The 115343-nt window shown below is 35.4% G+C and carries 122 protein-coding genes, 14 tRNA genes, 2 rRNA genes and 1 pseudogene (1 of these 139 running past the window's edge); 101 read left to right on the plus strand and 38 right to left on the minus strand.

Features of this window, described 5'->3' with window-relative positions; translation table 11 throughout:
- The 20 genes from MT489_RS00005 to MT489_RS00100 all read left to right on the plus strand — a co-directional run.
- Positions 1-118, plus strand: a 23S ribosomal RNA gene (locus MT489_RS00005); the annotation flags it as partial.
- A gap of 107 nt (positions 119-225) precedes the next feature.
- Positions 226-341 (plus strand): 5S ribosomal RNA (rrf, locus tag MT489_RS00010).
- Positions 342-352: 11 nt separating this feature from the next.
- Positions 353-427, plus strand: a tRNA-Asn gene (locus tag MT489_RS00015).
- Positions 428-431: 4 nt separating this feature from the next.
- Positions 432-523: transfer RNA gene (locus MT489_RS00020), tRNA-Ser, on the plus strand.
- Positions 524-539: 16 nt separating this feature from the next.
- Positions 540-614: transfer RNA gene (locus tag MT489_RS00025), tRNA-Glu, on the plus strand.
- A gap of 10 nt (positions 615-624) precedes the next feature.
- Positions 625-698: transfer RNA gene (locus MT489_RS00030), tRNA-Met, on the plus strand.
- 42 nt (positions 699-740) lie between these two features.
- A tRNA-Asp gene (locus MT489_RS00035) sits at positions 741-816 on the plus strand.
- Between the two features lie 67 nt (positions 817-883).
- Positions 884-959: transfer RNA gene (locus MT489_RS00040), tRNA-Phe, on the plus strand.
- A gap of 12 nt (positions 960-971) precedes the next feature.
- Positions 972-1056 (plus strand) — tRNA-Tyr (locus tag MT489_RS00045).
- A 9-nt stretch (positions 1057-1065) separates the two neighbouring features.
- A tRNA-Trp gene (locus MT489_RS00050) sits at positions 1066-1139 on the plus strand.
- A gap of 13 nt (positions 1140-1152) precedes the next feature.
- Positions 1153-1228 (plus strand) — tRNA-His (locus MT489_RS00055).
- 32 nt (positions 1229-1260) lie between these two features.
- Positions 1261-1332 (plus strand) — tRNA-Gln (locus MT489_RS00060).
- Positions 1333-1335: 3 nt separating this feature from the next.
- Positions 1336-1410, plus strand: a tRNA-Gly gene (locus MT489_RS00065).
- Between the two features lie 5 nt (positions 1411-1415).
- Positions 1416-1489, plus strand: a tRNA-Cys gene (locus MT489_RS00070).
- A gap of 8 nt (positions 1490-1497) precedes the next feature.
- Positions 1498-1580: transfer RNA gene (locus tag MT489_RS00075), tRNA-Leu, on the plus strand.
- Positions 1581-1933: 353 nt separating this feature from the next.
- A complete protein-coding gene (locus MT489_RS00080) occupies positions 1934-2656 on the plus strand; it encodes an SDR family NAD(P)-dependent oxidoreductase (protein ID WP_244679474.1) in 723 nt (240 codons plus the stop codon).
- A gap of 88 nt (positions 2657-2744) precedes the next feature.
- Positions 2745-3803 (plus strand): oxidoreductase, encoded by a 1059-nt coding sequence (locus MT489_RS00085; protein WP_244679475.1) that lies wholly within the window; start codon positions 2745-2747, stop codon positions 3801-3803.
- Between the two features lie 20 nt (positions 3804-3823).
- A complete protein-coding gene (locus MT489_RS00090) occupies positions 3824-4651 on the plus strand; it encodes a sugar phosphate isomerase/epimerase family protein (RefSeq protein WP_244679476.1) in 828 nt (275 codons plus the stop codon).
- 64 nt (positions 4652-4715) lie between these two features.
- Positions 4716-5255, plus strand: coding sequence for a hypothetical protein (locus MT489_RS00095; protein ID WP_244679477.1), 540 nt, complete (start codon positions 4716-4718; stop codon positions 5253-5255).
- Between the two features lie 220 nt (positions 5256-5475).
- A tRNA-Gly gene (locus MT489_RS00100) sits at positions 5476-5549 on the plus strand.
- Positions 5550-5642: 93 nt separating this feature from the next.
- On the opposite strand, the gene MT489_RS00105 is transcribed toward MT489_RS00100, so the two are convergent.
- Positions 5643-6317 (minus strand): B3/B4 domain-containing protein, encoded by a 675-nt coding sequence (locus MT489_RS00105; protein ID WP_244679478.1) that lies wholly within the window; start codon positions 6315-6317, stop codon positions 5643-5645.
- 109 nt (positions 6318-6426) lie between these two features.
- Between MT489_RS00105 and queG the strand changes: the two genes are divergently transcribed.
- From queG to trmL, 3 genes are all read left to right on the plus strand, one after another.
- On the plus strand, positions 6427-7572 hold the full coding sequence (queG, locus tag MT489_RS00110) for a tRNA epoxyqueuosine(34) reductase QueG (RefSeq protein WP_244679479.1): 1146 nt from the start codon (positions 6427-6429) through the stop codon (positions 7570-7572).
- Between the two features lie 68 nt (positions 7573-7640).
- Positions 7641-8507, plus strand: a complete 867-nt coding sequence (locus tag MT489_RS00115) for an amidase domain-containing protein (RefSeq protein WP_244679480.1) — start codon at positions 7641-7643, stop codon at positions 8505-8507.
- Positions 8508-8543: 36 nt separating this feature from the next.
- Positions 8544-9017: a tRNA (uridine(34)/cytosine(34)/5-carboxymethylaminomethyluridine(34)-2'-O)-methyltransferase TrmL gene (gene trmL / locus MT489_RS00120; RefSeq protein ID WP_244679481.1), complete on the plus strand. Its 474-nt coding sequence runs from the start codon at positions 8544-8546 to the stop codon at positions 9015-9017.
- Between the two features lie 45 nt (positions 9018-9062).
- Here trmL and MT489_RS00125 read toward each other — a convergent pair whose 3' ends face one another.
- Entirely contained in the window at positions 9063-9944 is an 882-nt protein-coding gene (locus MT489_RS00125) for a TetR/AcrR family transcriptional regulator (RefSeq protein WP_244679482.1), read from the minus strand.
- 178 nt (positions 9945-10122) lie between these two features.
- Between MT489_RS00125 and MT489_RS00130 the strand changes: the two genes are divergently transcribed.
- On the plus strand, positions 10123-11658 hold the full coding sequence (locus MT489_RS00130) for a DHA2 family efflux MFS transporter permease subunit (RefSeq protein ID WP_244679483.1): 1536 nt from the start codon (positions 10123-10125) through the stop codon (positions 11656-11658).
- A 114-nt stretch (positions 11659-11772) separates the two neighbouring features.
- Here MT489_RS00130 and MT489_RS00135 read toward each other — a convergent pair whose 3' ends face one another.
- Positions 11773-12291 carry a type 1 glutamine amidotransferase domain-containing protein gene (locus MT489_RS00135; protein WP_244679484.1) on the minus strand — a complete coding sequence of 173 codons (519 nt, stop codon included), beginning with the start codon at positions 12289-12291 and terminating at the stop codon, positions 11773-11775.
- 772 nt (positions 12292-13063) lie between these two features.
- On the opposite strand from MT489_RS00135, the gene MT489_RS00140 reads away from it, so the two are divergent.
- The 6 genes and pseudogenes from MT489_RS00140 (at position 13064) to MT489_RS22385 (ending at position 21290) form a co-directional block, all read left to right on the plus strand.
- A complete protein-coding gene (locus tag MT489_RS00140) occupies positions 13064-14959 on the plus strand; it encodes a PrkA family serine protein kinase (protein WP_244679485.1) in 1896 nt (631 codons plus the stop codon).
- Positions 14960-15208: 249 nt separating this feature from the next.
- Positions 15209-16375 (plus strand): sporulation protein YhbH, encoded by a 1167-nt coding sequence (yhbH, locus tag MT489_RS00145; RefSeq protein WP_244679486.1) that lies wholly within the window; start codon positions 15209-15211, stop codon positions 16373-16375.
- A gap of 387 nt (positions 16376-16762) precedes the next feature.
- Complete coding sequence (locus MT489_RS00150; RefSeq protein WP_244679487.1) at positions 16763-17785, plus strand: ABC transporter substrate-binding protein; 1023 nt, start codon at positions 16763-16765, stop codon at positions 17783-17785.
- Between the two features lie 18 nt (positions 17786-17803).
- Positions 17804-18853 carry an ABC transporter permease gene (locus MT489_RS00155; RefSeq protein ID WP_244679488.1) on the plus strand — a complete coding sequence of 350 codons (1050 nt, stop codon included), beginning with the start codon at positions 17804-17806 and terminating at the stop codon, positions 18851-18853.
- Positions 18831-19628, plus strand: coding sequence for an ABC transporter ATP-binding protein (locus MT489_RS00160; RefSeq protein WP_244679489.1), 798 nt, complete (start codon positions 18831-18833; stop codon positions 19626-19628). The genes MT489_RS00155 and MT489_RS00160 overlap by 23 nt, the downstream gene beginning before the upstream one ends.
- Positions 19629-19723: 95 nt before the next feature.
- A pseudogene (locus tag MT489_RS22385) lies at positions 19724-21290 on the plus strand (IS3 family transposase).
- 352 nt (positions 21291-21642) lie between these two features.
- Here MT489_RS22385 and MT489_RS00180 read toward each other — a convergent pair.
- The 5 genes from MT489_RS00180 to MT489_RS00200 form a co-directional block, all read right to left on the minus strand.
- Positions 21643-22941, minus strand: coding sequence for an NCS2 family permease (locus tag MT489_RS00180; RefSeq protein WP_244679492.1), 1299 nt, complete (start codon positions 22939-22941; stop codon positions 21643-21645).
- A gap of 313 nt (positions 22942-23254) precedes the next feature.
- The gene (locus MT489_RS00185) at positions 23255-23644 is read right to left on the minus strand and encodes a thiol-disulfide oxidoreductase DCC family protein (RefSeq protein ID WP_244679493.1); all 390 of its coding nucleotides are present in this window, start codon (positions 23642-23644) and stop codon (positions 23255-23257) included.
- A 94-nt stretch (positions 23645-23738) separates the two neighbouring features.
- Positions 23739-24737, minus strand: coding sequence for an inorganic phosphate transporter (locus MT489_RS00190; protein ID WP_244680590.1), 999 nt, complete (start codon positions 24735-24737; stop codon positions 23739-23741).
- A 20-nt stretch (positions 24738-24757) separates the two neighbouring features.
- A complete protein-coding gene (locus MT489_RS00195) occupies positions 24758-25378 on the minus strand; it encodes a DUF47 domain-containing protein (RefSeq protein ID WP_244679494.1) in 621 nt (206 codons plus the stop codon).
- Positions 25379-25475: 97 nt separating this feature from the next.
- Complete coding sequence (locus MT489_RS00200) at positions 25476-26348, minus strand: RluA family pseudouridine synthase (RefSeq protein ID WP_244679495.1); 873 nt, start codon at positions 26346-26348, stop codon at positions 25476-25478.
- Between the two features lie 110 nt (positions 26349-26458).
- On the opposite strand from MT489_RS00200, the gene MT489_RS00205 reads away from it, so the two are divergent.
- Positions 26459-26857: a DUF5365 family protein gene (locus tag MT489_RS00205; RefSeq protein WP_244679496.1), complete on the plus strand. Its 399-nt coding sequence runs from the start codon at positions 26459-26461 to the stop codon at positions 26855-26857.
- A 53-nt stretch (positions 26858-26910) separates the two neighbouring features.
- Here the strand turns inward: MT489_RS00205 and MT489_RS00210 are convergent, their stop codons facing one another.
- Together MT489_RS00210 and MT489_RS00215 are read right to left on the minus strand one after the other, a co-directional pair.
- Complete coding sequence (locus tag MT489_RS00210; RefSeq protein WP_244679497.1) at positions 26911-27372, minus strand: thioredoxin family protein; 462 nt, start codon at positions 27370-27372, stop codon at positions 26911-26913.
- A gap of 25 nt (positions 27373-27397) precedes the next feature.
- On the minus strand, positions 27398-27805 hold the full coding sequence (locus MT489_RS00215) for a disulfide oxidoreductase (protein WP_244679498.1): 408 nt from the start codon (positions 27803-27805) through the stop codon (positions 27398-27400).
- Positions 27806-28270: 465 nt separating this feature from the next.
- Here MT489_RS00215 and MT489_RS00220 point away from each other — a divergent pair, with 465 nt between their 5' ends.
- From MT489_RS00220 to MT489_RS00230, 3 genes are read left to right on the plus strand one after another with little or no spacing between them, the layout of a single operon-like run.
- Positions 28271-29395 (plus strand): GAF domain-containing sensor histidine kinase, encoded by a 1125-nt coding sequence (locus MT489_RS00220; protein WP_244679499.1) that lies wholly within the window; start codon positions 28271-28273, stop codon positions 29393-29395.
- A gap of 11 nt (positions 29396-29406) precedes the next feature.
- Complete coding sequence (locus MT489_RS00225; RefSeq protein ID WP_244679500.1) at positions 29407-30048, plus strand: response regulator; 642 nt, start codon at positions 29407-29409, stop codon at positions 30046-30048.
- A 28-nt stretch (positions 30049-30076) separates the two neighbouring features.
- Complete coding sequence (locus MT489_RS00230; protein ID WP_244679501.1) at positions 30077-30613, plus strand: NADPH-dependent FMN reductase; 537 nt, start codon at positions 30077-30079, stop codon at positions 30611-30613.
- Positions 30614-30686: 73 nt separating this feature from the next.
- On the opposite strand, the gene MT489_RS00235 is transcribed toward MT489_RS00230, so the two are convergent.
- Entirely contained in the window at positions 30687-30944 is a 258-nt protein-coding gene (locus tag MT489_RS00235) for a YhdB family protein (protein WP_244679502.1), read from the minus strand.
- A 123-nt stretch (positions 30945-31067) separates the two neighbouring features.
- Between MT489_RS00235 and MT489_RS00240 the strand changes: the two genes are divergently transcribed.
- Positions 31068-32483: a SpoVR family protein gene (locus tag MT489_RS00240; RefSeq protein WP_244679503.1), complete on the plus strand. Its 1416-nt coding sequence runs from the start codon at positions 31068-31070 to the stop codon at positions 32481-32483.
- A 38-nt stretch (positions 32484-32521) separates the two neighbouring features.
- Here MT489_RS00240 and MT489_RS00245 read toward each other — a convergent pair whose 3' ends face one another.
- A complete protein-coding gene (locus MT489_RS00245) occupies positions 32522-32806 on the minus strand; it encodes a hypothetical protein (RefSeq protein ID WP_244679504.1) in 285 nt (94 codons plus the stop codon).
- A gap of 105 nt (positions 32807-32911) precedes the next feature.
- Positions 32912-32983: a YjcZ family sporulation protein gene (locus tag MT489_RS00250; protein WP_244680591.1), complete on the minus strand. Its 72-nt coding sequence runs from the start codon at positions 32981-32983 to the stop codon at positions 32912-32914.
- 274 nt (positions 32984-33257) lie between these two features.
- On the opposite strand from MT489_RS00250, the gene MT489_RS00255 reads away from it, so the two are divergent.
- Entirely contained in the window at positions 33258-34553 is a 1296-nt protein-coding gene (locus MT489_RS00255; RefSeq protein WP_244679505.1) for a prolyl oligopeptidase family serine peptidase, read from the plus strand.
- Between the two features lie 34 nt (positions 34554-34587).
- Here the strand turns inward: MT489_RS00255 and MT489_RS00260 are convergent, their stop codons facing one another.
- Positions 34588-34866 (minus strand): hypothetical protein, encoded by a 279-nt coding sequence (locus tag MT489_RS00260; protein ID WP_244679506.1) that lies wholly within the window; start codon positions 34864-34866, stop codon positions 34588-34590.
- A 231-nt stretch (positions 34867-35097) separates the two neighbouring features.
- Here MT489_RS00260 and MT489_RS00265 point away from each other — a divergent pair, with 231 nt between their 5' ends.
- On the plus strand, positions 35098-36039 hold the full coding sequence (locus MT489_RS00265; protein ID WP_280518455.1) for a dipeptidase: 942 nt from the start codon (positions 35098-35100) through the stop codon (positions 36037-36039).
- 59 nt (positions 36040-36098) lie between these two features.
- On the opposite strand, the gene MT489_RS00270 is transcribed toward MT489_RS00265, so the two are convergent.
- Entirely contained in the window at positions 36099-38192 is a 2094-nt protein-coding gene (locus tag MT489_RS00270; protein ID WP_244679508.1) for a DNA topoisomerase III, read from the minus strand.
- Positions 38193-38369: 177 nt separating this feature from the next.
- Here MT489_RS00270 and MT489_RS00275 point away from each other — a divergent pair, with 177 nt between their 5' ends.
- Positions 38370-38510 (plus strand): YjcZ family sporulation protein, encoded by a 141-nt coding sequence (locus tag MT489_RS00275; protein WP_244679509.1) that lies wholly within the window; start codon positions 38370-38372, stop codon positions 38508-38510.
- Positions 38511-38606: 96 nt separating this feature from the next.
- Here MT489_RS00275 and MT489_RS00280 read toward each other — a convergent pair whose 3' ends face one another.
- Positions 38607-39752, minus strand: coding sequence for a sensor histidine kinase (locus MT489_RS00280; RefSeq protein ID WP_244679510.1), 1146 nt, complete (start codon positions 39750-39752; stop codon positions 38607-38609).
- Between the two features lie 442 nt (positions 39753-40194).
- Between MT489_RS00280 and MT489_RS00285 the strand changes: the two genes are divergently transcribed.
- The 3 genes from MT489_RS00285 to fumC all read left to right on the plus strand — a co-directional run bounded on the left by MT489_RS00285 (position 40195) and on the right by fumC (position 44304).
- The gene (locus MT489_RS00285; RefSeq protein ID WP_244679511.1) at positions 40195-40356 is read left to right on the plus strand and encodes a hypothetical protein; all 162 of its coding nucleotides are present in this window, start codon (positions 40195-40197) and stop codon (positions 40354-40356) included.
- Positions 40357-40740: 384 nt separating this feature from the next.
- The gene (locus MT489_RS00290) at positions 40741-42813 is read left to right on the plus strand and encodes a transglycosylase domain-containing protein (protein ID WP_244679512.1); all 2073 of its coding nucleotides are present in this window, start codon (positions 40741-40743) and stop codon (positions 42811-42813) included.
- 108 nt (positions 42814-42921) lie between these two features.
- The gene (gene fumC, locus MT489_RS00295) at positions 42922-44304 is read left to right on the plus strand and encodes a class II fumarate hydratase (RefSeq protein ID WP_244679513.1); all 1383 of its coding nucleotides are present in this window, start codon (positions 42922-42924) and stop codon (positions 44302-44304) included.
- A gap of 222 nt (positions 44305-44526) precedes the next feature.
- Here the strand turns inward: fumC and MT489_RS00300 are convergent, their stop codons facing one another.
- The 5 genes from MT489_RS00300 to MT489_RS00320 all read right to left on the minus strand — a co-directional run bounded on the left by MT489_RS00300 (position 44527) and on the right by MT489_RS00320 (position 48307).
- The gene (locus MT489_RS00300; RefSeq protein WP_244679514.1) at positions 44527-44730 is read right to left on the minus strand and encodes an alpha/beta-type small acid-soluble spore protein; all 204 of its coding nucleotides are present in this window, start codon (positions 44728-44730) and stop codon (positions 44527-44529) included.
- Between the two features lie 847 nt (positions 44731-45577).
- Entirely contained in the window at positions 45578-46678 is a 1101-nt protein-coding gene (locus MT489_RS00305; RefSeq protein WP_244679515.1) for an ABC transporter ATP-binding protein, read from the minus strand.
- Positions 46679-46794: 116 nt separating this feature from the next.
- The gene (locus MT489_RS00310; protein WP_244679516.1) at positions 46795-47691 is read right to left on the minus strand and encodes a PucR family transcriptional regulator; all 897 of its coding nucleotides are present in this window, start codon (positions 47689-47691) and stop codon (positions 46795-46797) included.
- Between the two features lie 115 nt (positions 47692-47806).
- Positions 47807-47998 carry a hypothetical protein gene (locus tag MT489_RS00315; RefSeq protein ID WP_244679517.1) on the minus strand — a complete coding sequence of 64 codons (192 nt, stop codon included), beginning with the start codon at positions 47996-47998 and terminating at the stop codon, positions 47807-47809.
- A 90-nt stretch (positions 47999-48088) separates the two neighbouring features.
- A complete protein-coding gene (locus tag MT489_RS00320; protein ID WP_244679518.1) occupies positions 48089-48307 on the minus strand; it encodes a YheE family protein in 219 nt (72 codons plus the stop codon).
- Positions 48308-48447: 140 nt separating this feature from the next.
- On the opposite strand from MT489_RS00320, the gene MT489_RS00325 reads away from it, so the two are divergent.
- From MT489_RS00325 to MT489_RS00355, 7 genes are all read left to right on the plus strand, one after another.
- Complete coding sequence (locus MT489_RS00325; RefSeq protein WP_244679519.1) at positions 48448-49587, plus strand: DUF445 domain-containing protein; 1140 nt, start codon at positions 48448-48450, stop codon at positions 49585-49587.
- A 34-nt stretch (positions 49588-49621) separates the two neighbouring features.
- Entirely contained in the window at positions 49622-49975 is a 354-nt protein-coding gene (locus MT489_RS00330) for a YlbF/YmcA family competence regulator (protein WP_244679520.1), read from the plus strand.
- Between the two features lie 157 nt (positions 49976-50132).
- Entirely contained in the window at positions 50133-50999 is an 867-nt protein-coding gene (locus MT489_RS00335) for a Cof-type HAD-IIB family hydrolase (protein WP_244679521.1), read from the plus strand.
- A 399-nt stretch (positions 51000-51398) separates the two neighbouring features.
- Positions 51399-52631, plus strand: coding sequence for a metallophosphoesterase family protein (locus MT489_RS00340; RefSeq protein WP_244679522.1), 1233 nt, complete (start codon positions 51399-51401; stop codon positions 52629-52631).
- 5 nt (positions 52632-52636) lie between these two features.
- Positions 52637-55588: an ATP-binding protein gene (locus MT489_RS00345; protein ID WP_244679523.1), complete on the plus strand. Its 2952-nt coding sequence runs from the start codon at positions 52637-52639 to the stop codon at positions 55586-55588.
- 72 nt (positions 55589-55660) lie between these two features.
- Positions 55661-56605 (plus strand): 3'-5' exoribonuclease YhaM, encoded by a 945-nt coding sequence (yhaM, locus tag MT489_RS00350; protein WP_244679524.1) that lies wholly within the window; start codon positions 55661-55663, stop codon positions 56603-56605.
- 80 nt (positions 56606-56685) lie between these two features.
- Positions 56686-56874 carry a sporulation YhaL family protein gene (locus MT489_RS00355; protein ID WP_280518456.1) on the plus strand — a complete coding sequence of 63 codons (189 nt, stop codon included), beginning with the start codon at positions 56686-56688 and terminating at the stop codon, positions 56872-56874.
- Positions 56875-57244: 370 nt separating this feature from the next.
- On the opposite strand, the gene MT489_RS00360 is transcribed toward MT489_RS00355, so the two are convergent.
- The gene (locus MT489_RS00360; RefSeq protein ID WP_244679525.1) at positions 57245-58162 is read right to left on the minus strand and encodes a peptidylprolyl isomerase; all 918 of its coding nucleotides are present in this window, start codon (positions 58160-58162) and stop codon (positions 57245-57247) included.
- 179 nt (positions 58163-58341) lie between these two features.
- Here MT489_RS00360 and MT489_RS00365 point away from each other — a divergent pair, with 179 nt between their 5' ends.
- Positions 58342-58425 carry a YjcZ family sporulation protein gene (locus MT489_RS00365; protein WP_244680593.1) on the plus strand — a complete coding sequence of 28 codons (84 nt, stop codon included), beginning with the start codon at positions 58342-58344 and terminating at the stop codon, positions 58423-58425.
- A 91-nt stretch (positions 58426-58516) separates the two neighbouring features.
- Positions 58517-58609: a YjcZ family sporulation protein gene (locus MT489_RS00370; RefSeq protein ID WP_307414758.1), complete on the plus strand. Its 93-nt coding sequence runs from the start codon at positions 58517-58519 to the stop codon at positions 58607-58609.
- Positions 58610-58676: 67 nt separating this feature from the next.
- Here MT489_RS00370 and MT489_RS00375 read toward each other — a convergent pair whose 3' ends face one another.
- Positions 58677-58856 (minus strand): hypothetical protein, encoded by a 180-nt coding sequence (locus MT489_RS00375; RefSeq protein ID WP_233713264.1) that lies wholly within the window; start codon positions 58854-58856, stop codon positions 58677-58679.
- A 102-nt stretch (positions 58857-58958) separates the two neighbouring features.
- A complete protein-coding gene (locus MT489_RS00380) occupies positions 58959-59495 on the minus strand; it encodes a DUF3267 domain-containing protein (RefSeq protein ID WP_244679526.1) in 537 nt (178 codons plus the stop codon).
- Positions 59496-59675: 180 nt separating this feature from the next.
- Here MT489_RS00380 and MT489_RS00385 point away from each other — a divergent pair, with 180 nt between their 5' ends.
- Positions 59676-60005 (plus strand): DUF1878 family protein, encoded by a 330-nt coding sequence (locus MT489_RS00385; protein ID WP_244679527.1) that lies wholly within the window; start codon positions 59676-59678, stop codon positions 60003-60005.
- 51 nt (positions 60006-60056) lie between these two features.
- On the opposite strand, the gene MT489_RS00390 is transcribed toward MT489_RS00385, so the two are convergent.
- Entirely contained in the window at positions 60057-60626 is a 570-nt protein-coding gene (locus tag MT489_RS00390) for an HTH-type transcriptional regulator Hpr (protein ID WP_244679528.1), read from the minus strand.
- A 183-nt stretch (positions 60627-60809) separates the two neighbouring features.
- Positions 60810-61178, minus strand: coding sequence for a YtxH domain-containing protein (locus tag MT489_RS00395; RefSeq protein ID WP_244679529.1), 369 nt, complete (start codon positions 61176-61178; stop codon positions 60810-60812).
- A 139-nt stretch (positions 61179-61317) separates the two neighbouring features.
- On the opposite strand from MT489_RS00395, the gene yhzF reads away from it, so the two are divergent.
- Positions 61318-61521, plus strand: coding sequence for a membrane protein YhzF (yhzF, locus tag MT489_RS00400; RefSeq protein ID WP_244679530.1), 204 nt, complete (start codon positions 61318-61320; stop codon positions 61519-61521).
- Between the two features lie 37 nt (positions 61522-61558).
- Here yhzF and MT489_RS00405 read toward each other — a convergent pair whose 3' ends face one another.
- A complete protein-coding gene (locus MT489_RS00405) occupies positions 61559-62074 on the minus strand; it encodes a tryptophan transporter (RefSeq protein ID WP_244679531.1) in 516 nt (171 codons plus the stop codon).
- 321 nt (positions 62075-62395) lie between these two features.
- On the minus strand, positions 62396-62821 hold the full coding sequence (locus MT489_RS00410; protein ID WP_244679532.1) for an HIT family protein: 426 nt from the start codon (positions 62819-62821) through the stop codon (positions 62396-62398).
- Between the two features lie 438 nt (positions 62822-63259).
- Here MT489_RS00410 and MT489_RS00415 point away from each other — a divergent pair, with 438 nt between their 5' ends.
- Positions 63260-63997 carry an ABC transporter ATP-binding protein gene (locus tag MT489_RS00415; RefSeq protein WP_244679533.1) on the plus strand — a complete coding sequence of 246 codons (738 nt, stop codon included), beginning with the start codon at positions 63260-63262 and terminating at the stop codon, positions 63995-63997.
- On the plus strand, positions 63994-65220 hold the full coding sequence (locus MT489_RS00420; protein ID WP_244679534.1) for an ABC transporter permease: 1227 nt from the start codon (positions 63994-63996) through the stop codon (positions 65218-65220). Before MT489_RS00415 ends, MT489_RS00420 begins: the two co-directional genes overlap by 4 nt.
- A gap of 82 nt (positions 65221-65302) precedes the next feature.
- Here the strand turns inward: MT489_RS00420 and MT489_RS00425 are convergent, their stop codons facing one another.
- Both MT489_RS00425 and MT489_RS00430 read right to left on the minus strand, forming a co-directional pair.
- Positions 65303-66478, minus strand: coding sequence for a M20 family metallopeptidase (locus tag MT489_RS00425; protein WP_244679535.1), 1176 nt, complete (start codon positions 66476-66478; stop codon positions 65303-65305).
- 304 nt (positions 66479-66782) lie between these two features.
- Positions 66783-67280, minus strand: a complete 498-nt coding sequence (locus tag MT489_RS00430) for an antibiotic biosynthesis monooxygenase family protein (protein WP_244679536.1) — start codon at positions 67278-67280, stop codon at positions 66783-66785.
- Between the two features lie 260 nt (positions 67281-67540).
- Between MT489_RS00430 and hemE the strand changes: the two genes are divergently transcribed.
- From hemE to MT489_RS00455, 5 genes are all read left to right on the plus strand, one after another.
- Positions 67541-68593, plus strand: a complete 1053-nt coding sequence (gene hemE, locus MT489_RS00435) for a uroporphyrinogen decarboxylase (RefSeq protein ID WP_244679537.1) — start codon at positions 67541-67543, stop codon at positions 68591-68593.
- Between the two features lie 18 nt (positions 68594-68611).
- Entirely contained in the window at positions 68612-69547 is a 936-nt protein-coding gene (gene hemH, locus MT489_RS00440; protein ID WP_244679538.1) for a ferrochelatase, read from the plus strand.
- Between the two features lie 27 nt (positions 69548-69574).
- Positions 69575-70987 carry a protoporphyrinogen oxidase gene (hemY, locus tag MT489_RS00445; protein WP_244679539.1) on the plus strand — a complete coding sequence of 471 codons (1413 nt, stop codon included), beginning with the start codon at positions 69575-69577 and terminating at the stop codon, positions 70985-70987.
- A 118-nt stretch (positions 70988-71105) separates the two neighbouring features.
- The gene (locus MT489_RS00450) at positions 71106-71678 is read left to right on the plus strand and encodes a TetR/AcrR family transcriptional regulator (protein ID WP_244679540.1); all 573 of its coding nucleotides are present in this window, start codon (positions 71106-71108) and stop codon (positions 71676-71678) included.
- 81 nt (positions 71679-71759) lie between these two features.
- Positions 71760-74000 (plus strand): YhgE/Pip domain-containing protein, encoded by a 2241-nt coding sequence (locus MT489_RS00455; protein WP_244679541.1) that lies wholly within the window; start codon positions 71760-71762, stop codon positions 73998-74000.
- A gap of 53 nt (positions 74001-74053) precedes the next feature.
- Here MT489_RS00455 and MT489_RS00460 read toward each other — a convergent pair whose 3' ends face one another.
- From MT489_RS00460 to MT489_RS00470, 3 genes are all read right to left on the minus strand, one after another.
- A complete protein-coding gene (locus tag MT489_RS00460) occupies positions 74054-74626 on the minus strand; it encodes an SCO family protein (protein ID WP_244679542.1) in 573 nt (190 codons plus the stop codon).
- A gap of 126 nt (positions 74627-74752) precedes the next feature.
- Entirely contained in the window at positions 74753-76258 is a 1506-nt protein-coding gene (locus MT489_RS00465; RefSeq protein WP_244679543.1) for an MDR family MFS transporter, read from the minus strand.
- Between the two features lie 101 nt (positions 76259-76359).
- A complete protein-coding gene (locus MT489_RS00470) occupies positions 76360-76497 on the minus strand; it encodes a hypothetical protein (protein WP_244679544.1) in 138 nt (45 codons plus the stop codon).
- A 153-nt stretch (positions 76498-76650) separates the two neighbouring features.
- On the opposite strand from MT489_RS00470, the gene MT489_RS00475 reads away from it, so the two are divergent.
- From MT489_RS00475 to MT489_RS00490, 4 genes are all read left to right on the plus strand, one after another.
- The gene (locus MT489_RS00475) at positions 76651-77103 is read left to right on the plus strand and encodes a GNAT family N-acetyltransferase (protein ID WP_244679545.1); all 453 of its coding nucleotides are present in this window, start codon (positions 76651-76653) and stop codon (positions 77101-77103) included.
- A 20-nt stretch (positions 77104-77123) separates the two neighbouring features.
- Complete coding sequence (locus tag MT489_RS00480) at positions 77124-77504, plus strand: MazG nucleotide pyrophosphohydrolase domain-containing protein (protein WP_244679546.1); 381 nt, start codon at positions 77124-77126, stop codon at positions 77502-77504.
- 999 nt (positions 77505-78503) lie between these two features.
- On the plus strand, positions 78504-78956 hold the full coding sequence (locus MT489_RS00485) for a GNAT family N-acetyltransferase (protein ID WP_244679547.1): 453 nt from the start codon (positions 78504-78506) through the stop codon (positions 78954-78956).
- A 22-nt stretch (positions 78957-78978) separates the two neighbouring features.
- A complete protein-coding gene (locus MT489_RS00490) occupies positions 78979-79581 on the plus strand; it encodes a YdcF family protein (RefSeq protein WP_244679548.1) in 603 nt (200 codons plus the stop codon).
- 22 nt (positions 79582-79603) lie between these two features.
- Here the strand turns inward: MT489_RS00490 and MT489_RS00495 are convergent, their stop codons facing one another.
- Complete coding sequence (locus tag MT489_RS00495; RefSeq protein ID WP_244679549.1) at positions 79604-79744, minus strand: hypothetical protein; 141 nt, start codon at positions 79742-79744, stop codon at positions 79604-79606.
- Between the two features lie 307 nt (positions 79745-80051).
- Here MT489_RS00495 and map point away from each other — a divergent pair, with 307 nt between their 5' ends.
- The 5 genes from map (at position 80052) to MT489_RS00520 (ending at position 83106) form a co-directional block, all read left to right on the plus strand.
- Complete coding sequence (gene map / locus MT489_RS00500; RefSeq protein WP_244679550.1) at positions 80052-80795, plus strand: type I methionyl aminopeptidase; 744 nt, start codon at positions 80052-80054, stop codon at positions 80793-80795.
- Positions 80796-80890: 95 nt separating this feature from the next.
- Entirely contained in the window at positions 80891-81745 is an 855-nt protein-coding gene (locus tag MT489_RS00505; RefSeq protein ID WP_244679551.1) for an AraC family transcriptional regulator, read from the plus strand.
- A gap of 110 nt (positions 81746-81855) precedes the next feature.
- A complete protein-coding gene (locus MT489_RS00510; RefSeq protein ID WP_244679552.1) occupies positions 81856-82086 on the plus strand; it encodes a hypothetical protein in 231 nt (76 codons plus the stop codon).
- Between the two features lie 46 nt (positions 82087-82132).
- Positions 82133-82564: an NUDIX hydrolase gene (locus tag MT489_RS00515; protein ID WP_244680595.1), complete on the plus strand. Its 432-nt coding sequence runs from the start codon at positions 82133-82135 to the stop codon at positions 82562-82564.
- Entirely contained in the window at positions 82564-83106 is a 543-nt protein-coding gene (locus tag MT489_RS00520; RefSeq protein WP_244679553.1) for a GNAT family N-acetyltransferase, read from the plus strand. Before MT489_RS00515 ends, MT489_RS00520 begins: the two co-directional genes overlap by 1 nt.
- A gap of 37 nt (positions 83107-83143) precedes the next feature.
- Here MT489_RS00520 and MT489_RS00525 read toward each other — a convergent pair whose 3' ends face one another.
- On the minus strand, positions 83144-84028 hold the full coding sequence (locus MT489_RS00525) for a DUF4349 domain-containing protein (protein ID WP_244679554.1): 885 nt from the start codon (positions 84026-84028) through the stop codon (positions 83144-83146).
- A gap of 138 nt (positions 84029-84166) precedes the next feature.
- Between MT489_RS00525 and MT489_RS00530 the strand changes: the two genes are divergently transcribed.
- From MT489_RS00530 to MT489_RS00595, 14 genes are all read left to right on the plus strand, one after another.
- On the plus strand, positions 84167-85006 hold the full coding sequence (locus MT489_RS00530) for an aminoglycoside 6-adenylyltransferase (RefSeq protein WP_244679555.1): 840 nt from the start codon (positions 84167-84169) through the stop codon (positions 85004-85006).
- A 107-nt stretch (positions 85007-85113) separates the two neighbouring features.
- Positions 85114-85557 (plus strand): hypothetical protein, encoded by a 444-nt coding sequence (locus MT489_RS00535; RefSeq protein WP_244679556.1) that lies wholly within the window; start codon positions 85114-85116, stop codon positions 85555-85557.
- The gene (locus MT489_RS00540) at positions 85554-85994 is read left to right on the plus strand and encodes an ASCH domain-containing protein (RefSeq protein ID WP_244679557.1); all 441 of its coding nucleotides are present in this window, start codon (positions 85554-85556) and stop codon (positions 85992-85994) included. The genes MT489_RS00535 and MT489_RS00540 overlap by 4 nt, the downstream gene beginning before the upstream one ends.
- A gap of 11 nt (positions 85995-86005) precedes the next feature.
- Complete coding sequence (locus MT489_RS00545; RefSeq protein ID WP_244679558.1) at positions 86006-86551, plus strand: class I SAM-dependent methyltransferase; 546 nt, start codon at positions 86006-86008, stop codon at positions 86549-86551.
- A gap of 434 nt (positions 86552-86985) precedes the next feature.
- Positions 86986-87366, plus strand: a complete 381-nt coding sequence (locus tag MT489_RS00550) for a GNAT family N-acetyltransferase (protein WP_280518499.1) — start codon at positions 86986-86988, stop codon at positions 87364-87366.
- 11 nt (positions 87367-87377) lie between these two features.
- On the plus strand, positions 87378-87551 hold the full coding sequence (locus MT489_RS00555) for a hypothetical protein (RefSeq protein WP_244679560.1): 174 nt from the start codon (positions 87378-87380) through the stop codon (positions 87549-87551).
- A 40-nt stretch (positions 87552-87591) separates the two neighbouring features.
- The gene (locus MT489_RS00560; RefSeq protein ID WP_244679561.1) at positions 87592-88395 is read left to right on the plus strand and encodes a class I SAM-dependent methyltransferase; all 804 of its coding nucleotides are present in this window, start codon (positions 87592-87594) and stop codon (positions 88393-88395) included.
- 174 nt (positions 88396-88569) lie between these two features.
- Entirely contained in the window at positions 88570-89529 is a 960-nt protein-coding gene (locus MT489_RS00565) for a DUF4003 family protein (RefSeq protein ID WP_244679562.1), read from the plus strand.
- Between the two features lie 22 nt (positions 89530-89551).
- Positions 89552-89974: a DUF1801 domain-containing protein gene (locus MT489_RS00570; RefSeq protein WP_244679563.1), complete on the plus strand. Its 423-nt coding sequence runs from the start codon at positions 89552-89554 to the stop codon at positions 89972-89974.
- A 16-nt stretch (positions 89975-89990) separates the two neighbouring features.
- Entirely contained in the window at positions 89991-90410 is a 420-nt protein-coding gene (gene fosM / locus MT489_RS00575) for a FosM family fosfomycin resistance protein (RefSeq protein ID WP_370876364.1), read from the plus strand.
- A gap of 14 nt (positions 90411-90424) precedes the next feature.
- A complete protein-coding gene (locus MT489_RS00580) occupies positions 90425-90754 on the plus strand; it encodes an HIT domain-containing protein (RefSeq protein ID WP_244679565.1) in 330 nt (109 codons plus the stop codon).
- A gap of 11 nt (positions 90755-90765) precedes the next feature.
- Positions 90766-91212, plus strand: coding sequence for a GNAT family N-acetyltransferase (locus MT489_RS00585; RefSeq protein WP_244679566.1), 447 nt, complete (start codon positions 90766-90768; stop codon positions 91210-91212).
- Between the two features lie 50 nt (positions 91213-91262).
- On the plus strand, positions 91263-92150 hold the full coding sequence (locus MT489_RS00590) for a protein kinase domain-containing protein (RefSeq protein WP_244679567.1): 888 nt from the start codon (positions 91263-91265) through the stop codon (positions 92148-92150).
- Positions 92150-92686: a GNAT family N-acetyltransferase gene (locus MT489_RS00595; protein ID WP_244679568.1), complete on the plus strand. Its 537-nt coding sequence runs from the start codon at positions 92150-92152 to the stop codon at positions 92684-92686. The genes MT489_RS00590 and MT489_RS00595 overlap by 1 nt, the downstream gene beginning before the upstream one ends.
- A gap of 611 nt (positions 92687-93297) precedes the next feature.
- Here the strand turns inward: MT489_RS00595 and yhfH are convergent.
- Positions 93298-93426: a protein YhfH gene (gene yhfH, locus MT489_RS00600; RefSeq protein WP_244679569.1), complete on the minus strand. Its 129-nt coding sequence runs from the start codon at positions 93424-93426 to the stop codon at positions 93298-93300.
- A gap of 148 nt (positions 93427-93574) precedes the next feature.
- Between yhfH and MT489_RS00605 the strand changes: the two genes are divergently transcribed.
- The 6 genes from MT489_RS00605 to MT489_RS00630 all read left to right on the plus strand — a co-directional run bounded on the left by MT489_RS00605 (position 93575) and on the right by MT489_RS00630 (position 99234).
- A complete protein-coding gene (locus tag MT489_RS00605) occupies positions 93575-94309 on the plus strand; it encodes an MBL fold metallo-hydrolase (RefSeq protein WP_244679570.1) in 735 nt (244 codons plus the stop codon).
- Between the two features lie 63 nt (positions 94310-94372).
- The gene (gene lplA / locus MT489_RS00610) at positions 94373-95362 is read left to right on the plus strand and encodes a lipoate--protein ligase (protein ID WP_244679571.1); all 990 of its coding nucleotides are present in this window, start codon (positions 94373-94375) and stop codon (positions 95360-95362) included.
- 360 nt (positions 95363-95722) lie between these two features.
- Positions 95723-96499: an enoyl-CoA hydratase-related protein gene (locus MT489_RS00615; protein WP_244679572.1), complete on the plus strand. Its 777-nt coding sequence runs from the start codon at positions 95723-95725 to the stop codon at positions 96497-96499.
- 127 nt (positions 96500-96626) lie between these two features.
- Complete coding sequence (locus tag MT489_RS00620) at positions 96627-97349, plus strand: AzlC family ABC transporter permease (RefSeq protein ID WP_244679573.1); 723 nt, start codon at positions 96627-96629, stop codon at positions 97347-97349.
- Positions 97346-97657, plus strand: a complete 312-nt coding sequence (locus tag MT489_RS00625) for an AzlD domain-containing protein (RefSeq protein WP_244679574.1) — start codon at positions 97346-97348, stop codon at positions 97655-97657. Before MT489_RS00620 ends, MT489_RS00625 begins: the two co-directional genes overlap by 4 nt.
- Positions 97658-97953: 296 nt before the next feature.
- On the plus strand, positions 97954-99234 hold the full coding sequence (locus MT489_RS00630) for a M48 family metallopeptidase (RefSeq protein ID WP_244679575.1): 1281 nt from the start codon (positions 97954-97956) through the stop codon (positions 99232-99234).
- Between the two features lie 165 nt (positions 99235-99399).
- Here the strand turns inward: MT489_RS00630 and MT489_RS00635 are convergent, their stop codons facing one another.
- Positions 99400-99627, minus strand: coding sequence for an IDEAL domain-containing protein (locus MT489_RS00635; protein ID WP_244679576.1), 228 nt, complete (start codon positions 99625-99627; stop codon positions 99400-99402).
- A 204-nt stretch (positions 99628-99831) separates the two neighbouring features.
- Between MT489_RS00635 and MT489_RS00640 the strand changes: the two genes are divergently transcribed.
- The 8 genes from MT489_RS00640 to rbsK all read left to right on the plus strand — a co-directional run bounded on the left by MT489_RS00640 (position 99832) and on the right by rbsK (position 106612).
- Entirely contained in the window at positions 99832-100398 is a 567-nt protein-coding gene (locus tag MT489_RS00640; protein WP_244679577.1) for a competence protein ComK, read from the plus strand.
- Between the two features lie 184 nt (positions 100399-100582).
- Positions 100583-101590: a LacI family DNA-binding transcriptional regulator gene (locus tag MT489_RS00645; RefSeq protein ID WP_244679578.1), complete on the plus strand. Its 1008-nt coding sequence runs from the start codon at positions 100583-100585 to the stop codon at positions 101588-101590.
- A 55-nt stretch (positions 101591-101645) separates the two neighbouring features.
- Positions 101646-102608, plus strand: a complete 963-nt coding sequence (locus MT489_RS00650) for a nucleoside hydrolase (protein WP_244679579.1) — start codon at positions 101646-101648, stop codon at positions 102606-102608.
- Positions 102609-102629: 21 nt separating this feature from the next.
- A complete protein-coding gene (locus MT489_RS00655) occupies positions 102630-103232 on the plus strand; it encodes an ECF transporter S component (protein WP_244679580.1) in 603 nt (200 codons plus the stop codon).
- Between the two features lie 66 nt (positions 103233-103298).
- The gene (locus tag MT489_RS00660; RefSeq protein ID WP_244679581.1) at positions 103299-104042 is read left to right on the plus strand and encodes an energy-coupling factor transporter transmembrane component T family protein; all 744 of its coding nucleotides are present in this window, start codon (positions 103299-103301) and stop codon (positions 104040-104042) included.
- Complete coding sequence (locus tag MT489_RS00665; protein ID WP_244679582.1) at positions 104039-104905, plus strand: energy-coupling factor ABC transporter ATP-binding protein; 867 nt, start codon at positions 104039-104041, stop codon at positions 104903-104905. The genes MT489_RS00660 and MT489_RS00665 overlap by 4 nt, the downstream gene beginning before the upstream one ends.
- The gene (locus tag MT489_RS00670) at positions 104898-105719 is read left to right on the plus strand and encodes an energy-coupling factor ABC transporter ATP-binding protein (RefSeq protein WP_244679583.1); all 822 of its coding nucleotides are present in this window, start codon (positions 104898-104900) and stop codon (positions 105717-105719) included. The genes MT489_RS00665 and MT489_RS00670 overlap by 8 nt, the downstream gene beginning before the upstream one ends.
- Positions 105720-105724: 5 nt before the next feature.
- Positions 105725-106612, plus strand: a complete 888-nt coding sequence (gene rbsK / locus MT489_RS00675; protein ID WP_244679584.1) for a ribokinase — start codon at positions 105725-105727, stop codon at positions 106610-106612.
- Between the two features lie 33 nt (positions 106613-106645).
- Here the strand turns inward: rbsK and MT489_RS00680 are convergent, their stop codons facing one another.
- Positions 106646-107029 (minus strand): YhjD family protein, encoded by a 384-nt coding sequence (locus MT489_RS00680; RefSeq protein WP_244679585.1) that lies wholly within the window; start codon positions 107027-107029, stop codon positions 106646-106648.
- Positions 107030-107227: 198 nt separating this feature from the next.
- On the opposite strand from MT489_RS00680, the gene MT489_RS00685 reads away from it, so the two are divergent.
- From MT489_RS00685 to MT489_RS00705, 5 genes are all read left to right on the plus strand, one after another.
- Positions 107228-109216 carry a S9 family peptidase gene (locus MT489_RS00685; RefSeq protein ID WP_244679586.1) on the plus strand — a complete coding sequence of 663 codons (1989 nt, stop codon included), beginning with the start codon at positions 107228-107230 and terminating at the stop codon, positions 109214-109216.
- 172 nt (positions 109217-109388) lie between these two features.
- The gene (locus MT489_RS00690; RefSeq protein ID WP_244679587.1) at positions 109389-112040 is read left to right on the plus strand and encodes an alpha-L-rhamnosidase; all 2652 of its coding nucleotides are present in this window, start codon (positions 109389-109391) and stop codon (positions 112038-112040) included.
- A gap of 191 nt (positions 112041-112231) precedes the next feature.
- Positions 112232-113359, plus strand: a complete 1128-nt coding sequence (locus tag MT489_RS00695) for a Gfo/Idh/MocA family protein (RefSeq protein ID WP_244679588.1) — start codon at positions 112232-112234, stop codon at positions 113357-113359.
- Between the two features lie 23 nt (positions 113360-113382).
- Complete coding sequence (locus MT489_RS00700; protein ID WP_244679589.1) at positions 113383-114204, plus strand: sugar phosphate isomerase/epimerase family protein; 822 nt, start codon at positions 113383-113385, stop codon at positions 114202-114204.
- A gap of 149 nt (positions 114205-114353) precedes the next feature.
- Positions 114354-115343: the 5' end (the start) of a glycoside hydrolase family 3 protein gene (locus MT489_RS00705; protein WP_244679590.1), read on the plus strand. It continues 1257 nt past the right edge of the window; only the first 990 of its 2247 coding nucleotides appear in the window; its start codon is at positions 114354-114356; its stop codon lies off the right edge, out of view.

The raw sequence follows: 115343 nt of genomic DNA on the forward strand, positions 1-115343 counted from the left end.
GATTTCCCATCGCGCAAGCGAGTAAGATCCCTGAAAGATGATCAGGTTGATAGGTCCGGTGTGGAAGTGTGGCGACACATGGAGCTGACGGATACTAATCGATCGAGGACTTAATCAATGTATGATACGGTTTGCCTTCTCTATTATTTGGTTTTGAGGGAATGAAAAATTTCTCTTGAAAAATCTAAAAAACATATTATAATAAAATATGTCGATTATGAATTGTCTGGTGGCGATGGCGAAGAGGTCACACCCGTTCCCATCCCGAACACGGAAGTTAAGCTCTTCAGCGCCGATGGTAGTAAGGGGCTTCCCCTTGCAAGAGCAGGACGTTGCCAGGCAGATATATCATTCCGCAGTAGCTCAGTGGTAGAGCTATCGGCTGTTAACCGATCGGTCGTAGGTTCGAATCCTACCTGCGGAGCCATATTGGAGAGCTGTCCGAGTGGCCGAAGGAGCACGATTGGAAATCGTGTAGGCGGCTAACGCTGTCTCAAGGGTTCAAATCCCTTGCTCTCCGCCATTCACACATTACATATGGCCCCTTGGTCAAGCGGTTAAGACACCGCCCTTTCACGGCGGTAACACGGGTTCGAATCCCGTAGGGGTCACCAATTTTATTATCGCGGGGTGGAGCAGTCTGGTAGCTCGTCGGGCTCATAACCCGAAGGTCGCAGGTTCAAATCCTGCCCCCGCAATATTAATAATTTAGATACTATTAGATCAGTACTAGATTATTTGGTCCCGTGGTGTAGCGGTTAACATGCCTGCCTGTCACGCAGGAGATCGCGGGTTCGATTCCCGTCGGGACCGCCATTTATATTATTTACATAATATATAATGATTTTAGTTGCATATGAATCAAATTTCTTAGTATTACATAGGCTCAGTAGCTCAGTCGGTAGAGCAAAGGACTGAAAATCCTTGTGTCGGCGGTTCGATTCCGTCCTGAGCCACCATTTATTCAATATGGTGGGGTAGCGAAGTGGCTAAACGCGGCGGACTGTAAATCCGCTCCCTCCGGGTTCGGCGGTTCGAATCCGTCCCCCACCACCATTTTAATACAGGGGTATAGTTTAATGGTAAAACGAAGGTCTCCAAAACCTTTGATGTGGGTTCGATTCCTACTACCCCTGCCAATTTAAATTTATGGCGGTTGTGGCGAAGGGGTTAACGCATCGGATTGTGGCTCCGACACTCGTGGGTTCGATTCCCATCAATCGCCCCATTTTATTTTTTATTAAAAGTTTATGTTTTGATTGGGCTATAGCCAAGCGGTAAGGCAACGGACTTTGACTCCGTCATTCGTTGGTTCGAATCCAGCTAGCCCAGTTTGCGGAAGTAGTTCAGTGGTAGAACACCACCTTGCCAAGGTGGGGGTCGCGGGTTCGAATCCCGTCTTCCGCTCCAAAAATGGCGGCATAGCCAAGTGGTAAGGCACGGGTCTGCAACACCCTTATCACCGGTTCAAATCCGGTTGCCGCCTCCATAAGCTTTGCCCGAGTGGTGGAATGGCAGACACGGTGGACTCAAAATCCACTGCCTTCGCGGGCGTGCCGGTTCAAGTCCGGCCTCGGGTATTTTGAAAATCGTTTATTGTATAATATAAAGGTGTAGAAAATAATTATATTTTCTACACCTTTTTTGTTTAACTTTCTCTATTCCTAACTTTAATATATTAATAGTGTATTTGAATGCATAGAGGATTAATTTGACAAGTTGAACTTCACATTTTTTGTCTAGAAATAATGTCTATATTTAATTTGGATTATTAGTTTAAGAAAGTGGCGAAAAAATATAAAATACATGCACTTTTCACTACAATAGTTAGTTATATTTATGATTAATGATAAATTATTAAAGGATTTTTTCTAATTAAATAGAAAGTGTTATGAAGAGCAAATATATAAAAGCTGTTTATGGAGGAAACCTTATGGAAAAAAATGCATTAGTTACAGGTGCTGATCGAGGATTAGGATTTTCATTGACGCATTGGCTGTTAGAGAATGGGTATAAAGTATTTGCTGGCCGATATAATGAGGACTGGACACTTTTGGATGATTTAAAAGTAAAATACCCTGATATGCTTGAATTGGTTACTTTGGACGTAGGTAATGACAAAAGTGTTGAAGATGCGGCACGTTTCATTCAAACGAAAACCTCATATCTCGATATTATTATTAATAATGCGGGAATCATTGATCAAGCAAAAAATGCAACAATTTTAGAGGAACAGGATTTCGAGGTTATGCAACAATTGTTTAATATTAATTCTCTAGGGGCATTGAGGGTTTCAAATCAATTTATTGATCTTTTATTGAAAGGGGATACAAAACTAGTAGTTAATATTTCCTCCGAGGCAGGTAGTATTGCAAGAAATCAAAGAACGAACTGGTACGGTTATTGTATGTCCAAGGCGGCTTTGAATATGCAGTCTTCTATTTTACATAAGCATTTAACGTCTTTAGGTGGTCAAGTATTAGTATTTCACCCCGGTTGGATGCAAACCTATATGGAAGGATTTCATTATAAGGAAGCGACTTATCCACCTGAAATTGCGGCTGAAAAAATAATGAAGCTCGTTCATGATCATAAACGTTTCTTGGCAGAAGAACCTGCATATATCGATCTTGAAGGGCAAGTTTGGCCCTGGTAAAAAGAAATCAATTGTAAAATATAGTAACCTAAGAATATATAACAAAATATATATACGATTTGCTTGAAAAAGAGTGGGGGCGATTCATTTGGAGAAACAGCTGAACGTCGGTTTGATTGGTTATGGATTTGCGGGGAGAGCTTTTCACGCACCTGTTATCACTTCAGTACCTGGATTAAATTTAAGAAAAGTTGTGGAAAGACACAGTGATAATTCTAAAAAACGTTATCCATGGGTCGATGTAGTTCGCTCTGTGGATGATCTATATGGGGATCCAGAAATTGATTTAGTCGTAGTAACTACTCCAAGTACAAATCATGTTGAATTTGTTCGTGATGCTCTTAATGCTGAGAAGCATGTCGTAGTGGAAAAGCCATTTACTACTACGGCTGAAGAAGCGGATGAATTGATTAAACTTGCTAAAGAAAAAAATAAAGTTTTAAGTGTATTTCACAATCGACGCTGGGATGGAGACTTTATGACTGTTCGTGAAATCCTTCAAAACGGATTAATTGGTGAAGTGAAAGAATGCGAATTCCATTGGGATAGTTTTAATCCTATTGCTTCCTCCACTAATTGGAGAGAAAAGTCTGGTCCAGGTACTGGAGTTTTGTATGATTTAGGAGTTCATTTAATTGATCAAGCGATATGTCTATTTGGTATCCCTAATATGATTTCTGCTGATGTTCAAATTCAACGTGTAGGCGCTATGGCACATGATTATTTTGATTTGACACTTTTTTATGAACGCCATCTGAAAGTGTCGTTGAAATCGTCAAGAATGGTTCGTACGAAAGGTCCCCGATATATCCTGCATGGGGATAAAGGTTCATTTATTAAATATGGATTAGACCCCCAAGAACAAGCTTTAATTGACGGGCATACTCCATCTAATAGTAGAAATTGGGGGAAAGAACCTGAGGAGTCATGGGGACTAATTGAAACGACAGTCGGTGGATTGAATGTTAAAGGTACTATAGAAACAATTCCTGGGGCATATCAGGATTACTATCAAAATATTTATGAGCATATTACAGGAGTATCCAATCTTGTTGTTAAACCTGAGGAAGCACGATTGAATATTCGTCTGATAGAACTTGCGCTTGAAAGCCATAAAGAAGGTAAAGTAATACCCGTTCATTTATAAAAGAAAGTGAGATGAGAGATATGTTTCCATTTAAAATAGCACTAAACACTTCAACATTATTTCCTTTTAATCTTAATGTCATTCAGCAAATTGAGGTTGCTGAAGAAGCTGGATTTGAGGGTATTGAGCTTTGGATGCAAGATATCGAAGCTTATATCTCGGGTGGTGGAACTATTCAAGAAATCAAATCTGCATTAGAGAGAGCGAATATAGAGTTTATAAATGCAATAACATTTTTTAAATGGGCTGATGTAGATGCAGAGGTACGTAAAGCGGCGTTCGAACAAGCAGAAAAGGAAATGCAATTACTTAAGTTACTGGGATGTAAATACATAGCCGCTCCTCCTTTTGGGAATGTAGAGGGTACAAACCTAGATGAGATGGCAGAGTATTTTAATTATATAGTTCGTTTAGGACGACAAGTTGGAGTAGAGCCTATTCTCGAGTTTTGGGGAAAAGCTAAGAAGCTCTCAACATTGGATGAAGCGCATTATGTTTTGGATAAAAGCAATATTTCTAATGGGAAGATGTTATTAGACCCTTTCCATATGTACGTTGGTGGTAGTGATTTTTCTGGATTAAAAAGCTTAAAAGGGGAAGAAATTGGTGTTTTTCATATAAATGATTATCCGAATAATCCCGAAAAAGATGAATTGACAGATCAGGATCGCGTTTTTCCAGGAGAAGGAGCTTTGCCTACTGAGGAAATAGCTCAATTATTAAATGCTATTGAATATGATGGCTATTTGTCCTTGGAATTATTCATTGAGGATTTTAAAGGAAAAACAGCTGCGGAAGTTGCGAAATATGGCCATAATTCTGTAAGAAAATCTTTTGAACTTTTATAATATAAAAGGCGACATATAATCATAGCTATGTCGCCTTCAATATCGTAACGGGGAGGATTTACACTTGAAGAAATGGATATTAATAATTGGAATTCCCCTCATTTTAGTCCTCGCAAGCACTGGTGTTTATTTTACATTAAGTAATTCAGTAAAAGATTCTGATATTGTAAAACAACAATCACCTATTAAGGAAAAGCAGCCAGTCGTTCAGGTTGACGTAGAAGTAGATGAAAGTGATAATATTGTGCTGACGAATGATGCGATTAAAGATATGCATAATACATTAAATAATCTTGTTGGATGGGGAGGAGCCGAAAAATTTAGTTTTTCTTCTAATAAGGCAAAATTAGAAGCTTTATATGATGATATTGAATTAATCATAATTTATGAAAAAACAGATTCAATAAAATCCGATTTGCAAAATGCATTAGATGCACTTGAAAAAGCAATGAATGAAGAAGATATCAATGGAATAATTGTTGTTCATCGAATTGTTCATGATTTAGATGGGTATTTAAATAAGGATCCATTAGACGGAAAAATATGGGGATACACTGAGACTGTAAGTGGTAATGCAAAAAAAGCATTAAAGTATATTCAATAATGAATAATTTAATTGAGAGTTAATGGTACTGTATATATTTTCGGAATCGTGTCCAATAACCCTTTTGTCGAGACACGATTCCGAATTTTGTTATCACAAATACAAGTGTAAAAAACAATACTTATTTAAATTTGCAAAATTAGACAAAAAATTGAACATTTTGTTACATACGTTGCATTTCTGTGATTGTTTTTATATAATAAAAAAGTTCCCAATTGATGCGGGTGTAGTTTAGTGGTAAAACTACAGCCTTCCAAGCTGTTGTCGTGGGTTCGATTCCCATCACCCGCTCCATACATACCAAGCGCAGTGTCTTGTTCTAAAAATGAACGGGGTTCTGCGTTTTTTATTGTCTTCTTATTCCGATAATCGCTTATTAAACGATTATCAAGTCGCTGCTTTTATTACTTTAAATCTTCCTTCCCCTCCGTTAATTTGTGTGAACATTCCTGATAAAGAAGCGAGAAGTTCATTTGCCGATTTATCGTCGATTGAAGATGGTAAGTATATGATTTGAAGTGCATTCTTAGTATTATGAGTAACTGCAGTACGAGTCGAATCAACAAAAGGACTTCCAAACGGACCATTGTTATCAACGGAAAGAAGTAAATGTTCAAGCTGATTTTCTCTTCCGTTTAGTCCTTCATATCCTTCATCTTTTTGTCCAATGCGAATAACTATATCCCCAATAATTTTATCCTTATCATAGATACCAAACGGAACTCTATATTTTAATGAAAAAAAGTTATTAACGTCTGTGGCTGAATTCGTGCTAGGAAGAAATTGTTGTTTTTTTACTCGCCTGTATAATGCTTCGGCCGAATGTCTATAACGATTTGGGTCTTTACCTAGTTGTTTGAATATCCTTCGCCACTCTTTTATTTCTGCATAGTCACTAACATTCTTATCTTCTAAATCAAAAAATAAAGATTCCTGAAATAATTGCAGTCTTCCTTTTAACATTTGTGGAGATTCTTCTACTATAATATTTTCGTAATCGATTATACCGATTATTAATTCTGGCAATAAAAATCGTAAATCTGAATCTATATGAATTTCCAACCTTTCCACCTCCAAAAAACATTAAAAATAGTTTACCATAGAACTAATAGTAAAATCTTAATCGACAATTTATCGTTTATATAAAATCTAAATGAGAGGAGGTACAATGATGGATTATCTTCAATTGAAAAAAGATATTATTGAATTTAGTAAAAGTATAGGCATTGATAAAATTGGATTTGCTAGTTCCGATCCTTTTATTGAGATGAAGAACTTGCTGATTCGTCAGCAAGAACTTGGATTTCAATCGGGCTTTGAAGAGAAAGATATTGAAAAGCGGACTGATCCAAGTTTAATCTTTGATGGACCACGCTCTATCATAGCCATTGCATTGGCTTATCCATCAAGAATGAAAGATGCTCCTAAGGGCAAAAAAGGGGAGCGAAGAGGAATCTTTTGCCGGGCTTCTTGGGGAATCGATTATCACATTTTAGTTCGTGAAAAGCTTGAACTATTAGCTGAATATATTGATAGTAAAGTTCCTAATTCACGATTTAAATTAATGGTGGATACAGGAGAATTAGTAGATCGGGCAGTTGCAGAACGTGCAGGTATTGGGTGGAGTGGAAAAAATTGTTCGATTATTACTCCTGAATTTGGTTCGTACGTATATCTTGGAGAAATGATTACGAATCTACCCTTAGAACCTGATGAACCTCTACATGATCAGTGTGGAGAATGTAGATTATGCATAGATGTTTGTCCAACAGGGGCTCTCGTCCAGCCGGGGCAACTAAACGCCCAGAAGTGTATTGCCTTTCAAACCCAGACAAAAGGTTTTTTGGCTGATGAATTTAGGGATAAATTAGGAAATCGGATTTATGGTTGTGATACGTGCCAGACGGTTTGTCCGAAAAATAAAGGAATGGATTTTCATGTTCATCCCGAAATGGAACCCAATCCTGAAATTGTAAAACCACTTCTACAGCCACTACTTTCCATATCAAATCGTGATTTTAACGAAAAGTTTGGAAAAATTGCTGGTTCATGGAGAGGGAAGAAACCGATTCAACGAAATGCTATCGTAGCACTTGCTCATTTCAAAGAAAAATCTGCTGTCAAAGATTTAGTTGAGGTTTTGAAGAAGGATGTTCGACCCGTAATGAGAGGAACAGCTGCTTGGGCTTTAGGGAAAATTGGCGGAACTGAAGCGAAAGAAGCATTATTGAATGCTGAAAAAGTAGAGCAGGATGAAGAAGTGAAAACAGAAATTAAAAAAGGTCTTAATTATTTTATTGTTAAAGATGAAGCGTAGCAACTTCATCTTTTTTTATACTTTTAACTGACATCCCACGCATATATATCGATGAGGAGGGATGTCTCGTGAGAAAGCAATTAGCTGCAAAGCTGGAGGAACGATCTGAACAGTTTGTTCAAAGAAAAAAAGTGGAAGAAGAAAAAATAATTAAAAAGCAACAATCACTTAAAAAGAGAAAAGCTGAAATCGTGAAGGTCATGGCAACAGGCAAAATTTTTTCGAGAAAACGGGAAGATGATCAAGATCAAATATATTATAATGTGCATTTAAAATATTTCATTAAACAAGGAGGGCTTTTCTATCTTGAAGAAGAGATTGAGAATCGCAAGGCATCGTTTTTCAAAGGAGCAGTCTATGAAGACGTAGAGCTGCCGGTAATTTATCCAAAGGAAGAAGAAAGAAATTATCTATTAAACGAGAATAGTCAAGAACAAAGGTATCCGTTTTATTATGACCGTTTAAAAGCAGTTCGGTATGCGGAGAGGTGGTGGAATGACTATAACCCTGCGTATAAAAAATTTGAAGTAGATTGTACGAATTATATATCTCAGTGCCTTCATGCAGGTGGAGCTCCGATGCGAGGATATCCAAATCGTTCGAAAGGCTGGTGGCATCAATATAGAAGTTGGAGTTATAGTTGGGCTGTTGCCAATTCTTTAAAAGGACATTTACAAACATCCACAGTCGGATTAAAAGCGAGAGAAGTAAAGGATCCTATGCAGTTACAATTAGGGGACGTCATTTGTTATGATTTCCAAGGCGATGGACGTTTTGATCATAATACAATCGTAACGGGTAAGGATGCTGCTGGGATGCCTCTTGTTAACGCCCATACGTATAATAGTAGGATGAGGTACTGGGCTTATGAAGATTCATCTGCATATACGCCGAATATAAAATATAAAATGTTTACCATTATAGATGATGCCTAAGATTTTGTTGTATAATGGCAAGTGAGGTGAACATACGTGCCAATTCATGTTGTATTATTTCAACCAGAAATTCCTGCAAATACTGGAAATATTGCTAGAACATGTGCAGCTACAGGAACAAAGCTACATTTAATAAGACCACTTGGATTTTCAACTGATGATAAAATGCTAAAGAGGGCAGGTCTAGATTACTGGGAGTTTGTAGATATTACGTATTATGACTCTTTAGATGAATTTTTTGAAAAGAGCCATGAAGGGGAACATTTTTTATTAACTAAATTTGGTGAAAAACCACATACAAGTTTTGATTATAGTGATTCGAATATGAATTATTATTTTATTTTTGGTCGTGAAACGAAAGGATTGCCGAAGGAGTTTATTGAAGAACATCAGGATACATGCCTGCGAATTCCAATGAATGATAATGTCCGATCTCTAAATCTATCCAATACTGCTGCAATCTTAATATATGAAGCCTTGCGTCAACAAGGATATCCCAATCTATATTAATTACGAAAAGTCCCCATAGGTGAACGGGGACTTTTTTATTTCAATCTAAACTGTTAAATATTGTCTAGCTAAATCACAGATATCATTTACATCTTCTTTATAAATGGACTCAGAAAAAACATTTTCCACTGAACAAAGAACACTCTCGATTAAAAATTCTCTAGGTTTATCTGATTGGAATTCTGAGAGAAGAAATTCAAGGTAATTTAGTTTCGTTCCAATTACATTTTCGTTTTTTAAATGAGAAACTATAATATCTAACTGATTAATCATTCTCTCCTTTAAATAGTCTTTAGAATATAAATTGTTATTATCATCTATGTCCAACCAATTTACAGGAAAAAAAGGAACTATTTTATTTTGATAACCGCTAAGTAATTGTAGGCGGTTAAACGCAAAACGGACTGTATCTTCTAAATCGTATTCTCTTTTAGAACCTAGCATCCGCACGTGATTAGTTTGCTGGATTATTCCAAAGAAAATCACAGCAAAATCCATTGAATGCCGTTTTGTATCTATTCCAAACAATTCAACTATTCTGCTCGCAGTCCATTTAAGTTCGTTCATATGTTGTTTCTTCATATGTGTTTTAAGCTCTTCATCTTTTGAAGAAAAAACAGATTCATAAAGCGCAAGTAAACTTTGTTCTCTGTTCATTTTCATCCTTACTAAAACTTGTTGAATAAAAATCTCTGGATCATTTTTGGGTTTGCCAAGAGATAATTGTTCACGTAAATAACTTGCCTCATCTCTTACCTGATCAAGAATTGCCATTAAACATGCATTTTTAGAAGCAAAATGATTATAAAATGTACCCTTCGCAATGCGTGCCCCATCCAAAATATCTTGAATAGAAGTATTTTGAAAGCCCTTCTCAATAAATAAACGGTGTGCTACATCAAGTATTTGCTTTTTTCTAGGATTCATATTCTCACCTTTTGTACCATCGGTCTATTTTTATAATAGCTTTAAATCAGCTTTAAATCAACTTTTGTAAAAAAATGATATTTTTTATTGATTTTTATAGACTATGGGTATAGAATGTGTAAAGTGAGTATAAGGAATGAAGTATACAGAATACATGTTTGACTGGAGGAGTAAAATAATGGATATACAATCCATTCAAAAGAAACCACCATATGGTGCGATTGGTATTCTTTTTTTCGGTGCCTTCGTATCATTTTTAACGAATACGTTGATTAATATTGCACTCCCTTCTATTAAAGAAGAATTTGATATTAGTATGTCAACCGTTCAATGGTTATCGACGGGATATATGCTTATAAATGGTATTCTTATCCCTACGAGTGCCTTTTTTATACAGCGAATTTCCAACCGAAAGTTATTAATTACAGCACTCAGTTTGTTTACAATTGGTACATTGCTTGCAAGTATATCGCCTTCTTTTGGAATATTGTTGACTGGAAGAATGATTCAAGCTTCAGGCTCAGCTATTATGATGCCTTTATTGATGAATGTCATGTTAACAGCGTTCCCGGTAGAAAAAAGGGGAACCGCAATGGGATTCTTCGGTCTTGTCATGATCACAGCTCCTGCTATAGGACCGACATTATCTGGTTATATTATTGAACATTACAGTTGGAGAACATTGTTTGACGTTGTTCTTCCGTTCGCTTTAATATGTTTAATATTGGCCATTTTTAAAATGAAAAATATTACACCATTAAAGAGTGTTCATCTTGATATATTGTCACTAATATTATCCAGTATAGCTTTTGGTAGTCTTTTATATGGATTTAGTTCAGCCGGTGATAAAGGGTGGGGAGCTCCAATTGTATATGGAACAATCTCACTTGGATTTGTTGCATTAGTTCTTTTTATTATTCGTCAGTTGTTCTTCTTGAAAGAACCTATGCTTGAGTTTCGAATTTATAAGCATCCTATGTTTGCATTGTCATCAGCTATTTCTATTGTTATTTCAGTTTCCATGTTCTCAGGAATGATTTTAACACCTATGTATGTGCAAATAGTCAGAGGTATCTCACCACTTGATTCAGGGCTATTAATGTTGCCTGGAGCATTAGCAATGGGAATTATGTCGCCAATCACAGGAAAACTGTTTGATAAGTATGGAGCACGTGTTCTTGCACTTGTAGGGCTTACGATCATGATTGTTACCACGTATTTATTTACAGATTTGACATTGGAAACTTCTTATATGCATCTGATCTGGTTATACACATTCCGTATGTTTGGAATGTCAATGGTAATGATGCCGGTCATGACAAATGGAATGAATCAGCTTCCAATGCAAATGAACCCGCATGGAACAGCAATGAATAATACCCTGCAGCAAGTTTCTGGAGCCATTGGAACTGCGTTTATGATTACGGTAATGAATAAACGTACTGAAAGTTCTGCTGCTGAATTAGCTGCTAATGCAAAGGCTAGTATGGGTACGAATGCGACTCCGCCATCAGCAGAAGCTGTTGCCGAAATGCAGCAACATATTATGCATCAGGCAATGTTAGATGGAATTACACATGCATTCCTAATCTCTACATTTATCGCCTTATTGGCATTAATATTAGCTTTCTTTATTAAAAGGGTTAAACCACCAGTACAATCAATGCCAGATACTAAAGCAGTCATTAAAGCTAAAGGTGTCGCAACTGAATAAAAAACAAGAAAACTGCCAAGAGTTATTTGGCAGTTTTTTGATAAACAGATAAATATAATGTGCTTTTCAAAAGAGTGGGCGTTGATTGGAACAAATTGTCTTCTATCTATATATTTAAAGTTGCTCAAGCAATTTTAACGATTCACGATTGAAAGCTGGAATGTCGTCGGGCTGGCGGCTTGTCACAAGTTGATTCTGGCAGACGACCACTTCCTTGTCTGCATATTTTGCACCAGCGTATTCCATATCTACACGAATGGATTTATATCCGGTTGCGTCACGTCCTTCCAAAGCTTTGGCTGTAATCAACAATTGCGGTCCGTGGCAAATAGCAAATACTGGTTTTTTCTCGTCCATAAACGATTTAGCAAATTTTACGAAACGCTCATCCGCCCTCAATTGATCCGGAGAGAAACCGCCTGGAATGAAAAGAGCATCAAATTCTTCTGGATTTACATCATCAATTCCTTTATCAATACGAACTGTTGCTTTCTCTTGCTTCCCTTTAACTTCATTACCAGCTTCTTTTTCAATCGTCACGACTTCATGACCTGCATCTTGGTAGGCTCTAGCTGGTTCTGTGTACTCGGAATCCTCGAACATATTGGTAATAAGTGTTGCAATTTTTGCCATGACTATTCACTCCTTTTTGTGATGCACTTTTACTATTCCACATAAGGATTTGACTAAACATGATAATTCACTGCTTACTATAAATGAAGTTTTATTTTCAATAAAAGAACAAGGAAAGCTCATGAATAATTCAATAGCTTTAAATGCATCAACTACAAGAGATTCTAAGCATGAAAGTAGTTATCATTGACAATTATCCACTCTCTAAAATGATTAAAAATCATAAAAAAATAAAAAGTGATTCGAACACTATATTCGAATCACTTTTGGTTTGCTTTTTGCAATAGCAATTTTGATGACTGTTTTTGCAAAAATTTACAAACCTTGCTATAAGATATTGCGTACTACAAAGTTAACGTTCTTATTTTTTATTTACTCCAGGCTTATCTTCGTAACCTGCTGTAAAAATAGCTGACAAAAACGCTATGATAACTCCAATAACTAAGATTGTTTTCATAGTATATGTAAGCCTCCTCAATAATCATATTCCAATATGAAATAATTATAGCCCATTTTTTATATAATGTGAATGAAACAGGATTTTTATTAATTAAAAATATGACGAGTTCGTGAATTGAGTTTTGCGCAAGCAAAATTTTTAATTAATGATAGTTATAAACATATTTTTTGCTGTCTAGCTCTAGGCACCATCAACACGTATACAGAAATTTTTTGTGCATATTACACTTTTCTTATTGTCTGGAATTAATCATGTTTAGTTGTCCCTAAGCATACAATGAAATAATCATCTCTCATCACAGGGGAGGTCCATATGGATATTTTAAAAAAGATTGAACATTACCGTTCGCAAGAGGAAAGGCTGAAATGGGAAGGAACGTTTGCAGATTACTTAGAATTGCTTAAAGAGAAACCATGGGTAGCCCAGTCGGCCCACTCCCGATTATATAATATGATCAAAGATGCAGGAGTCGAAACAGTAAACGATCGAAAAATTTATAAATTCTTTAGTCATCAATTATTCGGACTTGAAGAGGCATTGGAAAAACTAGTAGAAGAATATTTTCACCCATCTGCAAAACGCCTAGATGTCCGAAAAAGAATCCTACTATTAATGGGTCCGGTGAGTGGGGGTAAGTCAACACTTGTTACAATGCTAAAAAGGGGGCTAGAAGCTTACACAAGAACAGATCAGGGAGCGATTTTTGCTATAAAGGGCTGTCCAATGCACGAAGATCCATTACATTTGATTCCACTTCATTTGCGAGAGGATTTCCACGAGGAATACGGTATCAGAATCGAAGGAAATCTGTCCCCACTTAATACAATGAGGCTAGAGGAAGAGTATGGTGGGCGTATAGAGGATGTTCTTGTTGAGCGGGTTTTCTTTTCCGAGGATAAGCGTGTTGGAATTGGAACGTTCAGTCCATCTGATCCAAAATCTCAAGACATAGCCGACTTGACTGGTAGTATTGACTTTTCAACGATTGCAGAATATGGATCTGAATCTGATCCAAGAGCCTATCGATTTGACGGTGAATTGAATAAAGCAAATCGCGGATTAATGGAATTCCAAGAGATGTTAAAATGTGATGAAAAATTTCTATGGCATTTACTCTCATTAACACAAGAAGGTAACTTTAAAGCTGGGAGATTTGCTTTAATTTCCGCGGATGAACTGATTGTTGCCCATACGAATGAAACAGAATACCGTTCTTTCATCTCTAATAAGAAGAATGAGGCCTTACATTCACGTATTATTGTAATGCCAGTTCCATATAACTTAAAAGTTTCACAAGAGGAACGTATTTATGAAAAAATGATTAAAGAAAGTGATGTGGCAGATGTCCATATTGCACCACATACACTTAGAGTAGCAGCTATGTTTACAATATTAACTAGGTTAAAAGATTCAAAAAGGGGCGATGTAGATTTATTGAAGAAAATGCGCCTTTACGATGGAGAAACTGTAGAAGGCTATAATGTAGCCGATGTAAATGAAATGAAAAAGGAATTTCAAGAAGAGGGAATGAGTGGAATTGATCCACGCTATGTTATCAATCGGATTTCTTCCACAATTATTAGAAAGGGAATAACAAGCATAAATGCTTTGGATGTACTCAGATCATTAAAAGAAGGTTTAGACCAACATCCATCCATTACACAGGAATTAAGAGAGAAGTATTTAAACTTTATTTCGCTTGCCCGTAAAGAATACGATGAAATGGCTAAAAAGGAAGTTCAAAAAGCGTTTGTTTATTCGTATGAAGAATCAGCTAAAACGCTTATGGATAATTATCTTGATAATGTGGAGTCTTTCTGTAATAAAACAAAGATGCGCGACCAATTAACTGGTGAAGAAATTAATCCAGATGAAAAGTTAATGAGGTCAATTGAAGAGCAAATCGGAATTTCTGAAAATGCTAAGAAAGCTTTCCGTGAAGAAATTCTAATTCGTATTTCTGCATTAGCCCGTAAAGGTAAGAGATTTGATTACAGATCACATGCAAGACTTAGAGAAGCAATACAGAAAAAGTTATTTGCAGATTTGAAGGATGTTGTGAAGATTACGACATCGGCCAAAACTCCAGATGAACAGCAGTTAAAGAAAATAAATGAGGTAGTAGCTCGCTTGATTGATGAACATGGATACAATTCAACATCAGCCAATGATTTATTACGATATGTAGGAAGTTTATTAAATCGCTGATAAATTAAACTTGCCTTCTTAGCAGAAATCACCTGTTAAGAAGGTTTTTATTTTCTATATGGGCTTGTCCTTTATATAACACTTTGTAAATAATTTTATTTTTTTGCATATGATAGAGTAATTACAGACTCTTTAGAAAAGACAGAAAGAAGTTGAACGTCGAGATAATATATGCCAAAACTCAATTTTGGTGACTAAATAGTAACGCCTTTTTTTCAAAAGAATTATTTTAAGAGGGAGGGTATAGAAATGACAGAGCAAGTGCATCATCAGTTCGTTGTATCCCAGGAAGATTGGTCCCTCCACCGGAAAGGCCATGATGACCAGCAGCGTCATCAAGAGAAAGTCCAAGAGGCGATTCGAAATAACCTGCCGGATTTAATCACTGAAGAAAGTATAATTATGTCCGATGGACGGGACGTTGTAAAAATTCCTATAAGATCTTTGGATGAGTATAAAATTCGTTACAATTATGATAAAAATAAGCATGTTGGGCAAGGAGATGGTGACAGCCAAATAGGGGATGTCGTGGCAAGAGAAGGTCCTGATCAAAAAGGTCCAGGAAAGGGTCAAGGTGCAGGGGACAAAGCTGGTGAAGATTATTATGAAGCGGAAGTTTCTATGTTGGAGCTTGAGGAAGCTCTCTTTAAAGAGCTGGAATTGCCCAATTTAAAGCGTAAAGAACTTGATACGAATCAGATTGATCATATTGAATATAATGACATTCGTAAAACTGGATTAATGGGAAATATAGATAAAAAAAGGACTATGATGTCTGCCTTTAAAAGAAATGCGATGAGTGGCGAACCTGGTTTTTATCCAATATATCCCGAAGATTTAAAGTTTAAAACTTGGAGTGATATTCAAAAGCCTGAATCAAGTGCTGTTGTACTTGCGATGATGGATACGAGTGGAAGTATGGGGATTTGGGAAAAGTATATGGCGCGGAGCTTCTTTTTCTGGATGACCCGTTTTTTAAGAACAAAATATGAATCAGTCACGATTGAATTTATCGCTCATCATACAGAGGCAAAAGTTGTGACAGAGGAAGAATTTTTCTCGAAAGGTGAAAGCGGAGGGACGATTTGTTCTTCTGTATATAGAAAAGCACTTGAAGTTATAGGAGAAAAATATGATCCTTCTCGCTACAATATTTATCCGTTTCATTTCTCAGATGGTGATAATTTAACATCTGATAACCCAAGATGTATTAAGCTCGTTAATGAACTAATGGAAATAACGAATATGTTTGGATATGGTGAAGTAAATCAGTATCAACGAAATTCGACATTAATGTCAGCATACAAAAATATTAAGGATGAAAAATTTTATTATTATATTTTAAAACAGAAATCTGACGTATTCCATGCAATGAAAAGTTTCTTTAAAAAAGAAGTAGAGCGTCAACATGCTTAAACCGGATTTTGTCCGGTTTTTTTCTTTTTAAATTCTAGTTCCAGCGTCTATCCACTAGAGGATTTCTAAGCCCTTCCTTAAGATAACTTAACAGTGATTCATTTCTTATCTTGTACCATTTATCCTGCCACAGCCTTCGAAATCCATAAAGATGATTAACAAACATGTCTGCTTTTCCTATTTAACGCTTTAAAGTATGTAATTTAATTTTCTGTATATTTGAAATCTTATTGACTATGGGTCGAAAGCAGTGTAACATAACGATAATTATTGCCATAAATTTTATAAAAAAGGGCGATGAAAGAAAAAGGAAGTTATTTTACTAAAAGCAAAAATAAGAGGTAAGTTATTTTGCTAATAGCAAAAAACTCAGAGGGGGAATAGAGAATGAAAGTCAGCTTAAATAAGCTTGCTATCTTACTTTTTGGTGTCGTATTAATGCTTGCAGCATGTGGGACAACTGCAACACCAAAAGAAGAAGAGCAGAAGCCAAGTGGTAGTAATCAGGAAGAAAATCAAAAAGAAGAACCAGCAAAAAAATATAAAATTGGTGTTACACAAATTGTTGAACATGATTCCTTAAATGCCGCATTTGACGGATTCAAGAAGGCAATTGAAGATGCTGGGTTAGATGTAGAGTGGGATGTACAAAATGCTATGGGTGAACCAAATAACAACCCTACCATTGCAACAAACCTTGTTAATGCAGGTGTAGATTTAATCTTCGCTAATTCGACACCTAGTGCACAATCTGTAGCGAGTGAAACTCAAGATATTCCGATTGTTTTTACATCTGTGACAGATGCTGTAGGAGCAGAATTAGTTGAGTCAATGGAGAAGCCAGGCGGAAATGTAACTGGAACAATTGATAACCATCCAGACGCAATTCCAAACACAATGAAATTTTTAAAAGAAGAGCTTAAAGCAGAAAAAGTAGGAATGGTATTCAATTCTGGGGAGCAAAATTCACGTGCTCAAGTAGATATTGCTAAAAAGGCAGCAGAGGGACTTGGATTAACAGTTGTTGAAGCTTCTGTTTCTACTTCAGCAGAAGTTAAACAAGCTACTGAATCATTACTTGGACAAGTTGATTCATTATATATTATTACTGATAACACAGTAGTATCCGCACTTGATTCTGTAGTAGATGTAGCAAATAATAACAAACTGCCTTTAATGGTCGGGGAGTTTGATTCTGTAAGAAATGGCGGTCTTGGTGCATTCGGTTTCGAATATTACGATATCGGTTATGAAGCTGGTCAAATGGCAGTGAAAATTTTAAAAGATGGTGTTAAACCAGCTGATATACCTGCACAAGTACCACAAAATCTAAAACTTGTTATGAATAAAGAAACAGCAGAAACAATTGGAATAGAAATTAAGGAAGAATGGAAAGCAGAATTAGAATAGATAGGAGATGATTCTGAAATGTTTGCAGCAATGTTTGGCTCCGTTGAGCAAGGAATCATCTATGCAATTATGGCACTTGGAGTGTATCTTACATTCCGGGTGCTTGATTTTCCAGACCTGACTGTTGATGGGAGCTTTGTTACGGGGGCAAGTACCGCAGCGACAATGATTGTTTTCGGATATCATCCTATTATTGCAACAGTATCAGCTCTTATAGTCGGATTTTTTGCGGGATGTATTACAGGCCTTTTGCACACAAAAGGGAAAATCAATCCATTATTATCAGGTATTTTAATGATGATTGCTTTATATTCCATTAACTTAAGAATAATGGGCTTAACGACAGAAAATTCAGTAGGACGCCCTAATATTTCGTTAATGAAACTAGATACTGTTTTTACAAAGTTTCACCAGTTTTGGGGATCACTAGGTGTTGATCCATTCTTAAATCAACTTTTAACAAAATTAGGGGTTAAGTTTTTACCTTCTACTTGGGGTATTTTTTTCCTCATGATCATTGTGACATTGTTGATTAAATTTGTTGCTGATTGGTTTTTACAAACAGAAGTTGGACTCGCCATTCGTGCAACAGGGGACAACAGAAGGATGATTCGTAGTTTCTCAGCTAATACCGATATTTTGATTATTCTTGGATTGGGAATATCGAATGCTTTAGTTGCATTTTCAGGGGCATTGATCGCTCAATACTCTAAGTTTTCCGATATTGGTATGGGGATTGGGATGATTATTATTGGACTCGCCTCTGTCATTATTGGAGAAGCGATTTTCGGCACGAAAACGATTCTCAGAACAACTATGGCAGTCATAGCAGGAGCAATTATTTATCGAATCGTTTTAGGCCTTGCGCTGCGAATTAAATTGCTAGATACAGGAGATATGAAACTTATTACAGCTATTATTGTTATCTTAGCGTTAGTAGTTCCGCAAATATTTGAGAAAAGCAGAGAAAAGAAGAGGAAATCGAAGCGTCATGCAGAGAGGTTAGCTGCTCTTTCCAAGTTAGAAAAAGGGGAGGGGAAGCCCGTTGCTGAAGCTAGAACAGATTAATAAAATTTTTAACGAGGCTACTCTTGATGAAAAAATAGCTCTCGATCAAATTAATCTAGAATTAAAGTCCGGGGATTTTGTTACAGTTATTGGAAGCAACGGTGCAGGGAAGTCCACTTTGATGAATATGATTTCAGGAGCTCTAACTCCTGATTTGGGAAATGTACTCATTGATGGGAAAAATGTTACTAAGCTTCCAGAGTTTAAAAGATCCCAGTTTATTGGTAGGGTATTTCAGGATCCAATGGCTGGAACAGCTCCGAATATGACAATTGAAGAAAACCTTGCTATGGCCTATTCACGTAATAAAAAGAGAGGTCTAAGAAGAGGCGTCGATAAAAAGAGACGGGAATATTTCCGTCAATCTCTAGAATCACTCCATTTAAACTTGGAAAATCGTTTAAATGCGAAAGTCGGTTTGCTTTCGGGAGGAGAAAGGCAAGCTCTGTCATTATTAATGGCCACATTTACAAAACCATCCATTTTATTGCTAGATGAGCATACGGCAGCATTGGATCCATCTAGAGCTGAATTAATTACAAATTTAACGAAGCAACTAGTTGAAAAAGATAAACTGACTACACTTATGGTCACTCACAATATGCAACAAGCACTTGATCTTGGAAACCGGCTAATCATGATGGACAAAGGCCAAATTATTTTAGAAGTAGACTCCGATAAAAAGCACGAGCTGACAATCGATAAACTGATGGCAGAATTCCAACGGATACGTGGAGAAAAGCTGACAGATGACAAAGCTTTACTTTCGATTTAAATGAAAAAGAGGTTATTCCAATCAGTGATATGCTCCCTATAAAGTAGACAGATGAAATAATAAAAATCTGTTTACTTTATTAGGGGGCTTTTTCTATGGCAAAAAGAACTTATTCCGCTCAAGAAAAGTATGAGTTAATTATCGCGTATGAGAATAGACAAACCTCAATTAAAGATTTTTGTCTTGAGCAGAGTATACCTAAAAAAACTATACAGGAATGGGTTTATCTATATCAATCACGCGGAATAGATGGACTTCAAAATTCAACTGGATGGAAACGGTACGCTAAAGAGTTAAAAACAGCTGCTGTTTTAGATTACCAATCCGGGTCTTACTCTTTGAAGGAGGTTGTACGGAAATATAACATTTCCAGTAGCTCAGTGTTACAGAAGTGGATAAAGAATTATAATGGTCATAGAGAATTAAAAGACACGCAAAGGATGAATAACTCTATGATCAAAGGTCGATCCACTACTCTTGAAGAACGTTTAGAAATCGTGATGTATTGTCTGCAGAACGGAAAAAACTATCACCAAGTATCAGAGCTTTTCAAGGTCTCTTATCAACAGGTGTATCAATGGGTGAAGAAGTACGAGAAAGACGGAGAATACGGTCTTAAAGACAAGCGGGGCCACCATAAGACAGAACTAGAGTTACCCCCCGAAGAAAAGGTTCAGCTCGAAATGAAACGGTTGGAACGGGAAAATGAGCGGTTGCGGGCAGAAAATGCATTCTTAAAAAAGTTGGAGGAAATCGAAAGGAGGCGTTTAAAGAAGCGTCCTTAAGCCAGGTTCGCTTAACCGATAAATATGTCGCTATTCAGGAACTTCATGAGAAGGAGAATTTCTCTATTTCGCTATTATGCGAGATTGCTAGAATTGCACGTTCTGCATACTATAAGTGGCTTAAACGGACCCCTTCAGAAAACGAGAAGTGGAATCAAGAAATTCTGGTGGAGATAAAGCGTCTAAATGAGAAAGTGGACGGCATATACGGATACCGCCGTATAACGCTGAACCTGAACCGCACCTTATCTCGGCCGGTTAACCATAAACGTGTGTATCGTCTGATGAGGATCACTGGAATCCAGTCGGTTATTCGACGCAAGCGCAAGAGCTATAAAGCAAGCACACCGCAATATGTGGTCGAGAACGTACTGAACCGGGATTTCCACGCAGAGATGCCAAATGAAAAGTGGCTGACCGATGTGACCGAAATGAAGTACGGAACTATCTCAAAGGCTTATTTGAGTGCGATCTTAGATTGTACGATGGGTCGATTGTGAGCTATGTATTGGGTACTTCCAACAATAATCCGTTGGTGTTTAAAACCTTGGATTTAGCATTGGAGGCAAACCCGGAAGCTACTCCCCTCCTCCATAGTGATCGAGGATTTCAATATACCTTTCCGGCATTTAAAAGGAAAATGGAGAAAGCAGAAATGGTTCAGAGTATGTCCCGGGTGGGAAGGTGCATCGATAACGGGCCAATGGAAGGATTTTGGGGAACATTAAAATGCGAGAAGTATTATCTGAAGAAGTACAGTACATTTGAAGAGTTGAAAAAGGATATTGAAGACTACATACATTTTTACAATCAAGAACGACTACAAAAAAGACTAACCGGCCTTAGCCCCATAGAATATAGGGCTAAAGCCGCCTAGTGTCATTTTTTTATTTCCACTGTCTACTTGACAGGGGGCAGTTCAAATCAGTGGATAACCTCTTTTTGATTTCATTTGAAAGAGATTGATATTTTTCAGATCCAGAATGCTTGAGCACAAGTTAGAGATTAAAGAATCAAAATAGTTTAATTCAATCTTAAACAGTTGTTGCTACTGTCTCAAATTGTCATCATTCCAATGAAAATCAGTAAAGTTAGTTTTCCGTCAAGGTCAACGCACTAATTAAGAACGAATAATATAAAAGGTATCTTTGAGTCTACATGCATTGAAAAAGGACAGAGCCCTTGTTCTTAAGCTTCTGTCCGCAATATATAACAATAATTTTTTTTTCTTAATGAGGCAAGAATACTAGTTGATAAAGAAATAGCACTGCAAAAATATAGACAAGCGGATGAACAGATTTCCATTTTCCTGTAACTACTTTTAATATTGGATAAGAGATGAAGCCCAACGCTATTCCAGTTGCAATACTTGAAGTTAGGGGCATACTCAAAATAATCAAAAATGCCGGAAACGCTTCATCTAGCTCGTCCCATTTAATTTTTGCAATAGCTCCCATCATCAAGCTTCCAACAATAATGAGTGCAGGAGAAGTAATAGCAGGTATACCTGACACCGCACTGACAAGTGGTCCGAAAAAAGCTGCAATGATAAACAAGATTGAAACTGTAACAGTAGTTAGACCTGTTCTTCCACCCGCTGCAACTCCCGCTGTTGATTCAACATAGGCACTTGTTGGACTCGTCCCAAACATCGCTCCCACTGATGTAGCAACTGAATCAGCTAACAATGCTTGACGTACTCGCGGCATAGAATTTCCTTTCATTAAACCAGCTTGTTCCGCTACACCAATCATAGTACCTGTCGTATCAAAAATCGTAACAAGTAAGAAAGAAAAAACGACAGCATATAAACTGTGTTGAAATACTTCCGCTAAAGCCGAAATTGGATTCGTAACTAATATACCTTCTGGAAGTGAAGGCTTGTCTATAACCGATTCTTGAAATGAAAGTTGTCCAGTAAAATAGGCAATAAGCCCCGTCACTATCATTCCAAGAAACAATGCTCCGGGTACTCTTAAAGCCATCAGAATTAACGTTACCGCTAAACCAATTAGTGTCAAAATCACGCCAAAAGAATGAAGGTCGCCAAGTGCCACTAGATTTGATGGGTGGGAAACAATCATGCCACTCATTCTCATCCCAATGAATGCAATAAATAATCCAATTCCAGCAGTAATTCCGTGCTTAAGATTTTCAGGAATTGCCTCAATTAATATTTTTCGAAAAGGTGTTAGAGATAAAATGATAAAAATAATACCAGCAACAAATACAGCAGCAAACGCAGTTTGGTAACCGATATCATGTGTACCAACAACAGAGTATGCAAAGTAAGCGTTTAGCCCCATACCAGGTGCAATCGCAATTGGATAATTGGCAGCTAAGGCCATCCATAATGTGCCGATTACAGTAGCTATGATAGTAGCTGAAAATACTTGTTCAAATGGGACACCTGCATCTTTAAGAATGATTGGATTAACTATAATAATATAAGCCATTGTTAAAAATGTGGTTAATCCTGCAATTAATTCAGTTGGCACATTCGTATTATTTTCCTTTAATTTAAACATATAAGAACCTCCAAAAAACGAACGATTAGTAATCCATTTAGTATAATATTCGTTTTTCGCAAATAATGCAAGCATAATTATTATTCCCGTAAAATTTTTATTACTAACATTAACTGACTAAATTGAAGATAAAAAATGTAGATTAGGAGTGATAGCAAGGAAAAGTTGCAAAATTTCTAGTAGAAAAAATCCGTGAGAGTTTTGGTCGCAGTGATAAATATATATGGAGGGCACTAAATCTGGAACATCAATATTACTACCTTAACAAGAGCAATAAAAAACACCCCTTTTTAGTAAAGGAGTGCTTCAATTATCATAAAAAACGTTTTCGAATTTCGGGGGGAGGTAACATGCAACTATCATTTTTTCCGAACCATTTATATCGGTATTTTGCAAAAATATTATAAAATAAATCACGTATTGGTGAAGGGATTACAATTAATAGATAAAGCCATTTCAAGGAAGAATTCAATTTTTTACAAATGCGTAATGCTGCAGTTGTTTTTAAATAAGCTACATTATTTTCAATTAAGACCAAACTATCTACGTTTAATGGAACTCCATGTTTTTTTATTAGTGATTGTCCAAGTTCACTTTGCAATGATGCATATTTAAAATATCCATGTGGATCACGTTTAATAATAAATTGGACACTCGAGTTGCAAAAATTACAAGTTCCGTCAAATAAAATGAGTGCAGACATAGCCTTACCTCCATTCATTACATTTATTATTCACCTTATATTTAAAAAAATCAATCATAATAAAAAACCTTCACATCATGGAAGGCTTCTTTTGTTACATAAATAAATTTAATATATAGTAAATGACTCCTGAAAGCAATCCTGTTATAGGAAGAGTAATAAACCAAGTAATAATCATCCTTTTTGCAGTATCCCATTTTACTCCTCGAATTCTATGAGCAGATCCAACCCCTAGAATTGAAGAAGTAATAACATGGGTGGTACTAACAGGTAAATGTATATAAGTGGCACCGAAAATAATTAATGCTGAGCTTAGGTCGGCTGCAACTCCATTTACAGGACGTATTTTCATGATTTTTCCGCCAACCGTTTTAATAATTTTCCAACCACCTACTGAAGTACCAAGCCCCATGGCCAGAGCACAAGAGAATTGAACCCAAAAGGGGATGTCTGTTGTCGTATGATGATTACTAGCGATTAGAGCCATTGTAATAATCCCCATCGATTTTTGTGCATCGTTCGTACCATGGGTATAAGACTGTAAAGCTGCAGTGACAATTTGGATATAACGAAATCCTTTATTCGTCTTAGTTAAACTCAAATTTTTAAATTCCATTTTAAATATGGAATAAATGATAAAGCCTATTGCAAAAGCAATAAGTGGAGAAAAAATTAGAGCTTGGATGATTTTTAAAAAACCTTCGTATTTTATAGAACTTAAACCAGCGGCAGCAATCGCAGCTCCAGCAATCGAGCCAATTAGAGCATGAGACGAACTACTTGGAATTCCGTAATACCAAGTTATTAGATTCCAGGCAATTGCTGAAATAAGTGCTGCTAAAATAACGGTAGTACCATTCGCCAATGTGAAAGGATCGACAATGTCTTTTGTAATGGTCTGGGCTACTCCTGTAAACGTTAAGGCTCCAACAAAGTTCATTGTTGCTGCTAGAATAATCGCATGACGCGGTTTTAAAGCTTTCGTAGATACAGAAGTTGCAATCGCATTAGCCGTATCGTGAAACCCGTTTATAAAATCAAATGCAAGGGCGGCGAAGACGATAACTATTGTAATGATAAGAACTGAATCTATTCCCATTTAGTAGGACTCCCTTATGCATTTTTCATGACGATACTTTCAAGTGTATTTGCTACTCCTTGGCAGCTATCTGTTGTTTTTTCAAGGTTTTCGTAGATCTCCTTGTATTTTATTAATCGGATTGGATCTGTTTCGACCGTGAAAAGATGCTTAATACATTCTCTAAGTACATCATCGCATTTTGATTCATAATCTTTAATTTTAATTGCATGTGGGCGTACCTCAGGTAATTTTTTGCTGAAAATTAATCCGATGCATATTTCAATTTCATCGACACATTTCTTTATTGATTCGACAAACTTATACATATATTCGTCTGCGTGAACAATTGAGTACATTTCAAATAACGCTGCACAATTCTCCATTCCATCAAGTACATCATCCATAATCATAGATAATGTAAGTAAATCTTCTCGTTCAATAGGAGTAATAAATGAATTATTTAATTCTTTAATAATTTCATGAACGTAATTATCCCCGATTGTTTCATATTCCTTCATTTTAGCGGCAAAAACTTTAGTATCCTCTTTATTATTAAGCTTAAAATCAGCAAAATAAATGGAGCTTTCTTTTAAGTTTGCAGCAATTTTTTCAAGCAAAATGGCAAATTTATCTTTTTTCTTTTTAAAGACCATTTTTAGCCCTCCTAAATGGCAGTATAATAAACCTATATTATTTTATCGTAAAACGTCTAAAGTTAAAAGTTTTAGTCGAGTTAATGTCGAAAATCCTTTAAATATAATTTTCGAAAATGGGAGGGTAGTCCAAAAAAGATGCTGTTACTCGAATTTTCTTAAGTAAAAATGGATGCATGAATTCTAAATTACGGGCATGGAGTGCTTGTCTTTTGAAAGTAGAGCTTCCCCCGTAAAGCTGATCCCCAGCTAGCGGGTGTCCAATAAAAGATAAATGTACCCTAATTTGATGGGTTCTCCCAGATTCTAAAGAACATTCTAATAAAGTTAGCTTGTCTTTGGGAAAAGTATTAATAACATGATAGTGAGTGATTGCATGTTGCCCAGTCTTCGAAACCCTACGTTTCGTCGGATGATGGCGATCTCTGCCAATAGGTTCTGTAATCTTTCCGTTTTTACTCTTAATAACCCCATCTGCGAGCGCCCAATATGTCCGTTTAATTTCTCGGTCGGCAAGCATTCTATCGAGTACAACTTGACTAAAAATATTTTTGGCAAAAAGAATTGCACCAGTTGTATTTTTATCGAGACGGTGAATATGATGTGGATTCTGTCCCTTATGTTGCCCTTGTAAATGATATACCACTAAATTTGAAAGAGTATTCGTTTCGTTATTATTTGGATGTGTCACCATTTCAGATGGTTTATTTACTACTAATAAATAATCATCTTCGTATAAAATGTCCAATGAGGAGGGATATGGGGCAATATCATCGGTTTCCTCGGGTAGTGAAATGAAAACCTCGTCACCATGATTTAAAGGACGGTTCCAATTTGCTAATTGATCATTTATCGTGATTGCCTTGTCCATTCTTAAGGTGTGAATCAATTTTTTCGGGATTTTCCACTCATTACGCAGTAAATCTTCTATATTCCTACCCTTCCATTGTTCCTGAATCAATATTCGCATCTTGTATGTATCCTTTCGAAAATAGTTTCATGATATTCCCAATCTTTTATCATGTAATTCTATGTTATTCTAATAGAAAATAAAGAAATTGCAAAAGGTAGGGTCAAGATATGAAAGTAGTAGTTGCAGCGACTGAAGAGCAGGAAGAAAAACTTGATGAGCTAATAAAGTACTTCTATTCTTCTGTCTTTCCGCAATATTTTGATGATAAAGAGATAGCCGAGTTCTTACATTTGAAAATTCTCCATTTGCCTAATCAAACGGATGAGCCAATATATACCTTAGATGGTGCTTTTCGGGCAATTTGTAGTATTGAGGTCATCATTTCTATTTTAGAATCTGATATTGATAATAAATATTCCATAATTTTTAATAAAAACGTTGAAATTCTAAAGGAAGCAGGGGTGTTTTTTCCTTTTTCTTATTGTAATTTTACTTCTGGAAAAAGAACAAACGCAAATGTGATCTTTAGTTTGTATTCAAACGCTACTAATCAATTTTTAATGTGAAAAAAGGCTGTCCAGTGCTTATCAGTAATGGACAGCCTAATTTATTTTTCATTTTATATTTTCGTGAAAAAATCTTCAAATTCCTCTTGTGTATGCAAACCAACTATTCGTGCATGCTCTCTCCCAGCTATAAAGTAAATAAGTGTAGGTGTGTATTCAATTTTATATTGGTTATAGCCCTCTTTAAACTCAAGCAGGTTATATTGCAACACTGAAATTTTCATTTCTTCTGCAACAGGGTTAAGAATAGGAGTTGTCTGCATGCAAAAAGAACACTCAGGGCTATAAAAGTATACGATAGCATCTTCGCCTTTCTCAAGTTTTTTATTAAGAGCAGCTGGTAAAATAAGATTTTGGTAAAGAGGATTATCAAGCTGATCGATAGTCAAAGGATGGAGATTGGATTTTCCGTAAATATTTCCAATTGTTTTCTTGCTCTGCTGCATTTTAGTGGCGAGAGAAATAGCTGCAAATAATGCTATGATTATACATAAAAAAATGACTACTTTTTTCAATACTTAACCCTCCTTGTTTGTTTTATCACAATATACTTGAAATAAATATCATGATAAACGCAGTTAGTGCAAGAAAAGGAATTGTGATAAATCCAAGCCAATTAATATACTGAGTTGTGCAAGGTATTGTACCGCAAGCAGGCACTGATTCTGCAATAGTAGGTATTTTTTGAATCATATAAAGGTATAGAGAAACAGGTATGCAAATTCCTGAAAAAACAGCAGCATAAAGAGCCGCATTATAATCCTTTTTAACAGTAGCAATTCCTAAAATGATTACGATAGGATACATAAGGATTCGAATATACCAACATATATCACATGGTGTATATTTAAGTATTTCCGAAAAATATAAGCTTCCTAATAAGGCAATGACAGAAACTGCAAAAGCATAGAATATCCAAGACTCCCTAGTATCACTTTTGTTTTCCATTTTATCTCAACCTCACCATAATTGTACTATAATAATTAGAGTCTTCGGAAAATCCAATTGTAAATTCAGTTAGAACAAGTCACAAAACTGTAACGGATTTAGTTGATATTATTTTAAAATAAGATGTTCGGTTTAAACGGTTTTTATTTTGTTGATGAGAAGCTTTTTTCTGCTTTTCTATGGTCTAGCTCCTTGTTCTAGCCCCTCGAGATCAAATAACCTGGGGCAATAAAAGTCAAAATACAGACTTTTTTGCCCCAGAACATTTGCTTGTCGGAGGCCCGCAGGAGGCGGGTCAGGAAGGCGTTGCAACAGGACGTTGCGCCTTTAGCCTTTCATCCTCTTAAAGCGCCTTTCGCTTTTCTTTCATCATACTAAAGTTGTAGAGCAATTTACGCCATAATGAGAATAAAGTCTAAAGCGGATTTTTGTATACTATATAGTGAGTAGTTGGAGGGATTTTTGATGCAACGTGAAAAGTATGAAAAAAATTCTCATTTACGTGTTCTTAAAGAAATTGCTGAATTATTAAATGAAGGAACAGATATTTCTCTTTTATTATCAGATGTCTTGAAAAAACTTTTACAGGTTACTGGAGCCACAACAGGTTGGATTTTTTTAATTGGACCTGATGGGCGTTATAATGTGGCATCTGCAGAGAATTTACCTCCTGCTCTATCCAAAGATCATTGCGAACCACTTAGACGAGGTAGTTGTTGGTGTATAAAAGGTTTTCGCAATGGAAGTTTGACTAAGGCTTCTAATATTATTGAATGTAGGCGACTTGAAAAAGCCGCTAAATTAAATAAAGACGAAACAGAAGGTATTTCTTTTCATGCAACCATTCCTCTAACATCAGCAGATGAAGTATTTGGCCTGTTAAATGTTGCGGCACCCGGAAAAAAGGAATTTGGCCGTGATGAACTAGCGCTACTCGAATCTATTGCCTTACAAATTGGTTCTGCAATAAAAAGGGTACGTTTAACAAAAAAAGCTCAGGAAGTTGCGCTTATAGAGGAAAGAAATCGGCTTGCTCGAGATTTGCATGACTCCGTCAACCAGTTATTGTTTTCTCTTACTTTAACCGCAAGAGGGGGAGTAGAGATGACGGAAGATCTGGAAACAAAACATACTTTTCAGCATATCCAAGAGCTTGCTCAGGAAGCACTAACAGAAATGAGGGCATTAATTTGGCAACTGAGACCAAGTGGATTAGAAAAGGGTCTCATTCAAGCTATAAAAGGTTATGGAGAAATGCTTGGACTTCATGTTCACACGAAGTTATCGGGCCTATTAGCTTTACCATCTCTTGTGGAGGAAGCTTTATGGAGGATTAGTCAGGAGGCACTGAATAATTCAAAACGTCACTCGGGTCAAGTTGATGTATATGTATCGATAAAAGTATCGAAATGCAAAGTACATCTAACGATTAGTGATCACGGATGTGGATTTATATATGAAAAAGAAAAAGAGCTTCCTTCTTTTGGTATCGAAAGTATGAGGGAGCGTGTAGAGGCGCTTAATGGCCATTTTGAATTAAGAAGTGAACTTGGTGAAGGGACTCAAATTGACGTAGCATTGCCGTATTAGGGGGAGAAAAAATGACGGTTCAAGTGTTGATTGCAGATGATCATCATGTTGTTAGGCGGGGACTTGTTTTTTTCCTGCAAACTCAAAAGGATATCCAAATAGTTGGTGAGGCGAAAAATGGAAAAGAAGCAGTAGAACTAGCCATTCAATTACGTCCTGACGTTGTATTGATGGATCTTGTGATGCCAATAATGGATGGAATTGAAGCTACAGGGAGAATAAAGGAATTATGCCCGGATATTGAAATAATGATTTTAACAAGCTTTGCTGATCAAGATCATGTTATCCCTGCTATAGAAGCAGGTGCTTCTGGATATCAATTAAAAGATATTGAGCCTGATGAGCTTGCATACGCAATTAGAAAGCTTGCAAATGGAGAAAATACTCTTCATCCAAAAGCGACGAATTTGCTTATGACACGTATGAACCGCAAAAATCCCGCCAACAATCGGATTGCTGCATTAACACAAAGAGAAAAAGAAGTTCTCACAGAGATTGCTAAAGGAAAAAGCAATAAAGAAATAGGTGCACACTTAAAAATCACAGAAAAAACAGTGAAGACTCACGTCTCTAATATATTTATGAAGTTAGAAGTTGCCGATCGGACTCAAGCTGCTTTATTTGCAGTGAAGAATGGATTTGTAGAGCAATAAAGCAGTTAGAAGTGAAGGAGTGAATAGAATGAATCGGATTTTAGTGATTAATGGAGGTATGCCAAAAGGCGGAAGAACTAAAATTTTAACAAGTTTTATTGTACGTAAATACGACTTTCAATATGTCGATATTAGTGAATCAAACCTTCCTTTATTAACGGGTGAAGAGGAGCAGTGGAAATTGCCATCTGTTATCAATTTTAAAGAAAAAGTTCGTTTATCCTCGGGAATAATCTTAATTTCACCTGAATATCACGGAGGCATGACTGGTGCATTAAAAAATACATTAGACTTTCTTACGAGTGAAGAACTTGAATACAAACCGGTCGCTTTAGTAGCTACAGCAGGAGGAGGAAAAGGGGGGATCAATTGTTTAAACAATATGCGAACAGTTATGCGTGGTTTTTATGCCAATGTCATACCAAAGCAAATTGTACTTGATCCGGAATGTTTTAACTATGATGATGCTACTCTTTGGGACGAATCCGCACAGTTAGTTGATGATATGGTCCAAGAATTACAAATGTTTATAAAAATCACATCAGAAGTAGCAGCAAAAATGTAACTCGGTATCCTATTAGGGACACCGAGTTTTTTTGTTAGCGAGAAAGCAACTGCCAAATACGCATCTTCGTTTGTTATATCGAAAGGATGGGATTTTCATTTGGCGAATGGACCGTTTCGGTAACACTATTTGCGTGATCCAAGTAGCGAAGTAATGAATATAAATTTCGCTCAATCACTGTATAATCGCTCGAGAATTGATAAGCATTTAAAAAGCGTTCAATTCTCTTTGAAAGCATGTGGTCCTTAGTTCTTACCATCAAAACAATCAAATTATCCCATTCTGATCTATGTGTGTAATATAAAGCACGATCATAGTCTAAAGTGTCCAATATTTAACCCTCCTTTTTGGAGTTACTTTTATTATTTACTTGAAGGAAAGTTGTTTGCGGTGTAAATGTTGACATTTAGATTGATTTTTTTTCATACATTGTGGATAAAAGGGGGTATTGAAAATGAATTCCGACTCGAAAGCGTTAGAATACGCCATCAGTGAAATTACTGAAATTGCAAGCGGGATGGGGTTAGATTTTTACCCGATGCGATATGAGATATGCCCTGCAGATATTATTTATACATTCGGTGCTTATGGAATGCCTACCCGCTTTTCTCATTGGAGCTTTGGTAAGCAATTTTTCAAGATGAAGCTCCATTATGATTTAGGTCTTAGTAAGATTTATGAACTCGTCATCAATTCTAACCCTTGTTATGCCTTTCTTCTCGATTCAAATTCACTCATCCAAAATAAACTAATTGTTGCCCACGTACTTGCCCATTGTGATTTTTTCAAAAATAATGTTCGATTTCGAAATACGAAGAGGGATATGGTGGAAAGCATGGCTGCAACGGCTGAGCGAGTGAGACAATATGAAATCGAACATGGAAAAGATGAAGTGGAGAACTTTTTAGATGCTGTTCTTGCGATTGAAGAGCATATCGATCCTTCATTACTAAGACCATCATTAGATTGGTCATTAGATGATGAAGGTGAATGGGAGGAAGAAGATAGCGTACCTACTTCAGAATATGATGATTTATGGTCACTAGATATTAAAAACGAAAGGAAAAAAGATCGAAAAAAGAAGAAAAAACCATTTCCTCCTAAACCCGAAAAAGATATTATGCTTTTTATCGAGATGTACAGCCGTGAGCTCTCCGATTGGCAAAGGGATATTATGACAATGGTACGGGAAGAAATGCTGTATTTTTGGCCACAGCTTGAAACGAAAATTATGAATGAAGGTTGGGCATCGTATTGGCATCAACGTATCTTAAGAGAAATGGATCTTTCAAGTGACGAATCCATAGAATTTGCAAAATTAAATGCAGGTGTCGTTCAACCATCTAAAACAAATATTAATCCATATTACCTCGGTCTAAAAATTTTTGAAGATATTGAGGAGAGATGGAATAATCCAGATGAAGAGATGATAAAAGATGGAGTAATCCCGAATTCTGGGCGTGAAAAAATATTTGAAGTAAGGGAAGTTGAATCAGATATTTCTTTTTTACGTAATTACCTTACAAAGGAACTTGTTTTAAAAGAGGATATGTACTTATTCCAAAAGCAAGGTCGAGATTATAAGATAATCGACAAAGAATGGACCGAAATTCGTGATCAGCTTGTAAATATGAGGGTAAACGGGGGGTTCCCTTATATTACAGTCAATGATGGAGATTATATGAAAAACGGGGAACTTTATTTAAAGCATTGGTATGAAGGGATTGAACTGGATTTAAAATATTTGGAGAAAGTATTGCCATACATTTTCCAGCTTTGGGGAAGACCTGTTCATATAGAAAGTATAGTGGAAAATAGACAAATGCAATTTAGCTTTGATGGAAGAAATATGCAGAGAAAGTTTCTATAAGGAGATGAATAATGCATACCAATTTTATATGGTGTGCATTATTCTTTTTTTGAATTTCGATAGGCAATGATAGCCGTTTTTAACCCCGCATATAACCCAACAGCAGCATTCCCATAGAAAAATCCCATAAAAACTGCACCCCAAAAATTGTATTTATGAGCGATAAAGATTGAAAAAAGAAGGCCGAGTATTGTGGCGATGGTTGGCACTAAAAAACGAGGAACCCTAAGAAAGACCTTGATTAATTGCGTAATAATCACCACTAAAGGTACTGCAATAATAGCATCCCAAAAGTTCGTATGAATTACTGGAAAATGCTCCATGAATAACACACCCTAATTATTTTTTATTAGCATTACCTATTTGAATGAAATGATGATTAAAAAAAGAAAGGAGCATCAAAAGACGCTCCTACTTCGGTCCGAACCTTAGTACATGAATGCCGTTCCAACGATGATTAACAAGATGAATAGAACCACAATTAAAGCAAAGTTATTCATTCCACGATGTTCACTCATAGATGGCACCTCCTTAAAGGTTCTAATCTATGTTATGACAATGGATATGTATTGGTATAGGACAACGTTTATGTTATTGAAAAAAAAGTAATAATGTGCAAATATCTCAAATAGTTACTTAATATATGTGATATACCTATAAATAGGTATAATGTCTGATTTAAATTCAGAAAAATTAATATAGTATGAAAAGTACATCAAGTTAATATTTTCACACTTATGATACTTTCATTAAAAGAAATGAGGGATGAGTAAAGTGAGAATTTTTGTGAAGCTTTTTTTTATGTTTACTGCAGTACTATTGGTCAGTTTAAACATGACGATTAACACCGAAGCGAGTTTGTCAAAACCAAAATTAAATTTTGGACAAATTGAAAGAATGGATATTATTACAGATGTTTTGCCAGAAGGGGAAAAAGTTGTAGGAATTGCTGTGAAATATAAGAAAAAAATCAGTAATGTGTCGCTATCGACCATGTCATATGAAGTGAACGCACTTCATGGGGAGAATACCGCAAAAAGAACAATTACAAAAGTTTATGCTAATACTTCTCCTGAACTCAGTGAACAAGGTAAAAATGGAAACTTTGTTATCATTGAATTAGATAAAAATGATCCAATTGCCGGTACATTATTTTATGACTTCAGAACTGGAATTAATACGAGGCTACCCCTTGAATATACGGTTACCCAAGTTAAAAACATCGAGACGGTAATCGGTAATAATATTCCAACAACGCCAAATGTAATTGTAAACACAGGAGAAATTAATTTGATTGTAGATGATTTCTCTGAGAAAAACATTTCAGATAAAAATGGAAACTTTTTAAATTATAGACTTTTCGAACCTACCAATACAATAGAAAAACAACCACTTGTTTTATTCTTACATGGAGCGGGTGAGAGAGGAGTATCAAACGATGTCCAGTTATTAGCGAATAAAGGCGCTGTAAGCTGGGCAGCTCCTGAACAGCAAGCCAAAAATTCCGCTTATGTTGCTGCACCACAGGCTGCTATAGGTGATTGGTGGACAACCCAGACGAATATCAATCTTTTATTAGAACTTATCGAAACATTAAAAAATGAATACCCTATTGATCCGGATCGAATTTATATCACTGGGATTTCAATGGGTGGGATGGGAACATGGTCACTCATACAGAGTCATCCTGAATTATTTGCAGCTGCAATTCCTGTTTGTGGGACAGGGAATGTAAACCTAGGGAAAAATTTAGTGAACCTACCGATTTGGGTAACACATTCGGCTGATGATACAACTGTTCCAGTAAGCGGCTCAAGAAATATGATTAATGCGATAGAAGCAGCTGGTGGAAAAGTCGTTAGAGCTGAGTATGCCGGTAATTTAGGTATAGATGCTGCTAATGCTGCAGCTCAACAATTGGTGAATAAAGCGAAAGATACTGGCAGCCATACACTTTATTCGGAATTTACCCGTGGGACAACACCTATTAATGGCCATTTCGCATGGATTCCAACTTATGAAAATAACGTAATGAAAAACTGGCTTTTTACAAATGTAAAAGGACAATAAGAAAAGCTTCCTGGAAAATTCCAGGGAGCTTTTTTCATGAGGATTTTATTATAAAAATTGATACGAGAACGACAATTCCGAAAGAAACGTAGCCAGCAATTCTTACAGGATGTCTCTTATCCTTATCAAACGATTCAAACACTCTCGTAGTAATATCAAGGAAAAGCAAAGTAGCAACACCTATAAATAGCCCCATCCAAATAGATTTTCCTGAACTATTAAATAAGTCTAGAAGTTTGGAAATGAAAATAATCCAAACGAACCCAAGCAACCCATTTAAAATCACTGAATATACCATTATTAACCATTTCATTTTAAACATACCTCCAATTAATATCATACCATATGATAAATCAGTACATGATTCATAATAAAGACCTATTATATAAGTAAAAGTAGTAGGGAGCATAAATAAATCTCCATAATAAAGTAAATGTTTTCTCGAATACTTCGGTACTTCCTCAACTTTAAAAGACAAAAGCTTATATTAAGAAGGGATTTATAAGTTAGTGTAGAATATTGTGGAATAGAAAATTATTATGAAATGCTGGTGAGATTTATGAAAGTAATAGATTTGCATTGTGATGTCTTATACAAAATATGGGAAAGTAAAGGCACATTAAATTTTAAAGATTCACCTGAACTTGATACGAATAAGGAACGTTTAATGAATGGGGAAGTAAAGGTTCAATGCTTTGCTATTTTTATTCCACCTGAGCTAAAAAGCGAAGAACAATTTCAAGCTGCACTAGATCAAATAGATTATTTTTATACTCAAGTATTAGAAAAAAATCCCAACTTTGTTCATATTCGGAATTGGGATGAAATTTTAAATTTAAAATCACATGAAATTGGTGCAATCCTATCATTAGAAGGTGTAGACTGCATTGGAAATGATCTACATAAACTAAGTATTTTATTTCATTTGGGAGTTAGGTCAGTCGGCTTGACATGGAATTTTGCCAATCTCGCTGCTGACGGTGTATGGGAACCGCGTGGTGCAGGGCTAACTTCATTTGGAAAAGAAATTGTGAAATTTAATAATAAGTATAAATTGTTTACAGACGTTTCCCATTTAAGTGAAAAAGGTTTTTGGGATGTTATGGAGCTTGCTAATTTTCCAATTGCAAGCCACTCTAATTCAAAATCCATTTGTAATCATCCTAGAAACTTAACGGACGAGCAGGCAAAAGCGCTATTTCAAAAGAACGGACTGATTCATGTTGTGTATCATCCTCCGTTTGTAACACAGAATGACATAGCCTATATTTCCGATTTAATACGTCATATCGATCATTTTTGTTCTCTCGGTGGAAATGGACAGATTGGATTTGGTTCGGATTTCGATGGCATAGAAACATTTATAGTTAATTTAGAAAATGCATCTAAACATCAAAATTTAGTCAATGAATTGCTTAAATATTATTCAGAAGATCTAGTAAGAGGGTTTGCAGGAGAAAATTTTCTTCGACATTTGCCTAAGTAATGGAAAAATCCAGATTTTCAATTGAAATCTGGATTTTTTTTCTATTAGTATTTTTAGTCTTAGTCTTTATCTTCCATTGCTGCTTTTAACGCATCGGCCAAACTGTTACCAAACATTTCATCATTTGAGTATTTTTTAAGTAATTGACGCTCTTCTCTTTTATTGACAGTCTTTTTCTTTTGTTCCGCTTTTTCAACAAGATTGCAGTTGCGACATTGAAAATATGTTCCGGCTTTCCCCGAATGAATTTCCATTTTCTTATGACATTGTGGACATCTTCTATTCGATAACTTTGGATCTTTTCTTTTCCGAAAATTACATTCTCTATTTGAGCATACGAGAATTCGACCGTCACGCCCTTTTGTTTCTTTCATTAACGAGCCACATTCTGGGCATTTTGATCCTGTTAAATTATGTGCCTTATATTTTTTATCGCTTTGCTTAATTTCAGAAACAAGTTGAGATGTTTGTTTTCGAATATGTTGTAAAAATATTTCTCCTTTTCCTTTTCCTCTTGCAATTGCCTCAAGATCTGCTTCCCATTTAGCAGTTAGTTCTGGTGATTTTAACTCTACATTTACAAGCTCAATCAATTGCTTTCCTTTTGGGGTAGGGTGCAATCGATTGTTTTGACGATCAATCGTTTCAGATGTTAGCAGTCTTTCGATAATATCTGCCCTTGTAGCAGGGGTCCCAAGTCCGTATTTTTCCATCTTGGCAAGTAAATCAGCTTCTGTGTATCTTTGTGGTGGTTCTGTCAATTTTCTATCTATCTTAACATTGTGGACTGAAAAAGTTTGTCCTGTCTGTATATCGTTAAGTCTGTGAACTTGGAGATTTTCTTCCTCACCTTTTCCGGTAACAGACTTAAATCCTAAATCCATGATGCTAGATTCTACTGTTGAAAAACGTTCTTCTTCAACTTGGAATGACACATGTATCGTTTCATATCGATATACAGGATAGAATAATGCTAAAAACCTTCTAACAATAATGTCATATAGCTTTCGTTCATCAACTGATAAATTTCCCAAAATTGGTCTTTCATCAGTTGGAATAATGGCATGGTGGTCCGTCACCTTTTCATTATTGAATACTTTTCTTGCCATTACTTTCCCGTTATTTTGTACAGGAATTTTAGTTTCTTCTCTATATGAATTTTGGATTGCCTTAATACGATCGTACATGGTTCCTTCCATATCCGTCGTTAAATATCGTGAATCCGTTCTTGGATATGTGACAAGTTTATGCTGTTCATATAAGGCCTGAAGAACATTGGATGTTTTTTTAGCGGAAAATCCAAAACGTCTATTCGCATCTCTTTGCAGTTCTGTTAAATCATAAGGAAGTGGTTGCTGCTCGCTTTTTTCCTTTTTATCTACCAAAATGACAGTCGCTGTTTGGTTTTCTACCTTCTTTAAAATATTTATTGCTTTCTTTTCATTAAAAATTCTTTTTTCATTCTTATTATTCCAGGATGCTGTCATAAGCCCAATTTTAGCTTCTAAGGTCCAATATTCTTTCGGAATAAATGCTTGAATTTCTTTTTCCCTCTCTAAAATCATGGAAAGGGTGGGAGTTTGCACCCGACCAGCAGATAAGGGATCATCATATTTAGTTGTTAAGGCTCTCGTAACATTTAATCCAATTAGCCAATCAGCCTCTGCTCTGCATACTGCGGATTCATATAGAGCATCGTATTGTTTAGCTGGTTTCAAATGTTGAAATCCTTCTTTTATTGCACGATCCGTTTGTGATGAGATCCAAAGTCTTTTTACGGGTTTTCTCCAACGAATTTTTTCTAGTATCCATCTTGCAACAAGTTCTCCTTCACGACCAGCGTCTGTTGCAATAATAAGCTCTTTCAAATCATTGCGTTTAGCTAGATTTTCAATACCTTTAAATTGAGCAGATGTTTGCCGAATAATTTTTAATTCCATTTTTTTAGGAATGATAGGCAAGTCATCCATATTCCATGTCTTATATTTATGATTATAATCTTCAGGCATCTTCAATTCGATTAAATGCCCAAGGGCCCATGTAATAATATATTTAGGACCTTCAATGTAATGTTTTTGTTTATTAGTACATCCAAGAACTCGTGCTAAATCACGAGCAACACTTGGCTTTTCAGCAAGAACTAAAGATTTCATTAAAAGTAATACCCCTTTCAAACAAATAACTTAAGTAGCTATCATTATAACTGAATATTAAAGTTGAGTAAAAAAACCATTTTTTTATAAAACGTCCATACACATTTTCAATTCTTGAATAGACTATTGTGCAAGAGTGATTACACTCACTTATTCCGAATCAGGAGGTGAGGCAGAATGGGCTTCGGATGGGGCGGTTATGGCGGCTGCGGCTATGGCGGCTATGGCGGCGGCTATGGCTTTGGCGTTGGTGGCTTTGCGTTAATCGTAGTATTATTCATCCTATTGATTATCGTAGGAGCAGCTTGGTTCTATTGATCCTAATAAAACACCATAAGGAGAATGGGGATTTAAGAGCGGAGGGATGCAGTTTTCCCTCCGGTTTTTTGTATACAAAAAACCAGAAAAGTTTTATTAATCCTCTCTGGTCTCATCATTTTTTGTTTCCGCCGGTGGCAGTTTAATTGTAAATGTTGTCCATTCATCATCGGAAGTGCAATATAATTGCCCATTATGTTTTTCAATAATCTCTTTACATACATATAAACCAAGTCCAGTACCAGTTTTTTTTGTCGTAACAAAAGGTTCGAAAATGGTATTTAATAATTGCTCAGGTATTTTAGGACCTGTATTTGAAGTTTCCAATACGATAGAATGATCTTCTGTCAGATATCCCTTGATTTTAATGACTGAAGAAGTCATTTGCTCGGTTAATACATCGATTGCATTAAAAATAATATTTATTAAAACTTGCCTGATTTCTTCTATGTATCCGGTAACATATAAATTATCTTCGAGTTCCCTTTCTAATTCTACATTCGCTTCTAGGAGTTTTGGATAAATAAAGGATGCGATTTGATCTAGTAACTCATTTAGCGAAAATAATGTAACCTCCTGATTAAGCACTTCTTTTCTCGACAGCATTAAGAATTGAGTAATCCTAAATTTTAATTGTTCAAGTTCATTTAAAATAATATCCATATATGGTAGCTCAGGGTTTTCAGATCGTAATAACTGTACAAAACCATGAACAGTTGTTAACGGATTCCTAAACTCATGAACAAAGCTTGAAGTCATCTGACCTAATAAAGTTAATCTATCTTCGTGATTATTTTTGGATGTATGTTTTGTTTCTTCTATTTGTTCATCTTTCAGTGAAGTATAATAATTTGTAACATAAAATAAGAAACGATCGATGGTCTCGGATAGCTTTATATATACTGGGCGAATTTCTTCCCAGCTAGAGTGATATTTGGAAACTTCTATAAGCATTTCATTTTTAGCGATATTCGCGTTATAAATAATATAGCTGAAATTTGTTGTTTCATTAATCTTTAAATATTCAGCATTCTCAGAAGTTATTTTTATTAAATATTGATCTAGTGCTTCTTTTTCTAAAGAAAATGCATGCAGCATTACCTCAAACAATAATTCACCACGTAAGATAACTTTTTTGTAATCATTTTCAGTTGGAATGATGATTTTTTCTTTCCATCTTTCAAAAATAATTTCTTTCCGCGATTCAAGAAAAGACACAATATCCAATTTCAACTGATCCATCACTTCACCTCTATTCTATTATACCAATGAATTCGCAAAAATCTATCAAATGGAAAAAATGTATATATTTAGTTTATTCTTTTCTCCTATAATTTGTAAATGAAAGAATTATTTGTCATCTCCTTTTATTATCGTCGAATTATTAAAATAGTAAAGGATTATTTTTATCTTGAAATATATATTTTAAAAAATTCGAAAAATGGGGCTTTTTGCTGATGAAATTATGTTAAAAGCCGCGAAATTATGCCTATACATTTATTTGAATATCTAGTTTATAATAATAATAATATCTATAAAATAACATTTATTCTTTCCGTGTCTTCTATTTTGATAAAATTCAGACAAAATCTGTAAGTAAAATGACTACAAACATCGAGAGCCACTTGTGCCTAACTATAGATTATTGCTTCAAAACATTAAATATGATAATGGGGTGAAGTAATTGAATGGCGAAACTGCGAAAAAGCAAATGACACATCCAATTATTAGAAAGTGTATGCAGCATCTAGAAGTAATCGAAGCAAACGACAAAACAAAACAAATTGTGTATATGTATTTGAAAGCTATGGATGATGAAATCAATAAAATAAAAAAAGAAACTTAATTGTATAAAAAACGTAGAATAGTCTTAGTAACACCACTTATTTTATTTATTCGGTGTCCTAGGACTATTTTTTTGATGTTAAAGGAGTAATTGCCTTACCTCAGCGCTTATCGACAAAGCGATAGTTCCACTTTTCGTTGTAATGTAGAATATTATTAGTGCTTTTCTTCTGTAAGATAAATAGTTGCGTGGATCTTGTTATACAATAATTGAAATTATGACTAAAAATAGCTAAGTCCTAAGGAGCTGCTTTCTATTGTCCAGTAAGTCGAGGAATAGACGATTATCTATTTCTTAAGAAAAATCGAATATTTGCTGAAGAATTAGTCATAAAAAATTGTATATTATATAATAGTTGCAGAGTTAGAAAGTGAGGACTTTTTGATGAAATATATCGTTTTAGCAAAAGAAGCAATCTGGAAATTTTGGAGAAGAGCTCACCTTAATCAAATTATTATATTGCTTTTATCATTATCCATTTTATTTGTACTTGCTTATTTTGCTTATTTGGCAAGTGCTGCGAATGTCGAATCATTAAAACAAGGTTTATCTCAATCAACAGTTATTTATGATAAAGATGGAGATGAGGCAAGTAAAATATCAGCCAATAGGATCGAAGGAGTATCGATTGATACAGTTCCAGCCAATTTACAAAATGCTATTATCGCCATTGAAGATCATCGCTTCAAAGAGCATAAAGGATTTGATGTGCAAGGGATCATGAGGGCGGTTTTCCTTAATCTAAAATCTGGACGAATTAGTGCAGGGGGAAGTACGATAACACAGCAATTGACGAAAGTTGCATTATTATCACCTGAACGCACATTTAAGAGAAAGCTGGAAGAATTATTTTTAGCGGTTGAAATGGAGAAGACATTTACTAAAGATGAAATCTTGGAAATGTATATGAATCAAGTGTATTTCGGAAGTGGTGCATATGGCGTACAAAACGCCTCAAGAAAATATTTTGGTAAAGATGTAGAAAATATTACGTTAAGCGAAGCAGCAACTCTTGCCGGGATTATAAATCGCCCGACTGCATTGGATCCTTATAATAATTATGATGGAGCTTTGAAACGACGTGATGTCGTACTGGGGCAAATGAAAAAGTACAACATGATATCGGAACAACAATATAATGATGCAACAGCAGAAAAAATTGTATTGAACAATAAAGGAGGAGACCCATTAAAAGGGAAATATCCTTATTATGTAGACGCAGTCATAAATGAAGCAATTAATTTATATGGTTACACACAAGATGAACTTTTAACAAGAGGGTATAAAATATATACAGAAATGGATCAAAATCTCCAATCCTCCCTTGAAAAGGTGTACAAAAATGATTCGCTATTTCCTGTTAGCAGCGATGGAACTTTAGCACAAAGCGGAGCAGTTTTACTTGATCCAAGTTCGGGTGGTTTAAGGGCACTTGTAGGCGGAAGAGGAGAGCATACTTTCCGTGCTTATAACCGTGCCACTCAATTAACTGCACAGCCAGGTTCTGTAATGAAACCACTAGCAGTGTATACACCTGCATTGGAGGCTGGATACACTCCACAGGCAAAGCTAAAAGATGAAGCTGATGTATCCTTTGATGGTTACCAACCAAAAAACTATAACCATCAGTATCTTGGAGAAGTCCCAATGTATGAAGCCATTGAAGAATCTATGAATGTTCCTGCAGTATGGCTATTAAATGAGATCGGTTTAAGTAAAGGAATAGATTCTGTTCAAAGATTTGGTCTTCCGCTTCAAGAAGACGACAAGTATTTAAGCCTTGCTCTTGGAGGAACGAAAACTGGATATTCTCCTAAACAAATGGCTGAAGCTTATGCCGTTTTCGCAAACGGGGGACAAAGGGTACAAAGTCATATCATTACTAAAATAATAGGACCAACCGGAAACATTGAGGTTGAAGTTAAACCTAAGAAAACTAGAGTTACTGACAGAAAAACAACAGAGCTAATGACCTCAATGTTATTAAATGTTGTTGAATCAGGAACAGGTAGAAATGCTCATATAAATGGTTATACAATAGCTGGTAAAACCGGCTCAACACAGCTCCCATTTAAAGATATAACAGAGGGTACGAAAGACCAATGGTTCGTAGGATATACTCCTAATTTGGTCGGTGCTGTCTGGCTGGGATATGATTATACAGATCGTACCCATTATTTAAAAGGTAGAAGCGGAGATACGGTTGTACCTATTTTCCGTGCCATTATGAGTGGTGCTCTTCCGAATGTTGATAAAATGACGTTCGAAACAAAATCGATTAATGAAAACTTGAAACAACAACAGGAAAACAAAACAATTAAAGAGAAGCTTGAAAATTTTGATGATAAAATGACAAAAGAAGCAGAAAAATGGAAGAAAAAGCTTGAAAAAGGAAAAGGAAATCTTAAGAAGTTTGAAGAAAAGCTGAAAGATATTTATAAAAAATATGGACATTAAGGGGCGTTTTTTCGTCCCTTATTTTTTTCGTGCGTTCTTAGGTGAAAACTATGAAGAATTATGAGAAAATAGAAATTGTGTAATAAGAGGATTAGGAGGCTATACATAATGGAATATCGTATTGAAAGAGATACAATCGGCGAAATAAAAGTCCCTCAAGATAAATATTGGGGAGCGCAAACACAAAGAAGTAAAGAAAACTTTAAAATTGGCGGAGAGAAAATGCCAATCGAAATTATAAGAGCGTTTGCGCAATTAAAGAAAGCTGCAGCCATTTCAAATAATAAGCTAGGGAAATTATCTGATGCAAAAACTGCGGCTATTTCAAAAGCATGCGATGAAGTGTTGGAAGGTAAATTTAATGATCATTTTCCACTTGTAGTATGGCAAACAGGAAGCGGTACACAATCCAACATGAATGTAAATGAAGTAGTAGCTAGACGTGGTAATGAACTGTTAAAAGAGCAAGATTCCGATGAGAAAATTCATCCAAACGATGATATTAACATGTCGCAAAGTTCAAACGATACGTTTCCGACAGCTATGCATGTAGCTGCATATGAAGATATCTACAGTCGTTTAATACCAGCGTTAAGCCAATTGAAAGAAACGCTCCTAAAAAAAGAAGAGGCCTATATGAATATTATCAAAATTGGCCGCACTCATTTACAGGATGCTACACCTATTACTCTAGGGCAAGAAATTAGTGGTTGGCGTGCAATGCTAGAAAAAAGTGAAAAAATGATTAAGGAAAGTGCAGAGCATTTACTTAACTTAGCGATTGGCGGTACAGCTGTAGGTACAGGAATTAATGCAGATCCTATATTTGGTGACATGGTTGCAGCACAACTTGGAGAACAAACTGGGTATTCTTTTGTTTCTTCCGATAATAAATATCACGCTCTCACAAGCCATGATGAAATCGTATATGTGCACGGTGCATTAAAAGGACTTGCGGCCGATTTGACGAAAATTGCTAATGATGTTCGTTGGTTGGCTAGTGGTCCAAGGAGTGGAATTGGCGAAATTACAATTCCAGCAAATGAACCAGGAAGCTCTATCATGCCTGGAAAAGTCAATCCGACACAAAGTGAAGCATTGACAATGGTGGCAGTCCAAGTATTTGGAAATGATGCTGCGATTGGTTTTGCAGCAAGTCAAGGTAACTTCGAACTAAATGTTTATAAACCAGTTATTATTTACAACTTCTTGCAATCTCTTCATTTGCTTGCAGATGGAATGATTTCATTCGATGTTAACTGTGTACAAGGACTTGAACCAAATGTAGATGTAATCGAAGAAAACGTAAATCGATCTCTAATGCTAGTAACAGCACTGAATCCATATATTGGATATGAAAAAGCAGCTGAAATCGCTAAACTTGCATTCAATGAAGGCACTACATTAAAAGAAGCTGCGATCAAAACAGGTTATGTATCAGAAGAACAATATAATGAATGGATCGTTCCAAGTAAAATGGTAAATCTTTAATAGCATCGTAATTTTTACGTAGAATATCCTAGAAGTAGAGAGCACCAGTTTTTGATTGGTGCCCTCTATCGTTGGAAAATGAGGTAGGAAGGTCCCCAATCCGTGAATAGGCGTCCATCGCCGTTGCTGCATTCATCGTTAAAATCACATCGCTAACAAGTAATCATATAAACAGCCCCCGGTATTAAACCGAGGGCTTTTCCATTATTATGAAATTGTGTGTTAGCGAGAAAAACCGCCAAGCTGTTGTTCAGCCATTTGAACTAAACGCTTTGTAATTTCTCCACCGACAGATCCGTTAGCACGAGATGTAGTCTCTGCACCAAGGTTTACTCCAAATTCTTGAGCAATTTCGTATTTCATTTGATCAATTGCTTGTTCTGCTCCGTTTACTAAAATTTGGTTGGAGCTGCTGTTGTTAGCCATTTTGTGTCATCTCCTTGTTGTGAAATATAGTATTGGTTGGGCTAGCCGGAATTGCACCGGCGCACAATGGCTGTGCCAACTTTGGTTAACCCAGTGATGATTATGACTTCGTTTGTATTTTGTATTATGATTTTTTTTACTTTAAAATATGCGCTTATCTATCAGGGAATTTTCACCAAATATTTAAGTAGTATGTAAAAATTAGTATGCTTCTTTTTTAAAGAAAAAATCTGCTATATTTTAGTTAGTGGTTTAGAGTGTCTTACTTAAATTAAGCCTTTATTATGAAAATGGCTGCATTCGTGATAAAGCTGTTGAAAGTCTGATTTAGTAGCGTGACTTTTTGATTTACGATGTAATTAAAGGGTTGGTGGAAAATGCTGTTAATCCTCGAAGAAAATGATCAAAAATCTAATTTGAGTGTGCATACTGGTCATAGTAAATTTGTCATGATTACATATGGAAATTATCAAAAAAATCTGTTTCAATCGTGAATCTCATCAAATTTTAGGTGACTGTTCAAAATTTCAAATTCATTATGAACTATCCCTGATTCAAAAAAAGAAAAAAACTATATTTCGAAATCAAGATCAAGCGTATTAAACTCTCTGTTATTTTCAATAAAATTTGTTTGTTAGGTGAGGAGAAAATAAAGTCTTTTTTTATCTGTAAAAGTTGAGTTTGTTTTCATTGGTGGTCAATTAATAAAATTATGGAGTATTTAGAAGTGGGAAAATGATTCTATTTGTAACGAAAGGAAAAAATAATTACTTTGAAAAATAGTACGAATAATAAGCATATAAAAACACCCTTTGTCTTGGAGACAAGGGGTGTTGGTATTTAAAAATTAACGAATTCTTTGTTCAGTTGTGATATCAAAGAAGTGAGCTTTGTTCATGTCAAATGCAAGATCCATTTTTTGACCAGGCTCTACAATTGTTCTGGAGTCGATTCTAGAAACGAATTCTTGATTTCCAACTTTTGAATATAGCATTGTTTCAGCACCTAAAAGCTCTGCAACTTCGATTAAAACGTTGATTTTTGTTCCTGATGAAGCTTCAATGAATGCTGGCTCATCGTGAATATCTTCTGGACGTACACCAAGTACAAGATCTTTTCCAACATAGCCTTGGTCACGAAGCATTTTCATTTTACCTTCTGGAACAGAAACCTTGATTTTGTTTTCTAATGTGAAGCCATCAGCTTCTAGTTTTCCGTGGAAGAAGTTCATAGCAGGTGATCCGATAAATCCACCAACAAAAATATTGTCAGGATTATCATAAATTTCTTTTGGACTTCCTACTTGTTGGATAATACCATCTTTCATAACAACGATACGGCTAGCCATTGTCATCGCTTCTGTTTGGTCATGCGTTACGTAAATAGTAGTTGTTTGTAGTCTTTGGTGAAGCTTTGCAATTTCAGCACGCATTTGTACACGAAGCTTAGCATCAAGGTTAGAAAGCGGCTCGTCCATCAAGAATACTTTTGCGTCACGAACGATTGCACGGCCTAGAGCAACACGTTGGCGCTGACCACCGGAAAGAGCTTTTGGTTTACGATCTAAGAAGTTTTCAAGACCAAGGATTTTAGCAGCTTCGTTTACACGTTGCTCAATTTCTTTTTTCGGCATTTTACGAAGTTTCAATCCGAATGCCATGTTATCATAAACACTCATATGTGGATAAAGAGCGTAGTTTTGGAATACCATCGCGATATCGCGGTCTTTAGGAGCAACATCATTTACTCGCTTGTCATCAATATAGAAATCACCTTGTGTAATTTCTTCCAATCCAGCGATCATACGAAGTGTAGTGGATTTACCACACCCAGATGGGCCAACGAAAACGATGAATTCTTTGTCTTTAACGTGAAGATTGAAGTCTTCAACAGCTGTAACTTTGTTATCATACACTTTATAAATATTGTCTAAGCGTAATTCTGCCATGTTATTTCCCCCTAAAAAATTAATATTGTTATTAATTTATAGTTTACAGAATCCGCTTTCACTAGACCATGGACAGGGTGCACAAAAAAATAGTTAGATTTTTGGCAGGCTGCATATTATTTTTCGTCAATATGCAAACATGCTAAATAGGCAAAAAATGCTCCATGAAATGTTTTTATGTCGATTCCTGTTTTTTCGATGAACTTATCTATGCGGTATTGTAAGCTATTTCGGTGCATGAAAAGTTGTTTTGCAGTCAGTGTGGCATTTGATTGATTTTCAATATAAGCCTTAATTGTTTCAGCTAAATCAATATCATCTTTTAATAAAGTATGTACATCGGCAAACAAGATATTTTTTTCCTTATTTGGAATCATTCGATATAAATATAATGGCATCAGTTTTTCTCGAGTAAATATTCTTTCTTCCGGATGTTCAGATTGAGACAATTCCAACATTGATTGCTCTAAGGGAAATAATGATTTTAACGAATCGTTTGTTTCTTGAAATTGACCTATGAAAAAATGAATTTTAAAGAAAAAGTCACTTTCAAATGCTTGAATTGCAGAAAAAAGTTCGTCTTCTGTTATAGAGACATTGCTTTGCTCTTCTATAATTACTCCGTGGCTATTGCTAAAAGGAACAATAATTATTTCATCCGAAAAAACGCTTTTCACAGCTTCTTCCCATTCAACAAAGTGAAATTCATCACGAATATTATTAATAGAAAAATGGATAAATCTAATATGGTCAGAATGTGTAGTTGGAAAGGGACCTTCATATTTCAAAAAATTTCTCCATTCCTTTGCAGAATTTGAAAGAGTAGGCTCGATTTCCGTATCACTTTCAAATGGGAACAATACATGTAATAAAGAACTTTCTTTTTCGGAAAGAGCCGATTTCGGTATACCTATATAATTATTTTCATTCTTTATCCAAATATAATCAGGATCAGTACTAGGCTTGTTAGTAGATATAGCGTTTGGATATAATTTCAATAATCGATTGAACATGATGTCGCCTCTTTATTTAAAAATTCTATATAGTGATTTCTATTCCATGCAATTTTTCTAATAATTGGAAAAAGTATATTTTTGAAAAGAGAAGGGCTGACATGATGCCAGCCCATTAAATTTCTTTCGGTTCATCTTCAGGGAAAAAGTCGATGGCTTCCTCTATGTTAGTGTAATCCGCTCGCATATGAACAGAGCCGCCAGACATTCCTTCGTTAACCATTCTGTCTACATCAACATATAGTTGATCTCGACCCTCATTTTGTGCATCAGGTAAAAATTGATGTTCTTTTTTATCTTTACTCATATTACATCATCCTCCTTATGAATAGTTTGGAGGCAAGATGTGTGGTACATTCATTTTAATAATTGGTAAATATGTGTAATATAGATTTTGTCAGCGCTGATTGTCATAAATATGAAAAATCATTAGGTCATGTATTTGTTTTTCCAATGCTAATAGATGATGCTCATCAGGCGATATAGATTTCCATTCAATGTTTCCATTTGGATGATAGATCCCTGTATATTTTTGTTGATGAAAATAAAAGGAAAAATTCCATCCAGGAAGCTTTGTTTCGTCATATAGCGGTCGAAGCTGGAAATGTTGAAGCATATATTTCACCTCATTTTTATTGTAACATAAAATTCTGTTTAACTTACTAGATAATGAGAATCCTTTTGTACATTGAAATCGTAAAAGCTATAATATGTTTTGTTAATTTACTTTGCAACAACCGAGGAGAGGATATTTAGATGCCGAATGGATTGTGGTTAATTTTATTTATGGTATTAGTTGGTGCTGTTATTGGTGGTTTTACTAACTTTATAGCGATTCGAATGTTATTTCGTCCATATAAAACTTTTTATATCGGAAAATGGCAACTGCCTTTTACTCCAGGTTTGATTCCTAAACGGCAAAATGAACTTGCTGCTCAAATTGGGAAATTAGTAGTAGGGCATCTAGTCACACCGGAGAGCATTCAAAAAAAACTGTCTGAAGATAAATTTAAGCATGATATGGAAACTTGGTTTTCAGGAAAGATTAGAAGTTTTTTAGAAAAAGGAATGACGTTGGAACAGTTATTAGAACAAATTCATATCGAAAATCCAAGTGGAAAAATAAATGACTATATAGATAAAAAACTTGAAAATAAATATACAGAAATGAAAGGAGAAATTTGGAGAAAAACAATTCAAGACATTTTACCAAATGATTTAAAAGAAAATATTCATAGTAAAATTCCTGATGCTGCAGATCGAATCCTTCAAAAAACAATTGAATATTTTTCAAGCTCCGAAGGAAAAGACAAAGTCAGAACAATGATAGAAGATTTTTTTAAGGATCGTGGAAGACTTTGGAATATGATTCAAATGTTTATTGGAAATGATTCATTAGCTGAAAAAGCTCAACCAGAAATCATAAAATTTTTAAATAATCCTGGAACTAAATCAATGTTAGTAAACGTTATAGAGTCGGAGTGGAATAAAATACAAAATAATCCGTTAGGAGAAATGTTGAACAAATTAGAAGACGAGGAAATGTTAATTTATATAAAAAGGTTTGTAAAGAATACAGTGCAGTTGGAAAAGTTTTTTAAGAATGATATATCGGAAATTCTATCACCTTTAAAAGATAAGCTTGAAGAAAAGTTTGTACCACGTATATTGGAATCAGCAGGAATTTATATTGCCCAGAGGTCCGGGGAAATTATAGAAAGATTTCAAGTGGAAGCTATTATTCGTGAACAAATCGAATCGTTTTCTCTGCCTCGTCTTGAGGAACTTGTCATTTCAATTGCCAAAAAAGAATTAGTTATGATCACATACTTAGGAGCACTTCTTGGTGGAGCAATTGGCCTAATTCAAGGTATTATCGTTTTATTAACTTCGTAATATGATAATATGGCAGAAAGGAGGTAATTCCCTAATGGCTACAAATTTATATGATTACGCCTATGAACTTGAGCATGCTTTAAGAAAAAGTAATGAGTTTATTTATTTAAAGCAAATGTACGCTGCTGTTGAAAATGATCAAATTGCAAAGTCGATGTTCGATGCTTTTCGAAATGTTCAGATGAAGCTTCAGCAAAAACAAATGGAAGGGCTCGATATTACTGAGACTGAAGTAATGGAGGCACAAGAAATTGCCAATCGTGTCCAATCAAACGAAAAAGTTACGAGATTAATGGAAGCTGAACAAAGAATGAGTACATCCATTAATGAATTAAACAAAATTATTATGAAACCACTTGATGAGTTGTATGGTTTTATTAACAGATAAGAAATCTGATCTAGAATAAAATTGAGCAATTCAATCTGGAAGCCGCTTTTCTAAAGAAGGCGGCTTTCCTTTTTATAACCGATGTGTTCTATCCTATAGACATTTTACATAAATATTAGAAAGAATTGTTATATTCCGCACGATGAGGGGGGACATCATGGTTTATAAAATGCTTGTTTTGAATATTGACGGTACATTATTACAGGATAATGGCCGCATAAATAAAATGACCCGTGAAGCAATTGAGTTTGCTCAATCGAAAGATATTAAAGTGATATTGGCCACATCCTACAATTTTCCAACGGCAAAAAGGGTAGCGAAGTCATTAAAAATTGATAACCATATTGTTGCGCATCAAGGTGGTTATATAGCTAAGGAATTAACCAAGCCTGTTTATGTTAATAGAATAAACGAGAAACTTACGAGGGAAATAATTTTATTTTTAGAATCCTTTTCATGTCAAATTAAACTTGTTCATGAACAATTTTCAATGGGAAACAAAGTGAAGCTTCCAGATAATATACTCGCTAAAGTAGTGTTTCAACGTGCGAACCGTTTTTCTTATTCGGAGCAATATGTGGATGAACTTAGTGAAAAACTCCTTGAAAGCCCAATCTCACCGCCTAATATAGAAGTTATTTTTGACAAACCCGACCATCTATCAGATGCGAAAAAAGCGATTGAGGAAATGTATGATGAAGTTGTATGTATTGAAACAGATTACAATAAAATCGATATTGTTGCTGCTGGAGTTTCAAAACTAAATGGTGTCAAGTTTTTATGTGACCAGCATTTCATAAGAAGGGAAGAGGTTGTAGCAATTGGTGCCGGTCTCGACGATCTACCTTTAGTGCAATGGGCAGGACTTGGCGTTGCGATGGGGAATGCTCCAGCAGTAGTCCGATCCGTGGCCGATTGGAACACGAGAACCAATAATGACAACGGTGTTGCTTATATGGTAAAAGAACACTTCCGCAAACAATACAAACTAGAATTTTTGAAAAAAATTAATGTGTTAAAATAATATTTTTGAAGCGCTCCTTTGTGAGGGCTTTTTTATTTTTAACAATAATGTATTGAATGTAACTTTGTAGATCACTTTTAAGAAGAGTGTTTTCGTAAAGAAGTTTATAAGTTAGTTCATATGAAGTTAGCATTAATGTTCTCAACATATTTTAAGTTCGATCAATCTCTTACTATAAAAATTTTAATAAAATAACCGCAACATTTATGAAAAGAGCTTTTAAGAAAAAAGTGCCCTTCTTGCGTAGAGACAATCGTCTCGAGGTCAAGTAACAGTCTTTTGATCCTTATACACAGAAGGCGGGCGCCTTACGTTATTATTCATATGCTTGTCCTTTCATATCCCAGTCCATTGTTGTATAATAATAGGAACGTACATTCGATAATTGGAGGGCTTTCAATGGACGGAATTCGTTTTATCCATACTGCAGATTTACATTTAGATAGTCCTTTTATAGGCTTAAAACATTTGCCTAAAGAGCTTTTTAACTTAATTCAAGAAAGCACTTTTAACGCATTTGAAAAGGTAATTGACGCGGCTATTGATGATGGAGTTGACTTTATCGTAATTGTTGGGGACTTGTTTGATGGTGAAGATCGAAGCATTAAAGCGCAAGCGAGATTACGAAAGCAGATGGAGCGGTTAAAAGAAAAAGGCATAAATGCTTTTGTTTTGCACGGAAATCATGATCATTTACAAGGGAACTGGGCAACTTTAAATATGCCGGAAAATGTTTTTGTCTTCGGTAAAGATATTGAAATGATGTCTTTCATATCAAAACGTGGTGATAAAGTACACTTATATGGATTCAGTTATGGGGAACGTCATATTGTTGACAGGAAAGTATTAGAATATCAAAAATTAGGCAGTGCAGATTTTCATATCGGCCTACTTCACGGGCATTGTGAAGGTGGGACTTCTTTACATCAACCCTATGCTCCATTCACAATTCAAGAATTGTTAAAAAAAGATATGGATTATTGGGCGTTAGGCCATATACATACGCGGCAAGTTTTACATGAAAATCCATTTCTCGTTTACCCGGGAAATATTCAAGGTAGGCATAAGAATGAACAAGGGACTAAAGGTTGTTATCATGTTTCCCTTTCAAAAAGTGGATTAGGAAATCTTTCATTTATAGAAACTGCTGCTATTCTATGGGAAACAGTGAACATTTATTGCGATGAAAATATTACACTTACCGAACTGTATAACAAATGTAAGGAAGAAATGGAATCTAGCATGGAATCCAATCAAAAATCGATCATGATGGAGTTAAATTTGCATTTTCAAGGACGGTTATCAAATGAAATTACTTCAGTACTAGATAACGGAGATTTTTTAGAGATGCTTCAAGATGGAATTGATTTTCACGAATTATTTGTTTGGCCATATGCATTACATAAGTGTGTAACAGTAATTAGCGATCATCAAGATTCCTTTTTTAAGAATCTTAATGCTACGGTTGAGGAAATGGAGCAGGAGGATACGTTTGAGGAGATCGTATCAAGTTTGTTTTCACATATATATGGAAGAAGATATTTAATAAAACTCGAGGAAGAGGAGAAAAAAGGACTATATGAGGAAGCTAAGGAATTGATTGTCTCGAGTATTGCACGGGAAGGGAGGTAAAAAAAATGAAAATTAAAAGTCTTCACATTTATGGTTATGGAAAATTCATTGATTTTTACATAGAAGATTTCTCTGATATACAAATAATTTTCGGTGAAAATGAAGCTGGTAAATCGACTATTATGTCTTTTATCCATAGCATCCTATTTGGTTTCTCCTCCAGGCAACAACCCAATTTGCGATATGAACCAAAAAACCATTCTGCATATGGCGGTAGAGTTACAATTGAATCCGAAGAACGTGGAGAGGTCATTATTGAACGAGTGAAAGGAAAATCGGCTGGAAATGTCACTGTTATTTTGAAGAATGGAATGACTGGTGGGGAAGATCCTCTTTTCGAATTGCTCGGTGGCATGAATCGTACTTTGTACGAAAATATTTTTTCGTTTAATCTTCAAGGCATTCAAGAAGTACAAAAATTAAAAAGTGAAGAGATTAACCGTTATTTAGTCGCTTCGGGTACAATGGGAACGGACATTTTGTTAAATGTAGAGCAATCATTTCAAAAAGAGCTTGACCAACTTTTTAAGCCTAATGGGAGAAAACCGAGACTAAACGAAATGATTTCTTTATTGCGGGATAGTGAAAAAGATTTACAAAAGGCAAAGCAAAAAAATGCTGAATACAGTTCGTTGATCATAAAAAAAGAAGCTACAGTAGAGCGTGTAAATGTACTTCAAAATGAATTATTGGAAATAACTGGTAAACTCCAAAAAATAAATGAAATAATAGAAAAGTGGGAAAAAATACAAGAACTTAACCTTACTGAACTGAGTATGGAAAAAATCGGTACGAACAATTTTCCGACTGATGGTTTGAAGCGGTATGAAAATATTAATGAAAAAATTATAGAAATTACTAGCCGATTAAAAACGTTACAGGAAAAAATAGAAAATAATGAAAAACGAATCGAGGAAAATACTCCATTAGCATCTTTTCAATCAATGATTTTTAGAGCTGAAAAAGCGCTAATGGAATGGCCCATTTATGAGCAGCTCGAGTTAGAAATTATTAGTTTAAAAAGGGAAGTAATGAGTTATAAAGACCAAGTTGAAAAAGTATGTAGAGAATTAAATTATGAAAACGAACCGTTTACAACTATTTTAACATTAAATCTTGGTATAGATATGAAAGGTAAAATAAAAGATTGTCTCAATGAAAAGATCACAATAAAGACAAAGCTTGATTCAGTACAAAAACAAATAGAGGATACACAAACCAATATCCAAGAATTAGAAGCTATTTGTGAAAAAATAGAACTTAATATCCTGCCCGAACAACAATTAAAGGAATTGGAAAAAGAAAAAATAAATTGGAAAAATCCAAAGCATTTAATTGAGGAAAAGAATGAAATTGAAAAAACAGTAAAAAAGAATGAAAATGAAAGTAAATATACGAATAAAGCACTATTTTATAATTACCTATATTTACTGGGAGCTATTGGATTTATTGTATGGGCATTTGTTAAATCTGAGTGGTTATTTGCTGCTTTTGCTGGTGGTGTTCTTGTATATACTTTTACAAACTTGAGTATTTTAATAAATCGAAGAAAATCCTCGATGTCTAACATAAACATGCTGCAAGAACGTCTCCAAGCTATTTCAGCATTAATGACTGCAAGTACTGAGGATAGAGACCCTGCTCAACTTTACGATGAGCAATTAAAGTATCGAATCGACTTAAAAAATATTGATCATCAATTGGACCAAAAACTACAACAGATGGAGCAACTACACAATCAGAAAAGTGAAATAATAGCAGTTCTTCAGAGAAATCAATCACATCTTGATAAAATTAAAGAAGATTTAGGGTTATCCATTAAATTAAATGATACTCGTCTTGAACAAGCGTTTGATTTGATGTTAGAACTTCTTAAATTAATAAAAGAAACTAAAAAAGTTGAGGAAGAGCTAGAGTTAAAATTACGGAAACAGGAGCAATGGGTTGAGGAACTACATGAAATTTCACATTCTGCGCGTATTGAATATATGGAAACGCGTGAAGTGATCTTTCAATTAAAACAATTATTGCAAAGCGAACGTGAAAAAAAGTTAGTACGAAAAGATTTGCTTAATAAACTAGATGAGCTTCGTGAAGAAAAAGAACAATTGAAATTAGAATTACAAGAATATGTTTCTTTAAAAAATCAATTGTACAAGCTCACACAAACCAATAACGAAGAAGAATTTCGACAAAATGCGAAACAATACAATGATTTTGAAAACCTGAAGGAGCGTCTTGAAATTCTCCACGCTCAAATAGGAAAGGGAATAGTAGAAGAAGCAAAAGTGTTTCAAACAGATATGGAGCTTAAAAAAAGAAAAATCGAATTAACGAATTTCATTAACGAAAAATCTTCAATCCTGAATAAACTTAGAAATGAGTTAGCTGCTCTCAGTCATGAAATACAAGTTCTAGAAGAGGGTGGAACCTATTCGGATAAGCTTCATCAGTTTTATTTCCTTAAATCAACATTTAATGAAGAGGCAAGAGTCTGGGCTAAATATACAATGGCTAAAACCATATTACAAAAAACAATGGACAAATATATTGGAGAGAGATTTCCAAAAGTTGTATCAAAAGCTCAAGAATATATGACTTTTTTAACTAATAGTGAGTATACCCGTATTCATTTTTTAGAGGATCAGAATATTGTTATTGAGCGCTCTGATGGGCAACGTTTTACACCTGCGGAGCTTAGTCAAGGAACAAGTGAACAATTATATACATCATTGAGATTAGCATTAGTACAGGTGCTTTATGAGGATTATCCTTTGCCGATTATTATCGATGATGGGTTTGTCAATTTCGATAAACGTCGAACAGAAAAAGTACTTGAACTAATTGAAACTATAAGTACAAAAACACAAGTGTTATTATTTACATGCCACGAGCATATTAGAGATTATTTTTCTGAACAACATGTTAAAATGCTAAAGCAAACTATTAAACTGTAAAGTAATAAAGAACTTTACCTAACTGATATGTTATAATTTTTATAGTATTGATTGGAGAATCGGGGTGTTTTTATGGCAAAAGAACTTTTGCAACATGATGTAGGCGAACAAGTGGATTTGTTTTTACTTATTAAAAGTGTTACTAAGGGAATTGCAAGCAATGGTAAACCTTTTCTAACTGTTATCCTTCAAGATCGTTCTGGTGATATAGAAGCGAAACTCTGGGATACGTCCGATGATGAAGTGAAAATGTATCAGCCAGAAACCATTGTAAGAGTAGCAGGTGAGGTACATAATTACCGTGGAAGGTTACAGCTGAAAATAAGACAAATAAGACCAGCAACCCAACATGATGGTGTCAGGCTATCGGACTTATTAGAGAAAGCACCTATCAGCAAAGATGAAATTTCAAGTAAAGTGACGCAATATATATTTGAAATGAAAAATCCTAATATTCAACGCATTACTAGACACTTACTAAAAAAATATATGGATGGATTTTTAGAGTATCCAGCAGCTACAAAAAATCATCATGAATTTGTATCTGGTTTAGGATTCCATGTAGTGTCAATGCTGGATTTGGCAAAGGCAATATCAGAGCTATACCCATCATTAGACCGAGATCTTCTGTATTCTGGTATTATTCTTCATGACCTTGGAAAGGTAATTGAATTATCAGGACCTGTTTCAGCTTCCTATACAGTGGAAGGAAATTTACTTGGTCATATTACAATCATCGTGAATGAAATTGGCAAAGCCGCAGAAGAACTAGGTATCCAAGGTGAAGAAGTAGTTGTATTGCAACATGTCGTTCTAAGTCATCATGGAAAACTTGAATGGGGTAGTCCGAAACAGCCGATGATTAAAGAAGCGGAAATTTTACATTTAATCGATAATCTTGATGCCAAAATGAATATGCTTGATCGCGCGTTAATACGAGTAAAACCAGGAGAATTTTCGGAAAAAATATTTCCATTGGATAACCGAGCGTTTTACAAACCAACATTTCATTCTTAATGCCTTCAATGAAGGCATTTTTTTTATTTGTTATTCATATAGTGTAACAAGTGGACAAGCACCAGAAAGGAGCGATTATTTTGTCTTTGCCAATATGGGTATACCTTGTGATATTAGGAATCTTCTCTAGCGCTTTTATGGCCCTTAAAACAGCAAAAGAGGATAAGGAGATTGAAACAGAATGGATTGAGAAAGAGGGACAAGTATACATTGACAGAATGGAACAGGAAAAAGAACGGAGAGGGAGAGTTAGCGTTTCTGAAGAGTAAGTGATATCGTTTGCTAAATATCCAATTATTTATTGAATCTGACTTAATCAGAATTCAGTATTTTTTTGTAAAGATACTTGTCTCGTAGCCTAATCAATAAGTCTGAACAGACTGAAATTACTCTTTATTGGTATTCAATCTACACAATGGTTTAAAAAAACGTAAATTAGTCTAGATTCGGTTTCAATTTCATTGGAATTATGACAAAATCCTATTTTCTTTTCAATTGACATCATAAGAATCAGAAACCTTGAATATTACTTTATTTCAGCCGTGACTACGACTTAAACTAAAAACTAAATAAAAACTCAATATATTTCACAAATGAACCAAAATGAGCAAAAAAAAAAGCTGCAAAATCGCAGCTTTTTTATTTTTTCTCTGTATCTTTTGTGTTGTCTTCAGTTTGTTCTTCTGCTTTTGGTTCTTCGTAGTTAAGGAAAGTATCAAATGTAGTTTTTAAATCTTTGTCTTCAACTTTAATATCAGCTTTTTTCAGTTCATCTTTCATTGCATTCTGAACTAGGTTAGCATCAACCTTTGATGCTTTAAGATCATTCTCATATTTATCTTTAACTTTGTCGAATGGTTCTTTTTCCTTAATATCAGTTACTTGAATTAAATGCCAACCAAATTGGGTTTGTAAAGGGGCACTAATTTCATCCTTCTTCAACTTAAAGGCTTCGTCTTTAAAATCTTGGTCCATGCTTGGATCATCATATGCGATAAAGCCGAGATCTCCGCCTTTTTCAGCTGTTCCGTCTTCAGAATATTCCTTTGCAAGTGCTGCAAAGTCTTCACCTTTATCTAATTTAGCTTTAATATCCTTTATTGTTTTTTCATCTTGTACGATAATATGGCGTACTTCTCTATCTGGTTTTTCATTATCGTAAAAATCTTTCACTTCTTTTTCTGTTACTTTAATATCTTTTGTAGCTGATTTTTCTTGAAGAAGATTAAGTCTTAAAACTTCACGGAATTCATCTTCGTCTTTAAAGCCATTTTGAGCAAGAAGCATTGAAAACTGAGGGCCAACTCCTGCTTTTATTTCTTCTAATTTTTTATTCACATCTTCGTCAGTAACTTTATATTCTTTTGAGAGGACCTTGTCCAATACAAGTTGTTGTAATACTTGTTCGCCAACTTTGTCTTTCATAGCTTCATATAGCTCGTCTTTTGTAATGTCTCCCGCTTTTGATTTTACAACTGCTTCTCCGCCGTTACCACCGCATGCAGTAAGACCAACGACACCTGCAGCTAAAGTAAGGGATAATACCCATTTTTTCATTTAAGACACTCCCTGTATTTATGTCAATTATTGTTGAAAGCCACAAAACATACTATATCATAAAACATTGAATAAAAAAAACTCTTTTAAGGAGTTTTCTCATAAAATTAGGCTTTTGATTCAACCAAGACATATGTGGAGGGCATATGCTATAGCGAAAGAGTAAAGGAGGTATCAATATGGGATTTGGTAATTACTCTGGTTTTGCATTCGTTGTAGTCCTTTTCATATTGTTAATCATAGTAGGAACAGCTTATATATAAATTAAAAATCTGAAATATATGGGCTAATATCCTGACACCTTACAAAAGTTTTGAATAGGATAAACAGAACGATCTGGAGGAGGTGTAAATAGTGAGCGGAGGAGTAGGTTACGGAGCTGGCTTTGCTTTAATCGTGGTGTTGTTCATCCTTTTAATTATCGTAGGTGCATCATGGTTTTATTAAAATGAGTGCATTAGGCTTAAATGGCCATAAAACATAAAAAGGCGGATTCCAAAGAGGATCTGCCTTTTTATGTGTATAAAATTTCAATATATGAAGAAAACAATAAAATGGTTATTAAAATGTTAATCGTGCGAAATACTTTAGGTTGGCGTTCTTCTGGTATTTCTCGTTGAATACAAAGGGAATTGGTTAAATTATTGAAAATGTATAATATGAAAATAGCAAATACAATAAAAATGGAGATCAATCGTCATCCTTCCTTTCATCTCCCATATATTAAAAGGATAGCAAATTCGGTTGAAAAAAGATAGATTAAGATTTTGAGATGTTTAGGATTTAAAACATCATTTTATTCTCTAATTAATATTTCGTAACCATCTTCGTTTTCTTCAATCATCGCGCCTTTAGGAGACGATAGTAATGATTTTGCGTATATCATGTCAATAGAACAAATACCAACATGATAAGCAAGCAAAATGGTTAAATAATGAACATAATTAGGGAACATGAACATAGCTAGTACTAAAATAATATTAATAACAATAAAAGGAAAAAATAACGAAGTTGCAAACCTTCTCTTTGAAGTTAGGTTTCTAATCGTAACATGAATAATTGGCAAAATATAAAAATAAAACTCCATTTCCAACTTCAAATGTTTATAATATTTGAGTAATGGAATAACGTGGCAAATCTTATGCAAAGGATACAGTAGAAAAAATATGACCGCAAATAGTATAAAATGATTATCTTTTAATGGATCTACTGTGATTGATTGCATTAAGACATAAGCAAATACAAAAACAAGCAATGTTATAAAACTTGATATTATAAAAAGACGAGAGAATTCGTATTTTTTATTTACATTATGGGATTTCCAACAATGCATGAATGATTACCTCCAAATTATTTGACATTCAAGCAGTATCAACTACATACTTTACGATGAAATATCCAGAATAGCAATAGGTAATTTACATTTTATTTTATTTAAATCTATTGAAGGATTATAAGAATAAACAGCGAATACACTGATAGATTAATTACATTTTTTAAGGAGGTTAAGTCAATGGATAAAGTACTGGCAAAATTGGAACGACTTGAATTTCACCAAAAATTGTTGCTTGAAATGATTCGTACTGAAGGACATGAATTCGAAAGGCTAATTATTGAGAAAAATCTTGATGAGCAGGAAGTAAGGGAATTCTATAATTTATGTGAAGATATGAGCAAAGATATGGAATTGCAAAAAGCGGACAAATTTGTTTTTTATGCACCGCTTTTCAATGAATTTGTTAGAAAACTTAATCCTAAATTGAATCCAGCAGAAGTCATTCATGCTTGTTTAAAACAAAATATTTTCATTGATCTTATGAAAATATTAGAGAAAAATTTATAGATAGATGTGTTGTGAAAAGGGAAAATTCAGAAAAATGAACATGCATTTAAGTTAGACAACTGTTTTCATACTATTTTTTATCATCTTTCCATCTTCTTCAATAAATTTTGTTTCAATATTGTGAAATGATTTCTCGAAAATTTCCATGAAATCTTCTCCATAAATATTGCGAATGATTGCCATGAGTTCAATAATATCAGGAAACTTACCATACAACTCTCGAAGAGGCAGAGCACCTTGGTAGACAGAGTTATTTTTCGGCTCATATGCCTCCATTATTTGTAATAACAGAATTTCTCCTTCATTTGTTAGTTTTATGTAAGTATTTCTTTTATCACTTTCTTTTTTCGAAAACTCTAATAATCCACGATCTTCCAGCTTTTTGGAGAAATTGAAGGCAGTTGAAACATGCATGACTCCAAATTTAGCAACATCAGATATAGAAGCTCCATTCAAATGATAGGCTATCCACAAGATATGGTGTTCATTAATATTTAAATTGTATGGTTTAATCCAATTTTGCCAATCCTTTTCGATGGATTTCCATAGTGCTTTGCTTAATTGAGCCATTCTTTGGCTGAAAAGCATTGATTCAATGAGTGAATATTGTTTTCCTTCCATTCGATTTCCCCGCCCTGCGTTTATTTAAGATGCTTCTTTTTATTTGTTGAATAATCAAAAAATTAAGCTTGCGCTAAAATAAGTCTTTTAAACATTATGCCAATAAAGTATAAATTAATAAAGATGTAAATTAACAAAAATTTTGAGAGGGTGCCAATTAGTGATTGGCGACCCCCTCTTTTTTTAAACGGTTGACTTTTCTTCTTGTAATTTTTGTTCTAACTGAGCAATAGTATCTTGAATTTCTCGCATTTCTTTTTGCATGGCAGAAATATTTGGTTCGATTTCTCTTTGCCATTCTTCTACAGCCATTTTTACATCGCCTGCAAGCTCTTTAATGATTTCCTTGCCCTCTTTTGAAACTTTGGCAACTGAATTTTTAATATCTACCGCATCTTCTTTTAAATCTTGAGCAATTCTAACCCATTCACCTTTGGATTCTTTCAGTTGATTACGAAATTCTTTTCCTGAGCTAGGTGCTGTTAATAAAGCTGTTGCAGCCCCGACAACTCCACCAACTAAGATTCCATATGCAAGTGCTTTTGTGTTCAAAACAATCACCTCAACCAATATTTGTTATTAGTTTAACCTTTTCTCCAAAAAGATAAAAATTCCTGCAATTAACTTTACCCAAGCAAACTCATGTAAACACATTTTATCGCATAGGATGGAATAAGACAGGCGAGTAGAGGTGATTACATTGAAAGGAGTCTCAACACTCTTTATATTGATTGGAATAATTTTTTTAATTGGAACGTTTTATAATTTTACTGCCTACAAGAGACCAGGAATTTATCCACCTAAAAGAATATTAAAAAACCGAATTGGGTCATTAGGTGGAGCTAGTTTAATTTTTCTTTTTATCGGTATATTAATGATTATTTTTGCTAAATGAAAAAACCTGGATGATGATCCAGGTTCATAATTTTTATTTATGCTGCGTTAGCTATATTGGATCTTTTAAGAATAGAGCTTGCAATTGGATAAAGAATGAACAATATAATTGCATTAATAATCATTGCAGGAACGACTCCAGATCCAAATAAAACTAAAAACGGTCCTGGTAATTCAAATAGGATTGCTGCAGATCCAAGGAATACAACTCCGGATACAACGGTACAAAGGGCAGCTAAAACAGTTACTCCGATAAAATTAGGGATTCTTTTAACAATTAAAACGTATAAGCCAAAAAAGACAAAAGCCGTAATCGGTTTATCTATTAGGTTAGGGATTTGTCCCATAGGAAATCCAGTAGTTAATGCAGTTAGGATTCCTGTACCTATACCTAATAATAATACGTTCTTCTTCTCAGGAAATAGTACAATCCCCAAAAACATTAATGGTAATGCCATGTCAGGCTTTATACCTGCTATAGGTGGCATAACAAAGTGAAGCACGGTACCAATACCCATGAGTAACGCTAGAATAACGAGTACTCTTGTATTCATATAAAAATCTCTCCTCTTCTCATCTATTCTCTTCTCTCATCCTTTCCTAGACATGCACTATTGCTGCTAGCGAAAGATTAAGAATATTGTAGCATAATAGTCCTAGATAAAGAAGAGATATTTTTTAAAATAATATATATTAACCAAGTATATTGATTTACAATCTAGTTCGTTTTCTGCGGCAGCAAGGTACTCCTTTGCACTCACGATTAAGGGTCTGTCCTGAAACCCGTTTTTCCCACAGAAGTCATACATCATCCAAAACCATCAATTTAGCAAGAAATTTTCTTTAACAAAAAAATAACCTCCATATAATGGAAGTTATTTAGAGATATGCTTTTGAATTGATTTTGCGATGGATTGGAGATCATCTCCTGTATAATCGGCTTGGTGGCTAATATATTTTGTTCCAAAACCGTCATTCTCATCATATCGAGGGATGAGGTGTAAATGATAATGGAAAACAGCTTGGCCGGCAAATGCGCCGTTATTATTTAATAAGTTTAATCCAACTGGTTTAAATTCCTTCTTAATGGCACGAGAAATTTCTGGAACTACCTCGAATAATTTACTTGCCGTTTCTTCAGGTAAATCGTATACATTTTCATTATGTACTTTTGGTATAACTAGAGTGTGTCCTTTTGTAATTTGGCTAATATCAAGAAAAGCCAGTACATCTTCATTCTCAAAAACCTTTGCAGATGGTATCTCACCATTTACAATTTTACAAAAAATACAATTGCTCATATGGTCCACCTTCCTAAGATAATAGGAATATTTTAACACACCCTCTTAGAAAAGTGAAAACGAGCAGGATTTAATAAAAATCCTGCTCGTTGAAGGGGTTAGCGGGTTACTTGGAAAGGTTTCTTTCACCATTTCGTTTTAATGAAATGATTTTTCAAAAGAAATATCCGAATCTTCAGAGCCCAACGCAATCATCTCCCTTGGCGTGTGTCAAGTTTGATAATGATGGTCAATGTTCATCGTGGCTTTCCGCTTCTACTGCAGATATGTGTCTTCGACAACCACCCCAGCTTTGGCTTAGTCCCGCTCCTTCGATATTATATTGTCCACATTTTAATTGTGTAATACAGGTAAAAATAACCAAAAAATAATATGCTTCTAAAGAATTCTTTTGGTACAATAATGGTACTTTAGCGAAAATAAGAAAGGGCGTTTTTCATGTCTTTACTTGAAGTGAAAAATTTGACAGGTGGATATACGAAAAATCCTGTCTTAAAAGATGTTTCATTTTCTGTTGAAGCCGGACAAATGATCGGTTTAATTGGTTTAAATGGAGCAGGTAAAAGTACGACGATTAAACATATAATCGGATTAATGGAGGAACGATCAGGTTCCATAACGATTAATGATTTAACATTGAAAGGGCAAGCTGAAGAATATCGAAAGCAATTTTCTTTTGTTCCGGAAACACCGATATTATATGAAGAACTAACTTTGGAGGAGCATTTAAAATTATCCGCAATGGCTTACGGACTCTCTGAAAAAGAATATGAAGAGCGGATTAATCCTCTTTTAAAGGAATTTCGTTTAGATAAGAAGCTCAAATGGTTTCCAGCACATTTTTCAAAAGGGATGAAACAGAAGGTAATGATTATGTGTGCATTTTTGATCGAACCTTCTTTGTATATCATTGATGAACCTTTTGTTGGACTAGATCCATTAGGAATTCAATCCCTTCTTGAGTTAATGGAAAACATGAAAGAGAATGGGGCGGGAATTTTAATGTCCACGCATATATTGGCTACAGCGGAACGCTATTGTGATGGATTTATTATTCTCCATAATGGTAAAGTTCGAGCAAGAGGGACATTACAGGAATTGCAAAAAGAATTCTCAATGCCAAATGCCACGCTAGATGATATTTATATACAGCTGACAAAGGAAGAGATGTCATGAAGCATATTGATGAGTTGTGGCGTGAGAGATTTCAAGCCTATATGAAAGAACTACGGCGCTATCTGAAATATATGTTCAATGACCATTTGTTATTTGTCCTCATTTTTGGTGGGGGAGCGGCGATTTACTATTACTCAGGGTGGGTAAAAACTTTAACTTCAGGTTTTCCAGTTGGAATAGTAATGGCGTTTATTTTGGGAATTGTCCTCACGATTAGCCCGATCTCAACCTTTCTGAAAGAGGCTGATCTTGTATTTTTGCTGCCTCTTGAGACAAAGCTTGGTTCGTATTTTAGAAAAGGAATAAACTTAAGCTTTATAAGTCAAGCGTATATTATTTTACTAATTCTTGCTGCTTGTATGCCAATGTACGTTCAAGTAACAGGAAATGGCTTTTCCATGTTTTTTTTCATGCTGTTCTTAGCTTTTGGTCTGAAAATATGGAATCTCATGGTTCATTGGCAAATGTTAAAAATAAGAGATTCTTACATCCATGTATACGACTGGATCATCCGTTATATTTTTAATTTTCTTTTGTTTTATTTCTTTATTGAAAAAGCATCATTTTGGTTTTTCGGAGTCGTTTTATTAATTATGGCTGTTTTTACGATTTATGTGAGAGAAGCTGCAAAAAATAAAACAATTAAGTGGGAAATTTTAATTGAAAAAGAACAGGGAAGAATGCAGGCATTTTACCACGCAGCGAACATGTTTACTGATGTTCCACATTTAAGAGGAAAAGTGAAAAGAAGGAGATGGCTTGATCCCGTCTATTCTATAATACCGTATGGAAGTGAACATACATACCGTTTCTTATTTTCAAGGACGCTAATTAGAACAAGTGAATTTTCTGGATTGATTATTAGGCTAACTCTAATTACAATCCTAATCATTCTTTTTAGTGGAAATCTTTATTTATCAGTTGTCATTTCCGTGCTTTTCCTTTATTTAACTGGTTTCCAATTATTTCCATTAATAAGAAAGCATGAATTGAAAATATGGACGAGCTTATATCCTGTTGAGCAGTCTCAAAAAAGACATGCTTTTTTAAGACTTTTGTTAAAAGTCCTGCTTGCTCAGGCAGTTTTATTTGGAATTTGTGCTTTGATAAGTACAGGATTTCGCAATGGAATCATAGTGTTCGTAATCTCAGTTTTATTTACTTTTGTTTTCGCAAAAATCTACGCTCCCGGAAGAGTTAGTAAGCTTGAGAAATATTATTAGTGATAATATAGACTTTTTATAATAAGCAAAAATCGGACTTGAAATCTTTATATCATTTGATTTCAGGTCCGATTTTACATAATTAGTTATTTTGTGATCGCAATGCTGCCAGCCCAAGGGTTTTCGCTGCTGCAAGCATCGCTTTTTCATTTATATCAAATTTTGGATGATGATGAGGATAGCCTTGTTCGACACCATCTGGCCTTGCTCCTGTGAAAAAGAATGTTCCTTTCACATTTTGCAAATAATAGGCAAAGTCTTCGCCGCCCATTTCTGGTTTTGTTTCTTCAATCAAAGTATTTTCGGGTACTTCTTTAGCCACTTCAACAAGGAAGTCTGTTTCAGCCTCATGATTTACAACGGCTGGATACCCTCGATCATAGTTAAACTCATAATCGCAATTAGCAGCAATACAAGTACCTTTTACTATTCTCTCAATCTCTTCTTCAATCATATTTCTAATATCTTCGTTGAACGTACGGACTGTTCCACCAAGCTTAGCATTGTCGGCTATTACATTGAACGCGTTCTCGGAAACGAAATAACCAACAGTTACAACAGCTGACTCAATAGGAGCCACCCTGCGACTCACAATTTGTTGTAAATTCATAACAAGTTGAGATCCAATCACGATAGCATCTTTCGTTTTATGAGGCTGGGCACCATGACCACCATAACCTTTAATGATGATTTCAAAACGATCTGCAGCTGCCATAATCGGTCCTTTTCGATAACGGATATTGCCAAACGGCCCGTCTGCCCATAGATGAGTACCAAAAATAACATCAACCGCATCTAAACAGCCATCTTCTATCATCGGTTTAGCGCCGCCTGGTGCATATTCTTCCGCATGTTGGTGGATCATCACATATTCTCCGGATAGTTCTTCTTTCATTTCATTCAAAACCCTGGCTAATATTAATAACGTAGCTGTATGTCCATCATGACCGCAGGCATGCATGACACCAGGGACAAGTGATTTAAATGGAAGATTTGTTTCCTCATGGATAGGAAGGGCATCAAAGTCTGCTCGCAATGCAACCGTTTTTCCAGGTTTCCCACCTTTAATTCTAGCTACAACTCCATTTCCGCCTACTCCAGTTTTCACTATTACACCAAGCCGATTATAATATTCAGCGATATAAGCTGCAGTTTTAACTTCTTTAAAAGAGAGTTCTGGATTTTGATGTAAATAACGTCTAATATTAACCATTTCATTATAATAGTGCTCTAATCGTTCAAATAGTATTTCCTTCATGTGCAAGCACACCCGCCTATTTAATATTTATGGACTCGAAATAATTATATCAATTTTTCAGAAGAGTGTGCGGAAGAAATTAAAAAAACTCGGACATTACATCCGAGTTTCATACTGTTGATAAAAACTTGCTTTACTAGTTGCTCGCGTTCTTGCTGTACTCATTGCCCAATGATTGGCAACTCCTCTTCGCAGAAGGCATCACGCGTCGATAGACTAACATAATTACTCGTCTAAATGTAATCCAAAATGAACTTTGTCTACAAATCGAAACTCGAAAAAACTATCAGTGTTTTCCAGTCCCTCACTCTACACTTTTTTCTTCGTTAACAAAATAAATTGAACTATAAGAGGAACCTGAAAATATATTAGAGCCTTTTGATTCAAAATGGAGATTATGATACAAAGAAGAATTTTTCCATGTGCGAATATGCTCTTCATCATTCCACATTGTCATCAGTAAGTACGTATCATTAGTTAAAGGACGAAGAAAGCGTGCTGTTATGAATCCATTTTCGTTTTGTAACAATTTTATTTTGTCTGCCATTCCGTATTCAAAGATCGGTCTGTTTTCGTCTCGGATAGGAATAAAATTGCATGAAACAACACCTTCATTTTCAAATTCACCTACCGCTTCTAATAATTCATATTTTTTAGGTGATTGAAATACTGTTGATCCGGTTGTCTCATGCCAAAGTAGACATCCTTCTACATTTTGCATCAATACCATTTTTTCATTAGAATACTTTTCTTCGAGCTTTTTTAAAAAATAATGTGTACCCATAGCGATATAAACATACATACAACCACCTCGTTCACATTTAATAACATTATTATTTGTGTTTTATCTTATCATAAGTTTTACCCTTGAAACTGAATGACAAACAAGCAGGCATATTATGAGACGTATAAAAAGGACAAATTTATGACAAGACGCGTTGTTGCCTATACTTTAAGTAGGAAAAATACTATAGTTATATCGGATTCGTTTATTTACAAATTTTTAGTTCATTCACTTTTATATTACAATATAGTAACTGAAACCTTGAAAGGTGGATAATCATGACAAATATTAAAAATGATACATTTTTGCGTGCTGCTAAAGGAGAGAGGACGGAACATGTTCCTGTTTGGTATATGAGACAAGCTGGACGTTCTCAAGCTGAGTATCGAAAAATAAAAGAAAAATATTCACTATTTGAAATTACACATCAACCAGAACTTTGCGCGTATGTAACACGGCTACCTGTAGAAATGTACAATGTTGATGCTGCGATTTTATATAAAGATATTATGACTCCACTCCCATCATTAGGAGTAAATGTAGAAATTAAAAGTGGAATAGGTCCAGTAATTGATAACCCAATCCGTTCGATTAAAGATATAGAAGTATTAGGGGAAATTAACCCTGAAGAAGATATTCCATATGTTCTTGATACGATCAAACTTTTAACAGAAGAACAACTTACTGTTCCATTAATTGGTTTCGCCGGTGCACCATTTACCCTTGCAAGCTATATGATTGAGGGTGGTCCGTCTAGAAACTATCATAAAACAAAAGCTTTTATGTATTCTGAACCAGAAGCTTGGTTTTTATTAATGGAAAAGCTAGGGGATATGACTGTTACATATTTAAAAGCACAAATAAATGCTGGTGCGAGTGCGGTTCAGATTTTTGACTCTTGGGTTGGTGCATTAAGTAGAGCCGATTATAAGAAATATATAAAACCAATCATGACGAAAATATTTACTGAAATGAGAACAGAAAATGTTCCATTAATTATGCACGGTGTAGGAGCAAGTCATTTAGCATTGGAATGGAATGACCTACCACTTGATGTCGTCGGACTTGACTGGAGATTGCCGATTGCTGATGCTAGAAAAATAGGTGTAACAAAAGCAGTTCAAGGGAATTTAGACCCAGCAGTGTTAATTGCAAATTGGGAATCAGTTGAAGAGAGAGCAAAAGAAATAATTGATCAAGGAATTCAAACACCAGGTTTTATTTTCAACCTCGGACACGGCGTCTTCCCGGATGTAAATCCTGAAATGTTAAAACGTCTCACTTCTTTTATTCATGAATACAGTGCTGAAAAGTTAAAACAATTACGTTAACGAAACGGAGTGAATAAAATGATAAAAAAGAAAATGGGGCTATTAGTAATGGCCTACGGAACTCCATACAGTGAAGATGATATTGAACGATATTATACACATATTCGTCATGGGCGTCCGCCCGCTAAGGAAGCTCTTGAAGATTTGGAGAATCGTTATAAAGCAATTGGTGGAATATCACCTCTTGCCAAAATTACAGAACAGCAAGCTTTCGGACTTCAGGATCGCTTAAACGAAATTCAAGATGAAATTGAATTTAAAGCATATATCGGTTTAAAACATATAGAGCCATTCATTGAAGATGCTGTTGAAAAAATGCATGAAGATGGAATTGAAGAGGCTGTTTCATTAGTTTTGGCTCCTCATTTTTCAACATTTAGTGTGAAATCTTATAACGAGCGTGCAAAGGAAACAGCAGAGAAACTTGGTGGTCCAGTCATTACGTCTGTTGAAAGTTGGTACCAGGAACCTAAATTCATACAATTTTGGGCAGATGAAGTTAAGGAAGTATATCATAACATGCCTGAGAACGAACGAAATCGGGCTTGCTTAATAGTATCGGCTCATAGTCTTCCTGAAAAAATTCTTCAATTTGGAGATCCATACCCTAAGCAACTTGAAGAAACAGCTGATTCAATTGCTAAGCAAGCGGGTATTACAGAATATGAAGTTGGCTGGCAAAGTGAAGGAAACACGCCTGATCCATGGCTAGGACCAGATGTACAAGATTTAACAAGAGAACTTTACGATAAAAAGGGCTATAAAGCATTTGTGTATATTCCTGTTGGCTTCGTTTCAACCCATCTTGAGGTTTTATATGATAATGATGTGGAATGTAAAGCAGTTACAGATGAAGTAGGTGCAGCTTATTACCGACCAGCAATGCCTGATGCGCAGCCTAGATTCATTGATGCTCTTGTCTCGGTAATTTTAAAGCATCTAGGTAAGGAATAATAACAAGAAGAAGTAGGCGATTTTACGTTGAATGACAATAAAAAAAAGGTTGTTGTGATCGGTGGTGGAATTACTGGTTTAACGACCGCTTATTATTTGCAGGAAACTATTGCTGATCAGAAATTGCCGATTGAAGTGACACTAATAGAAGCTAGTCATAAATTAGGCGGTAAAATCCAAACAATTCATCAAGATGGATTTGTTATTGAAAGAGGTCCTGATTCATTTTTGGAGAGGAAAACAAGTGCCGCTGAACTAGCGAGAGATGTTGGTTTAAGTGATGATCTTGTCAATAATACTGCAGGTAGATCGTATGTATTAGTTAAGGAACAGCTGCATCCTATGCCAAAAGGGGCTGTTATGGGAATTCCAACTAAAATAGGTCCGTTTGTTACAACAGGGCTGTTTTCTGTACAAGGTAAAATGCGAGCTGCGTGTGATTTAATTTTACCTCGTTCTCAAAATGAGGAGGACCAATCTCTTGGACATTTCTTCCGTAGGAGACTTGGGGATGAAGTTGTCGAAAATTTAATCGAGCCGCTTTTATCTGGAATTTATGCAGGGGATATTGACCAATTAAGTTTAATGTCAACATTTCCACAGTTTCATAAAGTTGAGCGTGATAGTAGAAGTTTAATTCTTGGGATGAAGAAAACAACACCGCAAGCGCCTAAAAACCAATTATCCAGCAAGACTCAAGGTATTTTTCTCACATTAAAAAGTGGATTGCAATCGTTGGTAGATGCAATTGAAGGTAAATTGACTAACTGTACAATTATGAAAGGTGTACAAGTCACATCGCTGGAAAAAGAGTTTGATTCGACCTATGAACTTAAACTGAATAATAATGAAATTATTCACGCTGATAGTGTAGTGATTGCCTTACCTCATTTGGCAGTAGCTGATCTTTTGCATGATAAAGAGTATTTAAGCAGCTTAAAAAATATGCCCGCAACAACGGTAGCGACCGTAGCGATGGCGTTTGACGAAAAAGATGTTGAAAACTCCATAGATGGTACAGGCTTTGTCGTTTCGAGAAACAGTGACTATACTATCACTGCTTGTACATGGACCCATAAAAAGTGGCCGCATACAACCCCGGAAGGGAAAGTATTGCTAAGATCCTATGTAGGGCGTGCAGGAGAAGAAACAGTAGTTGATCTTTCTGATGCAGAAATAGAAACAATAGTATTGGAAGATTTAAAGAAAACGATGAATATTGAAGCAAAACCTCAATTCACTATCGTTTCTCGCTGGGTAAAGTCAATGCCTCAATATACTGTGGGGCATAAACAACGTGTAGAAGAGATGAAGGAAAAACTTCGAGAAGATATGCCGGGAGTTTTCATGACGGGTAGTTCGTTCGAAGGAATTGGACTTCCAGATTGTATCGATCAAGGAAAAAAAGCAGTACAGGATGTACTTCAATATATTCGATGAAGCAGCTAAGCATTTAGCTGCTTTTTTCTTGCTTTTAAAAAAAGACTATGATAAATTATAACAATACTAAATGACTAAATTTGTATTTTGGTCATTTATTGGAAAGGAGGCTTATCGAATGTCTATTGATCGCAAACAACTCATTATTGAGGCGGCTACAAAATCATTTTCTTTGTTCGGATATAAAGCGACCACAATGGATCAAGTGGCGAAAATAGCTAACGTTGGAAAAGGTACCATTTATACTTTTTTTAATAACAAAGAAGAATTGCTTAGTGAAATTGTAAGCTCATTAATAAAAGAAATGAAGGCAACTGCAGAGGCAGCGATTCAAGAAGATTTATCTTTTTTTGAAAATGTCAATCTAGCTATTTATGAATTATTAAAATATAGAAAACAGCATCAATTAACGATTAAGCTGTTTCAAGAGGAAAGAGAAATTGGAACTCCAGCTGTTAAAGAAATGATTGATAAAGTTGAGTCGGCAATTGTTAAGTATATTAAAGACAAAGTGATTGAGGCCATTGAAAAAGAAGAGATTCGAGAGTGTGATCCAGAGATAACGGCTTTTATCATACTAAAAATGTATATTTCCTTAATATTTGATTGGGAAAAGTCTCATGAACCATTGGATCAAGAAAAAATATCCGAGTTGTTCAAATTTTATTTGTTTACCGGATTATCAAAGTAGATGATCCGCTTTTTTTGCAGTTTTTTGACCATTTGAAGAAAATAGTCATAACGTTTTATGTTAAGGGAGGAAAGAATTCATATGAGAAATACTTTATTTATTGCTGAAATTAAACAAATCTTGAAAAATAAGAAACTCTTGATACCATTGATTGCAGTCATGCTCGTGCCAATATTGTATAGTGGCATGTTTCTTTGGGCGTTCTGGGATCCTTATGACCGTCTAAGTGATTTACCAGTAGCGGTTGTAAACAATGATAGAGGAGCAGTTTTTGAGAAGAAAGAGCTTCGTTTGGGAAATGAGCTTGTCAATAAATTGAAAGAAAGCAAGGATTTTAATTTCAAAGTGGTCGATAGTAACCAAGGATATAACGATCTGGAAAATAGAAAATATTATATGCTAATTGAAATACCAGAACAATTTTCTGAAAATGCGACGACTCTCTTAGATGAACATCCTAAAAAGCTGGAACTAAAATATATTCCAAATGAAGGGTATAATTTTTTATCTGCACAAATAGGAGAAACAGCTATTAAAGAAATAAAGTCTGCTGTATCTAAAGAAGTAGTAGCGACATACTCAGAAACGATGTTTGACAAAATAAAAGAAATGGGTAACGGACTTGTTCAAGCGAGTGACGGTGCGAAAGATTTATTTGATGGAGCAGGAAAACTTAATAGCGGATCCCTTACTCTAAAAAAAGGAATTGATGAATTAGCGGCAAAATCAATTGAGTTTAATGGTGGTGTTTCTAAAGTACAATCCGGCAGCGATGAATTAGCAAAAGGAGCTACAACTCTTGCAGATGGAATTGCTCAATTAAAGGATGGGCACGGTAAGCTTGTAGATGGAGCTGTTGCCGCAAATAAAGGTGTACAGTCCTTATTGAGCGGTTCCACTACTTTAGATAAAGGCTTAAAAAGTGCTGATCAGGCAATGGAAGATGTAATTTCCGGAGCAGCACAAATCCAAGATAAAACAGAACTTTTAGCTGATAAATTAGAGGAATATGAAACAGGTGCTGGAGATGTTGCTAAAGGAGCTAGTGAATTGCATGCAGGGATTATACAAATGCAAGATAAAATAGCAAACATTGATGCTCAGTTAGCTGAACTGCCATTACCTGACGAAGTGAAAAAGCAAATTGGCAATCAATTGAAAGCAGGCCTAGAGGAAGGCATTACAAAGCTTGAGGCTGGAAGTGGAGCAGTCGAAAAAGGAACAAAAAGCTTACAATCTTCAGCAAAAGAATTTCAAGTCGGTGCAAGTACATTAGCCGAAAAAATGGGTGAATTAACAGAAGGACAAAATCAACTAAAAGCGGGATTGGGTGCACTTTCCTCTGGTTCAGGAGATCTTGTAAAAGGAATTCAGACTCTGGAAAGCGGACAAAATCAATTTTTGGATGGGATTTCTTTATTCGATAAAAAGCTTTCTGAAGTAAGTCAAGGAGCAAATAAACTCTCAACTGGAGCGAGTGTCTTAAGTGGCGGAATGAAGGAACTAGCATCAGGTTCTACTAAAATTAGTGAGGGAAGCAACACATTAGTCGGTGGCTCAAAAGAACTTGCAGATGGTATGAAAAAGCTTGAAGATGGATCCGCGGAGATGAAGGATAAGCTCGGAGATGCTTCAAATCAAGTAAATGAAATTAAGTCTAACGATGACACCTACGACATGATGGGAGAACCAATTAAGGTGAATAAAAAGGCAATAAATAAAGTTCCAAACTATGGAACTGGATTTGCACCATATTTTCTATCTCTTGGTCTATTTGTCGGTGCATTATTGATTTCGATTGTCTTTCCATTAAGAGAGCCTGCGATTTTACCGAAGAATGGGATTAGTTGGTTTTTAGGAAAATTCGGCGTGCTTACAACAGTGGGAATCATCCAATCACTTCTAGCTGATGCCATCATGTTGTTTGGTCTCAAAATCGAAGTGGAAAGCGTACCATTTTTCTTTTTGACAACAATCGTCACAAGTTTAACATTTATAGCATTAATCCAGTTTTTAGTGACATTACTTGGAGATCCTGGTAGGTTCATCGCAATTATTATTCTTATATTGCAGCTGACAACAAGTGCTGGGACATTTCCGCTTGAACTGATACCTCATCCACTTCAGCTGTTTAATTCATTTTTGCCGATGACTTATTCAGTTCATGCATATAAGGCAGTAATTTCTAGCGGAGACTTTAGTTTTATGTGGAATAACTTGGCTATCTTAAGTGTATTTATCATCGGCTTTATGATTATGACTATTGGATTTTTTCAATATAAATATAGAAGACAGTATTCATTATTAAATAGTCAAATATAAATTAAAGGTGTGCTCAATCGTCCTATGAATGACGTATTGGCACACCTTTAAAATTATTGTTTATTAGCAGCTTTTATATCTTTTACAATTTGTTTAAATGGGACATCCTCGTTTCCAGGATAATCCGCTATAATTTCTCCTTTTTTATTTAGGAGATAAAATCTTACACCGTGTATGACTTGATCATCGTTTTTTGGTTTTTTAATAATTGTTTTAAAGTTTTTTGGTCCGTAGTCCTCAATTTCTTTTTGAGAGTAGCCCGTCAAAAAATGCCAAGTTGAAAAATCGGCATCGAACGCTTCACCATATTTTTTTAGCGCTTCTGGTGTATCAATTACAGGATCGATACTAAATGATACGAAATGAACATCTTGCAATCCAGCATCTTTCACATCTTGCTGAAGCTGGCTCATATTCGCGGTCATTGGGGGACATACGGTTGTACAGTTTGTAAATACAAAATCAGCTACCCATACTTTTCCTTTTAGATCTTCAAGACCAAAAGGTTTTCCATCCTGATCTGTATAATTAAAATCTTTTATTGGGGTGCCACTTTTAGGGGCAGATGAACATGCGCTTAATATAAGAATAATCAAAAATAAAAGGGCAAATAACCGTTTTTTCATAAACTTGGATAAACCTCCTAGAAAACAATCCTATATAAATACATTATATACTACTCGTTCAAATTATAGGTTTTTTCATCAGATTGTTCGGAAATTGTCCAAATAAAAAGGAAGCTTAAAGCTTCCTTAAGTCCTAGCTTTTTTCACTGGCATTTCAACCCTTTCCTTACTCATCAAGAAAATAAATAGGACTGCCAACAAAGCAGGGATTAGTGCCCAAATAAAGGTTTGTGCAATAGAATTAGATAAAGCATCAGTGATTTTATCTAAGACGTTTGCAGGTATTTCTTTTCGTGCTTCTGGGGATAAAAGCTGTCTAGAATCACCAAATCCCTTTCCATTTCCCATTCCAGCAAATTCTTGTGTTAAGGAATTTGTAAATATGTTTCTCTGAATAATCCCGAAAATCGTAATACCTAGTGTCATTCCTAACGAACGAAAGAACGAAAGTGAAGACGTAGCTGAACCACGTTGTCGCATATCAAAGTTATGAATAGCTGACATACTTAAAGTTGAAAAATTAAATCCTACTCCGTAGCCGGTAATAATCATAAATATCGTCACTACGATGCGTGACGTATCAGGAGTCAGTGTACCTAATAAAAATATACCAGTAACAAAAAAGATTCCGGACAAAATCATAATATTACGGTAACTTGTTTTAGTTGTTAATAATCCTCCAGACTGACTGCCGAAGACTGACCCAAGCATCATCGGAGTTAAAATAAGACCCGAGTTGGTCGCCGTTCCACCGAATACTCCTTGAATATAAATAGGTATGTAAATCGTTGCGACGATGAAGGTAGCTCCATAAAAAAATGCAATCGCGTTACTTGTGGCAAATAGCCGTTGTTTAAACATTTGAAACGAAATAATTGGTTCTGTTGCTTTTCTTTCAACTAACAGGAAGACAATAAAAAATGCTATAAATAGACTAAATAAACCAAGGATAATCCAGGAACCCCATGCATATTGATTTCCTCCGAGTTCAAGGGCAAACATTAAACATACAACTGCACCTACTAAAGTAAAAGCTCCCCACCAATCTATTTTCTGTGACTTATGCTCAAGCGACTCTTTATAGAAGTAGAAAATGAGTGCAAAGGAAATAATTCCAATTGGAACATTTATAAAGAATATCCAATGCCACCCAATGTATTCTGAAATATACGCTCCTAATAGTGGACCGAAAAGACTAGAAGTTCCAAAAACAGCTCCAAAAAGCCCTGTCATTTTACCTCGTTTCTCAGGTGGGAAAATATCAAACACTATGGTAAAGGCGATCGGCATCAACGCCCCTCCGCCGACACCCTGAATGGCTCGATAAATACTGAGTTGAGTGATTGTATTTGCAGTTCCACAAAGAATAGATCCAATTAGGAAAACAACTAAACCAAAAATAAAAAAACGTTTACGGCCATACATATCCGATAATTTCCCGAATATCGGAGTTCCTGCCATAACGGTTACCAAATAGGCTGATGTCACCCACACAAATTTATCAAATCCACCAAGATCGGCAACAATCGTCCCCATAGATGTTGCCACTATCGTATTATCCATTGCGGACATTAAAATAGCCAGCAATAATCCCGTGACAACAAAACCTAATTTACTCTCTTTAGCAACCATGGCTTACCCCTTTCTTACAAAAAGATTTAGTGTGAATATAACAATATTGGATAAAAGCACTGTTGCAATAAAAAAAAAGATATTGATATTATAATATTAGTCTATTCACCAATATCTTTTAATTTTTTTGGTTGCCTTTTTGTACGGAAAATACTTAAGTTAACGATTAAATAGATTAACTCTTCAATTATTGCAAATGCAATGAAAGGGATAGACAGGTAAAGAATCCAGTCCCACATAAAAACACCTTCCTTTGCTTTAAATAATAAAGTAGTATCTAAAATATACAAATTTTGGTGGGGGTGTGTCAAAGACTTTTTTAAAAGTTAAGAAAAGATTGTCATTTTTCGTATATTTTCTTGAAAATGGAAGGTCTTAAGGTTCGTTTAACAATGAGTGAGGCAACGGGGGATGATGAGTTGATTAAAGAATTACAGAGTAAGGAAGAAATTTTGGCTGGATATCAAGTTATGAAACATTTAAGAACCCACCTTGATGAAGAATTATATTTAAAGCTCGTTATTGAATCCAAAGAAAAAGAGTTTTATAGATTAGCAGCCCATTATAACCCAAACGGAAATATTGTTGCGGTTGTTGGCTTTATGCCGATGATTACACTTTATTATGGGCATTACATATGGGTGTGTGATTTAGTTACAGATCCAAATGAAAGGTCAAAGGGATATGGTGATAAGCTTTTAACCTATGTTCACGAATGGGCAAAAGCAAATGGTTATAATAAAGTAGCCTTGTCTTCAGGTTTGCAACGTATAGACGCACACCGTTTTTATGAGGAAAAAATGCAATATGATAAAGTCAGCTACGTATTTTTAAAGAATGTATAAACGTAATGAAGGAGAGCATGATGGAAAAATTACAAAATTATTATCGCAGCTTTGAAAAAGAAATGGGATACAATCTATTTGATGAAAACAGCTTTCAAGCCAATCAGACATTTCTACTATATATACATATGTTATTAACGACTGAAGTCGCTGAGGTTGCAGAGGAGTTCAGAAGTATGTTTGATCAATCAGAGAAGTTCTTATCTGAAGGCTATAGTGATATAGAAGCTATGGCGTTGGCGAAAGAATCAATTAAAGACAACCTAGGTAAAGAATTGGCCGACTGTCTTGCATATTTACTGAAACTTGCTAATTACTTTGAATATGATCTAGAAACTGAATTATATTCGAAGCTGGAGGAAATTAAAAGAACTAGGAAGAGATATAAAATACATAAGTAAATTTTCGTACATGCCAAACATTGTGTTAAGCGATGTTTGGCATTAAATTGTTGGAGTCGATGAAACTTAGATAAATTTCAATTTAAGATTGAATTATGCTCTGTTCGAGATGAGAACCATTGAAATAGCTATATGACCTCAGGTTTGAATAGTCATTATCATGATCGAATATTCATATCGGTCTTGAAGCCGTATTAATGCTCGATGGAACTTATTGAAAAAAGGAATTAATCGATGAATTCGTATTAATTCACGATGAAACTCATTGAAAAAAGGAATTGATCGATAATTCCGTGTTAATTCACGGTGAAACTCATTAAAAAAAGGAATTGATCGATAATCTCAAGCTAATTCACGATGAAACTCATGAAAAAAGAGAATTGATCGATAATTCCGTGCTAATTCACGATGAAACTCATTGAAAAAAGAAATTGTTCGATAATCTCAAGTTAATTCACCATAAAACTCCTCGAAGAATAAAGTTGGTCGATAATCAAGTGATAATTCCCGAAGTATGATAAAACAACTAATTTGTTAGAGAATCAAGAGATAATTCAAAATTAAGTTCAGTAAAAAATTTGAAATAGAAAATATAATACACTTGAAAACAGTTGAGTCTATTTACATTCAACAATACTTCAAATAAATTTTTTTGATGCTATTATATAAGGAAGTGAAGAGGAGGAGGTTGAACTACATAATAAAGAAATCATATAGATTATGCGGGAAAACAGGAAACATCAAGAATTAATTTTGGAGAAAGTGTCAAAGAATGAGCGAAAGATTGGTTTTATTAAATACACCTTGATTTTTTGATGTGGAAACATAAAAAATTTGAATGAAATATACACCTATGAAAAATCCCCAAGTCTTTTCTTCTCATATTATTCATTTTTCAACTACAGATAAATATTCCATTATTTTTAAATTCTACTAAGATTCAAAAGATGAAACAAATTTCACTGGATTTTTTCATATACCATTGAAAGGACAATCCTAATGAACTTGTCTTTCTACAATCATATTCCTGAAAAAGAAGTGTTGGATGGAATATTACAAATACATGAAGGTATTTTTCAAGATTCTCTAGATTTAGTTAAGAAAATGGAAAACAAACTTGGACTCCTAATCCAAGTAGCTTGCAAAGATGCAAAAGTAGTTGGCTACAAAATTGGATACGAGCTTTCTAATGTGAAATTCTATAGTTGGCTTGGTGGTGTGGATCCAAAATATAGAAACAAAGGAATCGCTCAAAAGTTAATGGAAAAGCAACATCAATATCTGAAAGAGCAAGGCTACAATATTGTACAAACGAAAACCCAAAACAAATGGAGGCAAATGCTGATTTTAAACTTAAAAAATGGATTTAGCATAGTTGATACATATACTGATAATAATGGAGAAATCAAAATTGTACTTGAAAAAAATTTGCAACTCAATGATTGGTTCTAATTGTGTTGGAGGGGAATGTGGTATGAAGATTTCCGAATTACAATTCGAAGACCTAACAGATGAACTAATGACGAAGCTTTTATATAGTGACATTAATGACGACCACGAAAAAGGCGATTGCATCATGGTCTTTGGAAGTAGTAAAGCAGTTCAATATAGACTGCCAAGAGCAATACAGTTATATCAGGAAGGTAGAGCAAATAAACTACTATTTTCAGGTGGAGTAGCTTGGAATGGGAATGACTTGCCCGAAGCTATTGTCTTAAAGAATAAAGCGATGGAATTGGGAATTCCAGAAGAAGATATTTTGATTGAAACAATATCGACTAATACGAAAGAAAATATACTTGCCTCCTTATTAGTTTTAGATCGATACTGTGATTTGCATAAAATAAAAAGGATATTGATTGTAACAGCGAGTTATCATATGAAGAGAACGTATTTAACCTTAAAAACGTATATGCCAAGTTGGATTGAATTCTCGCTTTGTCCTGCAGAAGATCAAAGTACGAAGCAGGATAACTGGTTTTTAAATGTACATGGTAGAAAGAGGGTTACGGAAGAGTCACGAAAAATTATATCTTATATTAGAGAAGGAGCAATTGTTGACGCGACACTTCCGTAAAATTTAGTAAAATAATACGCCTTTAATAATCTATTTCTTCATAATCTTTTGGTTGAGGTATCGGCTTACCAGTCTCTTGGTCAAGATAATCGTCCACCGATTGCTTTCGCTCATTTTTCATATGGTTTTGATGATTTTTATTATTTTTTTGTTGTTTTTTCATCTCAATACACTTCCTTTACCATTTAAAAATATTATGCATTAGCTAGGAACTAAATATGTTCGGAAAGTTATAACATTGAGAGCAGTAAACAGAGAGTGTGGATGGGGAATATTTCCAACTTAAACTAAAGTTATAACAAGTAAACCGGAAACGTATCTAGCGCATTGAGATAAAAAGATGCTGTTTTTAGAGTCAACTAGGGGTGAATTTTTTAGTACTCAAATACATTGACTGTGAAGGATTATGGTAAAATCATATTTGTACAATTATTAAGGTAAAGAATTAAATATAGAAAGAAGGATATTCTGTGATAATACAAACTGAGGAGGATCTACAAGGTCTTAAAGAGATAGGAAAAATTGTTGCCGTCATTCGTGATGAAATGATTAAAATGACGAAACCTGGGATCACTACCAAGGAATTAGATTATTTTGCTGGTGAACTTTTTGAAAAGTATGGTGCCATATCCGGTCCAAAAGGTGTATATGATTTTCCAGGTTTTACATGCATTAGTGTAAACGAAGAAGTTGCTCATGGAATTCCAGGAAAGCGAGTAATCAATGAGGGTGACTTGGTAAATATTGATGTATCGGGTTCGAAAGATGGTTACTTTGCAGATACTGGACTTTCATTTGTCGTAGGCAATGGAGATCCGATGTTGTATGCCCTTTGTGATGTTGCGAAAAAAGCATTTGAAGCTGGTCTTACAAAAATAAAAGCAGGTTCCAAGTTAAACGGAATTGGAAAAGCTGTAAACAATACGGCGAAACAACATGGATTTACAGTTATTAAAAATTTGACAGGACATGGTGTTGGACGTTCTTTACATGAATCGCCGCAACATATTATGAATTACTATGAACCATGGGACAACGGATTGTTGAAAGATGGAATGGTTTTAGCCTTTGAACCATTTATTTCTTCTAATGATGAAGAAGTATACGAAAAAGGTGATGGCTGGACATACGTTACTGTAAATCAAAGTTATGTTGCTCAAATCGAACATACTGTCATTGTGACAAAAAATGAACCTATTATCATTACTGAATAAAATGCACTCTTAACAATATGACAAAACAAAGCAGATAGAGACAGGATTGCTGGCCCTGATATTGCTATGATTTATTCAAGGGAGGGGGCTGCTATATGGCATGGGTAGAATCTTTGCAAAAGGCGATTGATTATATTGAAGCTCATTTGCTAGATGATATGACGATTGAGCAAATTGCACAACAGGCAAACTCATCGCAATTTCATTTCCAACGAACATTTTCGATATTAACGGATATAACCGTTGGCGAATATATAAGACGGCGTAGGCTGACATTAGCCGCACAAGAATTAATAAGAACAACTGAGAAAATCATTGATTTAGCCCTAAAATATGGCTATGACTCTCCCGAGGCTTTCTCGAAAGCTTTTCGAAGACAACATGGAATCACCCCAACGGAAGCACGAAAAAATATGGGAAAGCTGAAATCATATAACCGCTTGGTGATCCAAGTGAGTCTGAAAGGGGCCGAGCCAATGCAATACAAAATTGTAGAAAAAGAAAGTTTTCAAGTAGTGGGAGTGAAGGAAAGTTTTTCGTGGGAAAACGGTGAAAACTTAATAGGCATTCCAAAAATGTGGGAAAAAGTACATCAAGAAGGAACAGTTGATATACTGGTAAAAGTTAATAATGGTTCACTAAAAGGGATATTAGGTGTTTGTCATGCCCCGTTATCGAACGGGAAAATAAATTATTGGGTTGCAACAGCATCTGAAAATGATATACCAAATGGTTTAGAGAGCTTGACAATTCCTGCATCCAAATGGTCTGTATTTGAAGTTCATGGTCCTATGCCAGATGCCATGCAAAATGCGTGGAAAAAAATTCACACTGAATGGTTTCCTTCGAGCGGATATGTACATGCTGGTACACCAGATTTAGAAGTCTATACAGACGACAATCCATCAAGCCCAGATTGTTATTCAGAAATATGGATTCCAGTAAAATAATTCTAACCGGGGACAGGTTCACTTGATCTTGTCCCTGTTTTTTTAAAAAAGGAGAAACTACTGGTGTTATAGAACATTAGTAGACAGAAGATTTTTTGGAGGCAAGTATTATGACCAATATTGATAAAAGAAATAGATTAGATGAGTCTCCTTTTACCTATAGAATTAGTAAAAATGATACCGTTTTTATAGATTTTAATGGAAAAGTAGTAAAAACAATTAAAGGTAAAGAAGCTGAAAAAATCTTAACTAAAATAAAATCAGCTGCGAGCGAAAAAGAAGTACAGCTTATACTGGCGAAAATTACGGGGAATTTTAAAAGGGGAAATGAGCGTATATAAAACGTATACGTTAGAAAACTTACAAAAGGAGAGAAAAATAGGAAAGATGTTCATAGTTAATATAGAAGCAACCATTTTTAATAATGGCAAATGGCTCATTATCGAAAGAAGCAAAAAGGAAGAACATGCCGGTGGAATGTTATCATTAATTGGCGGGAAAGTTGATCAAGAAGGTAATACTTTAGATATATTGGAGCGTACCGTGAAACGCGAGATTTTTGAAGAGGTAGGGGTTACGGTTAAGGATCAGCTGCACTATGTTCACAGTACATCATTTGTTACTGATAAAGGTAAACATGTAGTGGATATCGTTTTTCTAGCTGAATATGAAAGTGGTGAAGCATTTCCAAAAAGTCCAGATGAAGTTGATGAGGTTATGTGGCTAACATATGATGAAATTATGGGAAATCTGAATTCACCTCATTTTTTAAAGGAGAGTATTACACGGGCTGAGAAACTAAAAAAGAAAGTGTATTAATGGAAGTGATAAAAGGAAATGGAATTATCCTTCGTGAAATCGTGGAACAAGATTGGAATGATATCCATACATACGCAGCCCTCCCTGAGGTATCAAGATTTCAATCATGGGGGCCGAATACTGAAGAAGAAACAAAAGCTTTTGTGAAACAAATCCTTAATGAAGCAAAAGTCCAACCAAGATTGCGATATGCTTATGCCATTATTGAAAAAGAGAATAGTACAATGATTGGTTCGTGCGAACTAAATATACGTGACATACCGAATCGGATAGGTGAAGTTGCTTATATTATACATCCTGCTTATTGGAGAAAGGGTTACGCGACTGAAGCTGCGAAGCAAATGATTGAATTCGGATTTGGCACATTTAATCTGCACCGCATTTTTGCGACATGTGATACGAGAAATATTGCGTCCGCTAAAGTTTTGGGAAAAATAGGTATGACTTTAGAAGGGAGAATGCGTGAAGATTTATTAATAAAGGATGGATGGCGAGATTCATACTTATATAGCGTTCTTGATCATGAATGGAAAGCTAGATAACAAACACAAACTTGTATCTAGCTTTCCATTTATTTGTTTATACATCTTTTTTTCTTTTTTTTAATACAAAAAAGATGACTCCTACAATAAGTAAAAGTAAAACAATAACAGGTAAGTTCCCTACAAAAAACACAACGAGAGCTGAACATGCCGCTAAAATAAAATTCATGCTATCAACAAATTGTTTTTTCGTTTTTTCCCAAGTATTTAAATCTTTGCTGTCTATTCCTGGGATGACTACGCGTGTTTCTGTCATACGGATTTCAACGGTTGAAAAGGAAGTTTGATTTTCAAGGTACTTCATTCTGCCAGCTATAACCTCAATTTCCTCTTGTACTTTCGCTAAATCGGATGAGATTTTTAATAAATCCTCAGTCTTTTTTGCGTCCGCCATAAAATTCAGCAGTCTTTCTTCAACAGCCTTTTTTGATTTAAGTCTCGATTCTAAATCTACATATTCCTCTGTTACATCTTGCCCGGTTACATTTCTTCCTAAAATTTCTGTTGCTTGTTCTTCAGCATCATTTAAAAACGTTTGAAAATGTTTTTCGGGAATACGAACGATAATCATGCCACTGACAGTTTCTTCTGTTTCACGATAAGTATTTGATTCTACAATATATCCTCCGTATTGTTTTACTTTCTTTTCAATGTTGAGTTGCGCTTTATCAAAATTTTTAACCTTTACTTGCAATTGTGCTTGATGAATGATCATTCTATCTGATGTTATTTTCATTTCTTCTGATTCTGTTGCCGTATCTGAATTAGAAAGCTCTGCTTTCGCCATATCCATTTCCACGTGATCTGATATTTCAGCTGAGTTATAGTTTCCGCCACTACTTTCACCTTTACCGGAATTATTTGAACTACATGCTGTCATAAAAAGACTCGTCAATAATAATAGTAATATCCCCTTTTTCACAATTCGCCCTCCTGTCTGTTTAATATATTCGACGTTTATATAAAAGATAAGTTGCACTTCATTTTTAATAAGAAGGAATATTCTTATATATCTCGAATGATAAAGATTACACGAATAATAAGGAGATGTTAAAAATGTGTGGGATTTGTATCTAGACATGCTGAAAGGGATGCAAAATTAGCGGAGAAGCGAGATCAACTGTTAAAAAATGCATTAAATGATTTGACAAGTGATCCCAATATTTTAGCCATTTATGAAAGTGGGTCATTAGTGAAAGGAAATTTTGATCTCTATTCGGATATTGATTTGCATACCGTTGTAAAGCCGGAAATGAAAAATGATTATATAAAAGCTAAACGTACAAGAGCAAGTAATTGGGGGAACGTTTTGTTTTTTGAAGAATGGTCACCAACTGCTCCAGTCATTGTCACTCATTTCGATAGTTTTGTGAAAATCGACTCATGGTATATGGAACCGGATGACTTAGTTCCTTCTGTTTGGCTTCATGGAATAAAAGCTTATTATGATCCACACAAACTAATTGAAACATTAATCAATAAGTCATCGTCTATTCTGTATGAACCAACTATTGAAGAAGTTGATTTTTGGCAGGGGAAATTCTATGCTTTTTTGCATGAAATGTATCGTGCTATTATGCGTCAGGAAATGTATTATGCACTATCCAATTTAGATCGTCTTCGATGGCTTATCGTTTCAGGGTGGTATATGGAAATGGGAATACGGCTCGATAGTCCATATGGGGTTTGGACTAAGTTGGAAGGAAAGAGGAGTCAATTACAAAAATGGCAATTATCTTTATTGGAAGGTTGGAACTGCAGCAAAGATTCAAATGAAATGATGAAAACAGCAGCAAGTATCGTTCCTGAGTTTCTAAGAATTAATAAGAAACTGTGCATCCTTGTTCAAAAAGATGAAAACATTGATGAGTGTAATAGGATTATAGAGATGGTTTTATGAATCTCTAAATAAGCTTGCCGTCTTATTTGGCGGCAAGCTTTTGTAAAATAGAGGTAGCAAGTAGGGAAATGGAAGTCGTTGCGTATAATAGCATGGAGAGTGATTTAATGAGAGCTAAAAATATGCTGGGGATCATCTCATTGTTAATGGCATCTTTTATTCTACCGCTTCATTCAAATGCTAGTTGGGTAGATTCATTTGTAGTATGGGATGGATATGTCTATGTTATAAGTGACGAACCTGTAGAAAACGTAGAGAAAGAAATCGGACATGTGACGAAATACTCCGATAAAGAAGGAACGTATGGGGGCAATTTTTCAAATACTTTTGATAAAGGAACTAAATACTATTCTATTACCGGAATTAGTACAGTTGAAGCAATCGCAGTTCAAACATCGGAAAATACGTATGTGAAAGCAATTAGTGATGGAAAGTATAAGGGGAAAAAGATATGGCAAACAACTGAAGGTATTGTAGTCATCATTATTTCTTTTGTTCTTATCTTAGGAATTATTACAAATAGACCAGAAATTAGGAGATTTAACAAATGAATCAAATCGAAGCATATTGGGCGAGATTTTTAGAAGAGACAAATACGCCGAACAAAACTTATACATCATGGCATTTTGAACTGACTGAAGAATTGGCAAATGAGTTATTAGAACTTGTTTTGGAAGGAAAGAAGAGAGCAACAGCATCTTCTATTTATGATTTTGAACATGATCCTGTTCCAAAAGTCGGGGATTATAGCGTCATCACTAATTGGGCAGGGGAACCAAAGTGCATTATCAGAACAACATCTGTTCAAATTCTTCCTTTTAAAGACGTAACATTTGATTTAGCAAAGTTAGAAGGAGAAGATGATCATTTAGAATCATGGAGAGAAGGACATATAAAATACTACACTCAAGTATGTAAGGCTGCAAATCAAGAATTCACGTGGGATATGCAGGTGGTATTCGAACAATTTCAGGTGGTTTATCAGTAAGGAGGGGAATAATGTCGATTAGGTTGGTCGTTGGTGCGGGTGCATATAATAATAATCCAGGTTGGATTCATACGCAGGAAAATGAGCTGGACTTGTTGGATGTAACAACTTGGGCAAACAGATTCGATGAAAATTCAATTACTGCTATTTTGGCGGAACATGTTTGGGAACACCTTACATATGAAGAAGGACTACAGGCTGCAAAAACTTGTTATACATATTTAAAGCCATCAGGCTTTTTACGATGTGCAGTACCTGACGGTTTTTACTCAGATAAGGCTTATCAAAAGGCAGTACAAGTAGGAGGGCCAGGTCCTAAAGATCATCCTGCCGCAAGCCATAAAATAGTTTATAACTATAATACTCTGTCAAACCTGTTTCTCTCCGCAGGTTTTGAAGTAAAACTACTAGAATACCACGATGAGGAAGGTAATTTTCATTATAACCAATGGGACGGAGAAAAAGGTGTTATTTTTCGTTCTAAATACTATGATCCAAGAAATAAAGATGGCAAGATTGTGTTTCCATCGTTAATCGTGGATGCTATTAAAACCTAAATAAAAAACGTTGGAAACATATTGATTTTGTGATTTATTTATCCAATTTTGAATGCTATATTAACTTTATTTAGGAGGAGAAGGAAATTAAAAAGAACGCTATTATTTTTATTTTGGGTTTTTAAATCACGGTGTTTATAATAATCCCATTGTTCGGAAACCCTTTAACTACTTTATTCAAATAAATTAGGTATTTTAATTAGATTAATAAATTCTTAAAAGGAAATAAATGCGTTTGAGCTGTCAATTAGATGGCTCTTTTTTTATTGTTCGAGATATGGAAAATTTATTGAAAGAAGGTTTTTCCATATCATTAATGGAATGTTAACCTATAAGTTATAGAGTAGGTGAAGAATATCAGTCAATCGAAAATAAAAATAATACATCTTTCTACTGAATCGCTTTATGAAGCTAGTTTCCTGCTTGTTCATTATATGTACCCAAGTCAATGGAATGAAAAAAATCAGAAGGATTGTTTGCAAAAACTAATAAAATTATTGGAGTTCCAAAACGCTAACTTTTTATTGGCAAAGATTGGTGGTACTCCTGCTGGTTTCATTGCTCTTAATTGGGGATTTTCGACTACTAAGGGCAAACCAATCTTACTCGTTCAAGACCTTTTTGTTATGCCAGGTTTTAGAAGAAAGGGCATTGCTAAAATGCTGATTAACGAATCTATTCTGTTAGGTAAAGAAAGAGACGCAAACCGACTACAGCTAAATACAGGCACAAATAATAATAATGCTCGAGCGTTGTATCAGACATTGGGATTCGAGTGGTTTCCTAATAAAGAAATTTATATGTTGTTTATATAGGGGGTGAGTAGATGACTCAAGCAAAAGATTATTATGAGAATTCAACAACCCAATTGTACCAAGGCCTATTTAATGATAAGAGTCTCAGCTCTGAAAAAAGAAATGCAATAAAGCCTACTTTTTATCGAATTACTGAAGAAGCCTTGAAAGTGGCTGGAGGGAAATTAAAGTCTCAAAACCAATAGGGGCTTTTATTTGCAAAAAATAGTGAAAGGATGCTGCAATTTGAGTGAATGGAAAGAGTTAAACGAAGAATCAAAATCAAGATGGAATGAAAACGCCGAATTTTGGGATGATTATATGGGGAACGAAAGCAACAGGTTTCACCGGGAAATAATTAGACCGCATACGGAAAAAATATTGGAAGCAAAAGCTGGTCAAACGATTTTGGATATTGCTTGCGGGAATGGAAATTTTTCAAGGTGGCTCGCGGAAAAAGGGGTGAATGTGGTCGCGATCGATTATAGTCCTAGAATGATTGAACGAGCGAGATTGCGATCGGATATACATCAAATTGACTATAAAGTTCTTGATGCTACAAATATTGATTCATTAATAGAACTTGGAAATCAACGGTTTGATAGCGCTGTAGCGAATATGGCTTTGATGGATATAGCTAATATTCAACCTTTAATGCAAGCACTAACATTTTTACTTAAAGATAATGGAATCTTTGTTTTTTCAATCCCCCATCCGTGCTTCCAATCTCCAAATATGCGAAAAGTACATGAAGTAGAAGATATACATGGTAATATACAGTCAAAGAACAGCATCCAGATCTTCAATTATCTAACTCCGCAGCCGTATAAAGCAATTGGTATTAAAGGGCAACCGACTCCGCATTATATGTTTCACAGGCCTTTATCATATTATTTAAATCTAGCATTTAAAAATAATTTTGTCTTAGACGGTATAGAAGAACCAAGCTTTTTAAAGGAAGCTGAAATAAATCGATTTGATTGGTATGATATTCCTCCAGCCATTATTTTGCGATTAAGAAAAACTTCCTTAATTGACAGGAGTGTGTAGTTTTTGCTTCTCGAGTGATGCATCTCATTATTGCGAATGAAACAGATAATAAACTAAATATAAAGGACAAGGTGTCATTATCGTATAAATTAATCTCCAATAGAAAAGTAAGCGAAACCAAAACTTATTCAGAGACGTACTACTTTACAATAAATATGAAAGGATAATTTCATTATGAATCATATAATAGACAACTATATTCAAATATTCGAACAGCTTAAAAAGGAATTGAAATGGAAGGTGTCAGACAGAAAGATCTTAATGATGATTGCGTCTCTTTATGCGATGAACCAAAAGGAATTTCAATTTCAAAGGTTTTTACAGATAGCGGATGAAATAAAGAGTCATGCAGGTTCTTTTTCTTACATGAAAACCGAATCAAGATATACTGCCGCAGCCATCTTAGATGTGAATTATGAAGATACTGAAAACAAAGTCTCTTCTTTATTTGCAATTTATGAAAATATGATTAAAGAAAAATTTAATAGGGGTATTTTTTCTTACGCGGCGGCTTTAGTTTTATTAAAAATAGCGGGGGCCAATGACTATCATTCGCTTATTGTTCAAGCAAAAGAGACTCATAATGCTATGAAAAAAGAACACCCATTCATAACTTCAGCTGAGGATTATCCACTTGCAGTATTGCTTGCTTCAGAAAATAGGGAAGATGTCATTCAGCGTAATGAATATTTTTATGATCAACTAAACCAGAATGGATTTTATAAAGGGAATAATCTTCAATTCTTAAGCCATATCCTTTCTTTGAGTGATGAAAAACAGGAAGAAATACTTGCAAGAACAATCATTGTTTTTGATATCTTTAAGGAACAGGGAATAAAACAAAAAGCAACGTACTATCCAGTTATGGGGATGCTTGCTCTGTTGCCAGAAAAAGAAGTAAATATGGAAATGATTAGGGATGTTTTTGACAGACTTAATCAAGAAAAACATTTTAAATGGCAAAAAGATATTAATCTTATATTTGCAGTGAGCTTTTACGTAAAAAATAGGTTGAAACACCCGAATATAACTGAAACAAGTCTATATACAACGATAGAAACGATATTGCAGGCTCAGCAAGCAGCACTGGCGGGATCGATAGCAGCTACAGCAGCTGCGTCAAGTAGTAATTAAATTTGAAGAGGAAGTGGACTTTATGTACGAATTAAAAACTAAAGAAAACGATAAAAGTGTAATAGAGTTTATTGAAAATGTTGATAATCCGAAAAAACGTGAAGATGCTTATAAGTTATTAGACATTTTTAAGGAAACAACAGGTTATAATGCGAAGATGTGGGGACCAAGTATTATTGGATTTGGCTCTTATCATTATAAATACGAATCTGGGCATGAAGGAGATGCACCTTTAGTAGGTTTTTCTCCGCGTAAGGCGAAAATCAGTTTGTACTTTGCGACTGGTGATCCACATAGGGAAGGGTTATTAAAGAATTTCGGAAAACATACTTCCGGAAAAGCATGTGTGTATATAAATAAAGTAGCGGATATCGATGTGGAAATATTAAAAGCACTAATCGAGCAATCGGTAACATTTTTACAAGAAAAATATCCAAATCATTAATGAGGCGTTAAGTATGATTATTAAAGGATTAAATCATTTACTTTTTTCTGTATCTAATTTAGATACATCCATTAATTTCTATGAAAATGTTTTTGATGCAACGTTACTTGTTAAGGGAAGAAGCACGGCTTATTTTGATTTAAATGGGATTTGGCTAGCTTTGAATGAGGAAAAAGATATTCCTCGTAATGAAATAAAGTATTCATACACTCATATCGCATTTTCTATAGAAGAATCCCATTTTGAAGAGGTTTATGAAAAACTTAAACTTTTAAATGTAAATATTCTGCAAAGCCGGGAAAGAGATGAAAAAGATAAAGAGTCAATTTACTTCACTGATCCGGATGGCCATAAATTCGAGTTTCATACTGGTACATTAGAAGATCGTTTAAATTATTATAGGCAGGAAAAAGATCACATGACATTTTTTTCATAGGAAGGAGGAGCAATATGTCTACTGACTTCTATTGCGATGAAGTATTGAGTGGGAAAACATCCGTAAGAAAAGTAATGGAAACTGAAAATATTTTGGCATTCTATCATACAAAACCGTTTTATCCTGTCCATATTGTAGCAATTCCTAAACAGCATATTCCTTCGATACTTTCTCTTGAAGAAAGTGATAACGATCTACTTCTAGAACTTTTCCTAGTTATCAAACAAGTGGCTTCCAAGGTAACATCGGAAAATGGAGCTTGTAAAATAGTCACAAACTTAGGAGATTATCAGGAATCCAAGCATCTTCATTGGCATATCGTTTCAGGAAATCCTATAAGATAGGTGAGGAAAAGATGGATTTTTATAAAAAAGAGATTACACTGGAGGAGCTAGAATCGTGTGCCAAATTATATACATACGTATTTAATCAAGCTCCATGGTTTGATCAATGGACGTTGCAAAGTGCTAATGAACGATTGATAGATATTTTGAATCACTTACAGTTTTGGGGAGTTGGTATATATGACCATAATCATCAACTTCTTGGATTTTTAATGGGGTACTCCGAAACATGGTGGGATGGAAAACATTTTCAGGTAGTGGAAATGTGTGTAAAGACAGAAGAACAAGGAAAAGGGATTGGCTCCAATCTGATACACTCACTTGAAGACCATTGTAAGGAGAATGGAATTAAGCGTATTTATTTGTTGACAGGTAGCGGAGGACTGGCTGAGGAATTCTATATAAAAAATGGGTTTTACGTCAATCCAAGGATGATCATGATGTCAAAAATGATTTAATTGCAACGAATAATAAGTGAACATTATAAAACTTATTGGAGGATAAGCATTTGGAGAAATCGTCAACAGTTACGATTCATTTAGGCAAAGTTACTTTTCTGTTACGTGAACATCATAAATTCGAGTGGCTACAAGAATACGGTGAAGTATTTTCTGTATTTGACCAACAGGATTCCGGAAATCTTTGTTTCGGCATTGAAAAAGATGGTCAAAAAAAATTCGTGAAATTTGCTGGTGCAAAGACCTTGGAATACGATGGACATCCTAATGATGCTATTGATAGGTTGCAGAAATCAGTCGAGCTCTATGAAGCATTAAGCCATCCTTATTTAGTTAAGTTAGAGGACCATTTTCAAGTTGAAGAAGGGTACGTGTTAGTTTTTGAATGGTTTGATGGGGAATGTCTCCATTCACATTGGTCATTTCCACCTCCCGCAAAATATGAACATCCAGATTCACCTTTTTTTCTGTTTAAACAGCTTCCACCAGAACTAAGATTAGCAGCCTTACAAAAAATCTATGAATTTCATGTACATGTCGAAAGTAAAAACTTTGTTGCGGTCGATTTTTATGATGGAAGCATTATGTACGATTTCAAGACAAACGAGACAAAGATTTGTGATATAGATTTATATAATAAAAAGCCATTTGCCAACACAATGGGAAGGCTTTGGGGTTCTTCCAGATTCATGTCACCAGAAGAATTTGAACTTGGTGCGGTAATAGATGAAAGAACGAATGTTTTTAATATGGGTGCCGTTGCTTTTTGTTTGCTAGGTGGTGAACTAGATCGTTCCTTTCAAAATTGGGATGCTAGTAAGGAGCTATATGGTATAGCTTTTCGAGCTGTTGAACGAGAGAGGAGTATGAGGTACAGCTCAGTTGAAGAATTTTACAATGCTTGGAATAAAGTTATAAGAGATAAGGTGAGCCAATAATGTTATTTCAGAATGATAAATTAGTAGTCAGGACATTAACATTAGAAGACCATCTTTTACTTGTAAAATGGTTATCAGATCCTATTGTTCTTGAATACTACGAAGGGCGAGATAATTCCTTTAGTGAAGAAATGGTCTTAAAGAAGTTTTATAGTAGAAATGATGAAACTAACCGTTGTATTTTAGAGTACGAAGGAATTCCGATTGGTTATATACAATATTATCAACTAGATGACGAAGATTTTAAAGAATATGGATATTGTGAAACCAAAACTATTTATGGCATGGATCAATTTATTGGGGAATCTGACTATTGGAATCGTGGAATTGGTAAGCTTTTAGTTCGATCAATGGTTCAGTTTCTAGTTGAAGCAAAACAAGCTGAAAAAATTGTCATGGATCCACAAACATGGAACGAAAGAGCAATTCACTGTTATGAAAAATGCGGCTTTAAGAAAGTGAAACTGCTTCCGAAACATGAGTTACATGAAGGAGAATATCGAGATTGTTGGTTGATTGAATATAATCCAATTTGATTGGTGGAAAGATCTATAGGTAAAACTTTAACCATTAATCATTTCAGCTGGGAAAAGATGTTGTAAAATTGTTGAATCCAAAGAAAGAAGAAACGATACCTTACCTAAGTTACAATACAGGTATACGGCAATAAAGGGAAGGAATGAGTGGGTATAATAATAATTCATTATTTTTGGAGGTAATGATGTACACTTACGATCCTTTGAGGCAATGTGAACTTTTACGTTATTAAGACCAATTTTTATCACCTTTTTGATAGTGGGGCTAATATTATTGGCCATTTCTATCTTACCTGGATTTAGGTATAAAATAAGGTATAAAATAATGAGTAGTTATTTTGTAATTGGAATGTCCTTATTGTATCAGCTCCATTGCTAGTCTACGGTGGAATAATTGTTGACGAACTTGGTCTAGGAGGAGATACTATCAGCACCCTAATGTTCGTTATGATAGGATTTCTGGGTATGGTTAATACTGCTATCTTTTTATCGGGCGTAATAAGACATAATGAAAAATGAATAGGAAAAGACAAAAAAATAAAGCTCAAACTATGAGCTTTTTTTGATTGTTGTTGGCTGTGTTATGATCTTGGTACTTCAATACTAGTACCTTATTTTAATTCGCTGCATTTGTCACACTTCGTACCATAGCATTCATGTTGCTCTGTGATTTTTTCACCACATTCTGTACACTTTTTGGCAGGTAGATTTTTAAAAAACTCTATGACATTCTCAATCATTTCTTCACTCTCCCAGATGTTTTGTTTGTTACAGTACTGACAATTGTTGTTAACATTGTATTATAACAGTTCTTTAAGTGTCAATCTTTTTGTTATAAAAGTAAAAATAAAGTATAGTAATATTATGTTGAACAAAGGAGTTGTCTATATGGAGTTAACGGTGATTGGCCACTGGGGTGGATATCCAAAAGCAGGTGAAGCAAGCTCAGGATATTTGTTGACACATGAAGGATTTAATCTTCTCGTTGATTGTGGCAGTGCTGTACTATCACAGTTGCAAATGTACATAAAACCAGAAGAATTAAATGCTGTAATTCTTTCACACTATCATGCTGACCATATTGCAGATATAGGTGTTCTCCATCATGCATTGTTAATTGGAAAATATGTAAGTGGATATGATCGCAACCTGTCTATTTATGGTCATTCGAAAGATCCGGATGGTTTATCTTCTTTAACGTACAAAGATATTACGACCGGTATTGCTTACGATAAGGATAATTTTATACATATCGGACCATTTAAGATTGAATTTATACGAACAAAGCACCCTGTTGCATGTTACGCCATGAGAATAACATGTGAAGGAAAAACACTCGTTTATACTGCAGATACATCTTACTTTGATGAATTGGTGGAGTTTTCAATGGACGCTGACGTGTTGCTTGCAGAGTCAAATTTCTATAAAGGAATGGATGGAGCATCTGCCGGCCATATGACAAGTGAGGAAGCTGGAAGACTTGCTAAAAAAGCAAATGTGGATACATTAGTCCTTACACATTTACCACACTTTGGTGACCTAAACCAACTGAAAGCTGAAGCAGCAGAACAATTTGAACAGGAAATCATTCTAGCATCAAAAGGATTAATCTTATCCTTTTAAAAGCAAGTCCCTTTGGGGACAGGTCTAATGGGGACTGTCACCGCAATATAAGGAGGAAAAGTGATGAAGTTTATTGATAATCAAGGGATTACGGATCCGCGAATTAATTTGGCGATAGAAGAACATGCATTGAAGAATTTAGATGTAAATGAATCATATTTATTATTTTATATCAATGAGCCCTCAATTATTATAGGTAAAAATCAAAATACAATTGAAGAAATCAATACTGAATATGTTGAGCAGAATGGTATTCATGTTGTGCGCAGGCTGTCTGGAGGCGGTGCGGTTTATCATGATTTAGGAAATTTAAACTTTAGCTTTATTACAAAAGATGAAGGAAACAGTTTTCTTAACTTTAAAAAGTTTACAGAGCCCGTCGTCGCAGCACTAAATAAGTTAGGTGTGCAAGCAGAATTAAAAGGGCGCAATGATATTCTTGTCGGAGAAAGAAAAATTTCAGGAAACGCACAGTTTGCTACTAGAGGAAGAATGTTTAGCCATGGGACATTAATGTTTGATTCTGAAATAGACAATGTCGTTTCAGCATTAAAGGTACGTAAAGACAAAATTGAATCTAAAGGTATTAAATCAATTCGAAGCAGGGTTGCGAATATCTCGGAGTTTTTAGAAGAAAAAATGACGATTGAACAATTTAAGCAGGAATTGCTTCGCTCTATTTTCGAAGGTGTTGATCCTATTCCTGAATATAAACTTACGGAAGATGATTGGAAGCAAATTAACGAGATTTCAAAAGTACACTATGCAAATTGGGATTGGAATTATGGAAGGTCACCTCATTTCAACATTCAGCACTCACATCGTTTCCCAGTTGGACTTATTGAATTCCGACTTGATGTTGATAAGGGGCAAATTCAAGAATGTAAAATCTTTGGAGATTTCTTTGGCGTTGGCGATGTAAAAGACATTGAAGACCGCCTAACAGGTATCCGCTATGAAAGATCGGAAATTGATAGAGCGTTAGAAGATGTAGATATTAAACATTACTTTGGAAACGTTGAAAAAGAAGAAATTATTAATTTGATTTACTAAATGAAAAGGATGGAGTGGCCCAAAAGGCTATCCGTCCTTTTTATTAACAGTACTAGAGGAAGTTCCAAAGGACCGTATAAATGATACTTTAAGTTTCACGTTATAAACAAGCTATGAAGGCATACGAACAATCTTTTGAATTAAAGCTTCAATGGGTAAAGGAGTTACTGAAGAGAAACGTTTAATTATAAACTTTTTATATAGCTGATTTCAGAGGGGATGGCGGTCATATACATTCCATGGACGCACATACACTCGAACCATGATTATAAATATTAATTGTTTAGAGGAATTTAAATAAGACTGTAATCATATTCCATACCAATTTCCCATAATCTTAGCTAAAAAAGGGGAATCGATATGTGTACGATAAAATTAAAAATAACCAATCATATTGCTTACGTTACGCTAAACCGCCCCGAAACATTAAATGCTATTAATTATTACATGCTGGAAGAATTATCCCGCACAGTTCAATTATTAAAAAGTTCCTCGGAAGCTCGAGTAGTTATTTTTCAAGGTGCTGGCGAAAAAGCATTTAGCGTTGGAGCGGATTTAAAAGAGAGAAAATCACTCACTGAACAAGAGGTTCGACGCAACGTACAAAAAATCGGGGAAGTATTTTTAGATATTGAAAACCTACCACAACCAACTATTGCTGCGATTAATGGCTATGCATTTGGAGGCGGACTGGAATTAGCGTTGGCATGTGATTTTCGATTCGCTTGTAGTCAGGCGATGCTAGGGCTTACTGAAACAAGCCTTGCCATTATTCCAGGAGCAGGAGGAACACAGAGACTGCCACGAATTATAGGCGAAACGAAAGCGTTAGAATTGATCTTAACTGCTAAAAGAATGACTGCTTTTGAAGCTGAAGTATATGGAATCGTATTAAAAACGATTGAGAAAGAGCGATTCATGGAAGAAGTAGAATCTTTCGCAAATAATATTATTAAAAATGGCCCAATCGCAGTTCAACAGGCAAAATATGCGATTAAAGCTGGGATAAATACAGATTTGCTCACTGGGCTTGAAATTGAACGGAAAGCCTATGAAATTACGATACCCACAGAAGATAGGCAGGAAGCATTACAAGCCTTTGCTGAAAAGCGAAAACCGAATTTTAAAGGGAAATAATATAATATTAAAAATACGGGGAAATTGAGTGTTTCAATTGTATTATGAATCTCCTAATCTTGCCGAAATTATGTATCCCGCTTATAATTGTAAAAAATAATCATAGTAATTAAGGGGGATTTAAAGGATGGAAGCTTCGGTGCCAAAAGTGAAATATACAGAATTTCGCCGGGGGCTTCATGAAGGAGTGAGCATTGCGATTGGTTATGCTCCGATTGCATTGACGTATGGCCTGCTCGCAAAAACAACCGGGCTGACATTGTTCGAAACGGTCTTAATGAGTTTGGTTTTATATGCAGGAGCATCACAATATATCGCGCTTAACATGTTTGCGCTCGGAACGGGTGCTGCAGAAATGATCTTAACTACTTTTATTGTAAATATAAGACATTTCCTAATGTCTGCCTCTCTCAATGAAAAAGTTGAAGAAGAAGTCTCTTGGAAAAAAGCGCTTTATGCATTTGGGGTAACGGATGAAACATTCTCCGTTGCAGCTACTAAAACTGAAACAGTTTCAACTGGTTATTTATTTGGCCTCAACATAATTGCGTATACAAGCTGGGTTATTTTCTCTGGTATAGGCTTTGGCATAGGCGCAGGTCTACCTCAAGTTTTACAAGAAAGTATGGCTATCGCTCTTTACGCAATGTTTATTGGTTTACTAGTTCCTTCAATGAAAAAAAGCATGAAGGTAGTTAGTCTCGCTTTACTTGCTGCAGTGTTTAATAGTATTTTTGTTTTTTCTGAAATCATAAGTAAAGGCTGGGCAATTGTAGTTGCAACCATTTTATCTGCTATTATAGTAGAAGCGGTAGAAACAATGAAAAGAAGGGGGGCCGGCGAAGGGTGAACAGTTCTATCATTATTTTAACGATTATCGGCATGGGTTTAGTTACTTATATTCCCAGAATGGTCCCTTTTGTTATGTTTCAGGGGAAGGAGCTCCCACCTTTTATTCAAGGAGTATTGAAAAATGTTCCATACGCGACTCTGGGTGCTTTAATTTTCCCTGCTGTTTTCATTATTCAGGAAGGCGATATCTTTTTTGGAGTTATAGGTATGGCCGCCGCATTTTTGATCGCATTTTTAGGAGCTAATGTAATTGCAGTAGTCCTTGGATCTATTGCAATACTTAGTGCATATTCATGGTTAATCTAATAAAAGTACATTAAACAAGGCCGCTTGAGTAATCAGGCGGCTTTTGCTTATTTAAGTACATTACATTGGTTATGTAAAAAGTGTGCAATATAACTTTTTTATTTATAGAAATCAATATTCATAAATCTAAGAATTTCAAAGCAGTGGCTTTAGCGAAGCATTTTTTCTTTAATTGAGTGCTATAATAGTTCAAAATAGTTTTTACTAATATAAATTAGGAAAAAATTTATCTTATTAGTTCTATTTAAAGATTTTTTTCCTACATATAATAAGAGATGGACAGGGGGGATATTTTATTGATTAGAAAATGGGCAATGCGTGCGGTTATCGCCTATCTTTTATTTGGCATAGCTATATTCCTGTATCTATTTTATTGGGCAGATACATCAATTCCCGAGGCGGTAAAAGGGACAAGCGCTGATCCAGCTACCTTTCTAAACGGAAGAGAGATGGAACTTAGTGAGGAGTACTCCAGAATCCGTAATTTAATGTTTTTTTTAGCAACACCTTATGAGTGGCTATTTTATTATTTAATTTTGATATTTGGTCTGTCAGCTACTTTTGAAAAATCTGCGAAGCATGTATCCAAATTTTTTATAGTAAGGAATGCTATTTACTTATTCTGGTTGTCTTTTGCATCATTGGTAATCATGTTTCCACTAAGCTTTTTATCGTACACAATTTCGAAATCGTATAATATATCTACACAAGTTTTCTCAGCATGGATGAAAGACAAATTTATTGATTTTTGGGTGCAGTATGCAACTATGTTTGTTGTTATTACCGTTTTATATGCATTAATGAGAAAATATAAGAGGCGTTGGTGGTTAGCAGCGTGGGTTATATCGATTCCATTTTCGATTTTTATGATGTTTATCCAACCAGTCGTGATTGATCCTTTATACAATGATTTCTATCCTTTAAAAGATAAACAGCTTGAAGCGAAAATATTAGCTATTGCTCAAGAAGCCAATATTCCAGCTGAACACGTGTATGAAGTGGACATGTCGACTAAAACGAATTCATTGAATGCTTATGTCACAGGTGTAGGCTCTAATTCGCGAATCGTATTATGGGATACAACATTGGAAAGGCTGTCAGATGAGGAAATACTCTTTATTATGGCACATGAAATGGGACATTACGTTGAAAAACATATTTATAAAGGAATAGCTGGATACTTACTTCTGTCCTTTGTTGGTTTGTGGTTAACAGCAAAATTGATGGAGAAATGGATTACGAAAAGAGGAAAGGATTGGAAAGTTGAAAGAATTACGAACATAAGCTCACTCCCAGCATTCCTTTTAATTACCTCTATCCTATTATTTGTTGCGAGTCCTATAACTAACTGGGTTTCACGTTATCAAGAAACGAGAGCCGACACGTATGCAATAAATATTACTCATGATAAAAATGCAGGGATTAAAACATTTCAAAATTTGACAAAAGCTGGATTAAGTCAAGTAAACCCTCCTCTTTTAGTCAAAATTTTCCGTTATGAACACCCAACAATGCTTGAAAGAATAAATAGGATTCAAAAATATAAGTTAGATGAAACTTCCAGCGAAGCTAAATAGGGATCACTCTGCCTTCATATTAAAGGTTACTGTCGAAAGTTTCTGAAAATAGGTTAATAAGCGCTTGGAATTAGACTATAGGCCTAAGATATGTAGGAAAATACTAAAAATCATATAAATTGCTTTGGACAAAAAAATCCCCCTTTTTTAGGGGGATTTAACATTTTATTGGCCCAAAAGATCAATTAATTCTTTCGAGAGTTTAATAAAAGTTTCTTTATCATGTAGATCAAGGGCACGGTCAATTTCCTCGCGAAGCTGTTGCTCACGTCTTTGCAAAAGGAGACCGTTTAGGAAAAAATCTGCGTACCATTCCATAGCTTGTGTTTCATTTTGATTCTGGGTCATCGTATACTCTTTAAGCAATTCCTGATAAGATTTCCTTTTTTCCATCGATGATCACCTCTGAAACTTTTTTTAATTATACACGGAATAGGCAAAAAAATCAACAGAAGAGTGCTAATTTTCAGAGGAGTATTTTAAGTCTAAATTTACAAAATATACATATACTATTTTCAGATTTTTTAATAAATAGTGACATTTGACCTATGTTATGATATGGTAATATTGTCACAATTTAGGGAGGGAAGTAGAAAAATGTTAGAACAAGAGATTTTATTGGACGAGTATGAAATTAATCCTGATACGATGATGATTAGACCGTACATAAAGGATAATGAAATATACTCAGAAGTGTTTGAACTAGATAATCATTTTTTAGTTCGCGAAAAACCACTGAATATTGTTAAGAGAGGTTGCGAGTACTTCGGGAGTTCGTTTCAAGGCAGAAGAGAAGGAACTAAATCACTCATAACGGTTACCCACAAATCACCCATCATCATTGACCCCTACACAGCAATATATTTAATTCCAACATTATCACATACTAGACCAGAGTGTATTTGGCTTTCTCACGATCATATTGTTTCGCATAATAAAGGAAGCGATAACAATACAATTATTCATTTTCGGAATCATCAAAGCATTGAAATTCCAATCTCATCAGGATCATTTGGTAATCAATTATCCAGGGCTGCAAAACTACGAATTAGTTTTCAGCAAAATATAGAAAGAATGGAAATGTATTCCGCCCATTCACATAGATCCTCAAACATGCAAGCGGCAGAATTTAAAAAGAGATATAGATTTATAAGAAAAAAATAGATAATTATTGAGCTTACTGAGATGGGCCTTTTTTCTCAGTAAGCTTTTTTATGCTTAAATTATTAAAAAAAAATTGTTGACAGCTGAAAACGATTGCAATATTATTTTTATAGAGAAAACGTTTTCGTAAAAGGTTTTCGTAAAACGTTTTCTACAAGAGTGATTTACTGTAGGTGAGGATTGAATGAAAAGGTGGACTATAAAAGACATTGCGAAAAAAGCTGGTGTTTCTATTACAACAGTTTCGCGAGTGTTGAATCACAAAGAGGAGGGAATGTCCCAAAAGACACGTGAAAAAGTGCTTAAAGTAATGGAGGAGGTGGACTTCCAGCCCAATCAATTTGCTCGCGGTTTAGTAACCAAGCGATCTAAAACATTTGGACTAATAGTTCCTAATATATCTAATCCATATTTTCCTGAATTGTGCCGAGGTGTGGAAGATGAGGCGAATGAAAGTGAATATAGCTTAATCATCTGTAATTCGGATGATCAAACGGAAAAAGAAAAGCGATATTTACGTCTTTTAGAAGAACAACAAGTAGATGGAATCATTTTTTCAGCAAAAGACAGTTTAGATCCCTCTGATGAAGAACAATTATCACGTGCAAAAATTCCTTTTGTTCTCATTGACAGAGGAAAAAATGAAAAAAAACATTCCGGAGTTTTTTTAGATAATGATAAAGGTGGGTATTTAGCTGGAAAACATTTAATAGAGTTAGGTCATAGAAGAATAGGATGCATTACTGGACCAAAGTCCATTGCTTTATCTAATGATCGTCTTGAAGGTTTCCAGAGAGCATTACTTGAATCAGGCGTTGAACTCCCGCCATCTCAAATTATTGAAGGGAATTTTCAGATGGAAATGGCATACCATAAGTCAAAAGACCTTCTTATGAAAAAAGAAGTAACAGCAATTTTTGCCTGTAATGATGTAATGGCGTGCGGCGTTTATCGTATGGCTCACGAGCTAGGTATTAATATACCTACGGATTTGTCCATTGTGGGCTTTGACGATATCCCACTAATTTCCGCGTTAATTCCTAAACTTACAACTATTCGACAGGATACGTATCAAATGGGTAGGGAGGCAGTAAACCTTTTAATCCAAAAACTTGAAAATAAAGATACGACATCTGTCATGTTTAATCCAACACTTGTAGTTCGTGAAAGCAGTACATCACCTAAGTTATAACTTTAATTGTTTTAATAGACACCATATATGTAGATTAACTAGAGGAGTGTATTCGATGAAAAAAATACCAGTAATTATTGATTGCGACCCAGGAATTGACGATGTAATGGCACTATTACTAGCTTTTTCTCGAGATGATCTGGATGTTAAGTTAATTACAACTGAACCAGGAAATCAAACTCAAGATAAAACAATCTACAATGCTATAGCTTTCACTAGCTACATGAAACAAAATATAGAAATTGCTAGAGGGTTGAATGATCCTTTCTTTAGAGAACTTGAGGTTGCGGATAAGGTACACGGAGAAAGTGGATTAGGAGAAGTCATTCTTCCGGAACCAACTTTGCTTGAAAGTGATAGAACAGCAATTAATGCTTTAAAAGAAGTTTTAACTGAAAGTGAAGAACCAATCGTTATAATCGCGACTGGTCCACTTACAAATATTGGTGCACTGTTACTTGCACATCCTGAAGTAAAAGAAAAAATCAGCTATATTTCCTATATGGGTGGTGCGGCAGTAGCTGGGAATATGAGCCCATTTGCTGAGTTTAACGTATATGTTGATCCTCATGCAGCTGATATCGTATTTCGTTCCGGAGTTCCAATTGTCATGAGTGGACTAGATGTTACTCATAAAGCATATGTTAACATGGCGGAATTGGAAAAAATCGAGAGCATGAATACAGATTTATCAGAAAAGATTGGTTCCATGCTTCGATTTTATATTAACACTGCAAAAAATAACGATTTCCAAGATACGGATTTCGAAAATGGCATACGTTTACATGACCTATGTGCTGTTTCATATGTCGTCACACCTGACCTTTTCGAAGGTGAAGATTGTTTTGTAGCTGTTGAAACAGAAGGACGTCATACTGCTGGTGCGACTGTTGTCGATTATGCGTATCGGTCAGGAAAACCTCATAATGTAAAGGTATTGCACTCCGTAGACCGTGAAGCTTTTGTAAATCAATTTATGGAAGCAATTGAAAAAATGAGCAATTATATTGGTCAATAACTAAAAAAGGTGGGAAACAAGATGAAACGTAGTTTTAAAGATGATTTTAATATGATGTCCATGCTTTTAATTCCAATCGGCGTTGCAGTAAACATTGTCGGTTTCCAAATTGCAAACGTTTTAAGGCTTCCTATTTTTCTTGATACAATCGGTACAATATTAATCGGGGTAGTTGCGGGTCCTTGGGTAGCGTTACTTGCCGGGTTAATTACAAATCTGATTAATGGTATTTTCAACCCTACGTATTTTCCGTATGCGATTACATCGATGGCGATTGGGGTAGGAGTAGGGTTATTGTCTAAATCGGGTATGTTTAAAAATATTCCTAAAACAATTGTTTCCGGTATTGTTATTACGTTTATCGCTGTTATAGTATCTGCTCCAATTACTGTTCTTGTATTTGGTGGAGCTACTGGAAGTACATCATCACTTCTTACAGCAACACTTCTTGCTTCAGGTCAAAAAATTTGGGGTGCCGTATTTGCTTCATCCTTTATCTTTGAAATTGCTGACAAAATAGTATCTGCTCTTATCGTATACTTTATTGTAAGAAAAATGTCTGACCGTTATCTATCTAAAATGAATTATGGATCACTTTATATGAAACGCGGTGGCAATAAATAATTTTGTATCTTAACTCTTTCCGTTCTTCTGTGCGGAAAGAGCTACTTTTTCTGAGGAGGGTTCACAGTGCAGAAAAATTTCATTCAGCAGCTGCATCCAATGACTAAATTCTTCTTTGCATTGTTTGTATCAGCTGCTGTTCTTATTATTCCAGGATATTTATTCTCATTTTTAGTCTTTCCAATTTTACTTCTTATCGCAGCAGCAGCAGGTATTTTTAAAGAATTTTTTGGAACAGTTATGAAAGCATTGTTATTTTTGCTTATCATCGTTTTCCTAATGCAGCTCTTTTTCTATCCAGGTGATCATGTGATTGGACAATGGGGAATATTCAAGTGGACTGAGGAAGGCTTGAATTACGGATTAACACTTACTTCGCGGATTCTCGCAATGGGTTCTGCATTTATATTATTTTTCCGTTTGACAGAAGTTCGAGACTTTGTAAAATCGCTTGAAGACGCTGGTCTCCCCCCAATGGGAGCATATGTAGTTTTATCCACTTTGCAAATTATCCCTGAAATGCGTCGTCATGCTAATACAATTATGGATGCTCAAAAAACACGTGGGGTAGAAACAGAAGGATCAATGTTGACTAGGGCGAAAGCATTTATCCCAACTTTAACTCCACTTATATTATCATCCATCTCAAGTACGGAAGAACGAGCAATCACTCTAGAATCTAGAGCGTTTTCCGCTCCAACTAAGAAAACAAGTTTGCATAAGCTGACGAAAAGTACAGCAGATCGAATTCTACCATTCGTGTATATTATTATTTTAGTAGGAATGGTGTTATGGAGGATACTCGCATGAATTCTATCATTGAAATGAAAAATGTCTCATACCGTTATCCGGTCGCCGATGATTGGATTATCAAAAATGCATCTTTTGCAATTGAAAAGGGAAAATTTACAGCCGTAATTGGTAATAATGGATCCGGTAAAACGACCCTTTGTAATATTATACGTGGATTCATTCCGCATTTTTACAAAGGAGAGCTTGAAGGGGAAGTAATTGTAGACGGTAAAAATATTGTGGACTACCAGCTAGGTCAATTAGGTGAAAAAATTGGGTATGTCTTTCAAAACCCCTTTATCCAAGTATCGGGAGTAAAAGATACAGTTTTTGACGAAGTAGCTTACGGGCTAGAAAATTTAGGTGTAGAAGAAAACGAAATTATTGACCGCGTAAACGAAGTATTAAAACTTGTAAAAATCGAACATTTGCGTGATAAACATCCAATGGAGCTTTCTGGTGGTCAGCGTCAGCGTGTTGCTCTTGCATCTATCATAGTGATGAATCCAGATATCCTTGTTATTGACGAGCCCACATCACAACTAGACCCAATTGGAACGGAGCATGTATTTGATATTATTCGTCTCATGAAAGAAAAGGGAAAAACAATTATCCTTGTAGAACATAAAATGGACTTAATAGCTGAATATGCAGACAATCTTATTGTTCTTAACGAAGGTGAAATTGTTTTACAAGGACCAACTAGAGAGGTCTTTGCAAATCCCCGCTTTGGAGAACATAACATTCAATATCCTCATGTAACAGAAGTTGCGCTACATTTACAGAAAAACGGTGTTAAATTAAATTATGTTCCAATTCGCGATGAAGAATTACCAGAGAGCATAGGTTGGACAAATATAGGGGTGGGTGCTCATGACTGAGATTCGATTGAAAAACGTTAGCTTCGCTTATCCTGACGGTACAAAAGCGCTTGAAAACTTGACCCTGACTGTTCCAAGCGGCCAACGCTTAGCGATTATTGGGCAAAATGGGGCTGGAAAAACAACCGCTGTAAAATTGATGAATGGACTCTTAAAACCATCTGAAGGAGCGGTTTTTGTCGGTGATTGGAATACAAAAGACTATACAACAGCTCAAGTATCTCGAAACGTTGGTTATGTCTTTCAAAATCCGGATGATCAAATTTTTCACAATGATGTGGAATCTGAAGTCCAATTTGGACCTAAAAATATGGGCTTTGACCCGGAGCGAGTGACAGCGTTAACTGATTGGGCGATGGAATTATGCGGTATTAGTCATGTGTCTCACGAAAATCCTTACAATTTACCTTATTCTGTTCGTAAATTTGTTACAATTGCATCAGTATTGGCTATGGATTCAGATGTAATTATTTTGGACGAGCCAACTGCCGGACAGGATCGAATTGGATTAGATTTACTAAGCAAACTTCTAGATGAACTAGAGAAAAAGGGAAAGACGGTTATTACAATTACACACGATATGGAATTTGTCACAGATTATTTTTCTCGAATAGTTGTAATGGCCAATCGAAAGATTATAGCTGATGATGATTCAGAACATATTTTTTATAATCATGCAATATTGGATGAAAGTATGTTGAAACCGCCGGCAGTTGCCAAAATGGCAAACCTATTGGGCTTGGAGAAAGGTATTCTGACAAAAGGCCAATTATTATCCGTATTAAAGAAACGAGATTTGACGAGAGGACGATAACAGGCATGGATATTTCATTAGTTGGCAGCATTAATATAGATCTTGTATATCGTGTTCCCTATGTAGTTAAAAATGGTGAAACGCTCCACAGTGCATCCCATAGTGTTCATTTCGGCGGAAAAGGTGCCAATCAAGCTGTTACAGCAAGCCAACTAGGAGCAAATGTTCATTTTATTGGAAAAGTTGGCGCTGATGATTTCGGGGGACAAGCAATTAATAATTTGAAGGAAAAAGGTGTATATACTGATTCGGTACAAAAGGAAGGAGCTACTGGGCAAGCGATTATTCAAGTGACAGATGCAGGTGATAATGCGATTGTTTTGTTTCCAGGTGCTAATTTCTTAGTTACACCTGAACAAATTGAACAGGAAGCCGATATTATTTCATCGAGCAATGCACTTCTTCTTCAGCTAGAGGTTCCGCTTGAGGCAGTTGAAAAGGCGGTGGAAATTGCAGCCGAACACGGGCAAATGGTTATCCTTAACCCAGCTCCTTCACAAAAATTGCCGGATTCTTTATTAAAGAATGTTACATTTTTAACTCCGAATGAAACAGAGCTTGCTCAATTAACAGGTATTGAAACGACATCGGAAGAAAATATTCGTGCTGCATGTAGTTTATTACTCGATAAAGGGGTAGGCACAGTTGTCGTTACACTTGGATCGAAAGGCTCTTTTTATATGAATCGTGAAGAAAGTGGATGGGTTCAAGCATTGAGTGTTAACACGATTGATACAACAGGAGCAGGAGATGCGTTTAATGGAGCATTGGCTGTAGGATTATGCAGTGGAGATTCGCTTCGAAGTGCCATTGAGTTTGCCACGAAAGTTGCTGCTTATGTTGTCACGCAAATGGGTGCCCAGCCACTTATCCCACATTCATATTTGGAATAAACACCGTAGCTCTTCGTATTTGTTGCGAAGCAGCTACGCTTTTTTTTCGATGTGTATATTTTTGAACCGCTCAAACAAGTAATAACGCAGCAATTCTTCTGTTCTATTTCTTAGCCTCGGATTAAAGTAATTATGTTCCTCTTCATAACCTTTATAAACGAACATGTACATTGTAAAGGCATCATCTGATTTAAGACGCTCTACCTTAATATTATTTTTATACAAATAGCGTTTTACTGCAGCGAGATCTTTCTGAATAGCTTTCATGGTTTCTTCAATTAATTCTAAATAAGGTTTTTTTAATTTAAGAGAGCTCGTATTTACTACAATTAAGTCTCGATTCAATACGGTGAGCAACATAGGTAGATAAATGGCTTGCTCGATGATATCCCGGTCACTTGTTGGAATTCTTGTCATTTGCAATATCCTCCCTTCGAAAGAAAAAGAACATACGTTCCCTTTTATAATACTAAGAAAAAAAGTGTATAGCAAGATATTAAAATCCAGAATATTAAAATGGGCTCAAAAAAATTTTCTCCTTAACAAGCAGGAAAAATACTTAGGGCGTCGAAATATTGTACAATGTAAAAGTATCAACAAGAAAGGGCGATAAATATGACCTCGAAACAAGGAATTAAACCAGAAGATCTTTATCAGTTGAAATCAGTGGCTGATCCACAAATATCACCTGACGGAACAGAAGTTGTATACGTCAAAACACATATTGACGAGAAGAAAAAAGACTATGTTTCTAATTTATTTTACATAAACTTGAATGATAAGATTCCTCAGCAATGGACATTTGGCGAACATAAAACAAACTCACCTATATGGTCTCCAGATGGCAGTAAATTAGCGTTTGTGTCTACGAGAAACGGCAAGCCACAAATTTTTGTACTTTCTAAAATAGGTGGAGAAGCAAAACAAGTGACAGATTGTAAAAACGGTGCGACATCTCCTGTATGGTCTCCGTGTGGAAAGAAAATCGCGTTCTCTGTGAAACTTGGTAAAGAAGAAACGATTAATGACAAAGCTGAAAATGACAAGAAAGAAGAGAAAGAACTTAAACCACTTGAAATAGATAAAATGAAACATAAATCAGATGCAGGCGGATTTCTTGATATGGAGCAATTTTCCCACGTCGCTATCGTCAATTTAGAATCTGGAGAATTGGAAGCAATTACGGAAGGAAAACATAATTTCCAGCTTGGCACATGGTCTCCAAACGGAAAATATCTTTCTTACACTGCAGACTTAACAGTGGATCTTGATTTTTCATTTATGAGTGATATTTACTTGTTAGATTTAGAAACGAAAGAAACTCGTAAGCTAACGGAAGGAACAGGGATGTTCTATCAAACATCATGGTCTCCAAACAGCCGCTATATCGCATATGTGGGAAGTGAAAGAGAATTTGAAAATGCGACACATGCAAAGCTATGGATTTATGATTTAGAAAATGATAATAAGATTTGTGTAACGAGTGAATTTGATGCACCCGTCGGTGATTTTGTAGTCGGGGATTTCCTTCAAGGTGTTGTTGCTCCACGTGTCCAATGGTTAGAAGATAATGAAAGCTTTTATTTCCAGGTGACAGATCATGGAAATGCAGCCATTTACTTTGGAAATCTTTCTGGAGAATTATATCCTGCTATTAATGATGATCAATATGTATATGGTTTTTCACTTGATAAGAAAAATGATAAAGCAGTTGTAGCAATAAGTACTACGACAAATCCTGGAGATTTATTTTATGTAAATTTAAATACGGGCGAAAAAGAACAGCTTACTAATGTAAATGAAGAGTTTCTAAAGACGAGAGAATTATCTATCCCTGAAGCCATTGAATTTGAAGGTGCAGATGGCTGGAAAGTAAGTGGCTGGATGATGAAGCCGGTGGGATATGAAAAAGGAAAAAAATATCCGCTTATACTTGAAATTCATGGTGGGCCGCATGCCATGTATGCTAACACTTATTTTAACGAATTCCAAATTCTTGCAGCTCAAGGCTTTGCGGTTCTATACACGAATCCTCGAGGAAGCCACGGATACGGTCAGAAATTTGTCGATGCGGTCCGAGGCGATTATGGCGGCAATGATTACAATGACTTAATGGCTGCTGTTGACTTTGCATTGGAGCAGTATGATTTTATTGATCAAGATCGTCTAGGTGTAACAGGTGGAAGCTATGGAGGCTTCATGACAAACTGGATCGTTGGTCATACAAACCGCTTTAAAGCAGCTGTAACTCAACGTTCCATCTGTAATTGGATTAGTTTTTACGGAGTAAGTGATATCGGCTACTACTTTACAGACTGGCAAATTCTTGCGGGACTAAATGATATAGAGAAGCTATGGAATCATTCACCACTTAAATATGTCGACTATGTGGAGACTCCACTTTTAATTTTGCACGGTGAAAAAGACTATCGCTGTCCAATTGAACAGGCAGAGCAATTATTTATTGCTTTAAAACATCGCGAAAAGGAAACAAAATTCGTTCGTTTCCCTGAATCCAATCACGAACTTTCAAGGAGCGGAAAACCAACGTTAAGAATCAATAGGTTGGAATATATTAGAGACTGGTTTGTGAAATATTTATAAGAAAAAAATTTGGTTGGCTTAAGAAGGGAAAGTCCTTCTTAAGCCAATTTTTAATGAAATCTAATACATATTAAACAAAAGGAAAAATACATATACAAAAACAAACAAAAAATGGTACTTTAATATCAGAAGATTTTAAAAAGTGGTGAAAGTAAAAGGGAGGGAGAATGCCTTGTTTAACATTAAAGACGTTCGTTGTGAGTACAAGAAAGATCCTATTGGAATCGATGTTGAAAAGCCAAGAATTAGTTGGAAATTAGAATCCGATCAGAGGGGTGTTGTTCAATCATCCTATCAAATTCAGGTTGCAGAGAACCAAGATTTTGTTAATCTGCTATGGGATTCTGGAGAAGTGAAATCCGATAAAAGTATCCATATTGAAATCGAGGACGTACAAGTTACTTCTCGTAGGCGTTACTATTATCGTGTACAAGCTTGGAATCAGCATAGTGAAGGAACTGGTTGGTCAGATACATCTTTTTGGGAAACCGGATTACTTAATAAGGACGAATGGTCAGCAGAATGGATTAGCTCACCAAGTGATTTGGAGTTAATGGATGGTACTCAAAGTCCGATTTTGCGTCGATGCTTTAGCTTGAATGCCGCCATATCATCTGCGCGGATTTATGCAACCGCTTTAGGTATGTATAATCTACAATTAAATGGTCAAAAGATTGGGGATGCTTATTTCACTCCTGGTTGGACGAACTATAATGAAAGGCTGCAATATCAAACATATGATGTAACTGCCTTGCTTCGTTCAGGAAACAATGACATTGAAGCTATGCTTGGAAATGGTTGGTATAAAGGGGAACTTGCTTGGTCTGGGGCACATTCTCATTATGGGAACCGCCTTGCATTACTTTTTCAACTGTACGTTGTATTAAATGATGGTACTGAAATAATCATTCATTCAGATGAACAATGGGAAGCAGAGGCAAGTCCAATCCTGATGTCAGAGCTTTACCATGGTGAAACTTATGATGCTCGACTCGAACAGAAGGAAAAGACTTGGAAGCAAGTCGATGTTATTCCGTATACAAAAGATATTCTTGTCGCTCAAGAAAACGATCATGTCCGTATAATAGAGGAAATTAATCCAGTTGCTCTGGTCACAACTCCAAAAGGTGAAATTGTACTTGATATGGGGCAAAACATGGTCGGTTGGGTTCGTTTTTCTGTAAAAGGAGAAGCTGGTCAAAAAGTAAAGTTGATTCACGCAGAAGTACTGGATAAAGACGGAAACTTCTATATGGATAATATACGGACAGCTAAACAAACGAATCACTATATTTTAAAGGGGGGAGAAATAGAAACATTTGAGCCGCATTTTACGTTCCAAGGATTCCGTTATGTTCAGTTAATCGGATTTACTCCGGAGCAACTTCATTTAGAACATTTCACAGGTGTGGTCCTACATTCCGATATGGAGCCAACTGGAAGTTTTGAATGTTCTGATTCAATGATTAATCAGTTACAACATAATATTTTATGGGGGTTAAAAGGAAACTTCCTTGACGTGCCGACTGATTGTCCACAACGCGATGAGAGACTTGGATGGACAGGGGATGCCCAAATGTTTATAAGAACATCCACCTATTTAATGAATGTTGCTCCATTTTTCACGAAATGGTTAAGAGATTTAGAGAGTGATCAAGCGGATGATGGTGGAGTTCCTTTCGTAGTACCAAATGTTCTCGGGAAAGAAGGTAATCAACATTTCCCACCACCATTTAGTTCAGCCGCTTGGGGAGATGCAGCTGTCATTTGTCCATGGACCATTTATCTCGTCTATGGAGACAAGAGATTACTAGAAGAACAGTACGATAGTATGATAGCTTGGGTTGAATATATTCGCCGTCAAGGAGAAAATGAATTTCTATGGAATACAGGCTTCCATTTCGGAGATTGGCTTGCCCTCGATTCAAAGCCTGATAGTTATGTTGGAGCAACGGATCGTGATTATATCGCAACAGCGTTTTATGCATATTCCACTTCCTTGCTTCAAAAAACAGCCATGGTACTTGGAAAATCTCAGGATGCAGAACAATATTCCAAGCTTCACACAAATATTGTAAAAGCTTTTAAAGAGGAATTCGTCACACCTGCAGGTCGTATATCTGTACCAACGCAAACAGCACAACTCCTTGCCTTAATGTTCGAATTAGTAGAAGGAAAAGCAAAAGAACGTGCTGTTGAAAAATTAATGGACTTATTAAAAGAGAGTAATTTTCATCTGACAACAGGCTTTGTTGGTACACCTTACTTGAACCATGTATTAAGTGAAAACGGTCAAAATGAAGCTGCCTATAAATTGTTATTCCAAAAAGATTATCCATCGTGGTTGTATCAAGTAACAAAAGGCGCGACTACAATTTGGGAGCATTGGGATGGCATTAAAGAAGACGGTAGTTTCTGGAGCGCTGACATGAATTCCTTCAACCATTATGCTTATGGAGCAATTGGAGATTGGCTATATCGTAAAGTATTAGGAATTGATATGGATGAGCAATACCCTGCTTACAAAAAGAGCATCATTAAGCCGCTCCCAGGGGAAGGGCTGTTCTTTGCTAAAGGAAGACTAGAAACAATGTATGGAACAATTGAGTCGAGTTGGACCAAACTTTCCGATGGTACGCTGGAAGTAGAAGTGACAATACCGTCTAATACCACTGCCGAAATTATATTGCCTAATTCTTCAGGTAGAAAAATATTTGAAAGTGAGCTTCCTATAGAGCAATCTAACGCACTAACTGTTGTTACCGATTCTAATAACGATGTAAAAGTATTAGTTGGCTCAGGGAACTATCTATTTAAGTATTAGTAAAAAATAGAAAGTAATTAGTAACCCAAATTATACAAACGTAATATGAAAAACAGATAGAGTGTCCTAATCTCTATCTATTTTATTGCGGAATACTTATGAAATTTAAAAAATTTAAAGGATTTTAAAGACTTGTAGAAAATTAATATATTATGGAGATTTTTATTATTACTTAAGTTGGGGGTAAAGCAATGAAAAAAGTTAAAGTCGGTGTCATCGGATGTGGAATGATTAGTGCAATTTATCTTAAAAATTGTACACAGGTTTTTAACAATGTTTTAGAGGTTGTAGCAGTTGCGGATCTAGTTCCGGAGATAGCAGCAAAACGCGCGGAGGAGTTTCAAATTCCTGTTTCGTGTTCTGTTGAAGAATTATTGGCGAATCCTGAGATTGATATTGTTATCAATTTAACTGCTCCAGCAGCCCATGCTTCCGTTAATTTGCAAGCGCTTAACGCAGGGAAGCATGTGTATACCGAGAAGCCGTTTGCTCTTAATCGCGAAGATGCTGATAAAGTTATAAATTTAGCCGAATCTAAAGGTTTGCTTGTAGGATGTGCCCCTGACACATTTTTAGGTGCAAGTATTCAAACTTGCATTAAGCTAATTGAAGATGGAGAAATTGGACAACCTTATGCGGCAAATGCATCAATAATAATGGGAAACTCATCTGATGGTATGCATCCTAATTTCCAGAACTTCCTGAAGCTTGGTGGAGATCCAATTTTAGATATGGGACCATACTATTTGACTGCTCTAGTAGCGATGTTAGGACCTATAAAGAGAGTCACGGGTTCTGCACAAAAGCTTCGTGAAGAAATTACGATTACAAATGAAAAGTCCCCACGCTACGGAGAAACATTTCCAGTTGAAGCACCAACAAATGTTGCAGCAACATTGGATTTTCATAATGGAGTAGTAGCTAATGTACAAGCAACAAAGGAAAGCTTTGGCTATCGCCCAAGACTCGAAATATTTGGAACGAAAGGCAATTTAATTGTTCCAGATCCGAACTTTTTTGGACCTATCCAGGGGTTTATTGGTGATATAACAATTCAGTATCCAAATTTTGAAACGAAAACAATTCCTCTTACCCACGGTTTCAATGAAGATAGCAGAGGAATAGGGGTTGCAGATATGGCTTATGCGATTCAATCTGGTAGAAAGCACAGGGCAAGTGGTCAATTAGCAAGGCATATATTGGATGTTTCATTAGGTATCTTTGAAGCGTCAGAAAAAGAAAAACACATTTATATACAATCAATGATTGAGCGTCCAGCAACATTACCAGTCGGTCTAAAAGATAATGAATTAGATTAATATTTTGAGAGGATGATAATTGTATGAAAAAGTTTCCTATAGGTGTTCAGCCTTATACAATTCGTGAAGCAATGGGAAAAGATTATGTAGGGTCAATTAAAAAGGTCGCTGAAATTGGTTATAAAGGAATTGAACTAGGCCCACCACCGGAAGGAATGACTATTCAAGAGCTAAAGTCACTTTTAGATGGGCTAGGACTAAAGGTTGTTGGGACGCATGCGGGATTTGATACGTTGGATTTTGAAGTGGATAAGATTGCAGATTATCTTGAAGAAATGAATGCCGAAAAATTTGTTACGATATCGATGATTTTTAAATCAAAAGAAGATGTCTTGGAAAAAGCGAAGAAAATGAATGAGATTGGAGAAAAATTCCGAAAACGAGGAGTGACATTCCTATACCATAATCATCATTGGGAATTTTTTAAAGTTGATGGAGAATACGTGCTTGATATTTTACTCCGTGAAACAGATCCAGAGTTTGTACAAACGGAATTGGATACATATTGGATCAGAAGAGGTGGAGAAGAGCCTGTTCAATATCTCCGCAAATTGAAAAATCGTGCTCCGCTTCTCCATATTAAAGATATGAAGGCCGGAGGAGAAGATATTTCTAAGGGATTTGGCGAAGGTATCTTAGATTTAAGTGAACTTTTTGCTCAAGGGGTAAAAGAACCTTTTGCAGAAGTTGGTGAAGGGATTCTTGATTTTAAAGAAATTGCTACAGTAGCCGAGGAAATCGGAACGAAATGGCTGATTGTTGAGCAAGATGAGAGTGAGAGAGATCCATTTGAAAGTTTAAAAATAAGTTATGATAATCTTACCAAGCTCGGCTTGGTAGAATAGGCATGTAGACTAATTTAACTAGAAACATTGTTAACTCTAAACTTGATTTTACCCATAAAAGCGGGTGATTCCTGCCAAAAGAAGCTCATAGGGTACGAACTTCCCAATGGGCTTCTTTGCAGCCCCGTTATGTTATAAGGGGGATTTGTATGTCTATTAAATATGTAAAAAATGAAGGTGGACCAACTCTTGGCTATTCATCAGAATCAGGAGTGGAAATAATAGAAGCAGATGGGAAGCTATTCAAAGATTTAAACAAAGACGGAATACTTGATAAGTATGAAGATTGGCGCCTTTCTCCTGAAGAACGTGCAAAAGACTTAGCATCAAAAATGTCAATTAAACAGATTGCTGGACTTATGCTTTATAGTAGCCATCAAGCAATTCCAGCTTCTAAAGGTTTTTTTTCAGGAACATTTAGCGGTAAACCTTTGAATGAAAGTGATGCGGAACCATATGATTTATCTGATCAACAAAAGGATTTCCTAATTCATGATCATTTGCGTCATATATTGATTACGACAGTTGAAACTCCTGAAATTGCAGCCAAATGGAATAACAATGCTCAAGCTCTTGTAGAAGGGATTGGTCTAGGAATTCCAATTAATACTAGTTCGGATCCACGACATGCATCCATTGCAAGTGCCGAATTTAATGCAGGTGCTGGCGGTGCCATTTCAATGTGGCCGGAAACACTTGGATTAGCAGCTACGTTTGATCCCGAACTTGTAAAAAAGTTTGGAGAAATCGCTTCGAAAGAATATCGTGCCCTTGGAATTACAACGGCATTATCTCCACAAATAGACCTAGCAACAGATCCAAGATGGATGAGATTTAATGGAACGTTCGGGGAGGATTCCAAGCTTACAACGGATTTAGCACGTGCATATGTTGATGGATTCCAAACATCAGAAGGAGAAAATGAAATTACGAATGGCTGGGGCTATGAAAGTGTCAACGCAATGGTTAAACATTGGCCAGGTGGGGGATCAGGTGAAGGTGGAAGGGATGCACACTGGGGCTACGGGAAATATGCTGTTTATCCAGGAGGAAATTTTGATGAGCAATTAATTCCGTTTACGGAAGGTGCTTTCAAACTATCAGGAAAAACAAAGATGGCATCTGCAGTAATGCCTTAC

The sequence above is a fragment of the Lederbergia wuyishanensis genome, assembly GCF_022900255.1.
Lineage (GTDB): Bacteria > Bacillota > Bacilli > Bacillales > Bacillaceae_C > Lederbergia > Lederbergia wuyishanensis.

Bases quoted from the DNA above. Each gene is read 5' to 3' on its own strand.
- MT489_RS00080 (WP_244679474.1), top strand. From the start codon at position 1,934: ATGGAAAAAAATGCATTAGTTACAGGTGCTGATCGAGGATTAGGATTT.
- MT489_RS00090 (WP_244679476.1), top strand. From the start codon at position 3,824: ATGTTTCCATTTAAAATAGCACTAAACACTTCAACATTATTTCCTTTT.
- queG (WP_244679479.1), top strand. From the start codon at position 6,427: ATGGATTATCTTCAATTGAAAAAAGATATTATTGAATTTAGTAAAAGT.
- MT489_RS00125 (WP_244679482.1), bottom strand. From the start codon at position 9,944: ATGAATCCTAGAAAAAAGCAAATACTTGATGTAGCACACCGTTTATTT.
- MT489_RS00130 (WP_244679483.1), top strand. From the start codon at position 10,123: ATGGATATACAATCCATTCAAAAGAAACCACCATATGGTGCGATTGGT.
- MT489_RS00135 (WP_244679484.1), bottom strand. From the start codon at position 12,291: ATGGCAAAAATTGCAACACTTATTACCAATATGTTCGAGGATTCCGAG.
- MT489_RS00140 (WP_244679485.1), top strand. From the start codon at position 13,064: ATGGATATTTTAAAAAAGATTGAACATTACCGTTCGCAAGAGGAAAGG.
- yhbH (WP_244679486.1), top strand. From the start codon at position 15,209: ATGACAGAGCAAGTGCATCATCAGTTCGTTGTATCCCAGGAAGATTGG.
- MT489_RS00150 (WP_244679487.1), top strand. From the start codon at position 16,763: ATGAAAGTCAGCTTAAATAAGCTTGCTATCTTACTTTTTGGTGTCGTA.
- MT489_RS00155 (WP_244679488.1), top strand. From the start codon at position 17,804: ATGTTTGCAGCAATGTTTGGCTCCGTTGAGCAAGGAATCATCTATGCA.
- MT489_RS00180 (WP_244679492.1), bottom strand. From the start codon at position 22,941: ATGTTTAAATTAAAGGAAAATAATACGAATGTGCCAACTGAATTAATT.
- MT489_RS00185 (WP_244679493.1), bottom strand. From the start codon at position 23,644: ATGTCTGCACTCATTTTATTTGACGGAACTTGTAATTTTTGCAACTCG.
- MT489_RS00195 (WP_244679494.1), bottom strand. From the start codon at position 25,378: ATGGTCTTTAAAAAGAAAAAAGATAAATTTGCCATTTTGCTTGAAAAA.
- MT489_RS00200 (WP_244679495.1), bottom strand. From the start codon at position 26,348: ATGCGAATATTGATTCAGGAACAATGGAAGGGTAGGAATATAGAAGAT.
- MT489_RS00205 (WP_244679496.1), top strand. From the start codon at position 26,459: ATGAAAGTAGTAGTTGCAGCGACTGAAGAGCAGGAAGAAAAACTTGAT.
- MT489_RS00215 (WP_244679498.1), bottom strand. From the start codon at position 27,805: ATGGAAAACAAAAGTGATACTAGGGAGTCTTGGATATTCTATGCTTTT.
- MT489_RS00220 (WP_244679499.1), top strand. From the start codon at position 28,271: ATGCAACGTGAAAAGTATGAAAAAAATTCTCATTTACGTGTTCTTAAA.
- MT489_RS00225 (WP_244679500.1), top strand. From the start codon at position 29,407: ATGACGGTTCAAGTGTTGATTGCAGATGATCATCATGTTGTTAGGCGG.
- MT489_RS00230 (WP_244679501.1), top strand. From the start codon at position 30,077: ATGAATCGGATTTTAGTGATTAATGGAGGTATGCCAAAAGGCGGAAGA.
- MT489_RS00240 (WP_244679503.1), top strand. From the start codon at position 31,068: ATGAATTCCGACTCGAAAGCGTTAGAATACGCCATCAGTGAAATTACT.
- MT489_RS00245 (WP_244679504.1), bottom strand. From the start codon at position 32,806: ATGGAGCATTTTCCAGTAATTCATACGAACTTTTGGGATGCTATTATT.
- MT489_RS00260 (WP_244679506.1), bottom strand. From the start codon at position 34,866: ATGAAATGGTTAATAATGGTATATTCAGTGATTTTAAATGGGTTGCTT.
- MT489_RS00265 (WP_280518455.1), top strand. From the start codon at position 35,098: ATGCTGGTGAGATTTATGAAAGTAATAGATTTGCATTGTGATGTCTTA.
- MT489_RS00270 (WP_244679508.1), bottom strand. From the start codon at position 38,192: ATGAAATCTTTAGTTCTTGCTGAAAAGCCAAGTGTTGCTCGTGATTTA.
- MT489_RS00275 (WP_244679509.1), top strand. From the start codon at position 38,370: ATGGGCTTCGGATGGGGCGGTTATGGCGGCTGCGGCTATGGCGGCTAT.
- MT489_RS00280 (WP_244679510.1), bottom strand. From the start codon at position 39,752: ATGGATCAGTTGAAATTGGATATTGTGTCTTTTCTTGAATCGCGGAAA.
- MT489_RS00290 (WP_244679512.1), top strand. From the start codon at position 40,741: ATGAAATATATCGTTTTAGCAAAAGAAGCAATCTGGAAATTTTGGAGA.
- fumC (WP_244679513.1), top strand. From the start codon at position 42,922: ATGGAATATCGTATTGAAAGAGATACAATCGGCGAAATAAAAGTCCCT.
- MT489_RS00300 (WP_244679514.1), bottom strand. From the start codon at position 44,730: ATGGCTAACAACAGCAGCTCCAACCAAATTTTAGTAAACGGAGCAGAA.
- MT489_RS00305 (WP_244679515.1), bottom strand. From the start codon at position 46,678: ATGGCAGAATTACGCTTAGACAATATTTATAAAGTGTATGATAACAAA.
- MT489_RS00310 (WP_244679516.1), bottom strand. From the start codon at position 47,691: ATGTTCAATCGATTATTGAAATTATATCCAAACGCTATATCTACTAAC.
- MT489_RS00315 (WP_244679517.1), bottom strand. From the start codon at position 47,998: ATGAGTAAAGATAAAAAAGAACATCAATTTTTACCTGATGCACAAAAT.
- MT489_RS00320 (WP_244679518.1), bottom strand. From the start codon at position 48,307: ATGCTTCAACATTTCCAGCTTCGACCGCTATATGACGAAACAAAGCTT.
- MT489_RS00325 (WP_244679519.1), top strand. From the start codon at position 48,448: ATGCCGAATGGATTGTGGTTAATTTTATTTATGGTATTAGTTGGTGCT.
- MT489_RS00330 (WP_244679520.1), top strand. From the start codon at position 49,622: ATGGCTACAAATTTATATGATTACGCCTATGAACTTGAGCATGCTTTA.
- MT489_RS00335 (WP_244679521.1), top strand. From the start codon at position 50,133: ATGGTTTATAAAATGCTTGTTTTGAATATTGACGGTACATTATTACAG.
- MT489_RS00340 (WP_244679522.1), top strand. From the start codon at position 51,399: ATGGACGGAATTCGTTTTATCCATACTGCAGATTTACATTTAGATAGT.
- MT489_RS00345 (WP_244679523.1), top strand. From the start codon at position 52,637: ATGAAAATTAAAAGTCTTCACATTTATGGTTATGGAAAATTCATTGAT.
- yhaM (WP_244679524.1), top strand. From the start codon at position 55,661: ATGGCAAAAGAACTTTTGCAACATGATGTAGGCGAACAAGTGGATTTG.
- MT489_RS00360 (WP_244679525.1), bottom strand. From the start codon at position 58,162: ATGAAAAAATGGGTATTATCCCTTACTTTAGCTGCAGGTGTCGTTGGT.
- MT489_RS00365 (WP_244680593.1), top strand. From the start codon at position 58,342: ATGGGATTTGGTAATTACTCTGGTTTTGCATTCGTTGTAGTCCTTTTC.
- MT489_RS00380 (WP_244679526.1), bottom strand. From the start codon at position 59,495: ATGCATTGTTGGAAATCCCATAATGTAAATAAAAAATACGAATTCTCT.
- MT489_RS00385 (WP_244679527.1), top strand. From the start codon at position 59,676: ATGGATAAAGTACTGGCAAAATTGGAACGACTTGAATTTCACCAAAAA.
- MT489_RS00390 (WP_244679528.1), bottom strand. From the start codon at position 60,626: ATGGAAGGAAAACAATATTCACTCATTGAATCAATGCTTTTCAGCCAA.
- MT489_RS00405 (WP_244679531.1), bottom strand. From the start codon at position 62,074: ATGAATACAAGAGTACTCGTTATTCTAGCGTTACTCATGGGTATTGGT.
- MT489_RS00410 (WP_244679532.1), bottom strand. From the start codon at position 62,821: ATGAGCAATTGTATTTTTTGTAAAATTGTAAATGGTGAGATACCATCT.
- MT489_RS00415 (WP_244679533.1), top strand. From the start codon at position 63,260: ATGTCTTTACTTGAAGTGAAAAATTTGACAGGTGGATATACGAAAAAT.
- MT489_RS00420 (WP_244679534.1), top strand. From the start codon at position 63,994: ATGAAGCATATTGATGAGTTGTGGCGTGAGAGATTTCAAGCCTATATG.
- MT489_RS00425 (WP_244679535.1), bottom strand. From the start codon at position 66,478: ATGAAGGAAATACTATTTGAACGATTAGAGCACTATTATAATGAAATG.
- MT489_RS00430 (WP_244679536.1), bottom strand. From the start codon at position 67,280: ATGTATGTTTATATCGCTATGGGTACACATTATTTTTTAAAAAAGCTC.
- hemE (WP_244679537.1), top strand. From the start codon at position 67,541: ATGACAAATATTAAAAATGATACATTTTTGCGTGCTGCTAAAGGAGAG.
- hemH (WP_244679538.1), top strand. From the start codon at position 68,612: ATGATAAAAAAGAAAATGGGGCTATTAGTAATGGCCTACGGAACTCCA.
- MT489_RS00450 (WP_244679540.1), top strand. From the start codon at position 71,106: ATGTCTATTGATCGCAAACAACTCATTATTGAGGCGGCTACAAAATCA.
- MT489_RS00455 (WP_244679541.1), top strand. From the start codon at position 71,760: ATGAGAAATACTTTATTTATTGCTGAAATTAAACAAATCTTGAAAAAT.
- MT489_RS00460 (WP_244679542.1), bottom strand. From the start codon at position 74,626: ATGAAAAAACGGTTATTTGCCCTTTTATTTTTGATTATTCTTATATTA.
- MT489_RS00465 (WP_244679543.1), bottom strand. From the start codon at position 76,258: ATGGTTGCTAAAGAGAGTAAATTAGGTTTTGTTGTCACGGGATTATTG.
- MT489_RS00470 (WP_244679544.1), bottom strand. From the start codon at position 76,497: ATGTGGGACTGGATTCTTTACCTGTCTATCCCTTTCATTGCATTTGCA.
- MT489_RS00475 (WP_244679545.1), top strand. From the start codon at position 76,651: ATGAGTGAGGCAACGGGGGATGATGAGTTGATTAAAGAATTACAGAGT.
- MT489_RS00480 (WP_244679546.1), top strand. From the start codon at position 77,124: ATGGAAAAATTACAAAATTATTATCGCAGCTTTGAAAAAGAAATGGGA.
- MT489_RS00485 (WP_244679547.1), top strand. From the start codon at position 78,504: ATGAACTTGTCTTTCTACAATCATATTCCTGAAAAAGAAGTGTTGGAT.
- MT489_RS00490 (WP_244679548.1), top strand. From the start codon at position 78,979: ATGAAGATTTCCGAATTACAATTCGAAGACCTAACAGATGAACTAATG.
- MT489_RS00495 (WP_244679549.1), bottom strand. From the start codon at position 79,744: ATGAAAAAACAACAAAAAAATAATAAAAATCATCAAAACCATATGAAA.
- MT489_RS00505 (WP_244679551.1), top strand. From the start codon at position 80,891: ATGGCATGGGTAGAATCTTTGCAAAAGGCGATTGATTATATTGAAGCT.
- MT489_RS00510 (WP_244679552.1), top strand. From the start codon at position 81,856: ATGACCAATATTGATAAAAGAAATAGATTAGATGAGTCTCCTTTTACC.
- MT489_RS00515 (WP_244680595.1), top strand. From the start codon at position 82,133: ATGTTCATAGTTAATATAGAAGCAACCATTTTTAATAATGGCAAATGG.
- MT489_RS00520 (WP_244679553.1), top strand. From the start codon at position 82,564: ATGGAAGTGATAAAAGGAAATGGAATTATCCTTCGTGAAATCGTGGAA.
- MT489_RS00535 (WP_244679556.1), top strand. From the start codon at position 85,114: ATGAGAGCTAAAAATATGCTGGGGATCATCTCATTGTTAATGGCATCT.
- MT489_RS00540 (WP_244679557.1), top strand. From the start codon at position 85,554: ATGAATCAAATCGAAGCATATTGGGCGAGATTTTTAGAAGAGACAAAT.
- MT489_RS00545 (WP_244679558.1), top strand. From the start codon at position 86,006: ATGTCGATTAGGTTGGTCGTTGGTGCGGGTGCATATAATAATAATCCA.
- MT489_RS00550 (WP_280518499.1), top strand. From the start codon at position 86,986: ATGTACCCAAGTCAATGGAATGAAAAAAATCAGAAGGATTGTTTGCAA.
- MT489_RS00555 (WP_244679560.1), top strand. From the start codon at position 87,378: ATGACTCAAGCAAAAGATTATTATGAGAATTCAACAACCCAATTGTAC.
- MT489_RS00565 (WP_244679562.1), top strand. From the start codon at position 88,570: ATGAATCATATAATAGACAACTATATTCAAATATTCGAACAGCTTAAA.
- MT489_RS00570 (WP_244679563.1), top strand. From the start codon at position 89,552: ATGTACGAATTAAAAACTAAAGAAAACGATAAAAGTGTAATAGAGTTT.
- MT489_RS00580 (WP_244679565.1), top strand. From the start codon at position 90,425: ATGTCTACTGACTTCTATTGCGATGAAGTATTGAGTGGGAAAACATCC.
- MT489_RS00585 (WP_244679566.1), top strand. From the start codon at position 90,766: ATGGATTTTTATAAAAAAGAGATTACACTGGAGGAGCTAGAATCGTGT.
- MT489_RS00595 (WP_244679568.1), top strand. From the start codon at position 92,150: ATGTTATTTCAGAATGATAAATTAGTAGTCAGGACATTAACATTAGAA.
- yhfH (WP_244679569.1), bottom strand. From the start codon at position 93,426: ATGATTGAGAATGTCATAGAGTTTTTTAAAAATCTACCTGCCAAAAAG.
- MT489_RS00605 (WP_244679570.1), top strand. From the start codon at position 93,575: ATGGAGTTAACGGTGATTGGCCACTGGGGTGGATATCCAAAAGCAGGT.
- lplA (WP_244679571.1), top strand. From the start codon at position 94,373: ATGAAGTTTATTGATAATCAAGGGATTACGGATCCGCGAATTAATTTG.
- MT489_RS00615 (WP_244679572.1), top strand. From the start codon at position 95,723: ATGTGTACGATAAAATTAAAAATAACCAATCATATTGCTTACGTTACG.
- MT489_RS00620 (WP_244679573.1), top strand. From the start codon at position 96,627: ATGGAAGCTTCGGTGCCAAAAGTGAAATATACAGAATTTCGCCGGGGG.
- MT489_RS00635 (WP_244679576.1), bottom strand. From the start codon at position 99,627: ATGGAAAAAAGGAAATCTTATCAGGAATTGCTTAAAGAGTATACGATG.
- MT489_RS00640 (WP_244679577.1), top strand. From the start codon at position 99,832: ATGTTAGAACAAGAGATTTTATTGGACGAGTATGAAATTAATCCTGAT.
- MT489_RS00645 (WP_244679578.1), top strand. From the start codon at position 100,583: ATGAAAAGGTGGACTATAAAAGACATTGCGAAAAAAGCTGGTGTTTCT.
- MT489_RS00650 (WP_244679579.1), top strand. From the start codon at position 101,646: ATGAAAAAAATACCAGTAATTATTGATTGCGACCCAGGAATTGACGAT.
- MT489_RS00655 (WP_244679580.1), top strand. From the start codon at position 102,630: ATGAAACGTAGTTTTAAAGATGATTTTAATATGATGTCCATGCTTTTA.
- MT489_RS00665 (WP_244679582.1), top strand. From the start codon at position 104,039: ATGAATTCTATCATTGAAATGAAAAATGTCTCATACCGTTATCCGGTC.
- MT489_RS00670 (WP_244679583.1), top strand. From the start codon at position 104,898: ATGACTGAGATTCGATTGAAAAACGTTAGCTTCGCTTATCCTGACGGT.
- rbsK (WP_244679584.1), top strand. From the start codon at position 105,725: ATGGATATTTCATTAGTTGGCAGCATTAATATAGATCTTGTATATCGT.
- MT489_RS00680 (WP_244679585.1), bottom strand. From the start codon at position 107,029: ATGACAAGAATTCCAACAAGTGACCGGGATATCATCGAGCAAGCCATT.
- MT489_RS00685 (WP_244679586.1), top strand. From the start codon at position 107,228: ATGACCTCGAAACAAGGAATTAAACCAGAAGATCTTTATCAGTTGAAA.
- MT489_RS00695 (WP_244679588.1), top strand. From the start codon at position 112,232: ATGAAAAAAGTTAAAGTCGGTGTCATCGGATGTGGAATGATTAGTGCA.
- MT489_RS00700 (WP_244679589.1), top strand. From the start codon at position 113,383: ATGAAAAAGTTTCCTATAGGTGTTCAGCCTTATACAATTCGTGAAGCA.